Below are 111,020 nucleotides of genomic sequence, written 5' to 3'. Positions count from 1 at the left end.
GGGCAGGGTGTGGCGGAGCATCTCCCATATCGTCGCGTTCGCCCCCGTGGCCGCCGCCGTCCGGGCCGACTCGGCGAGCCGGAGCGGCTTCACCGTGCCGTTCTGCACCAGCAGGCCGAGATCCGAACCCAGCCGCTGTGTGTCGAGCTGGCCACGCGCGGCGAGCACCAGCAGCGCGTCCACCGCGGCGAGCCGGTCCTCCGCCTGCCGGGCGCCCAGCCCGTACGCCACGCACAGGTGCACGCTCTCGCCCGCCTCACCACCGGACTCGGCCAGCAGCGGGAGGACGCCGACGGGGCCCCGGGTGTCGTTCACGGCCGCCCTGGACAGGTCGTGCACCATCCGTGCCGCCACCAGTTCGCGCTGCTCCGGGAGCGCGGCCAGCCAGTGCTGCCGCAGCTCGTCGCTCCAGTGGGAGCAGTGCCAGTGGGCTCCGTAGGCGGCCAGGGGACGCCCGAGCCGCTGGAATTCCGCGGGGAAGTCCTCCTGCAGCTCCCGCAGTTCGCCGAGCTCGACCACGATCCGCGTCGCCGAGGTCTCCCGGCCGGCCCGGGGCAGGGTGGGGCCCTTTGCGGACAGCCAACGGGCGAGCCGGTCGCCCTCCGCCGTGCCGAGCGCCGCCGCCCGCTGCGCCGACGCGGCGGCCGCCGTCCGGTCCGTGCGCCGCACCCGCAGGAGGGCCTGCGCGAAGTCGGCCGCCGAGACACGGGCGCCCAGGCGCCGGTAGGTGCCGAGGCGGTCCACCAGCTCGTCCGGCTCCAGGAGTCCCGTGCTCCAGGTGGGCGTCGACAGCAGCAACGGCAGCGGGTCGGTGCGGAGCCGGTACGCCACCTCCCGCAGCCGGGCGTCGAACGCCTGGGAGAGGCCACCGTGTACGCAGCCGGCGCCGTTCGAGCCGTTCCGCAGCGCACGGTGGAGCGTGCTGGTCTTCACCCCGCCGCGCAGCGTCGCGAGGAGGAGGTCGAGGGCGTCCTGGGCGCTGTGCAGGTCGTTGTGCGGGTTGAAGTACGAGTCCGCGTGCCGCCACTGGCCCGGTTCCGCGGTGTGCCAGTGGCGTCGGACGATCACCGGTTCGAGCGCGTCGAGCAGGGCGTCGAGGTTCTGGTGGGCCTGGCGCACCAGGCCGTCCAGGGCCCGCTCGAACGCGGTCACATCACCGCCGGCGGCCAGCAGGGCGCTCACCTCCTCGGCCAGTTCGACCGCCGTCCCGGGTGCCGCCGCGAGGCGCATGGGCTCCGGAGCGGGCGGCAGCACCTCCTCGTACACCGCCGGTGCCGGGTCCACGCCCGTGAGGCCCAGGCCGGCCACCGCGCGGGTGCGCAGGGAGGGCGTCAACTGCTCCACCGCGAGCGCCAGTTCGTCTCGCAGGGCGTCGGAGTCGAGCTTCTTCGCGTGGCGCTCGACCAGTTTGAGCGCCCGCTCCTGCACCTGAGTGTCCTCGTGCCCGAACGCCTGGGCCGCCACGGGAAGCAGCTCGGCCGCCGCGGACGGATCGCGGGACAGCACCTTGCCGAGCAGCACGAGCTGGGCCCGCACCAGCTTCTTCTCGGCGCGGAACAGCAGCCCTTCGGAGGCCTCGGCCAGCAGCCGCGTTTCCAGCTCGCCGTCCAGCGCGAGGGCGGCCAGGACCGACTGGGCGTGGGAGGCGACGGGGGAGGCGGCGTCGCGGGCCAGGGCGATCCAGTCGGCGGTCCGCTCCCGCTCCTCCTCCCGGGTGAGGTCGAGCAGTTCGAGCAGGGGGAGGAAGACCCGGTGGTCGGTGGGGCCGCCGCCGCGCAGGAGGCGGGCGACACAGGCGTCGACCATGGTCGTGCGGTCCAGCGATCCCTTCCGCGTGAGCTCGGCGAGGGCGCTCTGCCAGGAGTTCGGTCCGTCGCCGAACAGCCAGCGGACCTCACCGAGATCGGTGAGGTCGAAGAGACCGGCCACGAGCCGGGCCAGATCCGGCTCCCCGCGCAGCCGGTCGAGGATCGAGCCCTGCCCCCAGGAACTGCCGATGTGCCGGATCCAGCCGACCACATAGGCGTCCGTCACCGGAACGTCGCAGCCCGCCCGGTGCACCAGCCCCGACATCAGCTCGTACGGCACGTCCGCGGACACCGGCCGCTGCGCGAGCCGGTGCGCCACATCGGCCAGCCACGCGCCGTCACGGCCCTCCAGCGCCTGCAGCAGCAGCTTGGGCGACGCCTGCCACCAGCGCATGTCCGAGCCCGACAGCCAGCTCGCGGCGGCCGCCGCGCCCGTGTGGCAGACCGCCCCGGCCGCGTGCAGCGCCGGGTGGGCGTCGCGGGACGCGCCGCCCCAGGGATCGGTCCGCAGCTCCTTGCGGACCGCCTTCAACTCGGGCAGCAGCGCTCGCCGTTCGCCGTCCGTCATCCCCTTGAGCAGACGCAGCGTCTCGGCCGTCCGCCCCGCCCGCACCGCCGTCATCACCGCACTCATCGCGCACCCCCGTCGACTCCCGCGAACTCCTGCCCCACCACGGCACCCCGCCGCACCATCCGCACCGCCAGCGCGTGCTTGCACGGCCCGCGCCCGCCGCGGTACTTCGCCCACCACAGACAGCTGCAGCTGAGCACCCCGGCCTCGTCGCGCACCCGGTGCACATGGCCGTCCTCGGCGGTCACCGTCCCCAGCGGCCCGTCCAGGGCGACCGCGCCCGCGTCCACCAGCGCCCGCGCCGAACGCAGCCGCGGATTGTGGCGCTCGACGCGCCCGGCGTCGTACGGCAGCTCCCGGTGGAAGTAGGCCGCCTCCGCCGTGTCGTAGCCGACGCGTCCTGAGGTGCCGAGCCGGACCAGGGCCGCGCGCACCCGCTCCGGGGTGAGCCCGCAGGAGTCGGCGAGGTCGGCGACGTCGACACGGGGCTCCCAGGCCAGCAGCACCGCGACCAGCTCCGCGTCCTCGGCGGCCTCATCGGTGGCGAGCGCGTCCAGGACGCCGCCCTCGCCGGAGAACCCGCGCGAGGCGTCGGGTGACAGCGTGAGCGTGAGCCGCATGCCCGGCAGGACCACCTCCCAGGCGGCCGCGGTGGCGCCGGCCCCGGCACCGGCGACCGCCGGGCCGTACACCCGCAGGGCCGTCGCGTGTCGCAGCACCCGCTGGAGCGCGGCCAGCCGCTCGGGGCCGGGCAGGCACACCGCGCCCGGCACCGGCCGGGTCGTCGGCCGCAGCCCGCGGCCCACCGGCACCACCCAGCGCGGACCTCCCGCGGCACGCCCCGTCCCGCCCGCCCGGGGCAGCCCGCGCAGGAACCGCACCGCCTCGTCGGCCGGCAGCTCGGCCCGCAGGTCGAACCCGGCCGCCATCACCTGGGCCTCGGCGAATCCGCGCAGCCAGCGGTCCGGGAGCGGCACCTTCTTCTCCACCACCGGCCCGTCCAGCGTGGTGACGGTCAGCTCCTCGGGGCCCACGCGCAGATGGAGCGGGTCGGCCGTGCCGATCCGGGACAGGGCCTCGCGCAGCGGGTTGTTGACGTCGACGTTCGTCGTGCCGTGGCCCACCTCGCCGCCGTCGAGGCCGGGGCCGAGGACGTCCAGGCGCGCGTACACCCCGCCGCAGCCGGAGAAGGACTCGAAACGCAGCCGGTCGCCGTTGCCGGTCACCACCGGGTCGAGCGAGGCGCGCAGCTGCGGCTGGTAGTAGCGCGCGGCCGCCACGTCGGCCACCGCGAGCAGCCCGGCCGCGGCGACCTGAGGCGTCGTCAGAAAGCCCGCGAAGAAGCGCGGATGGTCCTCGACACCGGTGGGTGTCGCGCCCCGGGAGGTCTCGAGTCCGAGGCGTCGTCCGTCCGCTGCGGATTCCAGCACGGAGGGTTGACGATAGGCCACGGCCTGTACAGATCGCGTCATGGGAAAAACCGTAGAGGCGACCACTGACAATCGGTCCTGACCTGCGGAAAACGCCCCTCCCGGCGATGAGTTGGGAGGGGCGGTGCGGTGCCGCGCGCCGGGAGATGACGCCGGTGCGCGGCACACCGAAAGGGTACGGGAGTTACTGGCCGACCAGGCCCGGCTGGAGCGTCTGGGCGAACAGCACGGTGCCGTCCTGCTCGCGCAGCCGCACCGTCAGCTCCCCGCTGTGGCCGTCGATGTCGACCTCGCCGAAGAACTGGTAGCCACCGGCCGGCGAGACGTTCGAGGCGGTCGGCGCCTTCACGAACACCCGCTCCGGACCGAAGGTGTTGTCGAGGGTGTTGGCCGGGAAGGCGCCAGCGTTCAGCGGACCCGAGACGAACTCCCAGAACGGCTCGAAGTCGGTGAAGGCGGCCCGTGACGGCTGGTAGTGCTGGGCCGAGGTGTAGTGCACGTCCGCCGTCAGCCACACCGTGCCCGTGATCCGCCGGTGCTTGACGAACCGCAGGAGCTCGGCGATCTGCAGCTCACGGCCCAGCGACACGCCGGGGTCGCCCTGGGCCACCGCCTCGATGTTCGGCAGGCCCTCCATGGGGTCGTGCACGACCAGCCCGAGCGGCATGTCGGCCGCGATCACCTTCCACACCGCCCGCGACCGGGACAGCTCGCGCTTGAGCCACTCCAACTGCTCCCGGCCGAGGATGCCCTGCGGGTCCACGGTCTGGTTGTCGGGGGAGTTGGCGTTGCGGTACGTCCGCATGTCGAGGACGAACACGTCGAGCAGCGGCCCCTGCCGCAGGACGCGGTACACCCGGCCGTCCTTCGCACCCGGGCGCAGCGTCGAGACGGGGAAGTACTCGCTGAACGCCCGCCGGGCGCGCGCGGCCAGGACGTCGATGCTCTTCTCGGTGTAGCGGGTGTCCGAGGCGGCGATCACCTCGCCCGGGTACCAGTTGTTGCGCACCTCGTGGTCGTCCCACTGGATGATCGAGGGGACCTGCGCGTTGAACCGCCTGAGATTCTCGTCGAGCAGGTTGTAGCGGAAGTTGCCGCGGTACTCGGCGAGGGTCTCGGCGACCTTGGACTTCTCCTCGGTGGTGATGTTCCGCCAGGCGCTGCCGTCCGGCAGGGCCTGAGTGGCCGAGATCGGCCCGTCGGCGTAGATGTTGTCGCCGCTGCAGATGAAGAAGTCGGGGTCGAGTTTCGCCATCGCGTTGTAGATCCGGTAGCCGCCGAGGTCGGGGTTGATGCCCCAGCCCTGGCCTGCCAGGTCGCCGGACCACAGGAACCGCACGCCGTCGCGCCGGTGCGCGGACACGGTGCGGAAGGTGCCCGTCACCGGTTCGCCGGTGCGCCGCGGGTCGTCCGGGTCGGCGAGCAGCACGCGGTAGTGGATCTGCTCGCCGGACGGGAGGCCGCGCAGCCGAGTGGTGCCGGTGAAGTCGGTGTCCGGACCCAGCAGCGGACCGTGCCATCTGTGCGGGTTGCGGAACGAGTCGGTGGCCGACGTCTCCACGATCATCCGGGCCGGCCGGTCCGAACGCACCCACACCAGACCGGAGTCGGAGGTCACGTCGCCCGTCTGCACGCCCCAGCCCGCCTCGGGACGCCCGGACAGGGCGAATGCCGGTGCCGCGCCCAGGGCGGTGGGCAGGGTCAGGGCCGCCGACGCGGCCAGGGAGCCGCGCAGGACGCTGCGGCGGCCGGGGAACGGACGATGTGACATGGAAGGGCCTCCTGAACGGGATCCGGCCAATGTGCACTGTCACAACTACTGGTGCGCCGCAGCGCACACGGAAACCACACATGAACAACTGATTCCATCGGTAAGGGAACCGGTGTGCGATTCGGAGGGTGCCGGAGGCCCCGGCCGTCACCCCGGTGGCCCCGGCCCTCACCCGGCCAGCGCTTCGGCCATCAGCCGCACGCCCGCCCTGATCCGCGCCGGCGACAGATGCGCGTACCCCAGGACCAGCCGGACGCCGGAGGCATCCGCACGCGCGTGTGCGCACGCGCTGAGCGGACGCACCGCGACACCGGCGGCGGCCATCCGCTCCAGGAAGCGCTCCTCGGGCCCGTACCGCCGCGGCAGTTCGGCGATGGCGTGCAGACCCGCGGCGATCCCCGACACCCTGGCCTGCGGGAAGTACTCCTCCAGCGCCGCGACCAGGACGTCGCGCCGCTCGCGGTAGGCGCGCTGACAACGGCGCAACTGCCGGTCGTAGTCGCCGTGCTCCAGGAAGCGCGCGAACAGCGCCTGGTCCAGCGAGGGATGCCCGAGATCCATGGTCCGCTTGCGCTCGACCATCTCGTCGGCCAGCCACTCGGGCACGAGCAGCCAGCCCAGCCTCAGGCCCGGGGCGAGGGACTTGCTGACCGACCCCGTGTAGGCGACCCGCTCCGGGTCCAGTCCCTGCAGCGCGCCCACGGGGGCACGGTCGTACCGGAAGTCGCCGTCGTAGTCGTCTTCCAGGATGAGCCCGTCCACCGACCGGGCCCAGTCGAGCAACTCGGTGCGCCGCCGCGCCGAGTACGCGATACCGGTGGGGAACTGGTGGGCCGGCGTCGTCACCACGGCGCGGACTCCCGAGGCGCGCAGCGGGTCCAGGGCCAGGCCCTCGTCGTCCAGGGGCAGCGGTACGGTGCCCATGCCGGCCGCGGTGTACAGGGCCTCGTGCTGCGGGCTCCCCGGGTCCTCGACGCCGACGGTGCGCATCCCGCGCGCGTGGAGCACGAATCCCAGCAGGGTCGTGGCCTGCGCGACGCCCGAGACGACCACGATCCGCTCCGGGTCGGCGGCCACGCCCCGGCGACGGCCCAGCAGTTCGGCGAGGGCGGTGCGCAGCCGGGGCAGTCCGCGCGGGTCGGGGTAGCCGAGGTCTTGGTGCGGCAGGTCCGCCAGCACTGCCCGTTGTGCCGCGGCCCAGGCGGCGCGCGGGAACAGCGACAGGTCCGGTGTCCCGGGGACGAAGTCGGCGCGCGCGCCGGGGGAGCGTGGCGCCAGGTCACGCGCGCGGGGCGAGGCCGCGCGTACGCCGCCGCCCACCCACGTGCCCGCTCCGCGGTCGCTGCGCAGATAGCCCTCGGCGGTCAGCTGCTCGTACGCCTCGGTGACCAGCCCGCGCGACACCCCGAGGTCGGCCGCGAGGTCCCGGCTCGACGGCAGCCGGGTGCCCGGCGCGAGCCGCCCCGAGCGGATCGCCTCGCGCAGTGCCGCCTGGAGGGCGCGGCCACGTGCGCGCGTCGGCGCCGACGCGGCCGGCAGCAGCAGTTCCCATGCGGCGGTGCCCGTCAGCCCGCCCGGATTGGTCCCCGATGACGTCATGGAAGTGGACCTTAAACCGGGCCGCCGCGGTCCCCAGCGTCGCCGTCATGAACGCCACCCGTCGCGGTGCCCTGCTCGCCGCATTCGCCTGTGTGCTCGTCGGAGGCTCCTTCACCGCCAACAGCCTGCTCGGCGACTACCCGTACGCGGGTGGCCAGTGCCTGCGCTACGGACTGGCCACTGTGCTGCTCCTCCCGCTCGCCGGCCGCGGGTCGACGCAGCGCCTGTGCGGGCTCACACCCCGCCAGTGGGCGCGGCTGGCGCTGCTCGCCGCCGTAGGCATGGTCGGCTTCAACCTGTCCGTCATCGCCGCCGAGCGCACCGCCGAGCCGGCCGTACCGGGCGTCTTCGTGGGCTGCTCTCCCGTGGTGGTGGCGGTCCTCGTCCCGCTCCTCGACGGCCGCCGTCCGCAGCGCGTCGTGCTGTACGGCGCCCTGCTGGTCGCCGTCGGCGCGTTCACGGTGCAGGGGTGGGGCCGTACCGACGCGGCCGGGATCGCTTTCTCCACCTGCGCCCTGGCCGGTGAGGTCGGGTTCGCGGTCCTCGCGGTCCCCGTGCTGCGGCCGCTGGGACCGCGGCTGCTGTCCGCCACGGTGAGCGCCGTCGCCGCTGCCGAGTCGGCCCTCGCCGGCGTCGTCCTCGACGGGGACGGGTGGCTGCGGCGCCCCGACGCCACCGAGGCCGCCGCGCTGCTGTGGCAGGCGGCGGTCGTCACGGTCGTCGGCTTCGTGTGCTGGTACATGGGCATGCAGCGGATCGGGGCGGAGCGCGCCACGCTCTTCTCCGGGCTCATCCCGGTGGCGGCCGCCTGCACCGCCCCCTTCGCGGGAACCGGCTCCTACGGTCTCGCCCAGGCCGCGGGCAGCGCCCTGGTGGGCGCCGGAGTCGCCCTGGGCTCGGGGGCCTTGACCGGGGTCCGGCGCCGGTCAGTGGCTGCCGTCGAGGATCACGCGGGCGACGAGCGCAGGATCGTCGTTCATCGGGCAGTGCCCGCAGCCGGGCAGCCGCACCAGCCGGGCCCGGGGGATGACCTGCTTGGCGCGGACGCCCTGGCGGCGCACCAGCAGCCAGTCCCTGGTCCCCCAGCCAACGGTGACCGGAAGCCCCGGGAGGTCGTCGGTGAACTGGACGGCGGCACCGGCCCGCAGCGTCGCGTCGAATCCGGTGGCCTGGGCCAGCGCGAGCGTCTCGGCGACCACGGCCTCGGGTGAACGGCGGGCCGGACGGGCGTAGATGGTGCTCGTCAGGGCCGTCCGGCCGGCCGCCGTGCGGGCCAGCCGCTCGACCAGCGGCACCGGGAGCTGCTGGGAGATCCGCCGCATCGCGATGAGGACGCCGAACGCGTACAGCCGCTCGGCCTCCGACCAGAACCCGGCCGGGGAGAGGGCGGTGACGGACCGTACGAGCTTCTCGCGGCCCAGCTCCAGGGCCAGCAGGCCGCCCAGGGAGTTGCCCGCCACGTGCGGGCGGTCCAGATCCAGTGCCTCGAACAGGGCGGCGAGCACGGAGTTGGTGGTGGGCAGGTCGTAGGCGAGGCCGTCCGGCAGGGCCGGGGACGCGCCGAAGCCGGGCAGATCCACGGCGATCACATCGCGCTCGGTCGCGAGGATGTCCACCACGGGGTCCCAGGCCTGCCGGTGGTGGCCGATGCCGTGCAGCAGGACCAGTGGGTCGCCGTCCCCCACGCGCGCGTAGGAGACGGTCACCGGCCGCTGGCCGTGCGCGGAGGGGACCGTGAAGGAGACGGTCGCGGACATGGGGTGCTCCTCGTCTGGACTGGCCGATGGACGCCGTAGACAGCTTGTCAGCAATTGCTACCGGCGGGTAGCCCCCAGTTGCGGCGTGTCGTGCCGCGTCAGGGGCCTCAACGCGCCGTGCGGACCTGCACGTTGAAGTCGGCGTGGCCGAGGCTCTGCATCAGATTGATCCACAGGGGCAGATACATCTCCAGGGAACGCGCCGCCCGGATACCGCCAAGGTCCAGGACCCTTTCGGCCGGCCAGCCGAACTCGCCGAGCAGGGCCGTCACCTGCTCCTTGGCGTCGGCATCCTCCCCGCACAGGAACATCTGGTGCTCGCCCGGCACCCGCGCCGGATCCACCATCACCTGGCAGTTGACGGTGTTCAGCGTCTTCACCACGCGCGCGTGCGGGAAGGCCCGCTGGAGCCGCTCGCCCACGCTGTCCGACTCGACCGGGTCCAGCCGCAGCTGCCCCTCCTCGAAGGCCAGCGGGTTGGAGACGTCGACGACCACCTTGCCGTCGAGATTCGCCGCTCCGGCCGCCTCCAGAGCCGCCTGCGCCACCCGGCCGCCCACGGCGTTCACGATCACCTCGGCGGCCGCGGCCGCCTCCGCGAACGTCCCGGCACTCGCCCCGGCGCCCGCCTCCCGCGCCCACTGCAGAGCGGCCGGATTGTCCTTCGTGCGCGAGCCCAGGGTCACCTCGTGCCCCAACCGCACCAGCTTGCCCCCCAGTGTGCGGCCCACCTCGCCCGTGCCCAGCACCGCGTACCGCATCGGCCACCTCCCGTGCCCTGTCCGCCGACCGCCGACGGTCCGCCGATCATTGTGGTCCGGGCGCGCCCTGGACGGGTCGATTCCGCCTGGACAGCACGCGTTGTGTCGGATGGGATGGAGGCGTGAGCGCCGACACCGTGACCGACGTCTTCGAGGAGCACCGTCCCGTTCTCATGGGCGTCGCCTACCGCATGCTCGGGCGGGTGGCCGACGCGGAGGACGTGGTCCAGGACGCCTGGCTGCGCTGGTCCGGCGCGGACCGCGGCGACGTGCGCGAACCGCGCGGCTTTCTGGTGCGCGTCACCACCCGGCTGGCCATCGACCGGCTCCGTCAGATCCGGGCGCGGGGCGAGGCGTACGTCGGCCCGTGGCTCCCGGAGCCGTACGTCACCGACTTCGGCGACACCGTCCCGGACACGGCGGAGCGCGCCGTGCTGGCCGATTCCGTCTCCCTCGCCGTACTCGTCGTGCTGGAGTCGCTGTCCCCGCTGGAGCGCGCCGTGTTCGTGCTGCGGGAGGCGTTCGCCTATCCGTACGCCGACATCGCGGCCATGCTCGACCGCGGTGAGGCGGCGGTGCGTCAACTCGCCGGGCGGGCCCGTCGGCACGTCGACGAGCGGCGGCCGCGCTATGAGGTCGACCCGGCCCAGCGCCGGGACCTGACGGAGCGGTTCCTCGCCGCGGCGGCCGAGGGTGACCTCGAGGGCCTGCTGTCGCTGCTGGCCCCCGACGTTCGCCTGGTCGGCGACAGCGGCGGCAAGGCGAAGGCACCGCTGCGGATCCTGGAGACCGCCGACAAGGTGGGCCGGTTCGTCATCGGTGCCGCGCGCAAGGACGGAGCCGGGCTGTCCTTCCGCCTTCTGGAGGTCAACGGCGGCGTCGCGGTGCTGGCCCTGTCCGGGGACAAGCCCGACAGCGTGCTGCAGATCGACGCCGCCGACGGCGTCGTCCGCGCGGTGTACGTCATCCGCAACCCCGACAAGCTGCGGTCCCTGGCCGCCCGCTGATCCGTACCGCCCGAGGTTCCCGTCACGCGAGGGGAGCTTTGCCGCGATGTCACGAACACGGCCTCGTGAGAACGCTCAATGAACGCTCCGCGGCGCCGGTCCTGTGCGTTGCGTAAGGGATCGAGGATTGGTCTTGACCAAGGGTGGGGGCCGCCCTATGGTCGCAGATAAGTGCAACAACCTTTAATAAACAAGGGCGCCAAAAACGCCGCCGGACCACGGCGATTGCGGAGGACAGGGTGGGGACCACGCAGCTGGAATCGGTGCCGGAACCGAAGTACTGGCACCTCAAGACCGTGCTCAGTGAGGCACTCGACTCCGAGTTCTCGGTCGGCGAGATCCTGCCCAACGAGCGCGACCTCGCCGCCCGCTTCGGCGTCGCCCGCGCCACGCTCCGCCAGGCCCTCGAACAGCTTGAGCTGGAAGGCCGGCTGCAGCGCCGCCGTGGCGTCGGGACGACCGTCGCCCCGCCGCGCGTCGGCGTGTCCGTCGGCGCCGAGCAGCACGTCTGGCCGGGCGCCGCCGGTGACGCCTGGCAGCCCGCCGACAGCACGCGGACGGCACCGCCCGCCACCGTCGCCGCCGCCCTGGGGACCGACCCCGAGGAGCCCGTGCACACCGTGCGCCGCTCCCGTGTCTCCCACGGCCAGCCGGTCGCCGCCGAACTGCTCTACATCCCGGCCTCCTCGGTGCCCGACCTGTCGGCGATCGACGCACCGAACGGCGCCGCACGCGCGCGTGCCGTGCTGCGCGAGTTGCAGCGCCTGGAGCTGGAGGGCCAGGACCGCTCCGTGGAACTCGGCTCGGCCCGCGCCGACGACGCCAAGGAACTCGACCGCCTTCCCGGCGCGCCCGTCCTCGTCGTCACCACCCGCTTCTTCGCCGAGGGACGCACCGCCGCGCTCTCCGTCGCCACCTACCGCGCGGACACCTGCCGGCTGACCTTCGGCGACTCCGGCGGCGTGGAGATCCACCACGGCCCCGAGCGGCAGGCCTCGTAACCCCGCGCACCTCCGCCCCGACACGCACCGACCGCGCCCCGGAACCCCACCGGGGTGCGGCGCTTTTCCCGTCATCCGCGGCAGCACCCGACTTTCCGCAGCAGCCGTACGCCGTGCCCGCCGTCCCCCGGAGTTCAGCGGCGCGCGGTCACCGTGCCCTCCACCGCGAACAACTGCTCCTCCACATGGTCCAGGGCGAGCCGCAGCGCGCCCGTGGCCACGGCCGCCTCGCCCAGCAGGGAGAGCGTCACCTTGGGGGGCCGCAGACAGTAGCGGGCCAGTTCATGGCGCAGCGGCTCCAGCACGCCGTCCAGACCGGCCGCCCAGCCGCCGACGACCACCAGCTCCGGGTCGAGGGCCAGGACCAGCGCCGCCACGTCGTGGACCAGCCGCTGGATGAAACGGTCGACGGCCGCGCGGGCCCGTTTGTCGCCCTCGCGCGCGAGCGCGAACACCTCCGCCACCGCCTGCTCGTCCAGCGGGTGCAGCGGCTCGTCCGTGGTGGACAGGAGCGTCTCCGGGGTCGCCTCCCGGCCCAGCAGATGCAGCGCGCCGATCTCTCCGGCCGCCCCTCCGTACCCGCGGTGCAGCCGCCCGCCGATCAGCGAACCGGCGCCCGGGCTCAGTCCCGCCAGGACGAACACGACGTCGTCCGACTCGGTCGCGGCGCCCTTCCAGTGCTCGGCGACGGCCGCGGCGTTGGCGTCGTTCTCGACCAGGACCGGGCACTTGAAGGAGCGGCTGAGCCGCTCGCCGAGCCGCAGGCCCGTCCACTGGGGCAGCGCGGTGCCGAGCCGCACAGTGCCGTCGGCCTCGACGATCCCCGGTGCGCCGACGCCCACCGCACGCAGTGAGCCGCGCGGTACCCCGGCCCGGCGCAGCAGCTCGGCGACGGCCGTCCGCAGCCGCTCCAGGCGCTCGTCCGCGTCGGCCGTCTCGTCGACCTCCTTGGCCTGCGCGCCCAGCACCCGGCCGTCGAGGTCGGCCAGGAGCGCGGCGACGCGGTGCGCCCCGATCTCCAGGCCCAGCAGATGTCCGGCCTCGGCCCGGAACCGGAAGCGCCGCGCGGGCCGCCCCTGACGCCGGGTGACGCCCTCCTCGGCGGCCTTCTCGACGACGAGACCGCCCTCGATGAGCCCCTCGACGACGCCCTCGACGGTCGGCCGGGACAGTCCGGTGACCCGGGTGATCTCGGTGAGCGTCGCACAGTCCGTGGCACGCAGCGCGTGCAGCACCACTGCGGAATTGATCCTTCGCAGCAGCGAGGGATCGCCGCCGGTCAGCCGCCCCAACGTCCGTCCTCCCAGCTCGTGCGCGTGTTGGGCGGATCGTACTCGGCACGGCGGAACCGGGCGAGTGCCGGGCCGCCCCGGATGCGCGGGCGCACCGGATCAACCGGGTGCCACGAACCCCGACTCGTACGCCGTGATCACCGCCTGGGTGCGGTCGCGGGCGCCGAGCTTCGCCAGTACGGCGCTGACATGCGACTTGACCGTCTCGGTGCCGACGACCAGCCGGTCCGCGATCTCCGCGTTCGACAGCCCCCGGGTCATCAGCCGCAGCACCTCGGCCTCCCGCTCGGTCAGCCGGGCCCGCTCCAGCACGGCGCGCGCCGCCCGGTTTCCACCGCCGTCGCCGTACTGCGCGGCGAGTTGGCGCACCGACGCGGGGAACAGCAGCGACTCGCCCGCCGCGACCAGCCGCACGGCGTGCACGATCTCGGCGGGCCGGGCCCGCTTCAGCAGGAACCCGTCCGCGCCCGCGCGCAGCGCCTCGTACACGTACTCGTCGTTCTCGAACGTGGTCACCACCAGGATCTTCGGCGGATCGTCGACGGTGCGCAGCACCGCGCGCGTGGCCTCGATCCCGTCCAGCAGCGGCATCCGTACATCCATCGCGACCACATCGGGCCGCAGCTGCCGCACCAACGGGATCACCGCCGCCCCGTCGGCCGCCTCGCCGGCCACCTCGATGTCGGGCTGCGCCTCCAGCACGGCTCGCAGACCGGCGCGGACCAGGGGTTCGTCGTCGACGAGGAGAACGGTGACCGGCATCCGCCAAGCCTAGGGGATGTCGTTTGGATCATGCCAGCGTCGCGGGGCCGGGCACGCACTCCCCCAAGCTCTTCGAGCAGGGGGACCCCCATGACCCCGCTCGGGTCGGCAGACCGCACCGTTCGTCACGGCCGACCTGATCCTTCCTAGATCACAAGGGCAGTTCGGCGTGCACCTGCCAGTCGCCCTCGTGCGGTCCGGTGTGCGCGCGGCCGCCGAGCAGGGCCGCGCGCTCGCGTATGCCCCGCAGACCGCTGCCCCGGCCGGGACCGGGTACCGGAGCCTTGAGCGGATTGCGTACTTCCAGCGCGAGGGTGCCCCCGGCCACCGTGACACGGACCCGCACGGGCACGTCCCCCGCATGGCGCAGCACATTGGTCAGCGCCTCCTGGAGGATGCGGTAGCCCTCGCGGGAGACCGGTCCCGGCACCGTCTCCACGGGACCGGTCACCTCGGCGTCGACCTTGGCGCCGGAGGCGCGCGCGGATTCCAGGAGCCGGTCGGCGTCCGCCAGGGTGGGCCGGCCGCTCACCGGTCGCTCCGACTCGCGCAGGACGCCCAGCACCCGCTCCAGGTCCTCCAGCGCGGCCCGCCCCGTCTCCTCGATGGCGCTCAGGGCGCGGTCGGTGAACTCCGGGTCGCCGGCCGTCCGCGCCGCGCCCGCCTGCACCACCGCCACCGTCAGCGCGTGCCCGATGGAGTCGTGCAGCTCACGGGCGATACGGGTGCGCTCCAGGAGCTGCTCGGTCCGCTCCTCCAGGGCGGCGAGCCGCTCGGCCGCGGACGTACCGAGCAGCCGCCGCGCGACGGCGGTCACGAGCTCGCCGAGCCCGACGAGGGCGCCGTAGAGCGCGACCAGGGGGAGCGGGATCAGCAAGGCGTAGGCCCAGTGCGGCTCCGCCCGGTCCAGTACCGGGACATCGGCAACGTGTCCCCACGCCATGCTGCCGAGTTCGTACGCGAGCAACGGCAGCCACACCGAGGCCATCGAGGTGGCCACGCCCAGGACCAGCCGCACCTCCATCCACAGCACCGTGCGCAGCCGGTCCGGCCAGGTCGCCGACGGCGTCACGGAGATCCCCGGCTCCGCCACGCCGGGCGTGAGCAGCAGCCGCGCCTGCACGCCCTCGCCCATCCGCACGACCGGGAGGAGCCCGAACGGAACGAGCACGAGCGCGGGCACCCACGGCTTCGACGAGTCGATGAACATCCACACGCTGAAGATCAGCATCGGCAGCCACAGATGCAGCAGCCGCGTGTACGTCGTCCCCCGCGTCAGCGGGCGCAGAAAGCGGGCCATCGGACCATCGTGGCAGGTGGCACCGACAACAGGCCTCCCCCGGGCGGGGGAGAGGATCTCCACCGGCGGGGGAGGAACCAACGCCCGTGAGGCGTCAGGGTGTTGCCATGACCAGCATCGACGTACGAGACCTCACCAAGGAGTACGGCAGCCGGCGGGCCGTGGACCGACTCACCTTCCCCGTCCGCCCCGGCCGCGTCACGGGCTTCCTCGGCCCCAACGGCGCCGGAAAGTCGACCACCATGCGGCTCGTCCTCGGCCTGGACCGGCCGACCTCAGGCACCGCCACGATCGGCGGCCGCGCCTACGGTGAACTCCACGAGCCCCTGCGCAAGGTGGGCGCCCTGCTCGACGCGCGGGCCGCGCACGGCTCCCGCACCGCACGCGACCATCTGCGTGCCCTCGCGGCCGGCAACCGCATACCGGACCGCAGGATCGACGCCGTGCTGGAACAGACCGGACTCGCCGCCGTGGCCCGGCGCCGGGTGAAGACGTATTCCCTCGGTATGCGCCAGCGGCTCGGCATCGCCGCCGCCCTGCTCGGCGACCCGCAGGTGATCCTGCTGGACGAGCCGGCCAACGGCCTCGACCCCGAGGGCATCGTCTGGATCCGCACCCTGCTGCGCGGCCTGGCGGCGGACGGCCGGACCGTCCTGGTCTCCAGCCATCTGATGCACGAGACCGCCGCCTTCGCCGACCACCTCGTGATCCTCGGCCGCGGCCGCCTCCTCGCCGACACCCCCGTCCAGGACTTCATCCACGCACGCGTACGGCCCGAGGTCAGGATCCGCACCACCGACGACGCCGCGCTCGGCGACCTGCTCGCCCGGCACGGTCACGACGCCTCCCGCGGCGAGGACGGGACGTGGACCGTACGGCACGCGCGCGTGGACGACCTCGGCCGCCTCATGTCCGGGGCGGGCGTGCCCGTACTGGAACTGGCCGCCCAGGAGGCCACCTTGGAGCAGGCCTACTTCGATCTGACCGCGGCCGAGGCCGAGTTCACCACCCAGCCCCAGGAGGCCTGACCATGCCCTTCGCACCCGTTCTGCATGCGGAGTGGATCAAGATCCGGACGCTGCGCTCGCTCGTCGGCAGCCTGGTGGCGATCCTCGTCGCCACCGCCTCCTTCTCCGCGCTGGCCTCCGCCTCCGCGAATGCGGGCACCGACGACGCGGACCCGCTGTTCTCGGTGTTCTTCGGCATCAGTTTCGGGCAGATCGCCGCGATCGCCTTCGGTACGACGGCCCTGTCCTCGGAGTTCCGGGGCGGCGCGCTGCGGCTGACCCTGGCGGCCGTGCCCGACCGGCGGCGCTGGTTCGCCGCGAAGGCCACGGCGATCGCACTGCCCGTCCTCGCCGTCGGACTGGTCACCGGGGTGGTGACCCTGTTGGTGGGCAAGGCCGTCCTCGGCGCCTCCGGGCCGAGCTGGGCCGAGGGAGTGCGCGGCGTGCTCGGCTGTGGCCTGCACCTCACGCTGATGGCACTGTTCGCCGCCGGACTCGCGGCCGTGCTGCGCAGCGGCGTCGCGACCCTCTCCATCCTGATCCCGTTCCTGCTGATCGTGTCCTTCGTCATCGGCGACCTGTCCGCGGGTGTTGCCGACTACCTGCCCGACCGGGCCGGGCAAGTGGCCCTGCACAGCACGTGGGACGGCTCCCTCGGACCCTGGACCGGGCTCGCGGTGACCGCGCTGTGGGCGGCGGCGGCCCTGTGCGCCGGAGCCTGGAGCATCCAGCGCAGGGATGCCTGACAGCCCGCCAATTGTCAGTGGGGCCCGCTTTACTGGATCACATGGACATCGCGAACTGCCTTGCTGTGATCGAGCGGCTGTGCGCCCGGGAGTTCCCCGAGGCGGACGGCAGGACCGATGTGGGCACGGGCGGGCCGGGGTACCTGATAGCCGAGTTAGAGACCAGCGGCGATTTCTACGAGGACGACGGCACCGAGCGGGAGGAGACGGAGGCGCAGTACGAGGCCGACCGGGACGCGTTGGCGGAGCGGCTCGCCGAGCGGTGGGGACCGGCGGACGTGTTCAGCCTGGACAGCGTGTTCCGGCGCGGCACGGAGGGGGAGGAGCCGGCGGAGCCGTGGGACACGCTCGCTTCGCACGTCCCCGATGTGCATCTGTGGCGGACGGAGTCGGGCCGCTGGCTCGCGCTGGGCGTGTCCCAGTGGGACACCGAACTGCCCTTCCAGCTGCTGGCGGTGGTCACCGAGACCGACCCGCCCTGACCCGTCAGATCCGCGCGGCCTCCCGCAACCGCCCGAACTCCTCCGCCATCGTCGCCGCCGTCCAATGGGCGTTCAGCCCGCTGGGATTGGGCAGCACCCACACGCGCGTGTCCCCGATCGTCCGCTCCTGCGGCCCCACCTGGGCCCCGCGGTCCCCGAAGGCGGCCCGGTAGGCGGTCACCCCGACCACGGCCAGCCACGTCGGCCGCAGTCGCGTCACCTTCGCCGACAGCAGCCGCCCGCCCTCCACGTACTCCTGAGGCGTCAGCTCGTCGGCCCGTGCGGTCGCCCGCGCCACGACGTTGGTGATGCCGAGTCCGTACGCCGGCAACTCCTGCTGCTCCGCGGGCTTCATCAGCCTCGGCGTGAACCCGGACCGATGCAGCACCGGCCAGAACCGGTTCCCGGGACGGGCGAAGTGGTGACCCGTCGCCGCCGTCATCAGCCCGGGGTTGATCCCGCAGAACAGCACCTGGAGACCGGCCGCGACCACGTCGGGGACGAGTCGGTCGCGGGCGGCCTCCAGTTCCGCCTGGGTAAGGGGGCACCTCCCTGCTCGAGCGGAGCCGAGAGCTTGGGGGAGGGTCAGAGGATCGCCCCCGGCGTGTACCCGGCGGCCTCCGGGTGCTGCTTGACGATCTCCTGGATGCGGCCGACGACGACACCCACCTGATCGGCGGCGGCGCCGGTGAAGGACAGCTTGTCGGCCATCAGCTCGGCGAGCTGCGCGCGGTCCAGCGGGAGGCGCTCGTCGGCGGCCAGCTTGTCCAGCAGGTCGTTGCGCTCGGCGCCCTGCTCGCGCATCGCGAGCGCGGTGGCGACCGCGTTCTCCTTGATCGCCTCGTGCGCCACCTCACGGCCGACGCCCGCGCGCACCGCGCCCATCAGCACCTTGGTGGTGGCGAGGAACGGCAGGTAGCGGTCGAGCTCACGGGCGACGACCGCAGGGAAGGCACCGAACTCGTCGAGCACGGTCAGGAAGGTCTCCAGCAGACCGTCGAGCGCGAAGAAGGCGTCCGGCAGGGCGACCCGGCGCACCACCGAGCAGGACACGTCGCCCTCGTTCCACTGGTCGCCCGCCAGCTCGCCCGTCATCGAGGCATAGCCGCGCAGGATGACCATGAGGCCGTTGACGCGCTCGCAGGAGCGGGTGTTCATCTTGTGCGGCATCGCGGACGAGCCGACCTGACCGGGCTTGAAGCCCTCGGTCACCAGCTCGTGCCCGGCCATCAGCCGGATCGTCTTGGCCAGCGAGGACGGCGCCGCCGCCAGCTGCACCAGGGCGGTCACGACCTCGTAGTCCAGCGAGCGCGGGTAGACCTGGCCGACCGAGGTGAAGGCCCGCGAGAAGCCGAGGTGCGCCGCGATCCGGTCCTCCAGCTCGGCGAGCTTCGACGCGTCGCCGCCCAGCAGGTCCAGCATGTCCTGCGCCGTACCGACCGGACCCTTGATGCCGCGCAGGGGGTAGCGGGACAGAAGCTCCTCGATGCGGCCGTGGGCGACGAGCAGCTCGTCGGCCGCGGTCGCGAAGCGCTTGCCGAGGGTGGTGGCCTGGGCGGCGACATTGTGGGACCGGCCGGCCATGACCAGCTCGGCGTGCTCGCCGGCCAGCCTGCCCAGCCGCGCCAGGACGGCCACCGTACGGTCGCGCATCAGCTCCAGCGAGAGCCGGATCTGCAGCTGCTCGACGTTCTCCGTCAGGTCGCGGGACGTCATGCCCTTGTGCACGTGCTCGTGCCCGGCGAGGTCGTTGAACTCCTCGATGCGGGCCTTCACGTCGTGCCGCGTGACCTTCTCGCGCTCGGCGATCGAGGCCAGGTCGACGGTGTCGAGGACGCGTTCGTAGTCGGCGATCGCCTCGTCCGGCACCTCGATGCCGAGGTCCTTCTGGGCGCGCAGCACGGCGAGCCAGAGCTGCCGCTCCAGCTTCACCTTCTGCTCGGGGGACCAGAGCGTGGCGAGCTCGGCGGAGGCGTAGCGTCCGGCGAGGACGTTCGGGATGCGGGGCTTGGCGGGCGCTGAAGTCACGTGTACGGATTCTACTGGCGATTCATGCAGGCCAGCGCCACGGGGCCGTTCGGCGGAACCTACAAGGGGCCGGTGAGGCCCAGGACACGTCGTCCCCGAGGTCCAGGGCACGTCGCCCCGCCGCCCGGGTCACATCGTCTCCGAGGCCCAGGACACGAAGTCCGTGTCGGCCAGTTCCGCCAGCACGTCCGCATGGCACGGCTCGGGTGCGCACCAGCAGGCCAGCCTTTTCCCGCGCAGCTCCGGCACCAGGTCGAGCAGCTCGGGCCGTTCCAGCAGGTACGCCCGGTACATCGCGATGACCTCGGCCCGGGTGCCCTGCCGCTTCTTCTTCGGGGTGTCGTAGGCGAAGGGGTTGTACAGCGGGTGCCGGGGCAGGTCCCAGCCGCCCAGCGTCCAGCGCCGGCCGACATGGACCACGTCCTCGGGGGCGTGCTCCAGCCGCGGGCCGAACTCGTGGATCCGGCCCCGGAGGTTGATCACCCGCGTGGTCACGGCCGTTACGCCGCCGGACCCTCGTACGGCAGCAGCTCCGGCCGCTTCGCCGGGCGGCCGTCCCCGGACGAGCGGCCGGTGAGCCGGCGGCCGATCCACGGCAGCAGGTGCTGCTTGGCGAACCGCGCGTCCGCGGCCCGCCGGGTGACCCAGCCCGGTGGCGGCGTGGCCGCCATCGCGGTGCGCCACTCGGTGTCCTCGGGCGAGTAGCCGAGCGTCTGCCAGACCGCCTCGGCGACCCGCCGGTGCCCCTCGGCCGTCAGATGCAGCCGGTCCACGTCCCACATCCGCGGGTCGGCCAGCGAGGGCGCCCCGTAGAGGTCCACCACCACGGCGCCGTGCCGCTCCGCCAGCTCGTCGACGCAGGCGAACAGCTCCTCCATGCGCGGCCGGAACCGCTCCAGGACCGGACCCTGGCGGCCGGGGCTGCGCATCAGCACCAGCTGCCCGCACGCGGGCGCCAGGCGCTCCACGGCCTCCGTCAGCAGACCCTTCACCCGTCCCATGTCGCACTTGGGCCGCAGCGTGTCGTTGAGCCCGCCGACCAGCGTGATCACATCGGGGTTCATGGCCGCCGCCACGTCGATCTGCTCGTCGACGATCTGCCCGATCAGCTTGCCCCGCACCGCCAGGTTGGCGTACCGGAAGCCGGGGCTGCGGGCGGCCATCCGCGCCGCGAGGAGGTCGGCCCAGCCCCGGTAGGAGCCGTCCGGCAGCAGGTCCGACATGCCCTCGGTGAAGGAGTCGCCGACCGCGACCAGGCTGGTGTGCGTGGGGTGTGTGGGATTCGTCTGCATGGCGACAGCGATGGTATCCCGGCTCCATACCCAGCGGTCGGTCGGCCCCGGACCGCCGACCCGGGAGCGGTCAGGCATGCTGCCCGAAGAGCTCCCGCAGCACGTCCTCCATCGTCACCAGCCCCGCAAGCCGTCCGTCCGCGCCGAGCACGCCCGCCACATGCGTACGGCTCCCTCGCATCGCGGTGAGCACGTCGTCCAGCGGGGTGTTCTCCCGCACGCGCGCGATCGGCCGCATGTCCCGCAGCCGGAACGCCTCGTCCCGCGGCGAGGCGTCCAGGGCGTCCTTGACGTGCAGATAGCCCACGATCCGACGGCCCTCGTCCACCACGGGGAAACGGGAGAAGCCCGACTCCGCCGACAGCCGCTCCACCTGCTCCGGTGTGACACCCACGCGCGCGTAGACGACGCGTTCCAGCGGGACCACCACGTCCCGCACCGGTCGGCTGCCCAGCTCCAGGGCGTCGTGCAGCCGCTCCCGCGCCCGGTCGTCGATCAGGCCCGCGTCGCCGGCGGCCTTGACGATCTGGGCCAGTTCCGCGTCCGAGAAGGTCGCCGCCACCTCGTCCTTGGTCTCCACCCTGAGCAGCTTGAGCAGTCCGTTCGCGAAGGCGTTGACCGTGAAGATCACCGGGCGCAGCGCACGGGACAGGGCGACCAGGGGCGGGCCGAGCAGCAGCGCGCTGCGCACCGGTTCGGCGAGCGCGATGTTCTTCGGCACCATCTCGCCGAGCAGCATGTGCAGATACGTCGCCAGTGTCAGCGCGATCACGAAGGACACGACGTGACCCGCACCCTCGGGCACGCCCAGCGCATGGAACACGGGCTCCAGGAGATGCGCGATCGCCGGCTCCGCGACCACACCCAGCACCAGCGTGCACAGCGTGATGCCGAGCTGGGCGGCCGCCAGCAGCGCCGACACATGCTCCAGGCCCCACAGCACGGCCTTCGCGCGCCGGTCGCCCTGCTCGGCGTGCGGCTCGATCTGGCTGCGGCGCACCGAGATCAGCGCGAACTCGGCCGCGACGAAGAAGGCGTTGGCGACCAGTGTCGTCAGACCGATCAGCAACTGTACGGCGGTCACTTCGCGCCCTCCCCCTGCGTACTCTGTTCGTCGTCGAGCGGCGCGTGCAGCAGCACCCGGGCCGCCCGGCGCCCCGACGCGTCCACCACGTCCAGCCGCCATCCGGCCACCTCGACGCGGTCACCGGTGCGCGGTATGCGGCCCAGCGCGGTCGCGATGAGGCCGGCCAGTGTCTCGTACGGCCCCTCGGGCGCCCGGAGGCCGACGCGCGCGAGCTGGTCCGTGCGGGCGGCACCGTCCGCCGAGTACAGCGCTCGGCCCTCCTCGTCGGCCCCGGCGGGGGCGAGATCGGGGGTCTCGTGCGGGTCGTGCTCGTCCCGCACCTCGCCGACGACCTCCTCGACGATGTCCTCCAGGGTCGCGACGCCCGCCGTACCGCCGTACTCGTCGATGACCACGGCCATCGTGCGCTTGCCGGAGAGCCGGTCGAGGAGCCGGTCGACGGTGAGCGACTCGGGAACCAGCAGGGGCTCGCGCATCACCTGGGAGACGGGCCGGTGCGGCCGCTCGTCGGCGGGCAGGGCCAGGACGTCCTTGATGTGGGCGATGCCGACGACCGAGTCGAGGCTGCCGCGGTACACGGGGAACCGGGACAGTCCGGTCGCCCGGGTCGCGTTCGCCACGTCCTCGCAGGTGGCCTGGACATCCAGGGCGACGACCTGGACGCGCGGCGTCATCACGTTCTCCGAGCTGAGGTCGGCGAGGTTCAGGGTCCGTACGAACAGTTCGGCGGTGTCCGCCTCCAGGGCGCCCTCCTTGGCGGAGTGCCGGGCCAGCGCCACCAGCTCCTGGGGCCCGCGCGCGGAGGCCAGCTCCTCGGCGGGCTCGACGCCGAAACGGCGCACCACATGGTTGGCCGTGTTGTTGAGGTGGGTGATGAAGGGGCGGAAGGCGGCGCTGAACAGACGCTGCGGATTGCCCACCCGCTTCGCCACGGCCAGCGGCGAGGAGATCGCCCAGTTCTTGGGCACCAGCTCGCCGACGACCATCAGGAACACGGTCGACAGAGCCGTGCCCAGCACCAGCGCGACCGAGCTCGCCGTGCCCGAGGAGAGCCCGAGCGCCTCCAGCGGCCCCGCGATCAGTTTGGCGATCGACGGCTCGGAGAGCATGCCGACCACCAGGTTGGTGACGGTGATCCCGAGCTGCGCGCCGGAAAGCTGGAACGTCAGACTCCGTACGGCCTTGAGGGCGCCCGCCGCGCCGCGCTCGCCGCGTTCGACGGCCCGCTCCAGCTCGCCGCGCTCGACCGTGGTCAGCGAGAACTCGGCGGCGACGAAGGCACCACAGGCGATCGAGAGCAGCACCGCCACGAGCAGGAGGAGCACTTCGGTCATCGGGTCACCTCCGTCCCATCGTCGGACAGGGCAGGGGGGAACGCGCGATGTCGTTGGCCGGAAGGCTCGCCCATGGGCGGACGCTCACACCTTTCGTCGGAGGCCGAGTGGCCGGAGTCGTTCCCTCAATAGTAAAGGACCGGCAAAGTGGCTCAGTCGGTCAGCGGCTTCACCCAGCGCCGCCAGTGCTCCTCCGGCGCGTACCCGGCCGCCCGCCAGGCGTGCTGAGCGGTCTCGTTGCGGACCAGTACCATGGCGTCCCCGCGCCGGCCGCCCAGCCGTACGAACCGCTCCTCGGCGGCGGCCAGGAGCGCCGAGCCGATGCCCTGCCGCCGCCGCCCGGGATGCACCGCGAGCCGGTACAGATGACAGCGCCAGCCGTCGAAGCCCGCGATCACCGTGCCGACCAGCTCCCCGCCCAGCTCCGCCAGGATGAGCGCCCCGGGGTCGCGGGCGACCAGCCGCTCCACACCGTCCCGGTCGTCGCTGATGCTCGTGCCCTCCGCGGCCGACTTCCAGAAGGCCAGCACGGTGTCGAGGTCCTCGGGGCCGGCGGCCCGTACACGCAGTTCCGTCATGCGGACGATCACACCACGGGCCATGGAACCCGACGCGGAATTCCGGCATGCGGACGGCTACTTGCCACGCAACTCCGCGATCACCGGCGCGAACTCCTCCATGTACGGCTCCAGCACGGTCAGATACGAGAACCCGTACCGCTCGCGCCGCGCCCGCACCTGCTCGACGAGCCGCTCCAGGGGACCGGCCAGCACGACGGGCAGCTCCAGCGCCTGTTCGGCGGTGAGCTGCGGCTGGCGCTCCAGCAGCGGTTCGAGCGCGGTTCCGGGGTCGTCGGTGAGGGCCACCGTCTGGAGGAGCAGGTTCAGCTCGGCGGGCTCGGTTCGTGCGGCCGCCAGTTCCCGGTAGCGGCCCACACGCTCGTCCAGCTCCCCGGGTGTCATGGGCCGCAGCCGTCCCGTCGTGCTCCCCGGCACCAGCCCGACCCCCGTGAAGCCGGCGATGTCGGCGTGCTCGGCGGTCAGGCGCAGGACACGGTCGCCGTTGCCGCCGATCAGCAGCGGGACCCGTGGCTGAGCCGGGCGGGGCTGGTGGTCCGCGGAGCCGAGCAGCCGGTCCAGTTCCTCCACCGTGCGCCGGAGATGGTCCACCCGCTCGCGCGCCGAGCCGTAGGGCAGGCCGGCCGTGTCGTGCTCCGCCTGTACATAGCCGGTGCCGAGGCCGAGTTCCAGGCGGCCGCCGGTCAGCGCGTCGGTCGTCGCCACCTCACGGGCCAGCAGCGTCGGGTTCCAGAAGCCCGCGTTGAGCACGAACGTGCCCAGGCGCGTCCGCTCGGTCGCCTCGGCGGCCGCCACCAGCGCCGGGAACGGCGCGGGCATGCCGAGGTGGTCGGGGACGAGGATCACGTCGTACCCGAGTTCCTCGGCACGCCGGCACTTGGCACGCCACTGTGCGGTCGGCGCGGGAGTGAGCAGGTTGACCCCGAAGCGGAACGGACGCGGCATGAACTCTCCTCGACGGTACGTGACTTGAGACTCCGCCGCGATTCCATCACCCGCGGGCGATGGCCGCCGGCACGTTCCTTACGCGTGCGCGGCGGCCGCCGGCACCTTCGTCACTCGTGCGCGATGGCCGCCAGCACATTCATGCGGGAGGCACGCAACGCCGGCAGCAGTGCCGCCACGATGCCCACGACCGCGGAGCCGATGACGACCGCGACGATCGTGCCCCAGGGGATCGCGAGCGCCGTCATGCCCTGCAGCGCCAGCACCTGCTGGGTGCACACGCCCCACACCAGTCCCAGCGCCAGCCCCAGGACCGCGCCGAACACCGCGATCACCACCGACTCCAGCCGGATCATCCGGCGCAGCTGCCGCCGGGCGAGCCCGATCGCGCGCAGCAGGCCGATCTCCCGCGTACGTTCCACCACCGACAGGGCGAGGGTGTTGACGACACCCAGTACCGCGATGACGATCGCGAGGCCGAGCAGCGCGTACACCAGGTAGAGCAGCACCGCGATCTGGTCGTGGACCAGCTTCTTGTAGTCGGCCTGGTCGCGCACCTGCACCTGCGGATACGCGGCAAGGGTCTTCTCCAGACGCGAGCGCAGCTGGTCGGCGGAGGTGCCGGAGGACTTGTTGACGTACAGCGACGCGTCCTGGCCGCCGGGCACGTACTTCTCGGCCGTGCCGATGCCGAAGAACAGCCCGCCCTGCATGCCGAACCCGCCGGAGCCGGCCTGGTCGGTGAGCGCGCCGACCTTCATCTCGGTCGTCCGGCCGCCCGGGAACTCGACCGGGATCACACTGCCGAGGCGCACCTTGTGGTCCTTGGCGAAGTCGGAGTCCATGCCGAGGCTGCCGTCCGCCAGCGCGGCCGCGGTGTTGCCGCTCGCGTAGGTGACGTGGGCGACGTCGTCGACCCGGGAGTCGTAACCGGCGGCGGTCGTCTTGATCCGCTTGCCGTCCGGCAGCCGCACCGCCACGGGCGCGAACCGCTGCCGTACGACCAGGCCCACCCCCTCCGTGCCGCGCACCTTGTCGGTGATCTCCTTCGTGAACGGCAGGAAGTTGCTGTTCTGCACGACGAAGTCGGCGCCGAGCGTCTTGTCGATCTGCTGGTCGAACGACTTGGACATGGAGGCGCTCGCCACCGACATCCCGCCGACCAGGGCCAGTCCGACCATCAGGGCTGCCGCGGTGGCGCCGGTGCGGCGCGGGTTGCGCAGCGCGTTGCGCTGGCTCATCCGGCCGATGGAACCGAACAGCGCGGGGAAGGCCCCGCCGAGGACGCGGATCACCGGCCGGACGAGCAGTGGTCCGGCGATCACGGTCGCGATGAGCGTCAGGACGACACCGAGGCCGAGGAACGAGGCCGCCGAACTCGTTCTGGTCGCCGTCGCGCAGCCGGCGAGCGCGGCCGCGCCGGCCGCCCCGACGACGGATCCGACGATCGCCCGTGCCCGCAACGGCCGCCCCACACCGGCGATCTCGGCGTCCGCGAGCGCCGCCATCGGCGACACGGTCGCCGCGCGCCGGGCGGGCAGATACGCCGCGACGAAGGTGACGCCGACACCGACGACGTACGCCGCGACGGGGGTCGGCCATCCGACGACCATCTCGGTGGCCTTGAGGTTCATGCCGAACGCGCTCATCAGCTTGATCAGACCGAATGCGAGCCCGATCCCGGCCGCCAGACCCAGCGTGGAGCCGACCACGCCGAGCAGCACCGCCTCGGTCAGCACGGACCGCCGCACCTGGCGCCGGTCGGCGCCCAGGGCACGCAGCAGGCCCAGTTCGCGGGTGCGCTGGGCGATCAGCATGGAGAAGGTGTTGACGATCAGGAAGATGCCGACCAGGACCGCGATCCCGGCGAAGCCGAGCATCACGTACTTGATCACGTCGAGGAATCCGCCGAGGTCGGCGGCGTCCGACTTGGCCTGTTCGTCGGCGGTCTTCAGGTCGTAGCCGCCGGTGCCGATCGCCTGGCCGACGTGCTGCTTGAGCACGTCGTCGGTCACGCCCTTCGCCGCGTCCGCCGAGATGGCGGTGGCCCGGTCGGCGGAGCCGAGCAGTTCGCGGGCGGCGACGGCGGGGTCGAGGAAGACGAGCGCCGCGCCCGGGTTGGTGGTGGTGAAGGTGGCGATGCCGACGACCCGCACCTCGAAGGTGCCCGGCTGCGCCTGCACCGTGAGCGTGTCGCCGATCCGTACGTGCTTCTTGTCGGCGGTGTCCGCGTCGAGGAGCGCCTCGCCCGCGCCGCGCGGGGCGTGGCCGGAGGTCAGCTTCACCGGACTGCGGTCGGTGACGTACCAGTCGGTGGCGATGGTCGGGGCGCCCGTGGTCGGGCCGACGGACTTGTTCCTGCTGTCCACCACCACGATGTTCTGCACGGACACGTCCGCGTGGGCCGCCGCGACCCCGTCCACCTTCGCGACCCGGTCCGCGAGGGCCGCGGGGACGGTCTGCACGGCGCCGGTCGGCACGGACGACTTGAGGTCCTCCTTCGGCCCCACCGTCACATCGGCGGCCGTGGAGGCGAAGAGCCGGTCGAAGGTGCGGCTGACCGTGTCGGAGAAGATCAGGCTGCCCGCGACGAACGCCACGGACAGGACGACGGCCAGCGCGGACAGCAGCAGCCGTCCCTTGTGGGCGAGGAAGCTTCTGAGAGTTGCCTTCAGCACCGGGTCAGTCCTCCTCGGCGGCGCCGTCGCCGTCGCCGTCGAACGAGCCGCGCGCCACGTCGAACCGCTTCATCCGCTCCAGGACCGCCTCCGCCGTCGGCTGCTCCATCCGGTCCACGATCCGCCCGTCGGCGAGGAAGAGGACCAGGTCGGAGTGGGCGGCCGCGCCCGGGTCGTGGGTCACCATGACGACCGTCTGCCCGAGGTCGTCCACGGCGTCCCGCAGGATCCCCAGCACTTCGAGACCGGCGCGCGAGTCGAGGTTGCCGGTCGGCTCGTCGGCGAAGATCAGCTCGGGCCGGGAGGCCAGCGCCCGCGCACAGGCGACGCGCTGCTGCTGACCGCCGGACAGCTGCGTGGGCCGGTGCCCCAGCCGGTCGCGCAGTCCGAGGGTGTCGATGACCTGGTCCAGCCACTTCTCGTCGGGCTTCTTGCCCGCGATGTCCATGGGCAGGGTGATGTTCTCGGCCGCGTTCAGCGTCGGGATGAGGTTGAACGACTGGAACATGAAGCCGATCCGGTCCCGGCGCAGCCGGGTCAGCTCCCGCTCCTTCAGACCCGTGATCTCAGTGTCGCCGAGCCACACCTGACCGGCGGAGACGCTGTCGAGCCCCGCCAGACAGTGCATGAGGGTTGACTTGCCGGAGCCCGAGGGCCCCATGACCGCGGTGAAGCGGCCACGGGCTATGTCCACGTCCACCGAGTCGAGGGCGCGCACCGTGGTCTCGCCCGAGCCGTACGCCTTCGTCAGACCGCGCGCGCGGGCGGCGGTCCCGTCGGCCGACCGCCCCGGCGGGTGCTCCGCAGCAGGTGTGGACAAGGCCGCCTCCTCGCTCGCCTGGACTTCAGCACTCCCTTGCCGCGGCCGAGCCTAGTGTGACGGTGGGCACAGCCGGTATCCCCCCTGTGGCCGAGGCGGTCTCCGCCCCAGGAAGGGTCCCTGATACCGGTGTAAGGGGCAACCTCCACCCCGCTGGATCAGCTCTCCACCCCGCTGGATCAGCTCTCCGCCGCGCCCGATGCGCGATCGGCAGCGCCCTCGGCGTGGCCGGGGCGCCGTGCCGAGCCCAGTACGCAGTACGAGGTGGGCAGCTTCGACCCCTTCTCCGGCAGCAGCACCTGCTGGTACGGGCCGAGTTCGAACCCGGCCTCGCGCAGCGCGGCGACCGGCTCCCGGGCCAGGTGGCAGCCGCCGCTCAGCGCGGGCCACAGCGTGCGGTCCAGGGCGCGCTGGGTGAAGGTCATCGCCCGGCCGCCGCCCCGGCCGTGCTCGAAGAACCGCACCTCGCCGCCGGGCCGCAGCACGCGCCGCAGCTCCCCGAGGGCGCGCGGCACGTCACGGACACTGCACAGCACCAGGGACAGCACGGCCGCGTCGTAGGCCTCGCTCTTCACCGGGAGCGCCTCCGCCGCACCCGGCACCACGTCCACCGGCACCTCGCAGCGCCGGGCTGCCTGCGCGGCCAACTGCCGCAGCAGGCGCTCCGGTTCGATCGCGACCACCTCCGACACCGTGCCCGGGTAGTGCGCGAAGTTCAGTCCGTTGCCCGCGCCGATCTCGATCACGCGCCCGGACAGGCCGGCCAGCAGCCGGTCGCGCACCCGGGCCATGCCGAGTCTGGTCTCGGCGCGTGTACTGACGCGGGCGTAGCAGCGGGCGAACAGCGGGTGGTGGACGGGATCCCGCGCCAACTTGCCGGAGTCCGCGGGTCGAACCCCCATGGCAACCTCCCAGACAGGACGGCCAGGTCGTAGGGGGATTGTCCCCCGTGCGGGCCCGTCACACCCCTCGCCACGGGCTCACGCGATGAAGTCGCGCACCTGTTCGTATATGCCGTGGTCGTTGTTGGTGTCGGTGTGCGAGACGCAGCCGACGTCCACGTTGGCCGCCCCGCTCAGCTGCGCCGAGGAGTCCGGGTTGATCGCCTCGTCGCAGTGCGACCAGTAGGCCGCGTACGACAGGCTGCCCGGGGTCTCGTCACCGGAGTTCAGCGCGGTCAGGAACGAACTGCCCGTCTGCATCTCCTTGCAGGACGTGTACAGCCACCCGCACAGGGAGGCGATGTCGGTGCCGTGGTTCACTCCGGCGACGGACACGAAGTCGTCGACGTACGACGTCCCGCCGAGGTTCTTCAGGTAGTACCGGCCGCTGAGCGCGCCCATGGAGTGGACGACCAGGTCGACCTTCGAGGCGCCGGTTTGCGCGAGCACGTTCTTGACCTCGGTGGCCAGCTGCGAGGCCGTGGTGGCGTTGGACTGGGACCAGTCGTAGGACCACGCGAACAGCTCCGAGGGCGCGTAGCCGTCGGCCTCGAAGTCCGCGACCCAGTCGTCCCAGCTGCTCGACGAACTGCTGATCCCGTGCACGAACACGATCGGGTTGTGGCTCGCCGCGTGCGCCGGGGCCGCGGTGAGGGGGAGCGACAGAAGGAGCGATGCGGTCATCGCCGACAGTGCCGTGGCGATGCGACGCTTGTGGCGTTGCATGGATGCCTCCTGAAACGGGTGGGGTTGTTCAGGAGTGTCGGGACGGGTCTACGCGCGCCGCATCGGTGAAGTCGCCAGTCTTTACGAGTCAACTAACTCGCCAGTAACGTCAATTGCGTGGTGACGCCGGTGAATCCCCCACCTCTTGACCGCACTTCGCCACCGCAGCTCACCGACGCGGGGCGACGCCTGGATCCCGCGCTCCCCGAAGGCGTCCGCTCCCGGGTCCTGCGGGTCGCGCACGGCGATCCGCAGGCTGCCGCCGAACTCGCCGCCCGCCTGACCGAACGGCAGACCGCGGGCCTCGACCCGCTGCCCACCGAACCCGCCGATGTCGCCCCCGAGTTGCTGCGTGCTCACCGGGGCGAGATCCGCGCGCTGCCGGACGCGACCCGGCTGCTGTTGCTCCTCGCCGCCGCGGACCAGTACCCCCTCGCCACGCACGCGTTCCCGCGCGCGGTCGCGGCCGCCCGTCTCGACATCCGCCCGCTGGAGGCCGCCGAGGCCGCCGGCGTCGCGCACGCCACGGTCGGTGGCGTGGCCTTCCGGGACGCCTGGACGCGGATCGCGGCCTACGAGACCGCGTCCCCGGCGGACCGGCGCGACGCCCACCGGCTGCTCGCCCGGGTGCTGAGCGGCGCGGGGGAGACGTCCCACCGGTCCTGGCACCGCGGAGCGGGGTCGCTCGGGCCCAGCGGAAGGCTCGCCGCGGAACTGCGCACGGCCGCGGAACACTCCCGGGCCGCCGGACGGCTCGCCCTGGCCGGTGCGCTCACCGAACGCGCGGCCGCCCTCTGCCCCGAACCGGCCGAACAGGACCGGCTGGTGGCCAGGGCCGCGGCCGACGCCTGGTCGTCGGGAGACGCCGACCGGGCGCGCCGGCTCGCCGCCCGCACGGACGACCCCGCGCCGAGCGGCATCCTCGCCCTCCGGGCGGGAAACGCCCCGGAGGCCTTCGACGCCCTGCTCGCGGCCGCGGTCCGCCGGCCGCGGGCCGAGGACGCCACCGAACTGCTGGCACTGGCCACCGAGGCCGCCGTCTACACCGGGGACCTGAGGAGATGCCGCGAGGCGTTCGTCGCCGCCCACTGGCTGGGCGTCGCACCGCCCGGCGCCCTCGCCGGGCTCTGCGCCGCCGTCGAGGGCCGCTACGAGGACGCCCGTGCCGTACTGAAAGCGGCAGCGGGCCGGTGCGGGCCCGGCGGCGACCCCACCCTGCTGATCCACTCCGGAATCGCCGCCCTGATGCTCGGCGACCACACCCGCGCGGCCACCGCCACCCTCCGGGCCGCCGCCTCCGCCCGGGCGCGGGGCACCCCCGTCACCGCCGTACAGGCCATGGAGTTCCGTGCCTACGCCGACTTCTGGACCGGACGGACCCGCGCCGCCGAGGCCGCCGCACAGGACGCGCTGGCCCAGGCGTACGCCACCGGGCAGGACAACGGGGCCTGCCATCTGCTGGCCGCCCTCGCCATGTTCGCGGCGGTCACCGGGGACGAGGACGCCTGCCGGGAGCGCGCCGCGGACGCCCGCGCGCACGCCCTCGCCCGCGGTCTGGGCCTGCCCGCCGCGCTGGCCCAGTGGGCGCTCGCCTTCCTGGACCTCGGCAGCGGGCGGTACCCCGCCGCCGCGGCCCGGCTGCGCGCCCTCGCCGGATTCGGGCCAGGCCACGGTCACCGTGCCATCCGGCACCTGGCCACCCCGCACTACGTGGAGGCCGCCGCACGCACCGGGGACACCCGGGTCGCGCGCGCCGCCCACGCCGACTACCAGCGCTGGGCGAGCGCCGTCCGCAGCCCCGACGAGCTGGCGCTAGGCGCCCGCTGCCAGGCCCTGCTCGCGCCCGGCGCCGAGGCCGTGGAGCACTACCGCACGGCCCTCGATCTGCATGCCCGCGGCACCCGCGACTTCGAACGCGCCCGCACGGAACTGCTGTTCGCGGGCACCCTGCGCCGACTGCGCCACCGCACCGAGGCCCGCGACCGGCTGCACAGCGCCCTGGAGGCCTTCGAGTCGTTCGGCGCCCCGCACTGCGCCACGCAGGCCCGCGCCGAACTCCGCGCCCTGGGCACCCCGGTGCCGGCGCCCGCCGCCACGGATCCGGCCGCCGTGCTCACCGCCCAGCAGCTGATGGTCGCCCGCATGGCCGCCGACGGCGCCACCAACCGGGAGATCGCCGACCGCCTCGCGCTCAGCCCCCGCACGATCGACCACCATCTGCGCGGCGTCTTCGCCCGGTTGGGCATCCGGTCACGGATCGAGCTGGTACGGCTGCTTGCGCGGGGCGACGGCTGAAGCGCTCCGGAGTGCGGGTGCGGGTGCGGGGCGGCCCGGGCAGGAGCGGCCGTGCGCCCGGGCCACGGGACTTGGGTTGGTCGCCCGCATGGCCGCGGAGGGTGCCACCAACCGGGAGATCGCCGACCGCCTCGCGCACAGCGGCTGAAGCGCTCCGGAGTGCGGGCACGGAGCGACCCCGCGCCCAGCCCGCTTACGGGGCCTCTCGTACCCGGAACGCCTCCGCGTCCCAGCTGCCGTCCAGGCGAGCCGACAGCCAGCCCGGAGCCGCGCTGCGGAAGTCGGCGGGTGACAGTGCCCCGGCCCCGGCGGGCAGCGCGCCCAGCAGTGGGGCGGCCGCCACCTCCGGCAGGTCCGCGAGGTTGCAGCGCGAGGCGAGGTCGGGTTCGTCGGGCCAGCTGCCGATCACCACGCCGAGCAGCCCGATCTCCCGGAACCGCAGTTCACGCGCCGTCAGCTCGGTGCTGTTCAGGGTGCCGAGCCCGGCGCCGACGACGACCAGCACGGGCGCGTTCAGCAGCCGCGCCGCGTCCGCCAGCGTCCCGCCCGCCGCGTCGAACCGTACGAGCAGCCCGCCCGCCCCCTCGACCAGCACGAGGTCGTGGTCGGTGGCCAGCTTGGCGGCCGCCTCGGCCACCTCGTGCGGGTGCACGGGTGCGAGACCCGCCCGCCGCGCCGCCGTGCCGGGCGCCAACGGGTCCGGGTAGCGGGCCAGTTCGGTCGCCGTCACCGCGCCCGCGAGACGCGCGACCTCGTCGGCGTCCCCGCGCTCGTCCGGCCGTACCCCGGTCTGCGCGGCCTTCAGCACGGCAACCGACCGTCCGGCCGCGAGCGCGGCGGCGGCCACCGCGGCGGTCGTGACCGTCTTGCCGACCTCCGTGCCCGTGCCCGTGATCACCAGTACCGGCATCTCACCCCTCCCGCGCCGCCGCGCACACCGCGCGCGTGATCCGCGCCAGGTCCGCGTCACCCGTCACATAGGGCGGCATCGTGTAGATCAGATCGCGGAACGGCCGCAGCCACACGCCCTCCCGCACGGCGGCCCGGGTGGCCCCCGCCATGTCCACCTCGTGGTCGAGCTGTACGACCCCGATCGCGCCCAGCACCCGGACCTCCTTCACCCCGGGCAGGTCGGCGGCCGCGGCCAGCCCGTCCCGCAGGCCGGCCTCGATCCGCTTGACCTCGGCCTGCCAGTCCTGTCCGAGCAGCAGTCCGATCGAGGCACAGGCCACGGCCGCCGCCAGCGGATTGCCCATGAAGGTCGGGCCGTGGGCCAGCACCGGCACCTCGCCCTGCGAGATTCCGTCGGCCACCCGTGGGGTGCACAGGGTGGCCGCCATGGTCAGATAGCCGCCGGTGAGCGCCTTGCCCACGCACATCACGTCCGGTGTCACGGCCGCGTGGTCCGCCGCGAACAGCGCGCCCGTGCGCCCGAACCCCGTCGCGATCTCGTCGAACACCAGCAGTACGTCGTGCGCGTCGCACGCCTCGCGCAGCACCCGTAGATAGGCGGGGGAGTGGAAGCGCATCCCGCCCGCGCCCTGCACCACCGGCTCGACGATCACGGCGGCCAGTTCGCCGGCGTGCCGCTCGATCGCCGTGCGCAGCTGCTCGGCGTACGCCTCCTCGTACTCGGCGGGCGGCGCGTCCGTGAACACCTGGCGCGGCAGGATGCCGGACCACAGCTGGTGCATGCCGCCATCGGGATCGCACACGGCCATCGGCTGCCAGGTGTCCCCGTGGTAGCCGCCCCGCCAGGTCAGCAGACGCCGCTTCTCCGGACGGCCCAGCGAACGCCAGTACTGCAGGCACATCTTGACCGCGACCTCGACCGACACCGAGCCGGAGTCGGCCAGGAAGACATGCTCCAGGCCATCCGGCGACATGTCGACAAGGAGCTTCGCGAGCCGGACGGCGGGCTCGTGCGTGAGCCCGCCGAACATCACATGGCTCATCCGCCCGAGCTGCCCCCGCGCCGCCTCGTCGAGCACCGGGTGGTGGTAGCCGTGGATCGCCGACCACCAGGACGACATGCCGTCGACGAGTTCGCCCGAGCCGTCCGCGAGCTTCAGCCGCACCCCGCTCGCCGACTCCACGACGAGCGGTTCGACGCGCCCGGGCATCGGGCCGTACGGGTGCCACACGTGCCGCCGGTCGAGCTCCAGCAGCTCGGGCACGCTCAGGTCAGGCATTGGGCGCGAGATCCGTTCCGGCGCCCCGGCGGCGCACGGCGACCAGATCGGTGCGCGGCTCGTTCGCCTGCGCGGTGGCCTCCGCCGGCGCGGCGGCGACGGAACCGCAGACCCCGCCGCCCTCGTGGGACCCGCAACCCGCACCCTCGTGGGACCCACAACCCGCCTCGGCGTGCGAACCGCAGCCGCCCGCGGCATCCGCGCGGTGCTCCGGAAGCGTCACCTGGTCGGAGCCCTCCACCTCGAACCCGGCGTCCGCGATCATCTCCAGGTCCGCCTTGCCCGCCTGGCCCTCGCTGGTGAGGTAGTCACCGAGGAAGATCGAGTTCGCCAGGTTCAGCGCGAGGGGCTGCATGGTGCGCAGATGCACCTCGCGGCCGCCCGCGATCCGCACCTCGACGTCCGGGCAGACGAACCGGACCATCGCCAGGATGCGCAGGCACCGCTGCGGGGTGAGGTTCCACTCCTTGCCGAGCGGGGTCCCCTCGAACGGGATCAGGAAGTTCACCGGCACCGAGTCCGGGTCGAGCTCGCGCAGCGAGAAGACCACGTCCACCAGGTCCTCGTCGCTCTCGCCCATGCCCGCGATCAGACCGGAGCACGCGGACAGACCGGCCGAGTGCGCCTTCTGCACCGTGTCCACCCGGTCGGCGTACGTGTGCGTGGTCGTGATGTCCGCGTATGTTCCCTCGGACGTGTTGAGGTTGTGGTTGTACGCGTCCGCGCCCGCGTCGCGCAGCCGCTCGGCCTGGCCGTCGGAGAGCAGACCGAGACAGGCGCACACCTCGACGCCCTCGTTCTGCTCCTTGATCGCCTTGATGGTGTCCGACACCCGGTCCACGTCCCGGTCCGTCGGGCCGCGTCCGCTGGCCACCAGACACACCCGCTTGGCACCCCCGGCCAGGCCCGCCGCCGCGGCCTGGGAGGCCTCGTCGGGCTTGAGCCAGGTGTACTTCAGGATGCCGGCGGTGGAGCCGAGCCGCTGCGAGCAGTAGGAGCAGTCCTCCGGGCACAAGCCGGACTTGAGGTTGACGAGGTAGTTAAGTTTTACGCGCCGGCCGAACCAGTGCCGGCGCACCTTGCCGGCCGCGGCCACCACATCGAGCAGGTCGTCGTCGGAGGTGGCGAGCACGGCGAGTGCTTCGTCGCGGGTCGGCAGCTCGCGCCGAAGCCCCTTGTCCACCAGCGTGTTCAGCAGGTCCATAAGGTCCGATCCTGTCCTACGGGACCGCCCCGGGCCAAGGAGAGTTTGTACAACGGAGACCGATCACCGTGTGGGTATTGCCACACCCTGGGCGGCTGGGCGTCCGGCTAGTGTCTGTCCGCTACCTACAAAAGCCCCGGAGGACCCATGGCGTTCGGCTGGATCGACGACCAGGCGGAGCAGCGCCGCCGCGCCGGACTCGTACGGACGCTGCGCCCCCGACCCGCCGACTCGCCCCTGTTGGATCTGGCCAGCAACGACTACCTGGGACTGGCCCACCACCCCGAGGTCACCGAGGCAGCCGCGGCCGCCGCGCGCACCTGGGGCGGCGGTGCCACCGGGTCCCGGCTGGTCACCGGCACGACCGAACTGCACACCGAGCTGGAGCGCGAGCTGGCCGGGTTCTGCGGCTTCGAGGCGGCCCTGGTCTTCTCCTCCGGTTACGCCGCCAACCTCGCCGCCGTCACGGCACTGGGCCCGCACGGCTCCCTGATCGTCTCCGACGCGGGCAACCACGCCTCCCTGATCGACGGCTGCCGGCTCGCCCGCGGCGCCACGCAGGTCGTGGGGCACGCCGACCCGGACGCGGTGCGCAAGGCGCTCGGCCTGCACGAGGGACCGGCGATCGTCGTCTCCGACACGGTGTTCTCGGTCGACGGCGACGCCGCGCCGCTGGCCGCGCTCGCGAAGGCGAGCCGGGAGCACGGCGCCGGGCTGGTCGTCGACGACGCCCATGGGCTGGGCGTCCTGGGCGACGGCGGGCGGGGCACCCCGCACGCGGCCGGACTCGCGGGCGCTGAGGACGTGGTCGTGACCGTCACCCTGTCCAAGTCGCTGGGCAGCCAGGGCGGTGCCGTGCTCGGTCCTGCCCGGGTGATCGACCACCTGGTCAACGCGGCACGGACGTTCATCTTCGACACGGGCCTGGCCCCCGCCGCGGCCGGCGCGGCCCTGGCCGCGCTGCGGCTGCTGCGCCGCGAACCGGCGCGGGCGGAGCGGGCCCGCGAGGTGGCCGCCGAACTGCACGCACGTCTGACCGCCATGGGTCTGGAGGCGGTACGCCCGGACGCCGCGGTCGTCTCCGTGCGGGCGCCGTCCCCCGAGGCGGCGGTGCGCTGGGCGGCCGACTGCCGTACGGCAGGCCTGGCCGTGGGCTGTTTCCGTCCTCCTTCCGTGCCCGACGGCATCTCACGGCTCAGGCTGACCGCCCGCGCGGACCTCTCCGAGGCCGAGATCGAACGCGCTGTACGTGTGATCGGCGAGGCGCGACCATGAGTCGGCGTGACACGGCCGTGCGCCGCCTGGGCGGAACCGATCAATAGCGATCGGCCGGATCGGGTCGTACGGGGATCAGCGCAGCGCGGCCAGGAACCCCGCCCAGCTCTCGGGGGAGAGGAGCAGCGCGGGTCCGGCCGGTGCCTTGGAGTCGCGCACGGCAAGCAGTCCGGTCAGCGGACCGGAGCGCGGCCGTGCCGTCTCCACGCAGTTGTTCGCTCCCGTGCTGTAGCTGCTGCGCAGCCATCGCACGTCGTGCAGATCGGTACTGGAAGGTACGTTCCGAGGCAGTGCAGACATGGTGCCTCCTTACGCGCCGTCAGCTATCCCGGCGATGTAATCCAACGATTCCTCGGGCGAAAGGGCGTGCATCCGAAGGGTGTTGAAGGCCTCGGAGTAGGCCTGGAGGTCTTCTTTCCGTTCGAGATAGAGGCTACTCGTCAAGTGGTCGAGAACAACCACATCCAGATCAGATGTGCTCGGAAATGAGAAGATAACGAAAGGGCCGGTGATGCCGATGTGCGCTCCGGCGGCGAACGGCAGGACCTGAAGCCTCACTTGGGGCAGGCGCGCCGCCTCCACCAGCCGTTCCAGCTGCCGCGCCATGACGTCCGGGCCGCCCACCTCCCGCCGCAGCACCGCCTCGTCCAGGACGGCACGCAGCTCCAGCGGCGGCTGTGACCGCAGCACGTCCTGCCGGGCCAGCCGCACCTTGACCAGCGCGTCCAGCCGCTCCTCGGCGTCGTCGAAGCCGCTCACGGCCGCCCGGGTCACCGCGCGGGCGTACTCCGGCGTCTGCAGCAGCCCCGGGACCACCGACGTCTCCAGCGTGCGCATCCCGCGCGCCTGCGACTCCAGGCTGATGAAGTCCCGGTAGGCGGGCGGCAGCACCCCGCGGTACGCGTGCCACCAGTGGTGCCGGCCGCCGACGTCGTCCGAGCCGGCCAACACCATCAGCAGCTCGCGCAGTTGACCGTCCACCACGCCGTACGCGTCCAGGAGTAACCGCACATCGGCCGGTTTCACCCCACTGGCGCCCGTCTCGATGCGGCTCACCTTCGACTGGTGCCAGCCCACCAGCCGGGCCGCCTCACCGCTCGTGAGGCTCGCCCCGGTGCGCAGTGCGCGCAGTTCGGCGCCCAGTTTCCGGCGGCGCACCGCGGGACCGTTCTGCATGGGCTACTCCCTACTCCCTTCGAGCCGCCCAAATACGGTCTGCCGTCGCAGAGTTCACCGCTTCGAGCGACAGATATATGCATATCTTGGTGGATCGCCCCCGTGACACGTGCCGCAATGGCAGTCTGACGACGAAGCACCAGTCCGGGACCGTACTCGAACCATCCGGCTCCGTGCCGGACTGCGGTCCCGTGGGAAAGGGACGACGTCGTCATGGCAGACCATCTGGAAGCATCCGTCACTCTGCCGAGCGATCCCGCCTCGGTCGCCGCGGCCCGTTCCTATGTGCTGGCCACTCTCGCGGAATGGGGTCTGCCACCGGACACGGAAGTGGCCGACACGGTCCGGCTCATCGTCTCCGAACTCGCCACCAACGCCGTACAGCACACCTTCGGTCAGTCACCCACCTTCACGGTGGACCTCGTGCTCGATCGTGACGAACACCTGCGTATCGGCGTCACCGACAGCCATCCACGCTTCCCGAAGAGACTCCCCGCCGCCGTCCAGCAGGACAACGGCCGCGGCATGGTGATCATCCGCTGGCTCACCGCCGAATGCGGCGGCAAGCTACGGGTCCGGCCCACCCGCGAGGGCGGCAAGACCGTCTCGATCGAACTTCCCTGGACGGTACCCGCCCAGCCGGTCACGGCGGCCGGACAGCAGGAGCCGTAACACTCAGGCCCCCGGAATCCGATGCGCACGCCCGAACGCCCCGCGCAGCAGGGCCCGGAAGGCGTCGGCGGCCGGAGCCACCTCCTCGGCCCGGTACGCGACCGAGATCGTACGACGCAGTTCTCCCGCCCCCAGCGGGCGCACCCCGACCGGAGTGACCGCCGTCCGCGCCACCATCTCCGGTACGACGGCCACGCCGAGCCCGGCACTCACCAGCGCGCACACCACGGCGTAGCCGGGGGTCGGCACGAGCACGGACGGCGTGGCCCCCGCCTGCGCCAGGAGCGCCTCCACGCCCTGCCGGGCAGGCAGTTGCGGAGCCATGCTGACCAGCGGCTGCCCCGCAAGCCCCGACAGCGGCAGCCGGGAGGAGTCACTGCTCAGGGCATGCCCCGGGGCGGTCACCAGGACCAACTCCTCCACCAGCACCGGCTCCAGACCCACCGAGGACGGCACCGGAACCGGCTCCGCCGGGTGATACGCATGCGTCAGCGCCAGGTCCACCGCCCCGGCCGCCACCGCCGCCACGCCGGCCGGCGGATCGTAGTCCGCCACCGACAGCTCCACATCCGGATGCGCCCGGCGGAACGCGCTCAGCACCGGCGGCAGCAGATGGATCCCGGCCGTCGGAAACGTACCGAGCCGGAGTGTGCCGCCCGACAGACCGGCCAGCCGGGCCAGTTCGTGCCGGGCCCGCTCCAACTCGTCCAGCACCCGGCGGGCCCGGGCCACCAGCAGCTCGCCCGCGTCCGTCAGCCGCGCCCCGCGGTGGTGCCGGACCAGCAGCGCCGTCCCCGCCTCCCGCTCCAGCTTGGCCAGCTGCTGGGAGAGGGCGGGAGGTGTGTAGCCGAGCCGTTCGGCGGCACGCGTGATGGACCCCGCCTCCGCGACCGCGACGAGGGCGGCGAGTCGGGTGGGGTCGTACATACCGGTTGCCTGCCCAGAGGGATGTCCGAAGAATGCGAGCCCAAAGGAACGCTTAAGGCTTACCCAGGATATCCGAAATACCTGCTGAAGGCCTGTCCACGGCAGGCTGGCAGCCATGGACGGACAGCTCATCGCCTTCACCGGGATCGCCGCCGGCATGGTCGCCATGCCCGGCGCCGACTTCACCGTCGTCGTACGCAACGCACTGGTCTCCCGCCGGGCGGGCATCGCCTGTGCGCTCGGCATCGCGGGCGGGCTGCTCGTCCACACGGCTCTGGTGGCCGCGGGGGTCGCCACGGTCCTGGTCGCCGTGCCCCCGCTGTTCCGCGCTCTGCAACTGCTCGGCGGGGCGTATGTGCTGTATCTGGGCGGGCGGACGCTGTGGTCGCTGCGGCAGCCGCAAGGCGGCGACACGGACAGTGGCACGCCCTCGGCCGCGAACCCGCTGCGTCAGGGGTTCATGACCAACGCCCTCAACCCCAAGGCCTCGCTGACCTTTCTCAGCCTGCTGCCCCAGTTCGTACCGGCGGGCAGTGCCGCGCTGCCCAGGACCCTGCTGCTCGCGCTGATCGTGATCGGGCTGACCCTGGTGTGGTTCCCCACGGTGGCGCTGCTGGTGGACCGGCTCGGCCGATGGCTGCGCCGGCCGCGGGCCGCCATGGCCCTCCGGTCGGCGACCGGTGTGGCGCTGACGGTTCTCGGTGCCGCCCTGCTCCTCGAACCGCTCCTGGCGTGACACCGGGTCAGGCCGGAGCGGACCCGAGGGGGTGCCGGTGCGACAAGGCCCGCCACCCCCTCGGGCGGGTCAGCTGACCCGGCCGTACCAGACGCTCCTCGTCCAGATCCTCTGCAGCTTCACCACGTCCCCGGTCTTCGGGGCGTGCCAGATCTTCCCCTTCCCGGCGTAGATCCCCACGTGGTACACGCTGGAGCCCGAGTGGAAGAAGACGAGGTCACCGGCCTTGCGGTTCTTGGCCGAGATGTGGTGGGTCTTGTTGTACTGCTGGGCGGCCGTACGGGGCAGGGTCTTGCCCGCCTTCTTGTACGAGTACAGCGTCAGCCCGGAGCAGTCGAACCTCCGCGGCCCGGTGGCGCCCCACTTGTAGGGGGCCCCCTTCTTGGAAGCCGCGACCTGGAGTGCCTTCGTCGCCATCGTCGCGGCCGACGCGTCGGCGGCGACACCCGGAACCACGATCGAGCCGCCCACGGCGGCGATGGTGAGGGCCGAGGCCGTACCGGCCCGGGCCATGAGCGACGGGACACGATTGAGCGCAGTCATGCGCAACCCTTCGTCAGCCGCCTGTGAAGGATGACCTGTCGGATTCGGGCTGGCGAAGTTGCCCGGCCGCGTTGCCGCGGCTTCACCCCAAGGGCTGCTCGGAACGAACAAACAGACGAACGAACATCCGTTCCGGCGACCCGTCTTGCTTGGGTCCTCCACTCCTGCCGATCCACTCCTGTCGACCGGTCATCCGGGCGGCGGCAGGACTCGGCGTCCGCCCGGACCGCCCCGCCGCTGTGGCGGGGGCTTGTCGTCAGACAGGGATCTTCACTCACAGGTGTCCGAAAATCCCAATGGAATCGGGGATTTGTGGTGTTACTCACCACTCACCCGTTCGGGTGGACATCGCTGTGTTCGAGTCATGGTCGAGGGGGTCAGGTACCCCCGGACCAGCGCGGAAGCACCTCACCGTCCCCTCCGGGCAAGCGTGTTGCGCAACCTCCACGGCCTCGGAAATGGACCCGCGACTACTCCGAACAGCGGTACGTCTTTTGGGTCGTTTCAACTCCGGTGCGGACGGCAGTGCGTCAATCGGCGGCGGGGGGTGGGACGGTGACCCTCGCGGTCCGGCGCTCGCCGTCCAGCACCCGCAGTGCGCGCGCCAACGTGGCCGCGTGCAACTCCGCCTCGCCGCGCTGGTGCATGAGGGTCAGCGCGTCGCGCAACTCCGCCGCCGCACGGACGAGCGCCTGGGCGGCCCGCAGTCCGCGGTAGGTGTCCGAGTGCTGGGCCGGATTGATCCGGCCGAGCAGGTCGACCACATCGAGGTAACGGTCGATCAACTCACCCTCGGCCCGCGTCAGGGCGGGCAGTGGCGGCAACTCCGGAGGCAGCATCCGCCGGCTCACCCCGCGTCCCGAGCGGTGCGGGAGGCCTTGCGGCTGGGGATGATCCCGTCCACCAGCCCGTATTCCAGCGCGCCCGGCGCGTCCAGGATCAGATCCCGCTCCAGGTCCTCGTGGACCTGCTCGGGGCCGCGTCCTGTGTGCCGAACGAGCATTCCTTCGAGGAGGTCCCGGGTCCGGGCCAACTCCTCGGCCTGGATGACGAGGTCACTCGGTTGGCCCTGCACGGGCTCGGGCAGCGAGGGCTGCCGGATCAGCACACGCGCGCCGGGCAGCGCGAACCGCTTGCCCGGTGTCCCGGCGGCGAGCAGCACCGCGGCGGACGAGCCGGCCTGCCCCAGGCAGATCGTCTCCACGTCGCAGCCGACGTACCGCATCGTGTCGTAGATCGCCGCCATGGCGCTGAACGAGCCGCCGGGCGAGTTCACGTACAGCGAGATGTCCCGGTCCGGGTTGTCGTGTTCGAGATGCATGAACTGCGCCATCACGTCGTTCGCCGATGTGTCGTCGATCGGCGTGCCCAGGAAGACGATCCGCTCCTCCAGCAGCTTGGAGTACGGATCCAGCGTGCGGTGACCCGTGCTGGTGCGCTCGGTGAACTCGGGCAGGACATAGCGGGCGGACGGTCGGGACATGGCGTACCCCTCCTCGCGGCAGAGCCGACTCCGGCAGAGCTCTCTGTAGAAAATGTACAGGACGTACAGAGTGTGGGTGCAAGGGTCCGTCCGCGACGCAGAACCTGCGGGCCGCCGGAGGGGTCCCCTTAAGCTGGGGGTATGGCCTACGAGATTCCGGTGACGCAAGCCAGGGCTGAGCTCGCCGACCTGATCAACCGGGTGGTGTACGGCGGCGAGCGCGTCGTCGTGACGCGGCACGGAAAGCCTCTCGTCGCCCTCGTCTCCGCCGCCGACCTCGAACGGCTGGAGGAGCTCCAGGAGTCCGCGGAGGACCAGGTGATCACCTCGGTCGCCGGCGTCCACGAGTCCGCGCCCACGCCCGCGGCCCACGACCGCCGGCGATTCGGCATCGCGGCGGAGCACCGGGGGGCCGGCGGCGCGTAGGACCTCCAGCCGGCCCTTGCCGGGATCGGGTGGACGGGCCCTGGCCGTGCGGTGATTGGGGCCGGTCCGTCGTCGGTCCGTCGTCGGGTCGTCGCCGGTGTGACGGCAGGGGCGGAGGCGGAGAGGAACAGACCGAAATGACCGTGCACCCCCGTCCGCTACGGCGGGGATGCACGGTCGCTTGTGCGAGCGCCGGTCAGCCGACGGGCGCGAGCTCCCGCTTCGGCACCGGTTCGCCGCTGCGGGCACGTGACTTGAGCGCGCTGCCCAGCAGCACCGCGCCCAGGCTCAGCGCCGCCCACCAGCCCAGGGTGAGGGCGGGGACGGTCGCCGCCGCGCCGTCGAAGTACGACACCGAGCGCAGCAGGGTCGTCCCCGCGCCCGGCGGCAGCCACTGACCGATCGTCCCGACCGGCTCGGGAAGCATCTGCGGGGCCGAGGAGGCGCCGGAGAACGGGTTGCCGAACAGCATCACCACGCCGGCGGCGATCCCGGTCCCGGCGGTGCCGACGAGCGCGGCCAGTCCGGCGACGGCAGCGCTCACGGCCAGCGTCGACAGCCCGAACGTCGCCGCCTCCGCCCACCAGTCGCCCGTGATCACCCCGAGCCAGCTGTCCGCGATGCCGGCGGCGGCCACGCCCACCAGGGCGGCGGCCCCCACCAGGGCGGTCACCGCGCGGACGCCGCGCAGCCCGAGCAGGGTCACCACCGCGCCCGCCGCTATGCCGGCCAGCGCCAGCGGCAGCACACTCGCGGTCAGGGCCGCGCCACGCGGGTCCTTCGGGGAGGCGGCGACGACGTCGACGGTCTTCATCGGCGTACCGATGGCCGAGGCCTGCCCGGCCACCGCCTGCTGGAGGAACTGGGCGACGACCGGGCTCGCGGCGGAGGCGGTGAGGAGCTCGGGGCCCCGGTCGGTCACGACCACCGCGCCGTATACGGTCCGGTCCTCGATCGCGTCGCGCGCGGCCGCCTCGTCGGCGTAGCGATGGACCTCGAACGCGCCCTCGTGCGCCGCCAGTTGCTGCTCCACCGGGACCGTCGCGGCCGCCGGGCCGGCCACGCCGAGCGGCAGGTCGCGCGGTGCGGTCCGGGCGGCGGGCCAGGCGAAGGCCCACAGGGCGAGCGCGGCCAGGGCGGGAACGAGGACGATCACCGCGATCAGGCGCCGGGCGGGTGCCCTGGTGGGGGTCGCGGAGGCGGTGGACATGGCTTCTCCTCGGATCGGGGGAGGGGCGGTGCGGGTGCCGGGGGTGGGCCTGTCGCCCCCGGTCAAAAAGAATGATCGTTCGTTCTACGATGCCCTCACCATGCTCCGGGCGGTACGGCTTGTCAAGAAGGAACGTTCGTTTTAAGTTGTGGACCATGGCCCGCGTATCCCAGGCGCACCTAGACGCCCGCCGCCGCCAGATCCTCGACGGCGCCGCCCTCTGCTTCGCCCGCAACGGTTTCCACGCCACGTCCATGCAGGACGTACTGAAGGAGACCGATCTCTCCGCCGGTGCCGTCTACCGCTACTTCAGCGGTAAGGACGAGCTGATCGGCGCGATCGTCGGCGAGGTCCTCGACGTGCTGCGCAAGACCTACGAGGGGGCGGCCGTGGAGACCCCGCCGCCGCTGCCCGACGTGCTGGTGCCCCGGGCCCTGCGGCAACTGCGGGAGGTCAGGCCGGGGTTGCTGGAGAGCGGGGAGTGGGTCTTCCCGCGGCTGATGATCCAGGTGTGGGGCGAGATCCTGCGCAACGCGGAGCTCGCGCGGATCGTGCAGACCGGCTACGACCGGGTCCGCGCCGCCTGGGCGAGGGTCGTGGAGAGCTACAAGTCCGCCGGCCTGATCTCGGCCGACGCAGACGCCGACGCCATGGCCCGGGTGATGATCGCGCTCGCGCAGGGATACGCCGCACAGCTCGCCGTCATCGGCGACCTGCCGCCCGGGACCCTGGCGGAAGGACTGCGGGCGCTGATGAGCATGCGGGACCCGCGCTCGGCCGGGTGACGATCACAGTTTGTTTAACGTGCCCGAAATCCGGTCCAACTAGCCTGCCCCTCCACGCCACCAGGCCCTTTGCCCCGTGGCCGCGGCAACCGGACCCCGCACGGTCCGGAGCGAGGACTGTGAGGTGGGACGTGCAACTGACCCCGCACGAGCAAGAGAGGCTGCTGATCCATGTGGCGGCCGACGTCGCCGAGAAGCGCCGCGCCCGTGGGCTGAGGCTCAACCACCCCGAGACGGTCGCGCTCATCACGTCGCACATCCTCGAAGGCGCGCGTGACGGCCGTACCGTCGCCGAACTGATGGCCTCCGGGCGCAAGCTGCTCACCCGGGACGATGTCATGGAGGGTGTGCCCGAGATGATCCACGACGTCCAGGTGGAGGCGACCTTCCCGGACGGCACCAAACTCGTCACCGTCCACGACCCGATCGTCTGACGGGGGAGGCCGCCGTGATTCCCGGAGCGATTCCCGGAGAGATCCTCTTCGCCGAGGACCCGATCGTCTGCAACGAATGCCGCGAGGTCACCCGCCTCACCGTCCTCAACACCGCCGACCGGCCCGTCCAGGTCGGCTCCCACTACCACTTCGCCGAGGCCAATCCGGGCCTGGAGTTCGACCGCGGCGCCGCGCGCGGCAAGCGGCTGAACGTCGCCGCCGGCACCGCCGTGCGCTTCGAGCCCGGGATCCCCGTCGACGTGGAACTCGTTCCGCTCGCCGGCGCCCGGGTCGTGCCCGGACTGCGCGGGGAGACCGGAGGTGCCCTCGATGTCTGAGATCTCCCGCGCCGCCTATGCGGACCTGTTCGGCCCGACCACCGGTGACCGGATCCGGCTCGCCGACACCGACCTGCTGATCGAGATCGAGGAGGACCGCGCCGGCGGGCCCGGACTCGCCGGTGACGAGGCGGTCTTCGGCGGCGGCAAGGTCATCCGCGAGTCCATGGGTCAGTCGCGTGCCACGCGCGCGGAGGGTACCCCCGACACCGTCATCACCGGTGCCGTCATCGTCGACCACTGGGGGATCGTCAAGGCCGACGTCGGCATCCGCGACGGCCGGATCACCGGGATCGGCAAGGCGGGCAACCCGGACACGATGGACGGGGTGCACCGCGATCTGGTCATCGGCCCGGAGACCGAGGTGATCGCCGGCAACGGCCGGATCCTGACGGCGGGTGCGATCGACGCGCACGTCCACTTCATCTGCCCGCAGATCGCCGACGAGGCGCTCTCCGCGGGAATCACCACCCTGGTCGGCGGCGGCACCGGGCCGGCCGAGGGGTCGAAGGCGACGACGGTGACCCCCGGGCCCTGGCACCTGGCCCGGATGCTGGAGTCGATGGAGGCCTACCCGCTCAACATCGGTCTGCTCGGCAAGGGCAACACCGTCTCGCACGAGGCGATGCTGTCGCAGATCCGTGGGGGAGCGCTCGGACTCAAGCTGCACGAGGACTGGGGGTCGACGCCCGCCGTCATCGACGCGTCGCTCACCGTCGCCGAACGGACCGGGATCCAGGTCGCGATCCACACGGACACGCTGAACGAGGCCGGGTTCGTGGGCGACACGCTCGCCGCGATCGGCGGGCGCGGCATCCACGCGTACCACACCGAGGGCGCGGGCGGCGGGCATGCGCCGGACATCATGACCGTGGTGTCCGAGCCGCACGTGCTCCCGAGTTCGACCAACCCGACGCGGCCGTTCACCGTCAACACCGCCGAGGAACACCTCGACATGCTGATGGTGTGCCACCACCTGAACCCGGCGGTGCCGGAGGACCTGGCGTTCGCCGAGTCCCGGATCCGGCCGTCGACGATCGGGGCGGAGGACATACTCCACGATCTGGGCGCGATTTCGATCATTTCGTCCGACTCGCAGGCGATGGGGCGGGTCGGCGAGGTCATCATCCGGACCTGGCAGACGGCCCATGTGATGAAGCGGCGGCGGGGTGCGCTGCCCGGTGACGGGCGGGCGGACAACCGGCGGGTACGGCGGTACGTCGCCAAGTACACGATCAACCCGGCACTCGCGCAGGGCCTCGCCCGGGAGGTCGGCTCCGTGGAGACCGGCAAGCTCGCCGACCTCGTGCTGTGGGAGCCCGCGTTCTTCGGGGTCAAGCCGCATCTCGTCATCAAGGGCGGGCAGATCGCGTACGCGCAGATGGGCGACGCGAACGCCTCGATCCCGACACCGCAGCCGATCCTTCCGCGTCCGATGTACGGGGCGATCGGGCGGGCGCCGGCCACCAACTCGGTCAACTTCGTGGCGCCGCTCGCCGTCGAGGACGGGCTGCCGGAGCGGTTGCAGCTCGGGAAGCGGTTCGTCGCCATCGACTCGACGCGTGGGGTGACCAAGGCGGACATGCGGGAGAACGACGCGCGGCCCCGGGTGCGGGTCGATCCCGACAGCTTTGCCGTGCACATCGACGGGGAGCTGGTCGAGGCGACTCCGGCCGCGGAACTGCCCATGGCCCAGCGTTACTTCCTGTTCTGATGTCCAGGGCAGCGCTACTCGTACTGGCCGACGGCCGGTTTCCCGCCGGGGGGCATGCGCACTCCGGCGGGGCGGAGGCGGCCGTCAAGGCCGGGCGGATCACCGGGGCGGCGAGCCTGGAGGAGTTCTGCCGGGGGCGGTTGCACACGGTGGGGCTGGTGGCCGGTGCGCTGGCCGCGGCGGCCGTGCTCGGTGTGGATCCCCGGGAGTTGGACGCGGCGGCCGATGCGCGGACGCCTTCGGTCGCGCTGCGGGGCGCTGCGCGGCGGCTCGGGCGGCAGTTGACCCGGGCGGGGCGGGCGACGTGGCCGTCCGGCGAGCTCGATGCGCTCGCGCGCGAGTTTCCCAAGGGGGCGCATCAGCCGGTGGTGCTCGGTGTCGTGGCGCGGGCGGCCGGGCTCGGGGCGGACGACGCGGCGTACTGCGCGGCGTACGAGAGTGTGAGCGGGGCGGCCACGGCTGCCGTGCGGTTGCTGAGCCTCGATCCGTTCGATGCCACGGGGGTGTTGGCTCGGCTGGCGCCGGAGGTGGATCGGGTGGTGGATACGGCTGTCGAGGCGGGGTGGAGGGTGGTCGAGGGCGGGGTCGACGCGTTGCCTGCGGGGGCTGCGCCGTTGTTGGAGGTCGGGGCGGAGGCGCATGCCGCTTGGGCTGTGCGGTTGTTCGCGTCGTGAGTCTCCTTGCCCACCAGCCCACCCGACTCGCTGGGCCGAGAGCCCCCGCCCCCGGGGCTCCGCCCCGGCCCCCGTCCTGCCCACCCGCTCACCCGACTCGGTGGGCTGGAAGGTACCCCACCCCCTGGGGCTCCGCCCCAGACCCCGGCGGGGGCTGCGTCGCCTGCGCCCCTGGCGGGGCTTCGCCCCCGGACCCCGGCGGGAGGGCTGGTCCTGGGCTGCTCGCGTGGGGCTTCGCCCCTGCGCCTGTCTGGGGCCTTGCTTGCCCACCCGCACGACGCGGTGGGCCGGGAGCGACCGTCCCCGGGGCTCCGCCCCGGCCCCCGTCCTTGCCCACCCGGCCGCCCGACGCGGTGGGCTGGAAGGTACCCCACCCCCTGGGACTCCGCCCCAGACCCCGGCGGGGACTGCGTCCCCTGCGCCCCTGGCGGGGCTTCGCACCCGGACCTCGGCGGGAGGGCCGGTCTTGTGCAAGCGTTCGTGGGGCTTCGCCCTTGCACCCCGGCGGGAGGCCCGGTTGTGGGCCGCTCGCGTGGGGTCTTGCCCCTGCACCCCGGCAGGAGGCCTGGCCATCCGATCCTCCTCCCGCGGGGCTTCGCCCCAGCACCCCGTCAGGGGTCCTGCACCCACCCCTCCAGGCCCTGCTCCCGTACCCCGCAGGCCTCCTGCCCCTGCCCCCCCATCAGTCACCCACCCCCGCGGCCCGAAGGGCCCCGGCCTCGGATGTCAGGTTTGCTGAATGATCGTTCAGAGTCAGCTGGATTGGAGCCGCTGCTATGCACCTTGATCACACCCACCACCACGCGCCCGCCGCCGTAAGTGCCGATGCCCGGCGGGTGGACGGGAGTCGGCGGGCGGTGCGGATCGGGATCGGTGGGCCCGTCGGGTCCGGTAAGACCGCTACCGTTGCCGCGTTGTGTCAGGTGTTGCGGGACGAGTTGTCGCTGGCTGTCGTCACCAATGACATCTACACGCGCGAGGATGCCGAATTTCTGCTTCGTGAGGCCGTGTTGCCGCCCGAGCGGATCGCGGCCGTGGAGACGGGGGCCTGTCCGCACACGGCGATCCGGGACGACATCTCCGCCAATCTCGAAGCGGTGGAGGATCTGGAGGATCAGGTCGGGCCGTTGGATCTGATCCTTGTCGAGTCCGGTGGGGACAACCTCACCGCCACCTTCTCCAAGGGGCTGGTGGACGCGCAGATCTTTGTGATCGATGTGGCCGGTGGGGACGACATTCCTCGTAAGGGCGGGCCCGGTGTCACCACCGCCGATCTGCTCGTCGTGAACAAGACCGACCTCGCGCCCCATGTGGGCTCCGATCTTGGTCGGATGGCCGCCGATGCGAAGGCCCAGCGGGCCGAACTGCCTGTTGTGTTCCAGTCGTTGAGGAGTTCGGCGGGGGTCGCGGACGTGGCTGCGTGGGTGCGTGAGCGGGTTGTTGCGTGGGTGGCGTGACCGGGAGCGGCGTGCGGGCGGCCGTGCGGATCGTCGCCCGGGAGGATGGGCGGGGCGGTACGTCGCTGCCCGTGCTGGAGGGCGGCGGGCCGCTTGCCGTGCGTCGCACTCGGGCCGGCGGGGACGAGGCGCGGGTCATGCTCGTGGGGGCGATGAGCGGGCCGCTCGGCGGTGATCGGTTCAGTGTGGAGGCCGAGGTGGGCGAAGGAGCCCGGCTGGATGTGCGCTCGGCCGCCGCCACCATCGCGCTTCCCGGGCAGGCGAAGGGACAGGCGACGTACGACGTGCGGCTGCGCGTCGCCGACCGGGGTGAACTGCGCTGGCTGCCCGAGCCGTTGATCTGCGCGGGTGGGAGTGACCTGCGCGCGAGCACCAGGGTTGAACTCGGGGACGAGGCACGGCTGTTGCTGCGGGAGGAGCAGGTGCTCGGGCGGGCCGGCGAGGAACCCGGGAGGCTTGCCGGCCGTCTGACAGTGCGGGTCGCGGGGCGGACCGTGCTCGACCAGGAGCTGGTGTGCGGGCCCGGCGCGCCTGGCGGCTGGGACGGGCCCGCCGTGCTCGCGGGACACCGTGCCGTCGGGCAACTCGTCGTCGTACGGCCCGAGTTCCGGCGGGAACAGCCTGCGGCCCGGATGCTGGGGGAGTGCGCGGCGCTGACTCCGCTCGCCGGTCCCGCCGTACTGGTGACTGCCGTGGCGGCCGATGGCCTGCGGCTACGGCGGGTGCTGGACGAGGCGCTGAGCCTCCTCGGGTAGCCCACCGCTCAGCGGGACTTGATCGTCCGGTTATCGGATTGGTAAAGAAGGTCTACTACCCCTGTTCTCAGGCTTCTCACAGCCGCGAGGATCCCCGTGACCATTCGCAGACATGCACGGGGAGGGGCCCACTTGAGGGACATCAGACCGAAGAACCGCGCGCTGGCGCTCGGTTCGGCCGGAGCGCTCGTCACCGCGACCCTGATAACCGGCGCCCTCGCGGCGCCCGCGGCCGGTGCCGAGAACCGTCACGGCCAGGACCGGGAGGCCCGCGGCGCCGCGATCGCCGCGGAGCGCGCCGCGAAGGCGGGCATCAACTGGCAGGACTGCCCGGCCGACTGGGGGCTGGAGAAGCCCATCCAGTGCGGCTGGGTCAGCGTGCCGCTCAACTACGCCAAGCCGAACGGCAAGCAGATCAAGCTCGCCGTCGACCGCATCGGCAACACGGGGACGAAGAAGGACCGCCAGGGCGCCCTCGTCTACAACCCCGGTGGTCCGGGCGGCTCCGGGATGCGCTTCCCGCGCCGGGTCACCACCAAGAACCCGCTGTGGGCCAACACCGCCAAGGCGTACGACTTCGTGGGCTTCGACCCGCGCGGCGTCGGCCACTCCGCGCCCATCTCCTGCATCGACCCGCAGGAGTTCGTCAAGGCGCCCAAGGCCGACCCGGTGCCGGACACCGAGGCCGACAAGACCGCGCAGCGGAAGCTGGCCCGCGAGTACGCGGACGGCTGCTACGAGCGCAGCGGCGAGATGCTGCCGTACATGACCACGCCGAACACCGCCCGCGACCTCGACGTCATCCGGGCCGCCCTCGGCGAGAAGAAGCTGAACTACCTCGGTGTCTCCTACGGCACCTACCTGGGCGCCGTCTACGGCACGCTGTTCCCGGGCCACATCCGCCGGATGATCGTCGACAGCGTCGTCAACCCGTCGCGCAAGAACATCTGGTACCAGGCCAACCTGGAGCAGGACATCGCCTTCGAGGGCCGCTGGAAGGACTGGGAGGACTGGGTCGCCGCCAACGACGCCACCTTCCACCTGGGCACGACCCGCGACGCCGTCCAGGCCAAGTGGCTCCAACTGCGTGCCACCGCCAAGAAGAGCCCGATCGGCGGGATCGTCGGGCCGGCCGAGCTGATCTCCTTCTTCCAGAGCGCCCCGTACTACGACTCCTCGTGGGTGCCGGTCGCCACGGTCTTCAGCAAGTACGTCGCCGGTGACACCCAGGCACTCGTCGACGCGGCCGCCCCGGACCCGTCCGACACCGCGGGCAACATCTCCGCGGAGAACGGCAACGCCGTCTACACGGCCGTCGAGTGCACCGACGCCAAGTGGCCCACCAGCTGGCGCAAGTGGGACCGGGACAACACCCGGCTCAACAAGGACTACCCGTTCATGACCTGGGCCAACGCATGGATGAACCTGCCGTGCGCCACCTGGCCGGTCAAGCAGCAGACCCCGGTGAACGTCAAGACGCACAAGGGCCTGCCGCCGGTGATGATCGTGCAGTCCACGCGTGACGCCGCCACCCCGTACCCGGGCGCGGTCGAACTGCACCAGCGCTTCAAGGGCTCCCGTCTGATCACCGAGAAGGACGCGGGCTCGCACGGTGTGACCGGCCTGGTCAACCCGTGCATCAACCAGCGGGTGGACGACTACCTGCTCACCGGCAAGCTGGACGCCGCGGACGTGACCTGCGCGCCGCACGCGACGCCCAAGCCGTGATCGCGGAGCGGTAATTCGGTACGAGGGCGGGGCGGCCGGAGCGAATCCGACCGCCCCTTCCCTTTCCGGCGGCCGGCCCTCGCCGCGCCGCCGCCCCGGTCAACCGAGCGGTGCCCGTGGGAACTTGCGCTCCCGCTCGCCCTTCGCCGCGGCCTCGTCCGCCTTGACGACGGCCGCGTACTGGTCGACGTACTCCTGCTCGGACAGCGACAGGATCGCGTACATGATCTCGTCGGTCACGGCGCGCAGGATGGCCTTCTCGTGCTCCATGCCGGCGTAGCGGGAGAAGTCGAGGGGCTTGCCGAAGCGGATGACGACCGGGTGGATGTGCGGGATGACCTTCCCCGGCGGCTGTGCCTCGAAGGTGCCGATCATCGCGCACGGAACGACCGGCACACCCGCCCTCAGCGCCATCACGGCGACACCGACCTTGCCCTTGTAGAGACGGCCGTCGTGGGAGCGCGTGCCCTCCGGGTAGATGCCGAGCAACTCGCCCTTGCGCAGCACTCCGAGGCCCTCGCGGATCGCGGCCCGGCCCGCGTCCTTGCCGGAGCGGTCCACCGGGATCTGGCCCGCGCTGCGGAAGAACGCCGCGGTCAGCCGGCCCTTGATGCCCGGGCCCGTGAAGTACTCGGCCTTGGCGAGGAACGTGATCCGCCGCTTCAGTATCGCGGGCATCAGGAAGTGGTCCGAGAAGGACAGGTGATTGCCGGCGACGATCGCCGGACCCGACGCCGGTACGTTGTCCAGCCCCTCTATTCGGGGACGGAAGACCAGTCTCAGCAAAGGCCCCAACAGCACATATTTCAGCAGGTAGTAGAACAAAGGGGGTCGCTCCTCACTCCGGCGGATCGCCTGGGTCGCCGAGTTCTCGCAGGTCAACCGGCATGTGATGGGGTGCCAGTGTATGTGCAGGCGCAGTGAGCCGGAACAGTCGCGGACGCCCGTCGCCGGACCACACTGCTGGGTCGGGCGGTGGCGCGGCAACCCGAAGCCGCAGCCTGGCGTGATCATTTCGGGGACTGGCAGACGCGCCGGTCTTGCCACCGCGGTGTCCGGTGCTCAGCCCCCGGGCGGCTGCGGGCCGGAACGGGTCGCGAGGCCCAACTCGTCGATGCCGTGGACGAGTTCCTGGAACAGCCCCAGCAGCCCGGCGTTGCCGCCGCCCGCGCTGCTGCAGCAGGTTCGGCTCGCGGGCCACACCGCCCATCCAGACCGCCAGACTCACGCCACCGGTCACGCGCTCCTCGTCCCGTATGGACCGCTCGGCCATGGCTCTCCCAGGAAGCGAGGTAAGTGCAAGCCACTCCAAGGTGTTCCCGTGCGGCGCGCGGGGGAAGGCGTCCGACGGTGCTTATCACCCGATCGTGGTCCTCCGCTTCCCGTCCGGACGCCCCCCGCCGAACGCGCGGTCGTGGCTCTGCCTAGGATGGGCCCGATGAACCGAGCCGAGCAGTCCGCTGTGCGATCGCCTCTGGGGCGATGGCGGGCGCTGTTCGTGCTGGGGCTGCTGGCCGGTCTTCTCGGTATGCATGCCCTGGCCCCCGGCGGTGCCATGGGCCACGCGGAGCGACCTCACGGCGTGCACATGACGGCCGAGGTCACCGCCGTCGACGACTGCCCCGGCGGCGGTCACTGCGGCGGACATCATCTCCAGCACGCCGACGCGACCTGTGCCTCCGGCGCCGTGAGCGGGGGACCGGCGCTGCCCGCGCTCGTTCCCGACCCGGTGACCGCGCCCGTACGGGCCGACTCCGTGTGCTCCCGTGCCGCCGCGGCGCCGGACGGCGCCCGGGCGCCACCGTCCCTGGCGGAACTCCAGCTCCTGCGGATCTAGCGGCCGCGGGGACCGCACCGGCGACCGGCCGGGAGCGGTCCACGACGTGCCCGAATCCCTTTTGCACAGCAGGAGTTCACGCATGACCACTCGTACCCTCGCGCGCCGTTTCGCCCTCGTCGCGGCCACCGCCACCGCCGCGTTCGTCCTCGCCGCCTGTGGCGGCGACAGCGGCGACAGCGGCGACAGCGGCGACGGTGCCGCCCACAACACCGGTCACGGTGCCTCGGCGTCCCCGGGCGGCCAGGCCGGCGCCGGTGCCCACAACACCCAGGACGTCTCCTTCGCGCAGGGCATGATCCCGCACCACCAGCAGGCCCTGGAGATGGCCCGGCTCGCCTCCTCCCGCGCCTCGTCCGCCCAGGTCAAGGAGCTCGCGGCGGGCATCGAGAAGGCGCAGGACCCGGAGATCAGCACGATGACCGGATGGCTGAAGGCCTGGGGCGAGGAGGTGCCCATGGTCGGGATGGAGATGGACCACTCCGGTCATTCCGGCATGGCCGGAATGATGAGCACCGAGGACATGACCGCGCTGAAGAAGGCCACCGGCAAGGACTTCGACACGATGTTCCTGACCATGATGATCGACCACCACAAGGGCGCCGTCGAGATGGCCACCACCGAGAAGACCAAGGGCGAGTACGGCCCCGCCACCGGCATGGCCGACGACATCGTCACCGCGCAGAACGCGGAGATCAAGGAGATGAACCGGCTTCTCGGCAAGAGCTGAGCCGACGGGGGAAGGGGGGCCGGCGCCACGCCGGCCCCCCTTCCCCGGGGTTCAACGACCCCGGGTCTCAGCGACCCTGGGTCAGGACCTTCTCCAGCGCGTCCAGCGCGGAGCGCAGTTCCTCGCCGGTGATGGTCAGCGGCGGGGCCAGCCGGATGGTGGAGCCATGGGTGTCCTTGACCAGGACGCCCTCCCGCATGAGGCCCTCGCTCACCTCGCGGCCGGTGCCGATGGCCGGGTCGACGTCGACGCCCGCCCACAGCCCGCGCGAGCGGAAGCCGAGCACGCCCTTGCCGACCAGCGTCGACAGCCCGTCCCGCAGGATCACACCCAGCTCGTCGGCCCGGCGCTGGAACTCACCCGTCTCCAGCAGCTCGACCACCGCCGTGCCGACCGCGGCCGCGAGCGGGTTGCCGCCGAACGTCGAGCCGTGCTCGCCCGGCCGCAGCACGCCCAGCACGTCACGCCGGGCCACCACCGCCGACACCGGCACGATGCCGCCGCCCAGCGCCTTGCCGAGCAGCAGCACGTCCGGCACGACCTGCTCGTGCTCGACGGCGAGCGTACGACCGGTGCGGCCCAGGCCGGACTGGATCTCGTCGGCGATGAACAGACAGCCCTTGCGGCGGGTCAGCTCGCGCACACCGGCGAGGTAGCCCTCGTCCGGGATGATCACCCCGGCCTCGCCCTGGATCGGCTCGATCAGCACTGCCGCCGTCGTCTCGTCGACGGCCGCCTCCAGCGCGGCGAGGTCGTTGTAGGGCACGATCCGGAAGCCCGGCGTGAAGGGGCCGAAGCCCGCACGGGCGGTCTCGTCGGTGGAGAAGCTGACGATCGTCGTCGTACGGCCGTGGAAGTTCTCCGCCGCGACCACGATCGTGGCCTGGTCGGCGGGGACGCCCTTGACCTCGTACGCCCACTTGCGGGCGACCTTGATGCCGCTCTCCACCGCCTCGGCGCCGGTGTTCATCGGCAGCACCATGTCGAGACCGGTCAACTCGGACAGCCGCTCGGCGAATTCGGCGAGCTGGTCGTTGTGGAAGGCACGCGAGGTGAGCGTCAGCCGGTCGAGCTGGCGGTGGGCCGCCTGAACCAGGGCCGGGTGGCGGTGGCCGAAGTTGAGGGCCGAGTAGCCGGCCAGCATGTCGAGGTAGCGGCGGCCCTCGACGTCCTCCACCCAGGTGCCCTCGGCACGGGCGACGACCACCGGCAGCGGGTGGTAGTTGTGCGCGAGAACCGGCTCCTCGGCGGAGATCAGGTCGGCGGAGGTACGGGTGCGGGCGGTCGTCCCGGTGGGGGCGGTCATGAGCGGATCTCCTGGGTGCAGCACTTGATGCCGCCGCCGGCCTTGTGGAACTCCGACAGGTCGACGGGGACGGGAACATAGCCGTGGTCGGCCAGACGCGAGGCCAGATTCTCGGCCCGCGGCGCGATGAAGACGTGACGCCCGTCGGAGACGGAGTTCAGACCGAACGTCATCGCGTCCTCGCGGGTGGCGAGCACCGCGTCCGGGTACAGGCGCTCCAGCACCTCACGGCTGCCCGGGGAGAAGGCCTCCGGGTAGTACGCGATGTTGTCGTCGTCCAGGACGAACAGCGCCGTGTCCAGGTGGTAGAAGTACGGGTCCACCAGCGTCAGGCTGATCACCGGCACACCGAAGAACTCCTGCACCTCGCGGTGCGCCTCGCGGGTCGTCCGGAACCCGGTGCCGGCCAGCACGTAACGGCCGGTCGGGACCAGGTCGCCCTCGCCCTCGCACACCGCCTCGGGGCGGTAGACGTCGAAACCGGCCGCCTTGAACCACGTGTCGTAGTGGTGCGACTCCGGACGGCGTTCGTTCGCGTGGAACAGGGAGCCGAAGACACGGCCGCCGACGACGACCGCGGAGTTCGCGGCGAAGACCATGTCGGGGAGACCGGCGACCGGCTCCACGGTGTGGACGGAGTGCCCGTGGGCACGGTAGGCGCTGATCAGTCCCTGCCACTGCTCCTGGGCCAGGTCCACGTCGACCTGGGAGTCGGGCTGCATCCAGGGATTGATCGCGTACTGCACGGCGAAGTGTCTGGGTTCGCAGACTAGAAAGCGCCGAGGGCGCGGCACACGGCTTTCGGGCACAGAGGTGTTCCTCCGCTTTCCTGCGGTGTCGACTGGGGGTGACACCAAGGTAGGAAGTGAGGGGGTGGGACGACAAGAAATGACAGTTGCGTAAGTGCGCAGGAATGCTGCGTTGTGTCCGGTCGTGACGCAGGACTGCTGCGTGCCGTGAGGTTTACTCCGGAACCGCGTGGGTGGCGCCCGCCTCCGGGCTCTCCGGCAGCAGATGGGACAGGACCATCACGCTGATCGTCTTCCGGATGAACGGCTCCACGCGGATCCGCTCCAGCACCTCCTCGAAGTGCTCCACGTCCCGCGCCCGCACGTGCAGCAGCGCGTCCGCCCCGCCGGTCACCGTCATCGCGGCCGTGATCTCCGGATAGTTGCGGACCACCTCCGCGAGGCGCCGGGGCGGGGCCGCGCCCTCGCAGTACACCTCGACGTACGCCTCCGTGCGCCAGCCGAGCGCCGCCGGCGTCACCGTCGCCGTGAACCCGGTGATCACACCCGTCTCGCGGAGCCGGTCGACCCGCCGCTTGACGGCGGTCGCGGACAGGCCGACGGCCGCCCCGATCTCGGCGAAGCTCGTCCTGGCGTTCGCCATCAGCGCTGTGGTGATCTTCCGGTCGAGCTCGTCGAACGCGGCGGTCGTGCTGTTCATGTCGGCACTGTATCCAGCGCGAACGTCCACGCCCGGCACATGTCCTGCCGTACGGATTGCTCCTACACTCCACGTTCATGCTGCGCGCCCTCGCCGTCGACGACGAACGCCCCTCGCTGGAGGAACTCCTCTACCTGCTGCGCGCCGACCCGCGCGTCAGCAGCGTCGAGGGCGCCGGCGACGCGACCGAGGCGCTGCGCCGTATCACCCGCGCCCTGGAGTCCGGGCCGCACGGCCCCGAGGCCATCGACGTCGTCTTCCTCGACATCCAGATGCCCGGCCTCGACGGCCTGGAGATGGCCCGGCTGCTCACCGGCTTCGCCCGCCCGCCGCTGGTCGTCTTCGTCACCGCGCACGAGGACTTCGCCGTACGCGCCTTCGACCTCAAGGCCGTCGACTACGTCCTCAAACCCGTACGCAAGGAACGGCTCGCCGAGGCCGTACGCCGGGCCGCCGAGCAGCGTGGTGCCGTCCCGCGGATCACCGTCCACGAACCCGACCCCGACCACATACCCGTGGAACTCGGCGGCGTGACCCGCTTCGTCGCCGTCGACGACATCACCCACGTCGAGGCCCAGGGCGACTACGCCCGGCTGCACACCGACCACGGCAGCCACCTGGTCCGCATCCCGCTGTCCACCCTGGAGGACCGCTGGCGCTCGCGCGGCTTCGTCCGCATCCACCGCCGCCACCTCGTCGCCCTGCGCCACATCGGCGAACTCCGCCTGGACGCGGGCACGGTGAGTGTCCTGATCGGCACCGAGGAACTCCAGGTCAGCCGCCGGCACACGCGCGAACTGCGGGACCTGCTGATGCGCCGGACCACGGGATAGGGGAGGCCGACATGGAACCCATCGAGCGCCGAGTCGTCGTCACCGGACCGCCCCGCCGCATCCGGCGGGCCTCCGGCTACTACCGGCCGCGCACCGAGATCGACGAGCAGACCACCCTCGGTCACACCTATGTCCGCTCGCTGATGCGCACCCAACTGCGCGCCGCCCTCGCGGTGTTCGCGGTCCTCGTGCTGCTCATCGGCCCGCTCCCGCTGGTCTTCGCGGCCGCGCCCGACCGGCGCCGCCTCGCATGGCTGGTGCTCGGCTTCTGCCTGTACGCCCCGCTGATCCTGCTGGCCCGCTGGTACGTGCGCCGCGCCGAACGCAACGAACGGGACCTCGTCCGCCTGGTAGAGGACCGATGAACTCGAGCTATGCGGTGCCCGCTGTCGCCCTGGTCGTCGTGGCGACCGTCCTCGTCGGCGCCTTCGGCCTGCGGGTCTCGCGCACCACCTCCGACTTCTACGTCGCCTCGCGCACCGTCGGCCCCCGCCTCAACGCCGCCGCCATCAGCGGCGAGTATCTGTCCGCCGCCTCCTTCCTGGGCATCGCGGGACTCGTCCTGGTCCAGGGCCCGGACATGCTCTGGTACCCGGTCGGCTACACCGCCGGCTATCTGGTCCTGCTTCTGTTCGTCGCCGCCCCGCTGCGCCGCTCCGGCGCCTACACGCTGCCCGACTTCGCGGAGGCCCGGCTCGCCTCGCAGGCGGTGCGGCGGCTGGCGGGGGCCTTCGTCGTCGGGGTCGGCTGGCTCTATCTGCTGCCCCAGCTCCAGGGCGCCGGGCTCACCCTGGCGGTGCTCACCGGCGCGCCCGGCCCGCTCGGCGGACTCATCGTGGCCGTGGTCGTCGTGGCGACCGTCGCCGCGGGCGGCATGCGCAGCATCACCTTCGTACAGGCGTTCCAGTACTGGCTCAAGCTCACCGCCCTCCTCGTCCCCGCCCTCTTCCTGGTCCTCGCCTGGCAGAGCGACGGCGCACCCCATCACGCCTTCGACGAACCGGCGGCCTTCCGCGAACAGCGCACCGTCCGCGTCCAGGACACCCTCGACCTCGACCTCCACCGCCCGCTCACCGCCACGGTGACCGGCACGGTCGACGGCCGGCCGCGCGACGACACCCGGCTCACCCTCGCCGAGGGCCCCCACCGCATCGCCGCCGGCACCCGGCTGACCTTCGCCCGCGGGACCCCCGTCCCCATGGCCGACCGCGGCACCAACGGCGGCATGTCCACCTCGCTCGCCGAGAGCCGCCAGGAACGCCCGCTGTACGCCACGTACGGACTCATCCTCGCCACCTTCCTCGGCACCATGGGCCTGCCGCACGTCGTCGTCCGCTTCTACACCAGCCCGCACGGGGTCGCCGCCCGCCGCACCACGGTGGCCGTGCTGGCGCTGATCGGCGGCTTCTATCTGCTCCCGCCCGTGTACGGCGCCCTGGGCCGGATCTACGCCCCCGAACTCACGCTCACCGGCGACGCGGACGCCGCCGTGCTCCTGCTGCCCGACCGGATGATCGGCGGACTCGGCGGCGACCTGCTCGGCGCGCTGGTGGCCGGCGGTGCCTTCGCCGCGTTCCTGTCCACCGCCTCGGGGCTGACCATGGCGGTCGCCGGAGTGCTCACCCAGGACGTCCTCCCCTCGCGCGGGGTGCGGCACTTCCGGCTCGGCACGGTGCTCGCCATGGCCGTACCGCTGGCCGCGAGCGTGCTGGTCGGCGGGCTGCCGGTCGCGGACGCGGTCGGACTGGCCTTCGCCGTCTCGGCCTCCTCCTTCTGCCCGCTGCTCGTCCTCGGCATCTGGTGGCGGCGGCTGACCCCGCCCGGCGCCGCCGCGGGCATGCTGGTGGGCGGCGGCTCCGCGTTCCTCGCCGTGGCCGTCACCATGGCGGGCTTCCCCGGCACCGGCCCGCTGCACGCCCTGCTAGCCTGGCCCGCCCTGTGGTCGGTCCCGCTGGGCTTCCTCACCATGGTGCTGGTGTCCCTGGCCACCGCGGCACGGGTGCCGGCCGGGACGGCGGCGATCCTGGCGCGGTTCCACCTGCCCGAGGAACTGTGGGCGGAGGCCAAGGCGTGAACGGCTTCCTGGCGGGCCTGTGTGTCGCCGTGCTCCCATTGCTGGCCGCCGGTTTCTGGCTCGGGCGGCGCACGGCACGTCCGGAGAGCCTCGGTGACCTCGGCACGCCCGTGGAGCACGCCACCTTCCAGACCCTGCACACCGCCTCGCTCGCCGCGCCCCCGCTGCGGGCGGGCCTCACGGAGGAGACCGCGCGCAGATCGGCCCGCAGACTGCGCTCACTGCTCGGCACGGACGCGCTGTGCCTGACCGACCGGGGGCAGGTGCTGGTCTGGGACGGAGTGGGCGGCCACCACCGGGCCGAGATCATGGAACGGCTGGCCGGACCGCTGGAGAGCGGCCGCGGCGAGGCCTTCCGGCTGACCTGCGAGACCCCCGACTGCCCGGCCCGCTGGGCCGTGGTCGCCCCGCTCACCGTCGACGACCGGGTGCACGGCGCGCTCGTCGCCTGCGCGCCGCGCGAGTCCGCCGTGCTGGTACGGGCGGCCGGCGAGGTGGCCCGCTGGGTGAGCGTCCAACTGGAGCTCGCCGACCTCGACCGGTCCCGGACGAGGCTCATCGAGGCCGAGATCAAGGCCCTGCGCGCCCAGATATCCCCGCACTTCGTGTTCAACTCGCTCGCGGTGATCGCCTCGTTCGTCCGCACCGACCCCGAGCGGGCCCGGGAACTCCTGCTGGAGTTCGCCGACTTCACCCGCTACTCGTTCCGCAGGCACGGCGACTTCACCACCCTCGCCGACGAGCTCCACGCCATCGACCACTACTTGGCGCTCGTCCGGGCCCGCTTCGGCGACCGTCTCTCCGTCACCCTGCAGATCGCGCCCGAGGTACTGCCCGTCACGCTGCCGTTCCTGTGCCTGCAGCCCCTCGTCGAGAACGCCGTCAAGCACGGCCTGGAGGGCAAGGCCGACGCCTGCCACATCCAGATCACCGCGCAGGACGCCGGCGCCGAGGCGCTCGTCGTGATCGAGGACGACGGCGTCGGCATGGACCCCGAGCTGCTGCGCCGCATCCTCGCCGGCGAGACCAGCCCCTCCGGCGGCATCGGCCTGTCCAACGTCGACGACCGGCTCCGCCAGGTGTACGGCGACGACCACGGCCTCGTCATCGAGACCGCGGCCGGAGCGGGCATGAAGATCACCGCCCGGCTGCCGAAATACCAGCCGGGGGTGCACTCGGCGGCCCGCCTCGCCGCCGAGTGAGTCCAGGTGCTGTGCGAGGGGGTCTCAGGTGCTCTGGGTGGCGATCATCGCGAGAGTGAGCAGCCCCAGCACCACCCATCCGAACCACAGCCAGCCATTGCTCCCCAGCGCCACCGTGTACGCCGTCACCACGACGAGTCCGCCGACGGTGAGCACCCCCATCGCCTTCGTGGAACCGTTCGTAGAACCGGGCATCGCAACACCCTCCTCATGGTTCGACTCCCTCCATGGTGCCCCCGCCGCGCCTCCACACGGCACAGATGACGAAATACGCACCCGGCGCCCAGGGATCCTCGCTGGTCCAGGACACGGCCCGGGGCTGCGTCCCGTGTCCCCCTCGTCAGCTGTTGCGTGCGTTCAGTGAGGCCAGATAGGCGTTGTACGCCTCGAGTTCCTTGTCACCGTCCCGGTCGGCCGCGCGGTCCTTGCGCTTGGCCTGCCGCTGTTCGGAGCCGTACCACTGGAACAGCAGCGCGATCAGCACCAGGACGGACGGGATCTCGCTGAACGCCCAGGCGATGCCGCCGGCCGCGCTCTGGTCGGAGAGGGCATCGATGCCGAGCGAGGCGGGCGGGTTCTTGAACGTCTCGACCATCGGGGTCGACGCCATCATCAGCGCGATTCCGAAGAAGGCGTGGAACGGCATGCCCGCGAACAGCTCCAGCATCCGCATCAGATGGCCCGGCCGGTGCGGGCCCGGGTCCACGCCGATGATCGGCCAGAAGAACGCCACGCCCACGGCCAGGAAGTGCACCATCATCGCGACGTGCCCCGCCTTCGACCCCATCAGGAAGTCGAAGAGCGGTGTGAAGTACAGCGCGTACAGGCTCGCGATGAACATCGGGATCGTGAACCCCGGGTGCGTGACGACCCGCATGTAGCGGCTGTGCAGCAGCGCCAGCAGCAGTTCGCGCGGACCCTTGCGGCCCTTGCCCGCGACCGGCAGCGCGCGCAGCGCCAGCGTGACCGGGGCGCCGAGGAGGATCAGGATCGGCGACAGCATGCTGATCACCATGTGCTGCACCATGTGCACGCTGAACATGACCATGCCGTAGTCGTTCAGCCCGGTGCACATCACCAGCATGATGGTCAGCACCCCGACGACGTACGACGCCGTCCGCGCCACCGGCCACGCGTCACCGCGCCGCCGCAGCCGCACCACACCCCACCCGTACAGCCCGAGCCCGAGCAGACAGGCGACGAGGAAGAACGGGTCCGCCGACCACTCGAGACCACGTCCCAGCGTGAACGGCGGCAGATCCATCGTCATGCCGTGCCCGCTGTGATCCATCCGCCGGCTCCTGATTCGTGGAGGTTGTGCGCTGTCTGTCCACAGCTGTCTGTCCGCACCCAGACTAGAACCGCCCCCGGTCACTGCCGTGACCGGGGGCGGTTTTGCGCACAGGCGGCCTACCGGCCTACAGAACGCACTCGGCCTCTTCGTACCGCTCCTCGGGAACCGTCTTCAGCGTCTCCACGGCCTGCGCGAGCGGCACCATCACGATGTCGGTACCCCGCAGCGCGGTCATGTGGCCGAACTCGCCCCGGTGCACGGCCTCCACCGCATGCCATCCGAAGCGCGTCGCCAGCACACGGTCGTACGCCGTCGGCGTCCCGCCGCGCTGCACATGGCCGAGGATGACCGGCCGCGCCTCCTTGCCCAGCCGCTCCTCCAGCTCGATGGAGAGCTGGCGGGCGATCCCGGCGAAGCGCTCGTGGCCGTAGATGTCCTTGCCGCCCTCGTCGAACTCCATGCTGCCGGCCCTCGGCTTGGCCCCCTCCGCGGCGACGACGATGGCGAACCGCTTGCCCGCCTCGAACCGATCGCCGACCCGCTTCGCCAACTCCTCGATGTCGAAGGGGCGCTCCGGTACGACGATGGCGTGGGCGCCGGCCGCCATGCCGGAGTGCAGCGCGATCCAGCCGGTGTGGCGGCCCATGACCTCCACGATCAGCACGCGCTGGTGGGACTCGGCGGTGGTCTTCAGCCGGTCCAGGGCCTCGGTGGCGACGCCCACGGCCGTGTCGAAGCCGAAGGTGACGTCCGTGACCGCGATGTCGTTGTCGATGGTCTTCGGCACACCCACGATGGGCAGGCCGTTGTCCGACAGGAGCCGGGCCGCCTTCAGCGTGCCCTCGCCGCCGATCGGGATGATCGCGTCCAGGCCCAGGTCCTGGAGGTGGCCCTTGGCCCGGGCCACGCCGTCCCGCAGATGCTCGGGACGGACCCGGGAGGAACCGAGGATGGTGCCGCCGCGGGCCAGGATGCCGCCCACGGCGTCCAGGTCCAGCTTGAGGTAGTCGCACTCCAGGAGGCCCTTCCAGCCGTCCCGGAAACCGATGACCTCGTCGCCGTGGTCGGCGACGGCACGGTGCACGACGGACCGGATGACGGCGTTCAGGCCGGGGCAGTCGCCGCCGGACGTGAGGACACCAATGCGCATAGCCCGAAATACCTTCTCAACGTGGGCCGGGGACCGGACCGCGCTGTCCGGTTGGAACCCGGTCACCCTACCGGCGTCTGGGGGTGGCTCCGTAGCGGGCGTCCGCCTGCTGGACGCGCCCGCACATGTGAGCGGACGGCCTGTCAGGCGGGCCCGGTGACGACCATGCCGGAGGACGCTAAAAGGCGCCTTCAGTACCTCTGGAACGCAACGGTTACGCAGGCTGCTGCGCGGCCGCGATGCGTTCGTTGCGCAGCGCCTCGTACCAGCGGTCGTCGATCGGCGGCAGCGCGTTGACGTCCAGTGCCAGCTTCAGCAGCAGGTCCGCGATCAGCGGATTGCGGGCGAGGACGGGCCCGTGCATGTAGGTGCCGAAGACCGTCCCGTTGTACGCGCCCTCCGTGCCGTCCCCGGTGCCGTTGCCCCGGCCCTTGCGGACCTGGGCGAAGGGGCGTGCCGAGGGGCCGATGTGGGTGACGCCCTGGTGGTTCTCGAAGCCGGTCAGCTGGGGCAGGCCGAGCTGCGGGTCGATGTCCGCGAGGACGTCGCCGACGCACCGCTCGCCCTCGCCGCGCACCGACGTCACGTCGAGCAGGCCCAGGCCCGGCTCGCGCTGTCCGAGGTCGTTGATGAACTCGTGGCCGAGGATCTGGTAGCCGGCGCAGACGGAGAAGACGATCGCGCCGTTCTCCACCGCCCGGTGCAGATGGCCGTCGCGCCGCAGCCGCTCGGCCGCGAGGCGCTGGGGCCGGTCCTCGCCGCCGCCGATCAGATAGATGTCACCCGAGGTCGGGATCGGCTGGTCGCTGCGCACGTCGAGCCGTGCCACGTCCAGCCCGCGCTGCCGCGCCCGCCGCTCCACGACGAGCGCGTTGCCCTGGTCGCCGTAGGTGCTGAGCAGGTCCGGGTAGATCCACACCAGCCGAAGTTGGTTGTCGCTCATGAAGTGATCGTCCTCCCTGTTCAGTTGCCGACGATCCGGCGCAGGTCCTGGAACGCGGTGTAGTTCGCGATGACCTCGATCCGGCCCGGCGGCGCCTGCTGGACGGCCTGGTCGAGGTGCTCGCAGACCTGGAAGTGCTGGTTCGCGACCTCCAGCCGCACCGCGAGGTCCAGCTTCCGGTCGCCGATCACGAAGATCGGGTGGCCGGTCAGGCGGGTGTAGTCGACGTCCCACAGCCAGGAGGTGTCGGTGCCGTCGGCGCCGCGCGCGTTCACGGACAGGACGACCGGCGTCGGCGGCGGGTCGATCAGGGAGAACGTCTCCAGCCAGCCCGCGGGGTTCTTCGCCAGCAGCAGGCGCAGATCGCGGCCCTGGTACTGGACGACGTCATAGCGGCCGGCGACCGCCTGCACCTGGTACATGCGCTCCAGGGCCACCTGCGGCGGGACACCGAAGACGGCGGCGACGGCCGCGGAGCTCGCGGCGTTGGCCTTGTTGGCGCGGCCGGGCAGCTGGAGGTGGATCGGCCAGGCCGAGCCGTGCGGGTCGAGGACGTGGTCGCCGGACAGTGCCCAGCTCGGCGCCGGACGGCGGAAGCCGCACTCGCCGCAGTACCAGTCGTCACCGGGGCGCTGCATCACGCCGCCGCAGGACGGGCAGGACCAGGCGTCGTCCTTCCACATCTGGCCGGCCGCGACCCAGATCACATTGGGGGAGGAGGACGCGGCCCACACCACCAGCGGGTCGTCGCAGTTGGCGACGATCACGGCCTTGGAGCCGGCCAGACCCTCGCGCCAGTTCTCCGCGAGCATGCGGGTCTCGGCCGCGCGGTCCAGCTGGTCGCGGGAGAGGTTGAGCAGCGCGATGCACTTCGGGGAGGTGTCGCGGGCGACACCCGCGAGGTACTTCTCGTCGACCTCGATCACGCCGAACTTCGCGTCCGAGCCGCCGGCGAGCGCCGAGGTGATGCCGGCCGGCATGTTGGCGCCGAGCGCGTTGGAGACGACCGGGCCGGCGGCGCGCAGCGCCTCGGCGATGAGGCGGGTGGTCGTGGTCTTGCCGTTGGTCGCCGAGACGAGGACGCAGTCCAGGTTCTGGGCGAGCCGGCCGAGCAGGTCGGGGTCGAGTTTGAGTGCGACCCGGCCGCCGATCACCGATCCGCTGCCGCGCCCCGCGGCGCGGGACGCCGCCGCGACCGCCTTGCCCGCGGTCACGGCGAGCTTGGCCCGCGGCGAGAGCGGGTCCGAGTTGCCTGCCATCAGTTCTCGATCCTCCTTGCGTACGCGCCGCGCCTCAGCCATTCGGTAACGTGGCGTGGGCCTCAGCCTATCGAGATCCATTCGCACACCCGAATCCCGGCCCACGCCTGCGCGGCGGGCGTGGGCCGAGGGAACCGTACCCTTGCCGCCATGCGACACGGCTCGATCCCGGGCGCCCGCGGGCGCGTCCGGCCTCTCACCCTGCTCGGCGACCCGGTGCTGCAGGCACCCTGCGCGGAGGTCACCGACTTCGGTCCCGAACTCTCCCGGCTGGTGGAGGACTTGTTCGCCACGATGTACGCGGCCCAGGGCGTGGGCCTGGCCGCCAACCAGGTGGGGGAGTCCTTGCGGGTGTTCGTGTACGACTGCCCGGACGACGAGGATGTGCGACATATCGGACATGTGGTGAACCCGCGGCTGGTGGAGGCGGACGGTGTGGTGATCCGCGGGCCGGAGGGCTGTCTGTCCCTGCCGGGCCTGGAGGCGGGGACCGAGCGCTACGACCATGCGGTCGTCGAGGGTTTCACGGTGACCGGGGAGCCGGTCACCGTTCATGGGACGGGGTTCTTCGCCCGGTGTCTGCAGCACGAGTGCGACCACCTGGAGGGCGAGGTGTACGCGGAGCGCCTCACCGGCCGGCGCCACCGCCGCCTGATGAGGCAGGTGCGCCGGGCCTCCTGGCACCGGTGAGGGTCAGAACCCGGGGCTGCCCATCTTGTCCCCCGCCGCCGCCAGCCGTCCCCACAGCAGGTCGGCCAGGCTCTTCACCAATTCCGTGCGGGAGCAGGGCCGTTCGCCGAGCCACCAGTCGCCCGCCGCGTGCATCATGCCGACGATCCCGTGCCCCCACACCCGGGCCAGCTGCTGGCTCCCCGGTCCGAGGTCCAGTCGGTCCTCGATGACCTGGGCCAGCTCCTCGCCCATCCTGCGCAGCAGCGGCGCGGAGTGCTTGCCGACGTCGAAGCCCTGGTCGGCGCCCTGGCCGCCCTCCGAGGGGTGCATCAGGAAGCGGTAGACCTGGGGCCGTGCCTCGATCGCCGCGAGGTAGGTGTCCAGCGTGGCCTCGACCCGCTCGCGCCGCTCGGCGGGGGCGTCGAGCGCCGCCCGCAGCGAGTCCAGCAGCGCGTCGGTGTGCCGCTTGGCGAGAGCGGCGTAAAGTCCGCCCTTGTCGCCGAAGTGGCGGTAAAGGATGGGCTTGGTGATACCGGCCTCGGCGGCGATGGCGTTCATCGAGGCCTGCGGGCCGTCGCGCAGCACCACCCGGTCGGCGGCCTCCAGCAGCTCGCGCCGTCGGCGGTCGGCGGTCCGCTGCTGATCGGTCCGCTGTGTGGTGTCCATGAGCTCTCCCCACCCGTGCTGTTTCGGTGACGCCTGCGCAAACTAACACTGACTGTGTCCGGCACATCGAACGGGATGCCGACAGGTCATCGGGAGTTGACTTTTCCTACCCGCCGGTAACAGACTCAGGTTACCGCTAGTAACATGCAAGTACCGCCGCTGGAGGGGACATGGCCGAGTTCACCATGGAGCTCAACGACGAACAGAAGGAGGTCCGGGACTGGCTGCACGGTTTCGCCGCCGACGTCATCCGCCCCGCGGCCGCCGAATGGGACGAGCGTGAGGAGACTCCCTGGCCGGTCATCCAGGAGGCCGCCAAGGTCGGTATCTACTCCCTCGACTTCTACGCCCAGCAGTACTTCGACCCCACCGGCCTCGGCATTCCGATGGCGATGGAGGAGCTGTTCTGGGGCGACGCGGGCATCGCGCTCTCGATCGTCGGCACCGGCCTCGCCGCCGTGGGCGTCCTCGCCAACGGCACCGAGGAACAGATCGGCACCTGGATCCCCCAGATGTACGGCGACCCCGATGACGTCAAGGTCGCGGCCTTCTGCTCCTCCGAGCCCGACGCCGGCTCCGACGTGGGCTCCATGCGGACGCGTGCCGTGTACGACGAGGCCAAGGACGAGTGGGTGATCAACGGCACGAAGACCTGGGCGACCAACGGCGGCATCGCCAACGTCCACGTCGTCGTCGCCGTGGTCGACCCCCACCTCGGCTCCAAGGGCCACGCGTCCTTCATCATCCCGCCGAACACGCCCGGCCTGTCCCAGGGCCAGAAGTTCAAGAAGCACGGCATCCGCGCCTCGCACACCGCCGAGGTCGTCCTGGAGAACGCCCGTGTGCCCGGCTCCTGCCTGCTCGGCGGCAAGGAGAAGCTGGACGAGCGGCTCGCGCGGGCCCGTGAGAGGGCCAGGGCGGGCGGCGGCGAGCGGGTGAAGAACGCGGCGATGGCCACGTTCGAGGCCTCGCGGCCGGCGGTCGGCGCGATGGCCGTCGGCACGGCCCGGGCGGCGTACGAGGTGGCCCTCGACTACGCCATGACCCGTGAGCAGTTCGGACGGCCGGTCATCGACAACCAGGGTGTCGCCTTCCAGCTCGCGGACATGCGCACGCAGATCGACGCCGCGCGTCTTCTCGTGTGGCGTGCCTCCTGGATGGCGGTCAACGGAAAGCCGTTCACCGCGGCCGAGGGCTCGATGTCCAAGCTGTTCGCCAGCGAGACCGCGAAGAAGGTCACCGCCCAGGCGATTCAGATCCTGGGCGGCAACGGGTACACGCGGGAGTATCCGGTCGAGCGGATGCACCGGGACGCCGCGATCTACACGATCTTCGAGGGGACGAGTGAGATCCAGCGGCTGGTGATCGCCCGTACCTTGTCGGGGATGCCGATCCGCTAGCGGCGATCAGCGGCGCCGCGGCGGCGATCACCGGTGCTTCAGCGGCGTGAGCTGCTCGATGTCGTAGCGCCTGCGCAAATCCTCGATCGCCTCGTGGTCCGGTGGCCCCCCGCTCCCCAGGATCTCCAGCAGCTCCTCGAAGTAGCGCTCGTGATCCGGGGGCGGGGACGCCTGGAAGAACACCTTCGCCGCGGTGTCCGTCGGGTTGGCGAAGGCATGGGGGCAGCCGGGGGGTACGACGATGAGCGTGCCGGGGGTGGCCCGGACCACGCGGTTGCCCGAACTCGACTCCCACTTCTGCCAGTTGTCGGGTGTACGGATGCGCGGCTCGAAGGCGAGCACATCGAGCTCACCGTCCAGCACGTAGAACAACTCCTCGCTGCGCGTGTGCACATGGGCGCCGACATCGAAGCCGGGCGGGACCTCCACCTCGAAGGTGGAGGCCGTCCGCGAGTGCGTGCCGGTCACCTTGAACGTCACGCGCTGGGCGGGCGTGTGCACGACGCGGCCGTGACCCGGGGGCACGAGCAGCCCCTCGGACTGCGCCGTCTGCTGGGGCTGCGCGTCCGCCCGGGTCGCGGGTCCTTCGGGTACCGCCAGTCCTTCGGTCGTCGTCATCGCCAATCACCACGTCACGGGAAGGGCCTCGGGCCCACGGATCAACGCGCCCTTCTTGAAGGGCACCTGGTCGGGCGGTACGGCCGGCCGCAGCCCGGGCACCCGGTCCAGCAGCGTGTCGACCAGCAGCTCGGACTCCAGCCGGGCGAGCTGGGCACCGGGGCAGTAGTGCGGGCCGAAGCCGAACGTCAGATGCGGGTTGGGGCTGCGGGAGAAGTCGATCGTCTCCGGGTCCGGGAAGACCTCCGGGTCGCGGTTGGCGGCCAGGTAGGAGACGTACACCGGGTCGCCCGCCTGGATCCGCACGCCCCTGATCTCCACGTCCTGCGTGGCGATCCGGGACAGCCCGACCGCGTTGCGGTGCGGGATGTACCGCAGCAGTTCGTCGATGGCCTTCGGCCTGATCTCCGGCCGGGTGCGCAGCTGTGCCACGAGATCGGGCCGGATCATCAGGAGGTAGAACAGCTGCCCGCTGTTGTCGGTGACCGCCTCGCCGCCGATCTGCAGCAGCACCGCGAGCCCCGTGGCCTCCTCCGGCGTCACCTCGCCACGGCCCACGGCGGAGCCGAGCAGTGAGGTGACGTCCTCGCCCGAACTGTTCTCGCGCCGGTGGACGAGTCCGCGGAAGTAGGCGCTCATCTCGTTCCTGGCCCTCTCGCTGACCTGCTTGCCCTGCGAGGAGGACAGGATGAGCCGGGTCCAGGTGTGCATGCTGTGCCGGTCGGCCGCCGGGACGCCCATCAGCTCGCAGATCACCGCGACGGGGAAGGGACTGAGCACCGCGCTGGTGAGGTCGGCGGGCGGTCCGTCCTGGAGGAGCTCGTCCACCAGTTCGTCCAGCAATACCTGGGACTTCTCGCGGAGCCGTGCCACACCCTTCGCGGTGAACGCGGGCGCGACCGCGCGGCGCAGCCGGGTGTGGTCCGGCGGATCCAGGAAGCCGACCGCGCCACGGGTCGGGATGAAGTGCGGGGCGAGCCGGGTGACCGGGTGGTCCATGACCGCCTCGCGGCTGAACCGGGGGTCGTTGGTCACCGTGCGCACGTCGTCGTAGCGGGTGAGCAGCCAGGCCCAGCCCTCGCCGTTGGGCAGTTCGATGCGGCTGACCGGGCCCTCGTGCATCAGCTCGGTCAGCACCGGATCGAACTTCACCCCGGCCAGGTCGGCCGCCGGCCAGGGCCGGACCGGCGGCGGGACCTCGGTGAGCATCTCGTCGATCATCGCGTCTCTTCGTCCGTGCCGACCCAGCGGCCCACGGTCATCTCGGCGGTGATGCCGGGGCCGAACCCGGCGAGCAGTCCGCGCGCCCGCTCGTCGGCGCCGCCCTCGTCGAACAGCCGGCGCAGCGCGTCCAGCACGACGGCGCTGGCGATGTTGCCGTACTCGGTGAGCGTGGCCCGGCTGAACCGGAACGCGTGGGGGTCGACCTGCAGGAACTTGCTGAGGTCGTCGAGTATTCGGGGCCCGCCCGCGTGGATGATGTAGAAGTCCAGGTCGGACGCGTCCCAGCCGTGCTCGCCCGCCAGGTCCTGGAGCGCCGGGGCGAGCGGCTCCATGGTGGTGGGCACCCGCTTGTCCAGCAGGAAGTGGAACCCGGTGGCCCGGACGTCGTACATGATCCAGTCCTCGGTCTTGGGGATCAGGTACGAGCCGTTGCGCTCCAGCCGGACGCCCGTGCCGCCGCTGCCGCGCACCACGGCCGCGGCGATGCCGTCGCCGAACAGACCGTTGGAGAGCAGCGAGCCGACGCCGAGGTCGGTGGGCTGGTAGCACAGCGAGCAGAACTCGCAGGCCACGATGAGTGCGTTGGCCTCGGGGTAGGCCGTGCAGAAGTCGTGCGCCCGGTTGATGGCCGCACCGCCCGCCGCGCAGCCCAGCTGGGCTATCGGCAGCTGCCGGGTGGTGCTCGGGAAGTCCATCTCGTTGATCAGCCACGCGGTCAGCGAGGGCATCATGAAGCCCGTGCACGACACGTAGATGATGACATCGATGTCAGAGGTCAGGAGTTCGGCGTCGTCGAGCGCCCGCTGGATGACCGCGGGGACCCGGGCCTTCGCCTCGCTCTCGTACACCTTGTTGCGCTCCTGGAAGCCGGGATGCTTCAGGGTCTCCTCGATCGGCTGGACGATGTGCCGGGTGCGGACGCCAGTGTTCTCGATCAGCCGGAGGGCCAGCGGGAGCTGGGGGTGGTCCGGATGACGCTCGCGCGCCAGGTCCAGCGTGTCCTCCATCGTGATCACGTGTTCTGGTACGGACACCGAGGGTCTGCACAAAGTAGCCATGAGCCGTCCCTGCTTTCGCCTTCCGGCAGGCCTTCGCCCGCCGGTCAGAAGGTGGTCCACCCAGGTTCACCCGACGGGGCGACGATCTCGCGCCGGATTACTCCGAATCGGGGACAACGGGTAAGGGGCGCCTGAGAACTCCGGGTCACCCGACCGGTCTCTCCCGCTGATCGCCGGCGGCGCGACCGGCCACGGTGAACCCGCACCCCCGCACCGGACAGAACCCCTACGGCGCCCCACTGCTGTGCGCGATGCACGCCACGTCGATACGGTCGGCGAGCTTCGCGAGCTCGATGGTCAGCGCGGCAACGGTGTTCTCGTCCAGCCCTTCCTGCCCGGCCTCGACGAGGTGCAGCCACCTTCCGCCCACGGTGCGGAGCAGCTTGCTCACGTCGGCCGCGGCCACCTGCAAGGTACCGCGGTCGTCGACGATCAGAGGCAGAGTCACTTCGCGGTTCACAGACGGGATCGTAGCCGTGGAAACGTCACGCACCCTGCCAAACAGTGGTGATGTTGCAGAACTCGCGGATCCCGTGCCCGGACAGCTCACGCCCGTACCCGGACCGCTTGACCCCGCCGAACGGAAACGCCGGATGCGACGCGGTCATCCCGTTCACATACACGGCACCCGCCTCCAGATCCCGTGCGAACCGCTCCGTCTCGGCCTCGTCACGCGTCCACACATTCGAACTCAGGCCGAACGGGGAGTCGTTGGCGATCAGCACGGCCTCGTCCAGGTCGCCGGCCCGGTACAGCGTGGCGACCGGCCCGAACGCCTCTTCGCGGTGGATCCGCATCTCGCGGGTGATCCCGGCGAGGACGGTCGGCGGGTAGTACCAGCCGGGCCAGTTAGGGCGCTGCCCGCCGCACAGCACGGCCGCCCCGCTGCGCTTCGCGTCGTCGACCAGTTCCTCCAGGTCGGCCCGCCCCTGCTCGCTGGCGAGCGGTCCGACCTCGGTGTCCTCCTGCAGCGGGTCGCCGACCTTGAGCGCCTTCATGCCCGCGACGAACCGCTCCGCGAAGGCGTCGTACACGTCCGTGTGGACGATGAACCGCTTGGCGGCGATGCAGGACTGCCCGTTGTTCTGGACCCGGGCGGTCACCGCGACCTGGGCCGCCCGGTCGATGTCGGCGGAGGGCATGACGACGAACGGGTCGCTGCCGCCCAGCTCCAGCACCGTCTTCTTGACCATGTCCCCGGCTGTGGACGCGACCGCCCGCCCCGCCGGTTCGCTGCCGGTGAGGGTCGCCGCCCTGACGCGCTCGTCGCGCAGGATGCCGTCGACCGCGCCGGAGCCGATCAGCAGGGTCTGGAAGCAGCCCTCGGTGAAGCCGGCCCGGTGGAAGAGGTCCTCCAGATACAGGGCGGTCTGCGGGACGTTGGAGGCGTGCTTGAGCAGACCCACGTTGCCGGCCATCAGGGCCGGGGCGGCGAAGCGGATCACCTGCCACAGCGGGAAGTTCCACGGCATCACGGCGAGCACCGGCCCGAGCGGCCGGTAGCGCACCCGCACCCGGGACGCCCCGGAGTCCGTCACATCGGCATCGGCGGGCTTCTCGTCGGCGAGCAGCGCCTCGGCGTGCTCCGCGTACCAGCGCATCGCCCTGGCGCACTTGGCGGCCTCCGCCCGGGCCTGTGTGACCGGCTTGCCCATCTCGGTGGTCATGATCCGGCCGATGTCCCGCTGGTCCTCGTCCAGGAGATTGGCGGCCTGGAGGAGAAGGCGCCCACGGTCCACGAAGCGGCTCGTCCGGTACGTGCGGAACGTCGCCTCGGCGAGCTGGAGCCGGCGCTCGATCTCCTCCTCGCCCATGGCCTCGTACGTCTTGAGCGTCTCGCCGTTCGCCGGGTTGACCGTCGCGATGGGCATGGCTGACCTCCCTGGGAGCGGGCTTGATTCGACCTTCCCGCGCGTCGGTGACGACCGCAACGCGTGCGTCGCCTACTCGGCCGAGTGCTCCGCCAGCCGGTCCAGGAACGCGGCCTGCGCCGTGACGATCACCCCCCGGGCGCGGTCCAGACCGAACCACTCCACCCGGTCCAGTTCGGGGAACTCCTGGACCCGCCCCGACCTCGGCGGCCACTCCATCGTGAAGGTGCCGGGCTCGATCGACTCCGGGGCCAGGTCGGCCTCGACCGCCCACGCCGTGACGATCTTGCCGTTGGTCTGCCTGACCTCGCCCAGCGGCACGGCCTCTCCGTCGGGCGGCGGCAGGCCCAGCTCCTCCTGGAACTCACGGCGAGCCGCGTCCCAGGCGGACTCGTCGGGTTCGTACTCGCCCTTGGGGACGGTCCACGCCCCGGCCTCCTTCTTGGCGAAGTAGGGGCCGCCCATGTGGCCGAGCAACACCTCCAGGCCGTTGCCGGTGTGCCGGAACAGGAGCAGACCGGCGCTCCGCTTCTCTTTCAAGCCCTCACCTCCGGTTTCTCTCTCAAGCCTTCATCTCCGGGTGCGCGGCCAGCAGCGTTTCGACCGTGTCCGCGTCCTGCGGTCGCTTGTCCTCGCGGTATCGGACCACCCGGGCGAAGCGGAGGGTGACCCCGGCCGGGTAGCGGGAGGAGCGCTGGAGACCGTCGTAGGCGATCTCGACGACGAGTGCGGGGCGTACGGTCACCACCCAGCCGTCGTCCTGGACCGCCAGCCCCTGGAGACGCTCGGTCTGCCAGGTGAGCATGGCGTCCGTCATGCCCTTGAAGGTCTTGCCGAGCATGGCGAAGGTGCCGTCCGGGGTGCGGGCGCCCAGATGGAGGTTGGACAGCTTGCCCGTGCGGCGCCCGTGGCCCCACTCGGCGGCCAGGACGACCAGGTCGAGGGTGTGCACCGGCTTGACCTTCAGCCAGGAGGCGCCGCGCCGCCCCGCGCTGTAGGGGGCGTCCAGAGCCTTGACCACGACTCCCTCGTGGCCGCGCCCGAGCGTCTCGGCCAGGAACTCCTCCGCCCCGGTCACGTCCTGCGGGCCGGACACCACGGTCCGCCGCACCCGCATCGGCTCGGGCACCAGCCGGGCCAGCTCCGCGTGCCGCTGTGCGAACGGCAGGTCGAGCAGATCGCGGCCGTCGACCGCGAGGACGTCGAAGAAGACGGGGGAGACGGGGACCTCCTCGGCGGCCCTCGCCACGTCCATGCGGGAGCCGACCCGCCCCGCGGTCTCCTGGAAGGATCGGGGCCGCCCGTCCGTGCCGAAGGAGAGCACCTCGCCGTCCAGGACGAACCGGTCGCCCGCCAGCTCCAGTGCCGCGGAGGTCACCTCGGGCAGGCGGTCGGTGATGTCGTCGAGGGTGCGGGTGTGGACCCGTACCGTGTCGCCGTCCCGGTGGACCTGGACACGGATGCCGTCCAGCTTCTCCTCCACCGCGCACGCGCCCAGCTTGCCGACCGCCTCCGCCACCGAGGAGGCGGTCTGCGCCAGCATCGGCAGGACCGGGCGGCCGACCGTGAGTCGGAACCCGTCGAGGGCCGCCGGGCCGTCCGCCAGCAGGGCCCCGGCCACGGTCTGGAGCGAACCGGCGAGCATCACCGCCCGGCGTACGTCTGCCGCATCGGCGCCCGTCGCCGCGGCCAGCCCCTCCACGGCCACGGCGTCCAGGGCGCCCTGGCGCACCTCGCCGGTGATCAGCCCGAACAGGAAGCGCTGCTCGTCCTCGGTGGCCGCCCCCATCAACTCGCCGACCAGCCGGGCCCGTTCCGCCTGGGAGCCGGGCCCGGAGACCTTGCCGAGCTCGGTGAGCCGGGCGTCGACCTCGCGCACGGTGAGCGAGGGCTGCGCGGCCGGCGGTACCTTCCGGCTCAGCACCTTCCAGCCGATGCCGAGCCGCCCCTGCGGGAGCCGTCCCGCCAGATACGGGATGACGATCGGCACGTCGTCCGCCTCCGCGTCCCGGAACAGCTCCGCGAGCAGGGCGGTCTTCCGGGACCGTGCCGCGGTGGCGGCGACCTCCCGGGACACTTGGGCGAGCCGGGTCAGCAGCATGCAGCCATGGTGCAACGCGGGCGCCGGGACTACACCCGTAGGGTCGCGTCGAGGTCGGCGAGGAGCAGTTCCCCGTTGATGGCCGCGCCGGCCCGGTAGCCGCGGCCGGCCGCGTTGTCCACCTGCTCGGCGAAGCCGCCGGCGTTGCCCGCCGCCCACAGAGCGGTGACTACACCCGTAGGGACGCGTCGAGGTCGGGGAAGAGCAGTCCCGTTGGTGGCTGCCCCGGCCTGGTAGTCGCGGTCGGCCGCGTTGTCCACCTGCTCGGCGAAGCCGCTCGCGTTGCCCGCCGCCCACAGAGCGGTGACTACACCCGTAGGGACGCGTCGAGGTCGGCGAAGAGCAGTTCCCCGTTGATCGCCGCCCCGGCCCGGTAGCCGCGGCTGGCCGCGTTCACCACCTGCTCGGCGAAGCCGCTCGCGTTGCCCGCCGCCCACAGCCCGGGAACGGTCGTCAGACCGCGCTCGTCGATCACCGGGTACGTGCCGAAGGGCGTCTCGCGCATCTCGGCGCCCAGCCGGGCCAGGAGATCCGTCCGCGGTACGGCACGCGGCGCCACGAACAGCACCTCGCGGGAGTGCACCGTGCCGTCCGTGAGCCGGACCCCGGTGAGCCGGTCCTCTTCGGCCGTCACCTGCGCCACTTCGCCCGGCACCACGCTGACCCCGGCCGCCGCCAGCCGGCGCAGGTCGTCGTCGGCGAGCTCCGACTCGGCGACCCGGTGCAGGAAGAGGGTCACGTCCTTGGACCACTGGGTCACCATCAGCGCCTGGTGCACGCTCAGCGGGGTCGAGGCGAGCACCCCGAACGCGCGGTCGCGCACCTCCCAGCCGTGGCAGTACGGGCAGTGCAGCACATCCCGGCCGAATCGCTCGGCCAGGCCCGCGACCGGCGGCAGCTCGTCCTTCAGCCCGGTCGCGACGACCAGTTGCCGCGCCCGGACGTCGCGCCCGCTCGCCAGGACCACCGTGAAGTCCCCGTCCCGTCGGACGTCCACCGCCCGGTCCCGGACCAGCTCCACGCCGTACCGCGCGATCTCCTCGCGTCCCACGGCGAGGAACTCGGCCGGTGACATGCCGTCCCGCGAGAGATAACCCTGCATGTGCGCGGCGGGCGCGTTGCGCGGCTCGCCCGCGTCGACGACCAGCGTGCGGCGCCGGGCGCGGCCCAGGACGAGCGCGGCGGACAGCCCGGCCGCGCCGCCTCCGACGACGACGACCTCGTAGTGATCGGTGTTCTCGGTCATGGATGACCACCTCCGCGGCCGACGGTCGCGCGCCCCCTGTCGGATTGACAAACTTGTTTGCCGAAACTGCAATACGGACATGACCACCGACGACGTTCTCGCGGGCGTGGGCCCCCGGCTGCGGCGGATCCGCAAGGAGCGGGAGGTGACCCTCGCGGCGCTGTCCGAGGCGACCGGCATCTCCGTCAGCACCCTCTCGCGGCTGGAGTCCGGCCTGCGCAAACCCAGCCTGGAGCTGCTGCTGCCGATCGCGCAGGCCCATCAGGTGCCGCTGGACGAACTGGTGGGCGCCCCGCCGGTCGGCGATCCCCGGGTGCGGGGCAAGCCGATCGTGCGACACGGACGCACCCACTGGCCGCTCACCCGGCAGCCGGGCGGGCTCCAGGCGTTCAAGGTGCTGGAGCCGCAGCGGGTGATGGAACCCGATCCGCGGACCCATGAGGGCTACGAGTGGCTGTACGTCCTGTCCGGCCGGCTGCGGCTGGTGCTGGGGGAGCACGACGTGGTGCTCACCGCGGGGGAGGCCGCGGAGTTCGACACGCGGGTGCCGCACTGGTTCGGCTCGACGGGGGAGGGACCGGCGGAATTCCTGAGCCTGTTCGGAGCGCAGGGCGAGCGGATGCACGTACGGGCACGCCCCTCGCGCCCTCGACGCGAAGGCACGTGACACGCGAGACTGTTCCCTGATGGCAAGCGACCGCTTAGTATGCGATCGACCCCGGTCAGACGAAGCAGTCCCGTGGAGGCACCGCATGCAGGCATGGCAAGTGCACGAGAACGGCGAGCCGAGCGAGGTGATGCGGCTCCAGGAGGTGGAGCGGCCCACACCCACCGACGGCCAGGTCCTGCTGAAGGTGCGTGCCGCCAACATCAACTTCCCGGACGTGCTGATGTGCCGCGGCCACTACCAGGTGCGGCCACCGCTCCCGTTCACTCCCGGGGTGGAGATCTGCGGTGAGACCGAGGACGGCCGCCGGGTGCTCGCCAACCCGGCGCTGCCGTACGGCGGTTTCGCCGAGTACGCCGTCGCCGACGCCGCCGCGGTGCTGCCGGCACCCGACTCCCTCGACGACGCGGAGGCCGCCGCGCTGCACATCGGCTACCAGACGGGCTGGTTCGGCCTGCACCGCCGGGCCGGTCTGGAGGCCGGCGAGACGCTGCTCGTCCACGCCGCCGCGGGCGGGGTCGGCAGCGCGGCCGTGCAGCTCGGCAAGGCGGCCGGCGCCAAGGTCATCGGTGTCGTGGGCGGCCCCGACAAGGCCGCCGTCGCTCGTGACCTGGGCTGCGACGTGGTGATCGACCGGCGCGGCGAGGACGTCGTCGCCGCGGTGAAGGAGGCCACCGGGGGCCGCGGCGCCGATGTGATCTATGACCCGGTCGGCGGCGAGGCCTACACACAGTCCACCAAGGTCGTCGCCTTCGAGGGCAGGATCGTGGTCGTGGGTTTCGCGAGCGGCACCATCCCCAGCCCGGGGCTCAACCACGCCCTGGTGAAGAACTACTCGATCCTCGGCCTGCACTGGGGCCTGTACAACACCAAGAACCCGAAGCTGGTCCAGCACTGTCACGAGCAGCTCACCGAGCTGGCCGCCCGGGGCGCGATCAGGCCGCTGGTGAGCGAGCGCGTGCCGCTGGACGGGGCCGCGGCCGCCGTGCAGCGGGTCGCCGACGGTGTCACCACCGGCCGGGTCGCCGTCGTACCGTCGCTGGAGAACGGAGCCGCCGCATGACCGACGCAGTCGAACTCAAGCGCCGCACGGCGGAGTTGCTGGCCGCACACCCGCCCGCGACCACCGACCGCCTGGACTTCCTGAGGGCCCGCTTCGACGCGGGGCTCGCCTGGGTGCACTACCCCGAGGGCCTCGGCGGCCTCGGTGCCCCGCGCACTCTCCAGGCCGTGGTGGACGCGGAGCTGGAGGCCGCGGGCGCCCCCGACAACGACCCGCGGCGCATCGGCATCGGCCTCGGCATGGCGGCGCCGACGATCCTGCGCTACGGCACCGAGGAGCAGAAGCGGCGGTACCTCGGGCCCCTGTGGACGGGCGAGGAGGTCTGGTGCCAGCTGTTCAGCGAGCCGGGCGCCGGCTCCGACCTGGCCGCGCTCGGCACCCGTGCCGTGCGCGAGGGCGAGGACTGGGTGGTCAACGGGCAGAAGGTGTGGACCTCCAGCGCCCACATCGCCCGCTGGGCCATCCTGATCGCCCGCACCGACCCGGACGTGCCCAAGCACGCGGGCATCACCTACTTCATCTGCGACATGACCGACCCGGGCGTCGAGGTGCGGCCGCTGCGGCAGATCACCGGCGAGGCCGAGTTCAACGAGGTCTTCCTCACGGACGTTCGCATTCCCGACTCCCGCCGCCTCGGCGACGTCGGCGACGGCTGGCGGGTCGCGCAGACCACCCTGAACAACGAGCGCGTCGCGATCGGCGGCATGCGGCTGCCCCGCGAGGGCGGCATGATCGGCCCGATCTCCAAGTCCTGGCGCGAACGCCCCGAGCTGCGCACCCACGACCTGCACCAGCGCCTGCTCAAGGTGTGGGTCGAGGCCGAGGTCGTCCGGCTCACCGGTGAACGCCTGCGCCAGCAGCTCGCCGTAGGACAGCCCGGCCCCGAGGGCGCCGGCATGAAGCTCGCCTTCGCCCGCCTCAACCAGGAGATCAGCGGCCTGGAGGTGGAACTCGGCGGCGAGGAGGGCCTGCTGTACGACGACTGGACCATGCGCCGCCCCGAACTGGTGGACTTCGTCGGCCGCGACGCCGGCTACCGCTATCTGCGCGCCAAGGGCAACAGCATCGAGGGCGGGACCAGCGAGGTCCTGCTGAACATCGTCGCCGAGCGCGTCCTGGGCCTGCCCGCCGAGCCGCGCACCGACAAGGACGTCGCCTGGAAGGACCTCGCCCGATGAGCACACAGCCGGATCTTCTCTACTCCGAGGAGGAAGAGGCGCTGCGCGCCGCCGTCCGCGACCTGCTCACGGACCACTGCGACGCGGCGGGTGTCATCACCCGCACCGAGTCGGACGCCCCGCACGACCTCGCCCTGTGGAAGGCACTCGCCGAAGGCATGGGCCTGGCCGGACTCCTGGTTCCGGAGGCACAGGGCGGCCAGGGCGCCTCGCATCGCGAAGCCGCCGTGGTCCTGGAGGAGTTGGGCCGCGCCGTGGCCCCCGTGCCCTACCTCACCAGCGCGGTCGTGGCCACCGAGGCCTTGCTGGCCTGCGGGGACGAGGACCTGCTCGGCCGGCTCGCCTCGGGCCGGACCATCGGCGTCCTTGCCGTCGCCCTGCACACCGCGCCGGGCGCCGCGGTCAGGACCGTACGCGTCGAGGACGGCCGGCTGCACGGCGAGCTGACCGGGATCGCGGACGCGGCCGCGGCCGACGTCCTGCTGGTCCCGGCTGCCGACGGCGGCCTTTACGCGGTCGGCGCGGACGCCGTCACGGTCACCCCGCAGACCTCCCTGGACCTGACCCGGCCGGTGGCCACCGTCACCCTCGACGGGGCCGCCGGACGCCGCCTGGGCGATGCGGAACCGGCCGTACGACGGGCTCTGCGGGCCGGGGCCGGGCTGCTGGCCTCCGAGCAACTCGGCGTCGCGGACTGGGCGCTGACCGAGACGGTCCGGTATCTGAAGGAGCGCAAGCAGTTCAACCGGCAGGTCGGCGGCTTCCAGGCGCTCAAGCACCGGCTGGCCCAGCTGTGGCTGGAGGTGGTCAACCTCCGGGCCGCCGCGCGGAAGTCCGCCGACGCGCTCTCCACCGGCGAGGACGCGGAGGTCTCGGTCGCCGTCGCCCAGGCCTATGCGTCCAGCGTCGCCGTGCACGCCGCCGAGGAGGCGCTCCAGCTCCACGCCGGTATCGGCATGACCTGGGAGCACCCGATCCACCTCTACCTCAAGCGGGCGAAGGCCGATTCGATCGCCTATGGCACAGCGGGCGCCCACCGCGAGGCACTGGCCGAACTGGTCGACCTCCAGGCACCCTGACCGCACCACGAGAGGCCCGCCCACCTGGGGCGGGCCTCTTCGCGCGCAAGTGAACAGAGGACGGCGGTCCGGACAACTCCCCGCAGGAAAGGGCTACTTGGGCACGGATCGAACGCATACTCCCTTCGGTCCCATACGGCCCTACAAGGGAGGCAGAGCATGGCCCTCACCACCCGTCGCAGAGCCCTCACCACCCTCGGCGCCGCCCTCGCGGGCACTTTCGCGCTGCCCGCCGCACAGGCCTGGGCGGGCGGCGGCCACCACGGCCCGCGTCCGCTGTGGCGCGCCCACGCCCACAACGACTACGAGCACCCGCGACCCCTGTTCGATGCCCTCGACCACCGATTCGGCAGCGTCGAGGCCGACATCTTCCTCGTCGGCGAGCAGCTCCTCGTCGCCCACGACGCCACCGAGCTCGATCCGACCCGCACCCTCGAATCCCTCTACCTCGACCCGCTGGCCGCCCGCGTCAAGGCCAACCACGGCTCCGTCTACCGGGGTTGGCGCAGGCCCCTGCAGCTCCTCATCGACATCAAGACCGAGGGCTCGTCGACCTACCTCGAACTCGACCGCCACCTCCAGCGCTACAAGCACCTGTTCACGACGTTCGCGCACGGACGCGTCCACCCCGGCCCGGTCACCGCCGTGATCTCCGGCGACCGCGCCGCACGCGTGCCGATGGAGGCCCAGACCGTGCGCCGGGCGTTCTACGACGGCCGGCTCACCGACCTCGGCACCTCGGCGCCCGCCTCCTTCATCCCGCTGATCTCCGACAACTGGACCCTCAACTTCAGCTGGCTGGGCGACGGTCCGTTCCCGGACGCCGAGCGCCAGAAGCTGCGGAGCATCATCAAGGCCGCGCACGCACGTGGGCAGCGGGTCCGGTTCTGGGCCACACCGGACGCGGCCGGTCCGGCGCGGGACGCGCTGTGGACGGAGCTCCTCGCCGCGGACGTCGACTACTTCAACACGGACGACCTGGCGGGTCTGGAAGCGTTCCTGGACGCCCGTCCCACCGCCTGACATCCGCCCAACCCCCCCACGGCAGGACGACACCACACGATCGGAGGACACGTCAGCCGCCCGGATGAACCCTCCGCTACGCCACACTTGCGGCCTAACGCCGCGAAATGGGCGTGGCGGAGGAGGTTCGCGATGGCCGTTTCCATCTCTGTGGTGCTGCTGCTCCTGATCCTGGCCGTGATCTTCATGCGCAACGGCGCACTGAAGATCTCCCACGCTCTGGTCTGCATGCTGCTCGGCTTCTACCTGGCGAGCACGAGCATGGCGCCCACCATCAGCAACGGGCTCACCGCGACCGCGGACCTGGTGAGCAGCCTGCGGCCCTGAGTCACGGCGCCGAGAAGACCCCGATGCCGTTCGGTACGGGGCGCTCGGCGCCGCCGCTGGGGTGGTTGCGTACCGACGCGGTGCTCTCGCCCGGTGTGCGGGCGACCAGCGTCGTGGACCCGCCGCCGTCCAGGCTGAACGCGTCGGTCGATCCCAACTTCCGCATCTGGGCGGCGACTTCGGCGATCGTCATTCCGCTGCGGTAGGCGGGCGCCCCGTCCAGCGCGAACAGCACCAGTCGGCGTCCGCCGGACGCGAAGCCCACGGCGGTGCGCACGGCCGCGGTGGCGTTGTCGAGACCGGCCAGCGGCTGCCCGTCGCGGAGGACCGGATATCCGCCGAGAGCGAAGCGGTAGGGGGTCTTGGACGCGGACGGCAGCAGCCGGGTGGAGACGCTCACCCGCTCGCCCAGGGACAGCTTGCGCAGTTGCTGGGCGCCCGCCTCCCGGCCCACCAGGACCGTGGTGCCCGCTCCGATGGGCCCTTTGCCCGGGGTGGTGGAGGCCGACACGACCTGGCCGCCGCGGACCGTCACCTCGTAGGTGTCCTTGCTGCACGCGGCGGCCCGGTCGGTGTCGGTGCCGCAGGTGGCGCGCATCCGGGAGACGCTGCCCCACCGTGCGGTGTACGCGCCGACGGAACCCACCGGCAGCGCGTACTGGTTGAGGCCGCGGATCGGCAGCGGCCCCTCGGCCGTGCGGACGGTCCCGAGCAGTGTGAGCCGGTCCAGGCGGGCCCGCCGGTCCACGCCCACGCCGAAGACCTCCCTGGTGTTCGTACCGGGCGGCAGCGAGGGCCCGAACCGCTGTCCGGTCGGCACCGCCGCCTTGAGCACGTGGCCGTGCGCGATCGCCGGTCCCACGCTCGCACCCGTCGCCTCGACTCCGGGGTGCTGGGTCTCGGTGATGTTGAAGAAGTCGCCGTTGACGCCCCCGACCGCGCCCGCGGAGTTCGCGAGCTTCGAGACGGGGGTGCGGGCGGCCACCGCGCCCGGGTACAGCAGGTCGAGGTGCACATGCGTATTGCGCAGGTCGACGAGCAGCACATGGGCGTGGGTCACGCCCTTGGCCGCCGCGATGTCGAACTGCTCGTAGGAGACGCCCTGCGCGATCGGGACGGTCTTCCGAACGGCGTCGGCCGGTGACGCCCCCGTCAGGGCCGCACCGGCCAGCACACCGAACGTCGTGAGGACCGTCAGTACGGTTCTTCCAGCGGTCAACTGCTTGTGACGACGCGTCACTTCTCCCCCTGAAGTCTCGTCAACTCTGCCAGGACTCAGGGGAAGTGCACCAGAACGCGGTTTCCGCCGGGGTGGCTAGACCTCTATGACACGAGAACGGGTGAGAAAACGTACCCCCTCGGGTGCTTCCAGCGAGAAACCGCTCCCTCGGCCGGGCACCACGTCCACGATCAGCCGCGTGTGGCGCCAGGCCTCGTACTGGCTCCGCGACATCCAGAAGGTGACCGGCTCGCCGACGCCCTCGACCTCCAGCTCGGCCAGCAGCACGTCGGAGCCGCCGGTGCGGAACTCGCCGTCCGGATAGCACATGGGCGCGCTGCCGTCGCAGCAGCCGCCCGACTGGTGGAACATCAGCGGCCCGTGCGAGGCGCGCAGCCGGCGCACCAGGTCGGCGGCCTGCGGGGTGAGTTCGACGCGGGGGATGTCCTGATCCATGGTCACCGTCCTGGGGCGTGACGTGGCGTGGTGAGGCGTCGGGTCCGGCCGGGTAGGGCCGGGTCGGGTCGGGTCGGTCCAGTCTCACGGTTCGCCGGGGGCCCGTCCAGCACTGCTTCTCATCGGCCGAGGGCCCTATGGACACCCTTTGCCCGGGGCGGCACAGTGAGGGAACGGTGCCGGACGGCGGGGGGCGTCATGAGCAACGCGTCGGGGGACGAGTCCTCGATACTGACCGAGCAGAACACCGACGAGGCGATGCGGCGGCTGCGTGCCATGTCCGTCTCCCATGCCCAGGCCGTACGACTGGCCAATGTGCGGATGGGTATCTCCGTGCTCCTGGCGGCCGCCGGTCTCGTCAGCACGGTCAAACCGTCGTGGGCGGTACCGGTGACCGTGCTCGGCGGGGTCTGGGCCGTCGCGTACTCCGTCGGCCTCACCTCCTGGGAGGACGGCGCGGCCCGGCGAGCGGCGCTGCTCCAGGAACTGTTCGACGTACGGCTCTACGGCCTGCCGTGGAACGACGTCCTGGTCGGTGCGCCACCCGGCGCGCAGCAGGTCAGCGGTCTCAGCCGGCGCTTCCGGGGCGACGAGCACGAACTGCGCGACTACTACGAGGTGCCCGACCTGCCGCGCCCCTATGACGTGCTGGCCTGTCAGCAGCAGAACCTCGGCTGGGGAGCCCGGGTCCGGCGCCGGTACGCCCGGGTCCTGCTGGCGTTCGTGCTGACCTGGCTGGCGGCGGGACTGGTGGCCGGCGTGGCCGCGGGCCTGAGCGTGCTGGACCTGGCACTGCAGTGGTACGTGCCTTCGCTGGCCGCGGTGATGATGGGGCTGGACACCTGTCGTACGCAGTGGAGCGTGGCGGCGGAGCGGGAGCGGGTGCTGGCCCTGCTGGACCGCGCGGTCGCGGAGCGCGGCGGGAGCGACCGGCTGCTGGGGCTGGCCCGGCAGGTGCAGGACGTGATCTTCCAGTCGCGGCAGCACAACACACGCGTCCCGAACTGGTACTTCCGACGCTTCCGAAGCGCGGACCGAGCCGATTTCCAGGCCGCCATGGCCGAGTTGCAGAACGTGGTCCGGCGAACGACGACCCAGTGGGGCTGAGCCGGCCCCGGTGACGAGTACCGGGGGCTGCGCGCGTCACCGCACCGGGTGCTTGCTCATGATCGAGATCCGGTTGAACGCGTTGATCGTGACCGCCACCCAGATCACCGCGGATATCTGGTCGTCGGTGAGCACCTCCCGCGCGGCGGCATACGCGGCCTCCTGGGCGACGGCGTCGCACGGTTCGGTGGTCGCCTCGGCCAGGGCGAGCGCGGCGCGCTCCAGCGGGGTGAACACCTCGGTGTCCCGCCAGGCCGCCAGCACCCCCAGCCGGCGTGTCGTCTCACCGGCGCGCAGGGCGGCCCGGGTGTGGACGTCCAGGCAGTAGGCGCAGCCGTTGATCTGCGACACGCGCAGGTTGATCAGCTCCACGACGGTGCGGTCCAGGTCCGCCTCGGCCGCGGTGGTGCGCACCGCCTCGGACGTCTGCACCAGGGCGTGGTACGGCTTGGGGCTCTGCTTGTCGACGAAGATCCGCCGGTCCGCCGACCCGGGCGCGGGGCTGCTGCTCAATCTGGGGCTCCCTCGGGCATAACCACTGAGGCTATATTGTTGAATTCGAAACTATCATGATTTCGAGAGGTGGTTCCGATGGGCGAGGCCGACGCGGCGACGACCGATGAGTGGAAGGTCGACATACTCACCCCGCGTGACGTGCCCCTGGGCGGCCCCAGGGCGATGACCGTGCGCCGCACGCTGCCACAGCGGGCCCGGACCCTGATCGGCGCCTGGTGCTTCGCCGACCACTACGGCCCGGACGACGTCGCCCGGACCGGCGGCATGGAGGTCGCCCCGCATCCGCACACCGGGCTGCAGACGGTGAGCTGGCTGTTCAGCGGCGAGATCGAGCACCGGGACAGCCTCGGCAGCCATGCGTACGTACGGCCCGGCGAGCTGAACCTCATGACGGGCGGGTACGGCATCAGCCACTCCGAGGTCTCCACCCCGCGGACCACCGTCCTGCACGGCGTGCAGCTCTGGGTGGCCCTGCCCGGCGAACACCGGGACGCCGAGCGGGCCTTCCAGCACTACGTGCCCGAGCCGGTGCGGATCGACGGCGCCGAGGTCAGGGTCTTCCTCGGCGCCCTCGCCGGAGCCGTCTCGCCGGTACGGACCTTCACGCCCCTCCTCGGAGCCGAGATCACCCTCGAACCGCAAGCGGCGATCACGCTCGCGGTTGACCCCGGCTTCGAACACGGCCTCCTCGTCGACCACGGGCACGTCCGCGCGGCCGGCACCGCGCTGCGCCCTGCCGAACTGGGCTGCATCCACCCCGGAACCGAGACCCTGACCCTCGTCAACGAGTCGGACGAGCCCGCTCGCGCGGTCCTGCTCGGCGGAACCCCGTTCGAGGAACAGATCGTCGTGTGGTGGAACTTCATCGGCCGCACTCACGAGGACATCGTCCGGGCCCGAGAGGAATGGGAGAACGCCTCCGACCGTTTCGGGGCCGTCGACGGATACCCCGGGGACCGGCTGCCGGCCCCGGCCCTGCCGAACGCCAACCTCGCACCGCGCGGCAATCCACCGCGCGACTGAACGGCAGCCGGCGAACCACATGCGAGGGGCCGCACCCCGCCGAACCGCACTTCAACGAACCGCACCCCTCCATGAACCGCACCCCATGAACCGCATCCGAAGGGAATCGCGATGAACCAGCCTTCCACGGCACCGACCGTCGAGCGTGTGGACGCCCGGCACCGCTACGAGATCAAGGTCGACGGCGAACGCGCCGGCCTCACCGCATACCGCGACCGCGGTGAGCAGCGCGTTTTCTTCCACACCGAGATCGACGACGCCCACGCCGGGCAGGGCCTGGCCGGGCAGCTGGTCCAGCAGGCGCTCACCGACGTGCGCGCACTGGGCAAGCGCATCGTGCCGGTCTGCCCCTACGTGGCCAAGTTCCTGCTGAAGCACGAGGAGTTCGCCGACATCACCGACCCCGTGACGCCTGACGTCCTGAAGTGGCTGGAGGCGGAACTGGGCTGATGCCGCGCCCCCAGCGCCATGCCCCGCCGCACGGGTGAGCCGTGTCTCACGCGTGCGGCGGCTCTTGTCTATGCAACGAGTTGCATAGCAGGATCAAGGGCATGGCGCTCGAGCACGCGATCCTCGTCTCCCTGCTGGAGAAGCCGGGCTCCGGCTATGAGCTGGCCCGGCGGTTCGACCGGTCCATCGGCTACTTCTGGACCGCCACGCACCAGCAGATCTACCGCGTGCTCAAGCGCATGGAGAGCGACGGCCTGCTCGCCGTCCGCGAGGTGCCGCAGCAGGGCCGGCCGGACAAGCGGGAGTACTCCGTCGCCGGCCCCGGCCGCACGGCCCTCTCCCAGTGGCTGCACGAGCCGATCGAGCCCGAGAGCATCCGTCATGAACTCGCCGTGAAGATCCGCGGCGCGGCCTTCGACGACCCCGCCGCGCTCGTCCGCGAGGTGGAGCGGCACCACCAGGTGCACAGCGACCGGCTCGCGCACTACCTCGCCGGCGAGCTGCGTGACTTCACCGGGCCCGACGCGCCCGCTCCGCTCGACGCCGGCCAGGAACTGCAGCACGTCGTGCTGCGCGGCGGCATCGCCTACGAGCGGATGACGGTCGCCTGGCTCGACGACGTCCTCACCACCCTCCACCGCCTCGCCGGCACGCCCCCGCCCTCCGCCTGAACCACGTTCGACCGACCCCTGCCCCCGACCCCTCAGAAGGTGGACCTCCCATGGCCGACCCCCTGCTCTTCAACCCGCACACCTACGACCCGGCGCACTTCGACCCCGAGACCCGCAGGCTGCTGCGCGCCACCGTCGACTGGTTCGAGGAGCGCGGCAAGCGGAAGCTGATCGAGGACTACCGCTCCCGCGCCTGGCTGGGCGACTTCCTCGCCTTCGCCGCGAAGGAGGGCCTGTTCGCCACCTTCCTCACCCCGGCCTCCGCCGCGTCGGCCGATTCCCAGGACCAGCGCTGGGACACCGCCCGGATCGCCGCCCTCAACGAGATATTCGGGTTCTACGGCCTCGACTACTGGTACGCGTGGCAGGTGACGATCCTCGGTCTCGGCCCCGTCTGGCAGAGCGACAACGCCGCGGCGCGCGGCCGGGCGGCGGAACTCCTGTCCCAGGGAGAGGTCTTCGCCTTCGGCCTGTCCGAGAAGACCCACGGCGCCGACATCTACTCCACCGACATGCTGCTGGAGCCCGACGGCAACGGCGGCTTCCGGGCCACCGGCTCCAAGTACTACATCGGCAACGGCAACGCCGCCGGACTCGTCTCCGTCTTCGGCCGCCGCACCGACATCGAGGGCCCCGACGGGTACGTCTTCTTCGCCGCCGACAGCCGCCACCCGGCGTACCACCTGGTGAAGAACGTCGTCGACTCCTCCAAGTACGTCAGCGAGTTCCGCCTGGAGAACTACCCGGTCGCCCCCGAGGACGTGCTGCACACCGGCCGCGCCGCCTTCGACGCGGCCCTCAACACCGTCAACGTCGGCAAGTTCAACCTCTGCACCGCCTCGATCGGCATCTGCGAGCACGCGATGTACGAGGCCGTCACCCACGCGCACAACCGCATCCTCTACGGCCGCCCCGTCACCGCCTTCCCGCATGTGCGCCGGGAGCTGGCCGACGCGTACGTCCGGCTCGTCGGGATGAAGCTGTTCAGCGACCGCGCCGTCGACTACTTCCGCTCGGCCGGCCCCGACGACCGCCGCTATCTGCTCTTCAACCCGATGACGAAGATGAAGGTGACCACGGAGGGCGAGAAGGTCATCGACCTGATGTGGGACGTCATCGCCGCCAAGGGCTTCGAGAAGGACAACTACTTCGCCCAGGCCGCCGTCGAGATCCGGGGGCTGCCCAAGCTCGAGGGCACGGTGCACGTCAACCTCGCGCTGATCCTCAAGTTCATGCGCAACCATCTGCTGGAGCCGGTGGCGTACCCCGCCGTGCCGACCCGGCTCGACGCCGCCGACGACGACTTCCTGTTCCGGCAGGGGCCGGCCCGTGGCCTGGGTTCCGTACGCTTCCACGACTGGCGCACGGCCTACGACGCGTACGCCGACGTGCCGAACGTCGCCCGCTTCCGCGAGCAGGCCGACGCCCTGTGCGAGTTCGTGGCCACCGTCGCCCCCGATGAGCGCCAGAGCCGCGACCTCGACTTCCTGCTCTCGGTGGGCCAGCTGTTCGCGCTGGTGGTGCACGGACAGCTGATCCTGGAGCAGGCCCGCCTGACCGACCTGGACGAGTCGGTGCTCGACGAACTGTTCTCCGTGCTGGTCCGCGACTTCTCCGGGCACGCCGTCGAACTGCACGGCAAAGACTCCGCCACGGAGGCCCAGCAGCGCTGGGCACTCGGCGCGGTCCGGCGTCCCGTGATCGACGAGGCACGTTCGGCACGGGTCTGGGAGCGCGTCGAGGCACTGTCCGGCGCGTACGAGATGGCGCCGTAACAGCACGGCCGGGGCCGGACGACCGCCGAGCCGCCCGGCCCGGGGGAGATCCCGGGCCGGGCAGCTCCTTCGGCGCTGCTAGAAGAAGCCCAGCTTCTTGGCGGAGTAGCTGACCAGCAGGTTCTTCGTCTGCTGGTAGTGCTCCAGCATCATCTTGTGCGTTTCGCGGCCGATCCCGGACTGCTTGTAGCCGCCGAACGCCGCGTGGGCGGGGTACGCGTGGTAGCAGTTCGTCCAGACGCGGCCCGCCTGGATCGCGCGGCCCGCGCGGTACGCGGTGTTGGCGTCGCGGGTCCACACACCGGCGCCGAGACCGTACAGCGTGTCGTTGGCGATCTTGATGGCGTCGTCGAAGTCGTCGAAGGACGCCACGGAGACCACCGGGCCGAAGATCTCCTCCTGGAAGATCCGCATCCGGTTGTCGCCCTGGAAGATGGTCGGCTGGACGTAGTAGCCGCCCTTCAACTCGCCGTCGTACTCGATGCGTTCGCCGCCCGTCAGGATCTTCGCGCCCTCCTGGCGGCCGATGTCCAGGTAGGAGAGGATCTTCTCCAGCTGGTCGTTGGAGGCCTGGGCGCCGATCATGGTGTCCGTGTCCAGGGGGTGCCCCGGCTTGATCAGCCGGGTGCGGGCCACCGCCGCTTCGAGGAACTCCGCGTAGTGGCCGCTCTGGACCAGTGCCCGGGACGGGCAGGTGCAGACCTCGCCCTGGTTGAGCGCGAACATCGTGAAGCCCTCGAGGGCCTTGTCCCGGAAGTCGTCGTCACGCGCCCAGACGTCGTCGAAGAAGATGTTCGGGGACTTGCCGCCCAGCTCCAGCGTGACCGGCTTGATGTTCTCCGAGGCGTACTGCATGATCAGCCGCCCCGTCGTCGTCTCCCCGGTGAACGCGACCTTGGCCACCCGCGGGCTGGACGCGAGCGGCTTGCCCGCCTCCACCCCGAAGCCGTTGACGATGTTCACCACGCCCGGCGGCAGCAGGTCCGCGATCAGGCTCATCCAGTAGTGGATGGAGGCCGGGGTCTGCTCGGCCGGCTTGATGACGACCGCGTTGCCCGCGGCGAGGGCCGGCGCCAGCTTCCAGGTCGCCATCAGGATCGGGAAGTTCCACGGGATGATCTGTGCCACCACACCGAGTGGCTCGTGGAAGTGGTACGCCACCGTGTCGTCGTCGACCTGGCTCAGCGAGCCCTCCTGCGCCCGGATCACGCCCGCGAAGTACCGGAAGTGGTCGATGGCGAGCGGGATGTCGGCCGCCAGCGTCTCGCGCACCGGCTTGCCGTTCTCCCAGCTCTCGGCCACCGCCAGCGGTTCAAGGTAGGCCTCCATACGGTCGGCGATCTTGAGGAGGATGTCGGAGCGCTCCGTCACCGACGTACGGCCCCAGGCCGGAGCCGCCGCGTGCGCCGCGTCCAGTGCCCGCTCCACGTCCTCCGCGGTGCCGCGCGCGATCTCGGTGAACGGCTGCCCGTTCACCGGGGACGGGTTCTCGAAGTACTGCCCGCGAGCCGGCGGCACATACTCGCCGCCGATGAAGTGGTCGTAGCGCGCCTGGTAGGAGACGATCGCGCCCTCGGTACCGGGCGCCGCGTAACGGGTCATGCTGGTCTGCCTCCTTCAGAAGCGCTGCCCGCCGTTGGGCAGCTCCCGCCGGGAGGGTAGGAACGCGGACGTTGCAACCACGTTGCGCGCCGGGTCAGCGCGGTGTCCGACGGGCCGGCAGCGCCAGCTCCGACTCCAGCGCCGCCAGATGCGCCCGTACCGTCGCCGTCGGCCGCACCGCCGCGAGCGCCCACCACACTTCGAGGTCGTCCTCGCCCCAGGGCGCGTGCGCCCAGTCCGCCAGAAGGTCCGGATCGCGCCGCGCGATCAGCGCCGTGCGCAGCCCGTCGGCGAGACGCCGCCTGAGCCGCACCACCGCCGGTGCCTGCGAGCCGGGCAGCAGCGGACCGGAGTACGCCGCCACGGCCGCGGTGACCGCCCCTGACTCCAGACGCCGCTCCACCACGGCGACGTCCGACTCGACCGGAGCCGTCAACCGGTACGGCCTCGACGCGAGCATGCCCGGGCCGAGCAGCCTGCGCAGCCGGGCCAGTTCGGCGCGCAGCGTCACCGGCGTCACCGACTCGTCCTCGTACAGCGCGCACAGCAACTCGTCCCCGGTCAGTCCCTCCGGATGCCGGGCCAGCAGCACCATCAGCTCGCTGTGCCGACGGCTGAGCCTGATCCGGCGGCCGTCCAGCACAAGCTCGGCCTCGTCCCGGCCCAGCCCCGTCAGCCCGGACGTCCGGTCCGTGGGCCGCGGCGGGTCGAGCAGCGCGAGCTGCGACTCGGCGGCGCGCGCCACGGCCTGGACGAACCCCAGGCTGTGCGGATGGGCCAGATCGTCGCCGCCCGTGAGGTCCACGGCGCCGAGCACCCGCCCGGTGCGCGGATCGTGCACCGGTGCGGCCGCACAGGTCCACGGCTGCACCCGGCGGATGAAGTGCTCCGCCGCGAAGACCTGCACCGGCCGGCCGACGGCGACCGCCGTGCCCGGTGCGTTCGTCCCGACCGCGGTCTCCGCCCAGCGCGCACCCGGGACGAAGTTCATCCGGTCGGCCCGACGCCGAGTGCTCGGATGACCCTCGACCCACAACAGCCTGCCGTGCGCGTCGCACACGGCGAGCAGATGCTCGCCGTCGGACGCGAACGTGCCCATCAACTCGCGGAACAGCGGCATCACCCGGGCCAGCGGATGCTCCGCCCGATACGTTCCGAGTTCCCCGTCCATGAGCTCCACGCTCGCGCTGCCGTCCGGCCCCACACCAGCCCGCGCGGAACGCCGCCACGAGTCCGCCACCACCGCCCGCACCGGTAGCGGCACGGTGCCGGCCGTGGTGAACGTCTCGTGCGCCCGGCGCAGCGCCCGTACGCGCTCGGCAGGGTCGGCCCCCGGCTCCAGGGCCACCCACGGATCGGACAACTCGGCCTCCCGAACTGCGATGCTGGGGACATCGTCACTCGGGGTGTTCACGCGGGCAACAGGTTCGACTCCGGCCTACGTGAAATTGACCAGTCCGATGTACCGGTCCCAGTCCCAGTCCGGCCCCGGATCCGTGTGGTCGGAGCCCGGCACCTGGTAGTGCCCGATGATGTGGTCCCGGTCCTTGGGGATGTCGTACGTGGCGCAGATCGCCGCGGTCAGCTTCGCCGACTCCGCGTACAGGGCGTCGGTGAAGTAGGCGGGCTGATCCACCCAGCCCTCGTGCTCGATGCCGACGCTGCGGGTGTTGTAGTCCCAGTTCCCCGCGTGCCAGGCGACATCGGCCTCGCGCACGCACTGCGCGACGTGCCCGTCGACCGACCGCACCACATAGTGCGCGGACACCTCCTTCTTCGGGTTCTGGAAGATCGACAATGTGTCGGTGTACGACTCCTGTGTGACGTGGATGATCACGCGGTCGACGCGATAGCTGCCGGGCCGGTCGGACGCCGTGTAGTTGGAGGTGCTGGCCGCCCGCCACTCGGCGAGCGGGTAGTCGACGGCGCGGGACTGCGCACCGGCCCGCGCGTCGGGGAGCAGCGCGTACGGCACGGCGGCGAGAGCGGCGCCCTTGAGGAACCGTCGCCTGCTGGGGATCGGTCTTGCCCGGTCCATGGTCGGTTGCCTTTCCATCGTGGGGGGTTCGGGGGCACGCGGCACGCAGTCACCGGCGGAGACCTTCGGCGGTCTCGCACAGCCGGGCGTGCAGCCCGCGGTAAGTCTCGCGCTTCGGCAGCCGGTCCTTGCGGAGCTTGGCCACGCACGTGTAATTGGTGTCGCACACGTTCGCCAACGGTGATTCCACCGCCTGGGTTGCGAATTGATACGCGTCCAGTTGCCCGAACCCGTAGTCGCGCACCAGCCACTGCACCAGGTCCAGCTGGGATATCCGGAAGGCGTCCTCCAACGGACGCGCCGAGCCGGTCGAGATGATGTGCGTGTCCGACTCCAGACGCGGCCATGGGGTGGCGGCCCCCTTGAGGAGCTCGACGATCACCACCGTGTTCATCGCGCACTCGACCGCCACCCCGCGGGTCTCGCCCTCACCCTGCCGGGCATGCCCGTCACCGAGGCTGAGCAGCGCGCCCTCGACGTTCACCCCGAGATAGCAGGTGACGCCGGCCCGCATCTCGGGCGTGTCCATGTTCCCGCCGTGCGCGTCGGGCACCATGGCCGAGCGCACCTCCAGATTGGCGGGGGCCACGCCCACGGTGCCGTGCATCGGGTCCAGGGGCAGCTCGATCTCGATGTCGCCCTCGTGCGCCCGGAACAGAGCCGTACGCCGGGTCCGGTCCAGTGACCAGATCCATACCGTCTCCGGCAGCGGCGGCTGCAGCGTGGCCGTGGTGTGCGTCGAGGTGAGCGCCCCGAACAGGGCGACGGTGGTCGACGCGGCCCAGTCCCGGGCCGGTTCGATCGACACGAAGTGCACGGCGACCGTGTCGCCCGGCTCCGCGCCCTCGATGTGGAAGGGGCCCGTCTGCGGATTCAGGAACGGGAACTCGCAGACCTCGGAGACCAGATCCTTCTCGGACCGCACCCGGCCCGCGAAGCAGTCCTCCGTGTACAGATCCAGGACGGTGCCGGGCACGATCCGCGCCACGGGCGGTGCCCCGCCGAACGTCCAGGCGTACTCGCCGGGTTCGGGGCGCACCGTCAGGATGCGAGGGTCGGTCATCGCTGCACAGCTCCGTTCTGCCGTTGGCGGGTTGGGCGCGGGTGAGGTGGGTGAGACGGGTGAGATGGGTCAGGCGGGTTCGACGAGGTGGGCTCGGGCGGTCGCCGGTGGTCGCCGGTGGTCGCCGGTGGTCGTGGGCGGTCGCCGGTGGTCGCGGCCGGTCCGGCCCGGATGACGCCGTGTCAGCACGACCTGCGCCGCGCCCGGATCGGACACCCCGTCCATCAGGCAATGCCGACCGCCGTGATGCACGTTGCGGCGGTGCCTCGCGTGAATCACGGTACGGGGATCGCGGGTTGGGCAGAAGGCCGTCACGTGGTTCGGTGGACGACGCCGGGACTGTGGACAATTCGGCCACTCGATCGGGTGGCCCTGTGACGGTCCTGTGACCGGAGGAGTGGCCTCCGCCACAGCCTGCCGTGATCGCGTTCTGATCGACTCGGCGGATGCGTGCCATCTCCCGCGGCCTGTCCGCCGCCCTCGCCGGACTCCTGCTCCTGACGGCCTGCGGCCAGGAGACCGGCGCGGCCCACCGGTCCGACGGCTCGGCGTGCGGCACCGGGTTCTCCTCGAAGCCCGCCGCGTCCCGCGCGCCCTCCGCCGAGGAAACGGACGGTGTAGTCGTCACCGGCGTCGGTGGCGGACCCCACCGGTGCGCCACCTACCAGGTGACCAACCGCGGGACGGAACCCTTCACCTACGCCGTCACCTTCAAGCTCGTCTCCGATTCCGGAGCGGCGCCCGAGTCCAGGTCCGCGACCGTGCCGTCCGTCGGACCCGGCCGGACCGTGACGGGCAGCGTCTCACTGATCACGGACGTGCCGGACGCGCCGGAGTGGTCGCGCGTCGAGGTCACGAAGGTCAGGAGCGTCCCCGTCGACGAGGCACCGGCCGAAGGCGGGCGCTGCCCGTCGTCCGGGGTGCGGCTGTACGCCGACGACGGTGATGCCGCGATGGGACTTCGCGTGGTGACGCTCCATCTGGAGAACTGCGGGACCGGCACGTTCCGCGTCGACGGTTACCCCCGGGTGAGTCCCCTGGGCGAGGATCACCGGCCGGTGAACGGGGTGCGCGTGCTGCACGACGGCTCGTCCATCGCCGGGAGCACCGGAGCCGACGGCCCGCCCCGGCCGCTGGCGCTGAAGCCGGGGGAGCGGGCTCATGCGGGTCTGGTGTGGCGCAACACGGTCCTCTCCGGCACGCCCGTGAACGCCCCCTACGTCAGGGTGCGGGCCGAGCCGGGTGCCGCGCCGGTGATGGTGACACCGGAACTGGACCTGGGCACGACAGGAAAGTTCGCCGTCGGCCCGTGGAAGAAGGGCGAGTAGGCCGCGGTCACAGGGGCGACCCCTCCCGCAGACAGGCGACCGTTCCGGACAGCGCGGCGGTGTGCAGTGCGGTGAGCGTGGGCAGCCGTGCGGTGAGCGGGATGGCGGCCAACTCGCCGGGAGCGAACAGCCCGTGCCGGTCGCGCTCGGGGCTGAGCCGGACGCGCGTGTCGTCGGCGAGGGTGCCGCCGTGGAAGAAGCAGTCGAGGACCGGCCCGGTGCCGAGGACGTCCTTGCGGTGGTCGACGCCGATCAGGCGGGGAGCGGGCCCGAGTTCGACACCGGTCTCCTCGCGCATCTCCCGCCGTGCGGCCGTCCACGGGTCCTCCCCGTGGTCGAGCATCCCGCCCGGCAGCCACCAGGTCCCGGCGACCGGCGCCTCGGGCCCGTAGCGCAGGAGCAGGATGCGGTCACGGGCGTCCAGCATCAGCACGCACGAGGCGAGCAGGGCCTGGGGCTGGGTCTTGATCCAGATCTCACGGGGTACCCACTCCGCCACGCATGCCTCCCCAGTCGGATGACGGATCCCTGCCCGGATCCCGGCGGCCCGGAACCCGGTTGCCCCGCACGAACGCCGCTGCCAGGGTCGTCCCCATGCCCCACTTCACCGCGTACGACGGAACCGAGCTGGCCTACCACGCCTTCGGCGACGGCCCACCCCTGATCTGCCTGCCCGGTGGGCCGATGCAGGCCTCCGCCTACCTCGGCGACCTCGGGGGTCTTTCCGGACACCGTCGGTTGATCATGCTCGATCTGCGGGGAACGGGGTCCTCGGGCGTGCCCGAGGACCCGGCGTCGTACCGCTGCGACCGGCTCGTCGCGGACGTGGAGGCGCTGCGCGAGCATCTGGGACTGGACCGGGTGGATCTGCTCGGGCATTCGGGCGGCGCGAATCTGGCCGTGCGATACGTGGAGCACCATCCGGACCGCGTCGGCAAGCTGGCGCTGATCACACCCGGCCCGATGGCCGTCGGTCTCACGATCAGCGGGGATCTGCGGCGCGAGACGGCCATGCTCCGACGGGACGAGCCCTGGTTCCCGGAGGCCTTCGCGGCGCTGGAAACGATCGTCGCGGGCCGGGCCACCCCCGACTCCTGGCAGGCCATCGCGCCCTTCTACTACGGCCGTTGGGATGCGGCGGCACGCGCTCACCGGGCTGCGGAGGACGCACAGCGGAACCAGCAGGCCGCAGCCGTCTACGGAGCAGAGGGCGCCTACGCCCCCGACGCCACTCGCACCGCACTCGCCGCCTTCGGGCAGCCGGTACTGCTGCTCGCCGGCGAGTTCGACCTGAACTCGCCGCCACCCGCGATGGCCGAGTTCGCCGGGCTGTTTCCCGACGCCCGGTTCGTTATCCAGCCCGGCGCCGGCCACTTCCCGTGGCTGGACGACCCCGAGCGTTTCCGCACCACGAGCGCGGCGTTCCTGGACTGAGGTGCCGTCAGGCGCGGAGATACCGACAGGCCCTGAGGGGCCGTCAGACGTGCGCCGCGACCATCGTCGGGTCGTCGAGGACGGCCCGCACCACAAAGTGCGCGGCGCCCAGCAGCGGCCCCTCCGACCCCAGCCGTGACACCGACACCGGACACGCGGGCCCCGCCGTGCGGTCGGCCAACTCGCGCTCCAGCGACGGCAGCAGCCAGGGCGAGAGCCCGGCCAGCGCGCCGCCCAGGACGACGGATTCCGGGTCGAGCAGGTTGACCGCCCCGGTCAGGGCGATGCCGAGTGCCGTCCCCGCGTCCCGCAGGGCCCGTCGTACGTCCTCGTCGCCCCCCTCGGCGCGCCGGGCCAGGAGACCGACGAGATCCTCGCCCGGCTCCAGGCCGGCCGCGCGCAGGACCGCCTCCTCGCCGGCGTACTGCTCCAGGCACCCGCGCCCGCCGCACGGGCACGGCGGCCCGTCCGGCCGCACGGGCACATGGCCCAGCTCGCCGGCGAAGCCCCGGGTGCCGCGCAGCAACTGCCCGTCCACGACGACCGCGGCACCGATGCCGATCTCGGCCGACACGTGCAGGAAGTCGCCGGGCGTGCGCTCGCCGAGCCAGAGCTCGGCGAGCGCGCCGAAGTTGGCCTCGTTGTCCACGGTCAGCGGGATGCCGGTGGACAGCAGGGCGCCGAGGTCCAGGTCGTTCCAGTCGAGGTTCGGGGCGCGTACGACCGTCCGCGCGTCGCGCGCCACCAGACCGGGTACGGCGACCGCCAGCCCGGCCGGCCACAGCCCCTCCCGTTCCGCCTCGGCGACGACCCGGCGGACCAGGGCGGTGAGTTCCCGGATCACCGGTCCGGGAGCGCGGCCGCGGTTCGCGCCGTGCCGCACGGCCCGCGCGCGGACCGCGCCGCGCAGATCCACCGCGCACACCGCGAGATGGTCGACGCCGACCTCCGCCCCGATGCCTGCCGGGCCGTGCCCACTGACGGCGAGCGCGGATCCCGGCCGGCCCACCCTGCCGGGCCGTTCGGGGCCCAGCTCCTCCAGCAGCCCGGTGCGGATCAGCTCGTCCACGAGGGTCGACACCGCCGCACGCGTCAGACCGATGCGCGAGGCGACCGCGGCACGCGAGAGCGACCCCTCGGCGCTGACCGCGTGCATCACGCGGGCGAGATTGCGGCGGCGGATGCCCTGCTGGGTGTCGGGCAGAGCGTGGCCGGGACCGGCCGGCCGGGCCTCGTGCAGCGGTGCGGTCATGCCTCCGTCAGTCCTCGGTCCGTGTCCCCGGCAGACGTCCTCCGCCGGGCTCCGTCGGTGGGCGTCGGTCAGTGGGCGTCCGTCCCCCGCTCCAGCAGTGGGGCCGCGTCGGAGAGTACCCCGGAGATCCGGGCCAGTGTCTCCTCGTCCCGCTCCACGGCGTCCAGCACCGGTCCGGCGGCGGTGTTCCAGCGGCGGGCGACGGAGGTCGGGTCCTCGCCGGTCAGCAGTCCGGCCGCCTGCGCCGCGGCACCGAGCGCGACCAGTTCCCTGGCCTCGGGCACCTGTACCGGCCGGCCCGACAGCCGCCGTACGGTCTGCTGCCAGGCCGTGCCGCGGGCTCCGCCGCCGATCAGCAGCAGCGGTGCGCTGCGGTCCGCGTCCTCGTCGAGCACCAGGTCGAGGGCACCGAGCAGCGAGTGGACAGCGCCGTCGTACGCCGCCTGCAGGAGCTGCCCGCCCGTCGTGTCGTGGCGCAGCCCGTGCAGCAGACCGGCGGCGTTCGGCAGGTTCGGGGTGCGCTCGCCGTCCAGGTACGGCAGGAGGGTGACCGAGCCGCCGGCCTCCACGGCCTCGCGGTCCAGGCCCAGCAGCGCCGCGACGCGATCGACGGCGAGGGTGCAGTTCAGGGTGCAGGCCAGCGGCAGCCAGTCGCCGTGCGCGTCGGCGAAGCCCGCGACGGTGCCGGTCGGGTCGGTGGGGCGGTGCTTCGACACGGCGTACACGGTGCCCGACGTGCCGAGGCTCAGTACCGGGGTGCCGGGGCGCAGCCCGAGGCCCAGCGCGGCCGCCGCGTTGTCGCCGGTGCCCGGCGCGACCAGGGTGCCCTTGGAGAAGGGCAGGTCATGGCTGTCGCGCACCGTTCCTGCCACCTCGCCCGGCCGTACGACCCGGGGCAGCAGCGCCGGGTCGAGTCCCACGTGCCGCAGGGTCTCCTCGTCGTACGACTCGGTCCCGGACGCCCACCAGCCGGTGCCGGAGGCATCGCCGCGGTCGGTCGTGCCCTGGCCGGTGAGACGCTCGGTGAGGTAGTCGTGCGGGAGGCGCACCGCCTTGGTGGCGCGGACCGCGTCCGGCTCGTTCTCGGCGAGCCAGGCCCACTTCGTGACCGTGAAGGAGGCGCCGGGCACACTCCCGGTGCGCTCCGCCCAGCCCTTGGGGCCGCCCAGCTCCTCGACCAGACGGCGGGCCTGGGGCGCAGAGCGGACGTCGTTCCAGAGCAGGGCGGGCCGTACCGGCTCACCCCGGGCGTCCAGGGTGACCAGGCCGTGCTGCTGGCCGCCGATCGACACCGCGGCCGCCTCGTGGGCCGCGTCACCGCACTGGCGCAACGCCTCGCACAGCGCGTCCCACCACTGGCGCGGGTCGCTCTCCCGGCCGGCGCCGGAGGAGACGGTGTGGGGAGCCTGGCCGCTCGCCACGACCTCCCCGGTGGACGCGTCGACGACCAGCCCCTTGGTGGACTGGGTGGACGTGTCCACGCCGACGACGAGCGGACCCTCGGCTGCTGACATCGGGCTCTCCCTTTTCCCCGGCTCGCGGGATCTGGCCTGGTGTTTTCCGATGTGTCCAGGGAGTGGCGACCGGTACGTCACCCCTTCGAGGACATCTTGTCCCTTCCCAGAGACGCGAGCGCATACTAATTTGTAAACGGCCATGACGAAATAGTCGGAGCAAGCAAGGAGTCGCGGCATGAGCTACCAGCCCACCCCCGAGGACAGGTTCACCTTCGGCCTGTGGACCGTCGGCTGGCAGGGACGGGACCCGTTCGGAGACGCCACCCGCCGCGCCCTCGACCCGGTCGAGACGGTGCAGCGCCTGGCCGAGCTGGGCGCCTACGGTGTGACCTTCCATGACGACGACCTGATCCCCTTCGGGTCCTCGGACGCCGAGCGCGAGTCGCACATCAAGCGCTTCCGCCAGGCCCTGGACGCGACCGGCCTGACCGTGCCGATGGCCACGACCAACCTCTTCACCCACCCGGTCTTCAAGGACGGCGCGTTCACCGCCAACGACCGCGACGTGCGGCGCTACGCGCTGCGCAAGACGGTCCGCAACATCGACCTGGCGGTCGAGCTGGGCGCGAAGACGTACGTCGCCTGGGGCGGCCGGGAGGGCGCCGAGTCCGGCGCCGCCAAGGACGTGCGCGTCGCCCTCGACCGCATGAAGGAGGCCTTCGACCTCCTGGGCGAGTACGTCACCTCCCAGGGCTACGACCTGCGCTTCGCCATCGAGCCCAAGCCGAACGAGCCGCGCGGCGACATCCTGCTGCCCACCGTCGGCCACGCGCTCGCGTTCATCGAGCGCCTGGAGCGCCCGGAGCTCTACGGCGTCAACCCCGAGGTCGGCCACGAGCAGATGGCCGGGCTGAACTTCCCGCACGGCATCGCGCAGGCCCTGTGGGCGGGCAAGCTCTTCCACATCGACCTCAACGGCCAGTCCGGCATCAAGTACGACCAGGACCTGCGCTTCGGCGCCGGTGACCTGCGGTCCGCCTTCTGGCTGGTCGACCTCCTGGAGACCGCCGGATACGACGGTCCCCGGCACTTCGACTTCAAGCCGCCGCGGACGGAGGACTTCGACGGCGTGTGGGCGTCGGCGGCCGGCTGCATGCGCAACTACCTCATCCTCAAGGAGCGGTCGGCGGCCTTCCGCGCCGACCCGGAGGTCCAGGAGGCCCTGCGCGCCTCGCGGCTCGACCAGCTGGCGCAGCCCACCGCGGCTGACGGCCTGCAGGCGCTGCTCGCCGACCGCACGGCGTTCGAGGACTTCGACGCGGAGGCGGCCGCCGCGCGCGGGATGGCCTTCGAACAGCTCGACCAGCTGGCCATGGACCACCTGCTGGGCGCACGGGGCTGAACCGCACGCGCGTGGGGCGGCCGTTTCATGGCTGCCCCACGCGCGCGTGCCGTTGTCGGTCTCTGCCGAGCGGCTTCTGGACGGAACGCACCAAAACCGTGCGATCCCTGTACGAGTCCGTATCAACTTCCGTGCGGGGGTCGCGCGTTGCCTGATACGAGGCGACCCTTGACGGTATGGCAATGCCACCCGTGCCACCCCGGCCGCCCGGACCTCCGAGCGACACCCCGCCTCCGGGCGGCGGCTTCGGACCGCCGCCCGGAGGCTACGACCCGCCGACGACCCCCTTCAGCGCTCTCGAGCCTCCGAGCAGGCGCCGGACCCCGCTGTTCGCCGTGCTGGCCGTCCTCGTGACCGCGGCGGCCGTCGCGGCCGTGTTCCTGATGGCCTCGGGCGGCGACGGCTCGCCGGAGAAGAAGCCGCCCGCGCAGAGCAGCGCGAGCACGGGCGGCTCTCCCCGGCCTTCCTTCAGCATCCCCACCGAACTGCCCAGCAGGCTGCCGTCGAAGCTGCCGAGCGGGCTGCCGTCGGGGTTCCCCACCGAGGTGCCGAGTGACCTCGAATCGATCCTGCCGTCCCTTGCGGGTGAACTTCCCTGACGGGGCGGCTAGATGCCTTCGGGCAGCTGGACGTAGGTCACCGTCGTCTTGATGCCGCTGTCGACCAGACGGCCCTGTGCGTCGAAGGCGCCGGGGCCGTCCGTCATACCGAAGTCGTTGTCGTTGATGAGGGCGAGCGTGTCGCGGTCCACGCGCGCGATGCCCTCGATCTTCCCGGGCACACCGCTCACCGTGCCCAGGTCCACGACGAGCCGCTTGGCGAGCACCGGGACGCCCGCGGCCGTCGGGTCCTCCAGTTGCTCCAGCGACGGAGACGTCGTGTCGTCGTCCCAGGGGCCGCCGAGGATGTCCGCCTTGTGCCCCAGCCTCACCAGCTGCAGCCGGGCCGTCTTGTCGGTGCGCTCCTCGACCAGCAGCCGGTCACCGCCCACGGCGACCACCGAGGAGATCTTGAGCTCGGACGGGTCGTCCTCGCTCGGGTCGACCACGTTCACCGGGTCGAACCGGTAGGCGTACTCGGCGGTGACCGCCTTCTTCTTCGGCGAGAACCGCAGCAGACGCGTCGTGCGCGAGGCGTCACCGGCGTTCGCGTCCGGCAGCGAGAGCGGGCTCTGCACGGCCATCACCAGGTCTCCGCAAGGCAGTTGGGCCAGCCCCTCGAACCCGCGGTTGGTCTTCCGGTGCAGCAGCACGGACGGCAGCGCCTCGACCACCGGGTAGTCGGTGCCCGTGAGGTTCAGCCCCTTGGGCACGTAACGCGTGAGCACCTTCCCGCGCGCGGAGACATGGATCAGCGACGGGCCGTACTCGTCGACGAGCCAGAAGGTCCCGTCCTCGGCCCGCACGATGCCCTCGGTGTCCACACCGTTCGGGTTGTACGACAGGGGGGTCTTCGCGTCATAGCTGTACGGCGCCTCGTCCCGGCCCTGCTGGTTGGACAGCCCGGTGACGGCCTTGCCCGACCGGGTGGTGAGCGGAATCGCGTCGATCACCTCCACCTTGTCCCCGGTCACCCGGATCTTCACGATCGCCGGGTCGAAGCCCGGTACCGGGAACGTGCGGCGCTTCTTGCCGTCCACCTTGATCTGGCCGTTGGGGCCGCGGTCGGTGACCGTCCAGTACTCGCCCTTGCGGCCCGCCGGGTAGATGTCGCTGCCGATGCCGCCGAGGTCCACACCCCGGTCGTTGTCCACGCTGCCGGGAAGCAGGGCGTTGCTGAACGCGCCGAGCGGGATGTCGCCGAGCGTCGCCGTACGGATGACGTGCGCGGCGTCCCCGGACGGTGCCGCCGCGGCCGTGCCGGCGGCCACGAGGGCGGCCGCGAGAGCCAGGGGCAGACCCGTCGTGACGGAACGGTTGACGACGCGGCGCCGGCCGGTGGCGTGCGGGGACATCGGGCCTCCTGGGAGCAAGTTCATTGACAGCGGCCAGATTTGGGTCCCCGACGGAACGTCGTACGACCGTCGGATGAACGGAGGGCGTCTTCCACTCGTCGGTCGTGATGGTCTCGTGCGGGGCTGGGGATCGCATGAGTGGCGGATCGTCAGGAACCCGAGAAGGTACCGGCCTTCCTCAGGACCCTCCGGACGGTTCGTCATCGAGCCACAGCCGGGCCGCCGCAAGTGCCGTCGCCGGATCCCGTTCCGGGCCTCCCGCGGGCAGCCAGAGGCCTCGCTCCTCGATGTACGGCCACCAGCGGCAGTCCCGGCTCAGGCGCAGCTGAATCCCGGCCCCCGGGACCGTCCACCGGTTGCCCGACGCCTGCAGCTGCGGCCGATCGTCGTCCTCGCCCCAGGCCGCTTCGAGCGCGGCACGCGCGCGTGCGAGCGCTTCGCCCGTCACCTGCCACTCCGCGTCCAGCACGGACAGTGCTGCCGCACCACCGTGGCGCCAGGCGCGCACGGCAGCCGAAAGCCCTTTCCGGCCACGCCCCGCTCCCTCGGCGAGCCGGTCCGCGACGGCCCCCTCGGGGGCACCGACGGCCAGGCGCACGGCATCCTGCTCCGGCGTCAACTCGGCTTGGCAGGGCCCTGGTTCCGGTACGGCGCCGAGTGCCTCCGCCAGCAACCGGTGTGCCTCCGCGGCGGTCCGCGCCGCCAGGTACGCCAGCGCCGCCGGATCGACCCCAGGGGCGGGCGGCGCCTCGGCGTCCAGGGACGCAGGCGCGCCGGGCACGTCCGGGAGGCCGGGCAACGCGGGCAGCGGAGGGAGGATGTCTCCGGCCGCCCAGGCCTCCGCGGCATCCACCCCCACCTGTTCGGCGGGCTGCTCCTCGGGGGAGGTGCCGCGCGACTGCAGAGCGTCGAAGAACGCGCTCTTTCCGATGCCGCGCATCAGCAACAGGACGAACGGATCCTCGTCCAGCAGCCGCGCCACCTGGTGGCAGAGCGCCGCCGTGTGCCCGCAGTGGTCCCAGGCGCCGCAGCCGCACTCGGCTTCCAGATCGCCCATGCCCGGCAGGAGTTCGATCCCCACGGCCGCCGCGTCCTCGACCAGGTGCGGGGGGAGCTCCCGGTCGAGCAGCGCCGCCACGTGCCCCGCACGCTCGACGGCCAGGTCCAGGAAACGGGCCCACTGCTCGTCGGTCAGCCGCGGCAGCAGGACGTCGGCCCGGTGTGCCGCGCGCCCCGGCTCGCGCACCATCGCCGTCACACGGCCCGGGCGCACCGACACGGCGCCCACCGCACCCGCGCGGGCGAGCCTGCGTCCCGCCTTGACCTGCGCCGCGTCCAGCGCCGTGTCCTCCAGCGACCGCAGCCAGCCTCGGCCCCACCACGTCCGGGCGAAGCCCCGCCCGCGCGCGGGCGCCAGCGCCGGGAACGTGCGCTCCGTGTCGTCGTCGTACCGGCTCATCGCGCCTCCCCGCGCAGTGCCACCAGATCGGCCAGTTCCGCGTCCGTCAATTCGGTGAGAGCCGCCTCGCCGGCTCCGAGCACCGCGTCGGCCAGCTCGCGTTTGCGGCTCAGCAGCTCCGCGATGCGGTCCTCGACGGTGCCCTCGGCGATCAGCCGGTGCACCTGTACCGGCCGGGTCTGGCCGATGCGGTACGCGCGGTCGGTGGCCTGCGCCTCCACAGCGGGGTTCCACCAACGGTCGTAGTGCACCACGTGCTCGGCCCGGGTGAGGTTCAGGCCCGTGCCGGCGGCCTTCAACGACAGCAGGAAGACGGGCACCTCACCGTCCTGGAACCGTCGCACCATCGCCTCACGGCCGGCGACGGGCGTGCCGCCGTGGAGAAGCTGCGACGCCACGCCACGGGCCGACAGATGGCGTTCCAGGAGGCGCGCCATGCGTACGTACTGGGTGAAGACCAGAACGCCCGCCCCCTCGGAGAGGATCGTGTCGAGCAGTTCGTCCAGAAGCTCCAGCTTCCCCGAGCGCCCCGCGATCGTCGGGCGGTCCTCCTTGAGGAACTGCGCCGGGTGATTGCAGATCTGCTTCAGGCCGGTGAGCAGCTTCACGATCAGGCCCCGCCGCTCCATGCCGTCGGCCGCCCGGATCCGCTCCAGTGTCTCGCGCACCAAGGCCTCGTACAGGCCCGTCTGTTCCTCGGTCAGCGGCACCGGGTGATCGGTCTCGGTTTTCGGCGGCAGTTCGGGCGCGATGCCGGGGTCCGACTTGCGGCGCCGCAGCAGGAAAGGCCGCACGAGCCGGGAGAGCCGCTCCGCGGCGAGGGGGTCCCGGCCGCTCTCGACGGCGTGCGCGTACCGCGCGCGGAAGGTGCCGAGGCGGCCCAGCAGCCCAGGGGTCGTCCAGTCGAGGATCGCCCACAGCTCGGACAGGTTGTTCTCCACCGGGGTTCCGGTGAGCGCCACGCGTGCGCGTGCTCCGATGGAGCGCAGCGCCTTGGCGGTCGCCGCGTAGGGGTTCTTCACGTGCTGGGCCTCGTCGGCGACGGCCATGCCCCAGGGCACCTCGCCGAGCCGGGCGGCGTCCATGCGCATCGTGCCGTACGTCGTGAGGACGAACTCCCCGTCGGCCACCGCGTCGAGACTGCGCCGGGCCCCGTGGAACCGCCGCACCGGTGTGCCGGGCGCGAACCGCTCGATCTCGCGCTGCCAGTTGCCGAGCAGGGACGCCGGGCAGACGACGAGCGTGGGACCGGCGGCCGACGCGTCGGTCCGCCGGTGCAGATGCAGGGCGATCAGCGTGATCGTCTTGCCGAGGCCCATGTCGTCCGCCAGGCAACAGCCCAGGCCCAGAGAGGTCATGCGGGCCAGCCAGCCGAGGCCCCGCAGCTGGTAGTCGCGCAGGGTCGCGTCGAGGGCGGCCGGTGGGACGACCTCTTCCCGCGCCTCCGGGTCGGCGAGCAGGTCCCGCAGTTCCGCCAGCCGACCCGTGGCCCGTACGTCGACGGGGGTGCCGTCGATCTCCGCCGAGCCGGTCAGCGCGGCGCCGAGTGCCTCGACCGCGCTGACCTTGCGGTTCTGCCGTGCGCGGGCGTGGCGCGCCTCCTCGGGATCGATCAGGACCCAGCGGTCGCGCAGCCGCACCAGCGGACGCTTGGCCTCCGCGAGGCGGTCCAGTTCCTCGCGCGTGAGTTCCCTCCCGCCCAGCGCGAACCACCAGCTGAAGCTGAGCAGGGCGTCGGTGGAGGGGAACGAGGGCATGTCCGCCGGATTCCCGTCCCGCCCCGGCTCGCCGTCCGGCGGACCGACGGCCGCATGGACGGACAGTTCGCGCGACACCTCCCGCGGCCAGTGCACGTCGACACCCGCCGCGGCGAGGGCGCGGCCGCCCTGCCCGAGAAGCTCGGCGACCTCGTCGTCCGCGAGTTCGACGGCGTCGGGCACGCCCGCCGAGAGCAGGGGCGTCAGCGGCGGCCAGGCGCGCGCAGCGCGGCGCAGCGCCAGGAGGGCGTCCATCCGCGCGCGGGGGCCGAAGGCACCGCCTGAGGGGCCGGATCCCGCCCACACCTCGGCCGCGTCCGCGACGACGGCGGGTCCGCTCACCCGGTGCACCTGGAGCACGGCACGGAACCGCACGGGCGTGTCGTCGCCCACCTGGTCGTCGACGGCGTCGTGCGCGGCGTCCTCGAGTCCGGGCACTTCGATGCGCAGCGAGAGCCGTACGCCCGCGTCATGGCCCGCGGCGATGTCGTCGGCCCAGGCCCGTTGCGCGGGCAGGTGCTGCGGCTCGGGCGCCGCGTAGGCCGGGCCACCCGTCACCAGCCGCGCGGCGGGGGAGCGGGGGAGCGCGTCGGCCACCGCGTCCAGGAAGGCGCGCAGCAGCCGCTCGGGGTCCGGCATCAGGGGCGCGTCGGCGGAGCCGGCCGACGGTACCGCATGGGCCTCGGGCGGCATGGCGGCGGCGAGTTCGCGGACGAGTTCCGTGTCCCGGGCGGACAGGGGCCCCACCCGCCAGGCGTCGTGATCGGCGGGGGACAGGCCGGGCAGCAGCAGACCGCGCGCCAGGAAGTGCAGGGCGAGCACACCCGCCATGCCCCAGAACGCGGTCGCCCGGTGCGCGTGCGGGAAGACACGCGCGCGTGTGAGGAGCGGGAGCGCGGTGCGCACCGGCATCAGCACCGCGGGCACCCGTACCCGCTCGACGCCGCCCCCGCGGGGCAGCAGGACGGTCAGGTCCGCGACCGCTCCCGATGCGACGGCCGGGGGAGCCTCGCCGTCGGGTCGCCAGAAGCCGACGGTGCCGGTGCGAGCGGGATCCGCCGGTACGAACACGGTGCCGCATCCGGCCAGTTGGGACAGGTCGGAGAGTGGTGCCGCGGGGATTCTCTGCACAGCTCTGCCCGCACTCCTCAAATTTGACTACTGAGCTCCGGGTTGCCGAGGGTACAGCACATGGACGGGCGACCTGGAATGGCTAGGCTGTGACCCGAGCCACTTCACCAGGTGTTCGATTCGCAGTGCCGGTGCGGGCGCTCAGGGACGCGTAGGGGTTGCGTCTCAGGGACGTCTCAGGGTTGCGCTCCGGAACCGCGGGAGGCGCGGGCCCGTTTTCAGATCAGAGAGCGGCAGTGGCCGCGAAGGAGGCGACGCACATGTCGAATAGCGCGAAGATCGCCGCAGGGGGTGTGGCGGTCGGGCTCATCCTGTTGATCTGGGTGCCCTGGTGGGTGTCGTTCCTGATCGTGCTGGGAGTCCCGGCGGCCGCATACCTCATGCTGGACCCCTCGCAGCGGCGCAGGCTGCGCCGTGTCGCGCGCAAGGAGATCGGTCGCTGAGGCGCTGTCGCCCCGGCGTGTCCCCGCCCATGGCGCCCGGACATCGCCTCGGTGGCCTCCTCGGCGCCCCGGACGGACGCTGATGACACGAGTCCCGGCCCGTTGGCCGGGACTCGTCCCGCGTGGGCTCAACTGGGCCGTACGGCCAGCTTGTCGAGTGCCTCCAGAAGGCCGGGGAGCTCCGGGCCGCGGCCCACCGGCAGGACCTCGCCCGGCTCGTCGTCCAGCAGCACGAAGGCGATGTCGTCCGTCCGGGCCACCATCGACCAGCCGGGGCCGTCGGCGCGCAGGGTCCGGGCATCGCCGGGCGCGAACGAGGAGCGGACCCGGCCGAGAGGCGGTGGCGAGTCCACGTACGCGCGTGCTTCCGCCAGGACCCGCCGGACCCCGCCATGGCCCTTCAGCGCGTCCTCCGTGCCCTTCGGAGCGTCTTCTCCCGCCTCCTCCGGCGCGTTGCCCGGCGTCGGGAAGTCGGCGTCGTCGATCTGCTCCCGCCACACCGCCCACTGGAGCGCGATCTCGTCCGCGCCCAGGCGCCGCTGGGCCGGGCCCCAGGAACTTGTGTCCGGCGGGGTCAGCGGGTTGCCGTCCGCCATGTCGGGGCCGGGATCGTGCGGCGCCGGTACGCCCGGAGCCGCAACGGCGACCGCGAGGGGCCAGCCCGGCAGCGCGGCGACGACCGTGCGCTCGTCCGGCGACAGTTCGTACTCCATGCCGCAGTCCCAGGACGCGATCGCGACCGCGACCAGCGAGACGTCGTCGATGACGACCGTCCAGCGGGCCCCGTCGCCGTCCTGGCCCAGCACCAGCCCGTATCCGTCGGCGCGCGGCGCGAGGCCCAGCGCCGTACAGGCCTCCGGATAGTCGTCACCCAGCACGCTCGGAAACTGCGCAGGCGTCAGCAGCACCGCCGTGAGCACGTACAGCGCATCGTCCGCGGCGGCGACGGCCTCGTCTTCTGTCTTGGCCATCCCAGCCTCCCCAGTGGTTCGTCCAACGGCGCGCACCCTAGTGCGAGCGGAAGGCGGTTGTCACGACTCCCCATCACACCCGGAGCTGCAGTTTTCCACCTGGAGCGGGCGAAACGACCGGATCCGCGGCCGATAGATCAGGACACCGGCAGCCCGAGAAGGTCGCGAGCCACCGTCCGGGGCGACTCGTCGCGCTCCCGGGCCAGCACGATCACGGCCCGGCACGCCAGCTCGCTCACCCCGAACGACAGTGCCTCCGGGGACACCCAGCCCGCCGCTTCGTCGATCCGGTCCTGGTCGTCCTCCGCGCGGGCCGACACGTAGGCGGCCGCCGCCTCGAACAAGTTGTGTGCGCGTTTCTCCCGGCCGACGGCCTCCTTTGTGCTCGTGGAGGATCGGAATCCGGTGACGTACTTACGGATCCTGTCGAACATGCGGACCGCCTTCCGCCTGTGTGGCTTCGACTCTGATCGTTCATCTGCTCCTGTTCAACGTAGAGTTGGAGCTTCGGCGACAGAAGAGGGTCGAATCGGTGAAGTGGTTCGAGCGGCCCGAACACGGACGTCTCAGCGGCCGGCCTCGTCGAGTGAGGCGATGGTGTCGCGCAGCCAGGTGAGTTCGGCCCGGCTCGTGGCACGCGCGATGGTGAGGATGCCGCTCCGGAAGGGGTCGTCCAGCTCTTCGGCGCGCAGCGGCCGGTCACCCTCGTAGAAGAAGCTCGCCGGCTCCTCCAGGAAGGCCAGCCTGCGCCGCAGGACCGTCGCCTGGGCGGCGGGGTCGTCGAGGTGTCTGAGGAAGGCGAGCACCGTGAACCAGCGGTTCTCGTCGGTGATGTCGCGCTGCGCCGGTTCGGCGAGCCGGCGGCGCAGCTCGCTCCGGCCCTCCTCGGTGAGCGTGAGCACATGGCGCGGCGCGGCCACGGACCCCGGCTCGGTGGCCCGGGCCAGGAGGCCGGCCTTCTCCAGCCGCTTGATCGCGGGATAGAGCGTGCTCTCGGCCACGGGGCGGACATGTCCGGTCAGCGCGGCGATGTGCTTGCGCAGGACATAGCCGTGCAGCGGGGCGTCGTAGAGGAATCCGAGGATCGCGAGCTCCAGCATGTCCGCATTCTCTCTTATGCGCGCTGTACATCGAGACCTCGATACTTCGACTTACATATACCTCGGTTCCGATGTATCTTGGCGGCGTGCCGAACGCGGCATTCGAGCGACTCATGGGGGACCCGTGAAGCAGACCGAGTTCGACGGCAAGGGCAGCTGCATTCGCTGGACGGAGACGCCCGGCGAGGAGCCCGCGCGGGTGTACGTGCACGGACTGGGGTCGGTCTCGTCCGTGTATCACGCGCACATCGCGGCACGCCCGGAACTTGCCGGCCGGCGGAGCCTGTTCGTCGATCTGCCCGGACACGGCATCAGCGACCGGCCCGAACACTTCGGGTACACGCTGGAGGACAACGCCGACGCCCTGGCCGCGGCACTGGACGCGGCCGGTCTCCCCGGGGCCGAGCTGATCGCGCACAGCATGGGCGGGGCGGTCGCCATCGTGCTCGCCCGTCGGCGGCCCGATCTCGTCTCCCGGCTGGTCCTCGCGGAGGCCAACCTCGACGCCTTCCCGCCGGCGACGGCGGGGAGCAGCGGCATCGCCTCTTACGAGGAGGACGAGTTCGTCGACGGGGGGCACGCGCGCGTGCTGCGCAAGGTCGGCCCCCTCTGGGCGGCGACCATGCGGCTCGCCGACCCGCGGGCCCTGCACCGCACCGCCGTCGGGCTCCGACGCGGCTCGGAACCCGTCATGCGCACCATCCTGGAAGGACTGGAGATCGACCGCCTGTACCTTCAGGGCGAGCTCAGCGGTGAACTCCAGGGCAGGGAAGCCCTGGAAGCCGTCGGCGTTCGCGTGGTGACCATTCCCGGCGCCGGGCACAACGTCATGTTCGACAACCCGGACGCCTTCGTGGCGGCGGTCGCGGGGAGGGTGTGAGGGGCGGGTGCGAGGGGCCGTTCCGACACACGACCCGGCGGCGCCCCGCGCGCGTGGACCCGCCGCCGTGCGCGGCAGGGAGGCCGCGCTCAGCGCTCCCGGACCGCCAGCGCGAGGAAGCGGGTGTCCTCGTCGACGTACGACGTCATACGCCACCCTGAGCCTGCCAGCAGGGGACCGAGGTTGGCCTCCGCACGCAGGTCGTCCGGGGTGATCTGCCGCCCCTGGCGCGCGGCCAGGACCGCCCGGCCGATCGGATGGAACAGCGCCAGCGTGCCGCCGAGCCGTACCACACGCGCCAACTCCCGCAGATTCTCGGCCGGATGGGGCAGGTGCGCGATGAGGCCCGCCCCGAACACGGCGTCGAGGGACTTTGACCGAAGCGGCAGCGCGGCGACGTCGGCGAGCACCAGCCGGCCGTCGCGGTCCCTCCCGGCCCGTACGGCCGCCTCCAGCATCTCCGGAGTCAGATCGACCCCCACGACCACGCCCGAGGGTCCCACGGCCGCGCGCAG

At 72.1% G+C, this 111,020-nt stretch carries 111 protein-coding genes, 1 pseudogene and 1 riboswitch (2 of these 113 cut by a window edge); of the genes and pseudogenes, 44 read left to right on the top strand and 68 right to left on the bottom strand.

All coding sequences use genetic code 11. The features are described 5' to 3' along the window. From ACFY1J_RS31860 to ACFY1J_RS31845, 4 genes are all read right to left on the bottom strand, one after another. Window positions 1-2,442, bottom strand: the 5' portion of a protein-coding gene (locus ACFY1J_RS31860; RefSeq protein WP_390710378.1) for a DUF6493 family protein. Its footprint begins 219 nt before the window's first position; 2,442 of the gene's 2,661 nt are visible here — the first part of the coding sequence; it begins with the start codon at window positions 2,440-2,442; the stop codon falls past the left edge of the window. Continuing rightward, window positions 2,439-3,851: an SWIM zinc finger domain-containing protein gene (locus ACFY1J_RS31855; RefSeq protein WP_390710379.1), complete on the bottom strand. Its 1,413-nt coding sequence runs from the start codon at window positions 3,849-3,851 to the stop codon at window positions 2,439-2,441. Before ACFY1J_RS31855 ends, ACFY1J_RS31860 begins: the two co-directional genes overlap by 4 nt. A 142-nt stretch (window positions 3,852-3,993) precedes the next feature. Continuing rightward, window positions 3,994-5,580, bottom strand: a complete 1,587-nt coding sequence (locus ACFY1J_RS31850) for an alkaline phosphatase D family protein (protein WP_390710380.1) — start codon at window positions 5,578-5,580, stop codon at window positions 3,994-3,996. Window positions 5,581-5,748: 168 nt separating this feature from the next. After that, window positions 5,749-7,179 (bottom strand): PLP-dependent aminotransferase family protein, encoded by a 1,431-nt coding sequence (locus ACFY1J_RS31845; RefSeq protein ID WP_390732439.1) that lies wholly within the window; start codon window positions 7,177-7,179, stop codon window positions 5,749-5,751. Here ACFY1J_RS31845 and ACFY1J_RS31840 point away from each other — a divergent pair. Continuing rightward, window positions 7,131-8,012, top strand: a pseudogene (locus ACFY1J_RS31840) (DMT family transporter); the annotation flags it as partial. The gene ACFY1J_RS31845 and the pseudogene ACFY1J_RS31840 sit on opposite strands and share 49 nt — an antisense overlap. Window positions 8,013-8,105: 93 nt before the next feature. Here the strand turns inward: ACFY1J_RS31840 and ACFY1J_RS31835 are convergent. Next, window positions 8,106-8,936, bottom strand: coding sequence for an alpha/beta fold hydrolase (locus tag ACFY1J_RS31835; RefSeq protein ID WP_390710382.1), 831 nt, complete (start codon window positions 8,934-8,936; stop codon window positions 8,106-8,108). 107 nt (window positions 8,937-9,043) lie between these two features. Further along, window positions 9,044-9,697, bottom strand: a complete 654-nt coding sequence (locus ACFY1J_RS31830) for an NADPH-dependent F420 reductase (RefSeq protein WP_390710383.1) — start codon at window positions 9,695-9,697, stop codon at window positions 9,044-9,046. Window positions 9,698-9,819: 122 nt separating this feature from the next. Between ACFY1J_RS31830 and ACFY1J_RS31825 the strand changes: the two genes are divergently transcribed. After that, window positions 9,820-10,704, top strand: a complete 885-nt coding sequence (locus ACFY1J_RS31825; protein ID WP_390710384.1) for an RNA polymerase sigma-70 factor — start codon at window positions 9,820-9,822, stop codon at window positions 10,702-10,704. A gap of 239 nt (window positions 10,705-10,943) precedes the next feature. Next, the gene (locus ACFY1J_RS31820; protein ID WP_390710385.1) at window positions 10,944-11,705 is read left to right on the top strand and encodes a GntR family transcriptional regulator; all 762 of its coding nucleotides are present in this window, start codon (window positions 10,944-10,946) and stop codon (window positions 11,703-11,705) included. 134 nt (window positions 11,706-11,839) lie between these two features. On the opposite strand, the gene ACFY1J_RS31815 is transcribed toward ACFY1J_RS31820, so the two are convergent. The 3 genes from ACFY1J_RS31815 to ACFY1J_RS31805 form a co-directional block, all read right to left on the bottom strand. Beyond that, window positions 11,840-12,997, bottom strand: a complete 1,158-nt coding sequence (locus tag ACFY1J_RS31815; RefSeq protein ID WP_363299917.1) for an ROK family transcriptional regulator — start codon at window positions 12,995-12,997, stop codon at window positions 11,840-11,842. Between the two features lie 99 nt (window positions 12,998-13,096). After that, entirely contained in the window at window positions 13,097-13,759 is a 663-nt protein-coding gene (locus tag ACFY1J_RS31810; protein WP_263206198.1) for a response regulator transcription factor, read from the bottom strand. A 151-nt stretch (window positions 13,760-13,910) separates the two neighbouring features. After that, on the bottom strand, window positions 13,911-15,059 hold the full coding sequence (locus tag ACFY1J_RS31805; protein ID WP_390710386.1) for a sensor histidine kinase: 1,149 nt from the start codon (window positions 15,057-15,059) through the stop codon (window positions 13,911-13,913). A gap of 107 nt (window positions 15,060-15,166) precedes the next feature. On the opposite strand from ACFY1J_RS31805, the gene ACFY1J_RS31800 reads away from it, so the two are divergent. The 3 genes from ACFY1J_RS31800 to ACFY1J_RS31790 are packed head-to-tail and all read left to right on the top strand — an operon-like array spanning window position 15,167 to window position 17,294. Beyond that, entirely contained in the window at window positions 15,167-16,087 is a 921-nt protein-coding gene (locus ACFY1J_RS31800; RefSeq protein ID WP_390710387.1) for an ATP-binding cassette domain-containing protein, read from the top strand. 2 nt (window positions 16,088-16,089) lie between these two features. After that, window positions 16,090-16,812 carry an ABC transporter permease gene (locus ACFY1J_RS31795; RefSeq protein WP_390732438.1) on the top strand — a complete coding sequence of 241 codons (723 nt, stop codon included), beginning with the start codon at window positions 16,090-16,092 and terminating at the stop codon, window positions 16,810-16,812. Between the two features lie 41 nt (window positions 16,813-16,853). Then, entirely contained in the window at window positions 16,854-17,294 is a 441-nt protein-coding gene (locus ACFY1J_RS31790; RefSeq protein ID WP_390710389.1) for a hypothetical protein, read from the top strand. 4 nt (window positions 17,295-17,298) lie between these two features. On the opposite strand, the gene mug is transcribed toward ACFY1J_RS31790, so the two are convergent. The 12 genes from mug to ACFY1J_RS31730 all read right to left on the bottom strand — a co-directional run bounded on the left by mug (window position 17,299) and on the right by ACFY1J_RS31730 (window position 29,723). Continuing rightward, a complete protein-coding gene (gene mug, locus ACFY1J_RS31785; RefSeq protein WP_390732437.1) occupies window positions 17,299-17,787 on the bottom strand; it encodes a G/U mismatch-specific DNA glycosylase in 489 nt (162 codons plus the stop codon). A gap of 92 nt (window positions 17,788-17,879) precedes the next feature. Then, complete coding sequence (gene purB, locus ACFY1J_RS31780) at window positions 17,880-19,322, bottom strand: adenylosuccinate lyase (RefSeq protein WP_390710391.1); 1,443 nt, start codon at window positions 19,320-19,322, stop codon at window positions 17,880-17,882. 129 nt (window positions 19,323-19,451) lie between these two features. Further along, on the bottom strand, window positions 19,452-19,817 hold the full coding sequence (locus tag ACFY1J_RS31775; RefSeq protein ID WP_390710392.1) for a DUF4326 domain-containing protein: 366 nt from the start codon (window positions 19,815-19,817) through the stop codon (window positions 19,452-19,454). 5 nt (window positions 19,818-19,822) lie between these two features. Next, entirely contained in the window at window positions 19,823-20,614 is a 792-nt protein-coding gene (locus tag ACFY1J_RS31770) for an SGNH/GDSL hydrolase family protein (protein ID WP_390710393.1), read from the bottom strand. Between the two features lie 70 nt (window positions 20,615-20,684). After that, window positions 20,685-21,698, bottom strand: a complete 1,014-nt coding sequence (locus ACFY1J_RS31765) for a hemolysin family protein (RefSeq protein ID WP_390710394.1) — start codon at window positions 21,696-21,698, stop codon at window positions 20,685-20,687. Then, on the bottom strand, window positions 21,695-23,035 hold the full coding sequence (locus ACFY1J_RS31760) for a hemolysin family protein (RefSeq protein WP_390710395.1): 1,341 nt from the start codon (window positions 23,033-23,035) through the stop codon (window positions 21,695-21,697). The genes ACFY1J_RS31765 and ACFY1J_RS31760 overlap by 4 nt, the downstream gene beginning before the upstream one ends. A 152-nt stretch (window positions 23,036-23,187) precedes the next feature. Further along, entirely contained in the window at window positions 23,188-23,613 is a 426-nt protein-coding gene (locus ACFY1J_RS31755) for a GNAT family N-acetyltransferase (protein ID WP_390710396.1), read from the bottom strand. A gap of 57 nt (window positions 23,614-23,670) precedes the next feature. Further along, complete coding sequence (locus ACFY1J_RS31750) at window positions 23,671-24,558, bottom strand: LLM class F420-dependent oxidoreductase (protein WP_390710397.1); 888 nt, start codon at window positions 24,556-24,558, stop codon at window positions 23,671-23,673. Between the two features lie 110 nt (window positions 24,559-24,668). Beyond that, window positions 24,669-27,236, bottom strand: coding sequence for an ABC transporter permease (locus tag ACFY1J_RS31745; RefSeq protein ID WP_390732436.1), 2,568 nt, complete (start codon window positions 27,234-27,236; stop codon window positions 24,669-24,671). Window positions 27,237-27,240: 4 nt separating this feature from the next. Further along, window positions 27,241-28,056, bottom strand: coding sequence for an ABC transporter ATP-binding protein (locus ACFY1J_RS31740; RefSeq protein ID WP_390710399.1), 816 nt, complete (start codon window positions 28,054-28,056; stop codon window positions 27,241-27,243). A gap of 179 nt (window positions 28,057-28,235) precedes the next feature. Beyond that, window positions 28,236-28,958 carry a class I SAM-dependent methyltransferase gene (locus tag ACFY1J_RS31735; RefSeq protein WP_390710400.1) on the bottom strand — a complete coding sequence of 241 codons (723 nt, stop codon included), beginning with the start codon at window positions 28,956-28,958 and terminating at the stop codon, window positions 28,236-28,238. Window positions 28,959-29,036: 78 nt separating this feature from the next. After that, a complete protein-coding gene (locus tag ACFY1J_RS31730) occupies window positions 29,037-29,723 on the bottom strand; it encodes an esterase/lipase family protein (RefSeq protein ID WP_390710401.1) in 687 nt (228 codons plus the stop codon). Between the two features lie 117 nt (window positions 29,724-29,840). Between ACFY1J_RS31730 and ACFY1J_RS31725 the strand changes: the two genes are divergently transcribed. Beyond that, entirely contained in the window at window positions 29,841-32,018 is a 2,178-nt protein-coding gene (locus ACFY1J_RS31725; RefSeq protein ID WP_390732435.1) for a LuxR C-terminal-related transcriptional regulator, read from the top strand. A gap of 193 nt (window positions 32,019-32,211) precedes the next feature. Here ACFY1J_RS31725 and bioD read toward each other — a convergent pair whose 3' ends face one another. Genes bioD through bioB form a run of 3 tightly spaced genes read right to left on the bottom strand, consistent with a single transcriptional unit; the run spans window position 32,212 to window position 35,414 of the window. After that, on the bottom strand, window positions 32,212-32,928 hold the full coding sequence (gene bioD / locus ACFY1J_RS31720; protein WP_390710403.1) for a dethiobiotin synthase: 717 nt from the start codon (window positions 32,926-32,928) through the stop codon (window positions 32,212-32,214). A gap of 1 nt (window position 32,929) precedes the next feature. Next, window positions 32,930-34,210, bottom strand: a complete 1,281-nt coding sequence (locus ACFY1J_RS31715; protein WP_390710404.1) for an adenosylmethionine--8-amino-7-oxononanoate transaminase — start codon at window positions 34,208-34,210, stop codon at window positions 32,930-32,932. Further along, window positions 34,203-35,414 carry a biotin synthase BioB gene (gene bioB, locus ACFY1J_RS31710; RefSeq protein ID WP_390710405.1) on the bottom strand — a complete coding sequence of 404 codons (1,212 nt, stop codon included), beginning with the start codon at window positions 35,412-35,414 and terminating at the stop codon, window positions 34,203-34,205. The genes ACFY1J_RS31715 and bioB overlap by 8 nt, the downstream gene beginning before the upstream one ends. Before the next feature lie 147 nt (window positions 35,415-35,561). Between bioB and ACFY1J_RS31705 the strand changes: the two genes are divergently transcribed. After that, window positions 35,562-36,689: an 8-amino-7-oxononanoate synthase gene (locus ACFY1J_RS31705; RefSeq protein WP_390710406.1), complete on the top strand. Its 1,128-nt coding sequence runs from the start codon at window positions 35,562-35,564 to the stop codon at window positions 36,687-36,689. A 75-nt stretch (window positions 36,690-36,764) separates the two neighbouring features. Here the strand turns inward: ACFY1J_RS31705 and ACFY1J_RS31700 are convergent, their stop codons facing one another. Further along, window positions 36,765-36,989 carry a DUF397 domain-containing protein gene (locus tag ACFY1J_RS31700; protein WP_390710407.1) on the bottom strand — a complete coding sequence of 75 codons (225 nt, stop codon included), beginning with the start codon at window positions 36,987-36,989 and terminating at the stop codon, window positions 36,765-36,767. Window positions 36,990-36,998: 9 nt separating this feature from the next. Beyond that, window positions 36,999-37,865 carry a helix-turn-helix domain-containing protein gene (locus ACFY1J_RS31695; RefSeq protein ID WP_390710408.1) on the bottom strand — a complete coding sequence of 289 codons (867 nt, stop codon included), beginning with the start codon at window positions 37,863-37,865 and terminating at the stop codon, window positions 36,999-37,001. A 213-nt stretch (window positions 37,866-38,078) separates the two neighbouring features. On the opposite strand from ACFY1J_RS31695, the gene ACFY1J_RS31690 reads away from it, so the two are divergent. Next, a complete protein-coding gene (locus tag ACFY1J_RS31690) occupies window positions 38,079-38,537 on the top strand; it encodes an ATP-binding protein (protein ID WP_390710409.1) in 459 nt (152 codons plus the stop codon). 3 nt (window positions 38,538-38,540) lie between these two features. Here the strand turns inward: ACFY1J_RS31690 and ACFY1J_RS31685 are convergent, their stop codons facing one another. Next, the gene (locus tag ACFY1J_RS31685; RefSeq protein ID WP_390710410.1) at window positions 38,541-39,464 is read right to left on the bottom strand and encodes a LysR family transcriptional regulator; all 924 of its coding nucleotides are present in this window, start codon (window positions 39,462-39,464) and stop codon (window positions 38,541-38,543) included. A gap of 115 nt (window positions 39,465-39,579) precedes the next feature. Here ACFY1J_RS31685 and ACFY1J_RS31680 point away from each other — a divergent pair, with 115 nt between their 5' ends. Then, the gene (locus ACFY1J_RS31680; protein WP_390710411.1) at window positions 39,580-40,200 is read left to right on the top strand and encodes a LysE family translocator; all 621 of its coding nucleotides are present in this window, start codon (window positions 39,580-39,582) and stop codon (window positions 40,198-40,200) included. Between the two features lie 69 nt (window positions 40,201-40,269). Here the strand turns inward: ACFY1J_RS31680 and ACFY1J_RS31675 are convergent, their stop codons facing one another. From ACFY1J_RS31675 to ACFY1J_RS31665, 3 genes are all read right to left on the bottom strand, one after another. Further along, window positions 40,270-40,743: a C40 family peptidase gene (locus ACFY1J_RS31675; protein WP_390732434.1), complete on the bottom strand. Its 474-nt coding sequence runs from the start codon at window positions 40,741-40,743 to the stop codon at window positions 40,270-40,272. Between the two features lie 3 nt (window positions 40,744-40,746). Beyond that, a riboswitch (cyclic di-AMP (ydaO/yuaA leader) is annotated at window positions 40,747-40,969 on the bottom strand. Window positions 40,970-41,273: 304 nt separating this feature from the next. Beyond that, window positions 41,274-41,582 carry a hypothetical protein gene (locus ACFY1J_RS31670; protein ID WP_390710575.1) on the bottom strand — a complete coding sequence of 103 codons (309 nt, stop codon included), beginning with the start codon at window positions 41,580-41,582 and terminating at the stop codon, window positions 41,274-41,276. 8 nt (window positions 41,583-41,590) lie between these two features. Beyond that, entirely contained in the window at window positions 41,591-42,226 is a 636-nt protein-coding gene (locus ACFY1J_RS31665) for an ATP-dependent Clp protease proteolytic subunit (RefSeq protein WP_390710412.1), read from the bottom strand. A gap of 141 nt (window positions 42,227-42,367) precedes the next feature. On the opposite strand from ACFY1J_RS31665, the gene ACFY1J_RS31660 reads away from it, so the two are divergent. Beyond that, window positions 42,368-42,652, top strand: a complete 285-nt coding sequence (locus tag ACFY1J_RS31660; RefSeq protein ID WP_390710413.1) for a type II toxin-antitoxin system Phd/YefM family antitoxin — start codon at window positions 42,368-42,370, stop codon at window positions 42,650-42,652. A gap of 196 nt (window positions 42,653-42,848) precedes the next feature. Here ACFY1J_RS31660 and ACFY1J_RS31655 read toward each other — a convergent pair whose 3' ends face one another. Beyond that, complete coding sequence (locus tag ACFY1J_RS31655) at window positions 42,849-43,862, bottom strand: ABC transporter permease (protein WP_390732433.1); 1,014 nt, start codon at window positions 43,860-43,862, stop codon at window positions 42,849-42,851. Window positions 43,863-44,017: 155 nt separating this feature from the next. Between ACFY1J_RS31655 and ACFY1J_RS31650 the strand changes: the two genes are divergently transcribed. The 8 genes from ACFY1J_RS31650 to ACFY1J_RS31615 all read left to right on the top strand — a co-directional run bounded on the left by ACFY1J_RS31650 (window position 44,018) and on the right by ACFY1J_RS31615 (window position 51,747). Further along, the gene (locus tag ACFY1J_RS31650; protein WP_390732432.1) at window positions 44,018-44,647 is read left to right on the top strand and encodes a TetR/AcrR family transcriptional regulator; all 630 of its coding nucleotides are present in this window, start codon (window positions 44,018-44,020) and stop codon (window positions 44,645-44,647) included. A gap of 131 nt (window positions 44,648-44,778) precedes the next feature. Continuing rightward, window positions 44,779-45,081, top strand: a complete 303-nt coding sequence (locus ACFY1J_RS31645) for an urease subunit gamma (RefSeq protein WP_263206152.1) — start codon at window positions 44,779-44,781, stop codon at window positions 45,079-45,081. 17 nt (window positions 45,082-45,098) lie between these two features. Beyond that, complete coding sequence (locus ACFY1J_RS31640) at window positions 45,099-45,419, top strand: urease subunit beta (protein ID WP_390732471.1); 321 nt, start codon at window positions 45,099-45,101, stop codon at window positions 45,417-45,419. Next, complete coding sequence (locus tag ACFY1J_RS31635; protein WP_390710417.1) at window positions 45,412-47,133, top strand: urease subunit alpha; 1,722 nt, start codon at window positions 45,412-45,414, stop codon at window positions 47,131-47,133. Before ACFY1J_RS31640 ends, ACFY1J_RS31635 begins: the two co-directional genes overlap by 8 nt. Then, window positions 47,133-47,807 (top strand): urease accessory protein UreF, encoded by a 675-nt coding sequence (locus ACFY1J_RS31630; RefSeq protein WP_390710418.1) that lies wholly within the window; start codon window positions 47,133-47,135, stop codon window positions 47,805-47,807. The genes ACFY1J_RS31635 and ACFY1J_RS31630 overlap by 1 nt, the downstream gene beginning before the upstream one ends. A 776-nt stretch (window positions 47,808-48,583) precedes the next feature. Next, window positions 48,584-49,264: an urease accessory protein UreG gene (gene ureG, locus ACFY1J_RS31625; RefSeq protein ID WP_390710419.1), complete on the top strand. Its 681-nt coding sequence runs from the start codon at window positions 48,584-48,586 to the stop codon at window positions 49,262-49,264. Beyond that, on the top strand, window positions 49,261-50,019 hold the full coding sequence (locus ACFY1J_RS31620; protein ID WP_390710420.1) for an urease accessory protein UreD: 759 nt from the start codon (window positions 49,261-49,263) through the stop codon (window positions 50,017-50,019). Before ureG ends, ACFY1J_RS31620 begins: the two co-directional genes overlap by 4 nt. 132 nt (window positions 50,020-50,151) lie before the next feature. Then, window positions 50,152-51,747 (top strand): alpha/beta hydrolase, encoded by a 1,596-nt coding sequence (locus ACFY1J_RS31615; RefSeq protein WP_390710421.1) that lies wholly within the window; start codon window positions 50,152-50,154, stop codon window positions 51,745-51,747. A 99-nt stretch (window positions 51,748-51,846) separates the two neighbouring features. On the opposite strand, the gene ACFY1J_RS31610 is transcribed toward ACFY1J_RS31615, so the two are convergent. Beyond that, the gene (locus ACFY1J_RS31610; RefSeq protein ID WP_390710422.1) at window positions 51,847-52,572 is read right to left on the bottom strand and encodes a lysophospholipid acyltransferase family protein; all 726 of its coding nucleotides are present in this window, start codon (window positions 52,570-52,572) and stop codon (window positions 51,847-51,849) included. A 237-nt stretch (window positions 52,573-52,809) separates the two neighbouring features. Beyond that, window positions 52,810-52,950 carry a hypothetical protein gene (locus ACFY1J_RS31605; RefSeq protein ID WP_390710423.1) on the bottom strand — a complete coding sequence of 47 codons (141 nt, stop codon included), beginning with the start codon at window positions 52,948-52,950 and terminating at the stop codon, window positions 52,810-52,812. Window positions 52,951-53,185: 235 nt separating this feature from the next. Between ACFY1J_RS31605 and ACFY1J_RS31600 the strand changes: the two genes are divergently transcribed. Further along, window positions 53,186-53,584, top strand: a complete 399-nt coding sequence (locus ACFY1J_RS31600; protein ID WP_390732431.1) for a DUF6153 family protein — start codon at window positions 53,186-53,188, stop codon at window positions 53,582-53,584. A gap of 82 nt (window positions 53,585-53,666) precedes the next feature. Then, window positions 53,667-54,314 (top strand): DUF305 domain-containing protein, encoded by a 648-nt coding sequence (locus ACFY1J_RS31595; RefSeq protein ID WP_390710425.1) that lies wholly within the window; start codon window positions 53,667-53,669, stop codon window positions 54,312-54,314. Between the two features lie 67 nt (window positions 54,315-54,381). Here ACFY1J_RS31595 and rocD read toward each other — a convergent pair whose 3' ends face one another. From rocD to ACFY1J_RS31580, 3 genes are all read right to left on the bottom strand, one after another. Continuing rightward, window positions 54,382-55,620 (bottom strand): ornithine--oxo-acid transaminase, encoded by a 1,239-nt coding sequence (rocD, locus tag ACFY1J_RS31590; RefSeq protein ID WP_390710426.1) that lies wholly within the window; start codon window positions 55,618-55,620, stop codon window positions 54,382-54,384. Beyond that, the gene (gene ddaH / locus ACFY1J_RS31585) at window positions 55,617-56,429 is read right to left on the bottom strand and encodes a dimethylargininase (protein WP_390710427.1); all 813 of its coding nucleotides are present in this window, start codon (window positions 56,427-56,429) and stop codon (window positions 55,617-55,619) included. Before ddaH ends, rocD begins: the two co-directional genes overlap by 4 nt. A 154-nt stretch (window positions 56,430-56,583) precedes the next feature. Beyond that, entirely contained in the window at window positions 56,584-57,069 is a 486-nt protein-coding gene (locus ACFY1J_RS31580) for an Lrp/AsnC family transcriptional regulator (RefSeq protein WP_390710428.1), read from the bottom strand. A gap of 77 nt (window positions 57,070-57,146) precedes the next feature. Between ACFY1J_RS31580 and ACFY1J_RS31575 the strand changes: the two genes are divergently transcribed. The 4 genes from ACFY1J_RS31575 to ACFY1J_RS31560 are packed head-to-tail and all read left to right on the top strand — an operon-like array spanning window position 57,147 to window position 61,178. Then, entirely contained in the window at window positions 57,147-57,902 is a 756-nt protein-coding gene (locus ACFY1J_RS31575; RefSeq protein WP_390710429.1) for a LytR/AlgR family response regulator transcription factor, read from the top strand. Between the two features lie 11 nt (window positions 57,903-57,913). Further along, window positions 57,914-58,267: a hypothetical protein gene (locus ACFY1J_RS31570; protein ID WP_390710430.1), complete on the top strand. Its 354-nt coding sequence runs from the start codon at window positions 57,914-57,916 to the stop codon at window positions 58,265-58,267. Continuing rightward, window positions 58,264-59,976, top strand: coding sequence for a cation acetate symporter (locus tag ACFY1J_RS31565; protein ID WP_390732430.1), 1,713 nt, complete (start codon window positions 58,264-58,266; stop codon window positions 59,974-59,976). Before ACFY1J_RS31570 ends, ACFY1J_RS31565 begins: the two co-directional genes overlap by 4 nt. Then, complete coding sequence (locus tag ACFY1J_RS31560) at window positions 59,973-61,178, top strand: sensor histidine kinase (RefSeq protein WP_390710432.1); 1,206 nt, start codon at window positions 59,973-59,975, stop codon at window positions 61,176-61,178. The genes ACFY1J_RS31565 and ACFY1J_RS31560 overlap by 4 nt, the downstream gene beginning before the upstream one ends. A 24-nt stretch (window positions 61,179-61,202) precedes the next feature. On the opposite strand, the gene ACFY1J_RS31555 is transcribed toward ACFY1J_RS31560, so the two are convergent. The 5 genes from ACFY1J_RS31555 to ACFY1J_RS31535 form a co-directional block, all read right to left on the bottom strand. Then, entirely contained in the window at window positions 61,203-61,373 is a 171-nt protein-coding gene (locus ACFY1J_RS31555) for a hypothetical protein (RefSeq protein WP_263206127.1), read from the bottom strand. 145 nt (window positions 61,374-61,518) lie between these two features. Further along, entirely contained in the window at window positions 61,519-62,469 is a 951-nt protein-coding gene (locus ACFY1J_RS31550) for a cytochrome c oxidase assembly protein (protein ID WP_390710433.1), read from the bottom strand. A 127-nt stretch (window positions 62,470-62,596) separates the two neighbouring features. Next, complete coding sequence (locus tag ACFY1J_RS31545; RefSeq protein ID WP_390710434.1) at window positions 62,597-63,622, bottom strand: 6-phosphofructokinase; 1,026 nt, start codon at window positions 63,620-63,622, stop codon at window positions 62,597-62,599. Window positions 63,623-63,836: 214 nt separating this feature from the next. Next, on the bottom strand, window positions 63,837-64,565 hold the full coding sequence (locus tag ACFY1J_RS31540) for a glutamine amidotransferase (RefSeq protein WP_363301438.1): 729 nt from the start codon (window positions 64,563-64,565) through the stop codon (window positions 63,837-63,839). Between the two features lie 20 nt (window positions 64,566-64,585). Then, window positions 64,586-65,824, bottom strand: coding sequence for a MurT ligase domain-containing protein (locus tag ACFY1J_RS31535; RefSeq protein ID WP_390710435.1), 1,239 nt, complete (start codon window positions 65,822-65,824; stop codon window positions 64,586-64,588). Window positions 65,825-65,974: 150 nt separating this feature from the next. Between ACFY1J_RS31535 and def the strand changes: the two genes are divergently transcribed. Beyond that, window positions 65,975-66,514 carry a peptide deformylase gene (gene def, locus ACFY1J_RS31530; protein WP_390732429.1) on the top strand — a complete coding sequence of 180 codons (540 nt, stop codon included), beginning with the start codon at window positions 65,975-65,977 and terminating at the stop codon, window positions 66,512-66,514. A 3-nt stretch (window positions 66,515-66,517) separates the two neighbouring features. On the opposite strand, the gene ACFY1J_RS31525 is transcribed toward def, so the two are convergent. Continuing rightward, complete coding sequence (locus ACFY1J_RS31525; RefSeq protein ID WP_390710437.1) at window positions 66,518-67,162, bottom strand: TetR family transcriptional regulator; 645 nt, start codon at window positions 67,160-67,162, stop codon at window positions 66,518-66,520. 170 nt (window positions 67,163-67,332) lie between these two features. Between ACFY1J_RS31525 and ACFY1J_RS31520 the strand changes: the two genes are divergently transcribed. Then, window positions 67,333-68,562, top strand: coding sequence for an acyl-CoA dehydrogenase family protein (locus tag ACFY1J_RS31520; RefSeq protein ID WP_390732428.1), 1,230 nt, complete (start codon window positions 67,333-67,335; stop codon window positions 68,560-68,562). 27 nt (window positions 68,563-68,589) lie between these two features. Here the strand turns inward: ACFY1J_RS31520 and ACFY1J_RS31515 are convergent, their stop codons facing one another. From ACFY1J_RS31515 to ACFY1J_RS31475, 9 genes are all read right to left on the bottom strand, one after another. Then, window positions 68,590-69,180, bottom strand: a complete 591-nt coding sequence (locus ACFY1J_RS31515; RefSeq protein ID WP_390710439.1) for a cupin domain-containing protein — start codon at window positions 69,178-69,180, stop codon at window positions 68,590-68,592. 6 nt (window positions 69,181-69,186) lie between these two features. After that, entirely contained in the window at window positions 69,187-70,401 is a 1,215-nt protein-coding gene (locus ACFY1J_RS31510) for a cytochrome P450 (protein ID WP_390732427.1), read from the bottom strand. Continuing rightward, window positions 70,398-71,462, bottom strand: a complete 1,065-nt coding sequence (locus ACFY1J_RS31505; RefSeq protein WP_363301445.1) for a type III polyketide synthase — start codon at window positions 71,460-71,462, stop codon at window positions 70,398-70,400. Before ACFY1J_RS31505 ends, ACFY1J_RS31510 begins: the two co-directional genes overlap by 4 nt. A 226-nt stretch (window positions 71,463-71,688) precedes the next feature. Next, entirely contained in the window at window positions 71,689-71,922 is a 234-nt protein-coding gene (locus tag ACFY1J_RS31500; protein ID WP_316759114.1) for a DUF6213 family protein, read from the bottom strand. Between the two features lie 25 nt (window positions 71,923-71,947). Then, on the bottom strand, window positions 71,948-73,333 hold the full coding sequence (locus ACFY1J_RS31495; RefSeq protein WP_390710441.1) for an NADP-dependent succinic semialdehyde dehydrogenase: 1,386 nt from the start codon (window positions 73,331-73,333) through the stop codon (window positions 71,948-71,950). A gap of 72 nt (window positions 73,334-73,405) precedes the next feature. Continuing rightward, window positions 73,406-73,873, bottom strand: a complete 468-nt coding sequence (locus tag ACFY1J_RS31490; RefSeq protein WP_390710442.1) for an NUDIX domain-containing protein — start codon at window positions 73,871-73,873, stop codon at window positions 73,406-73,408. 22 nt (window positions 73,874-73,895) lie between these two features. Further along, window positions 73,896-75,434, bottom strand: coding sequence for an ATP-dependent DNA ligase (locus ACFY1J_RS31485; RefSeq protein ID WP_390732426.1), 1,539 nt, complete (start codon window positions 75,432-75,434; stop codon window positions 73,896-73,898). 29 nt (window positions 75,435-75,463) lie between these two features. Further along, complete coding sequence (locus tag ACFY1J_RS31480; protein ID WP_390732425.1) at window positions 75,464-75,694, bottom strand: hypothetical protein; 231 nt, start codon at window positions 75,692-75,694, stop codon at window positions 75,464-75,466. 47 nt (window positions 75,695-75,741) lie between these two features. After that, window positions 75,742-76,680: an NAD(P)/FAD-dependent oxidoreductase gene (locus ACFY1J_RS31475; protein ID WP_390710444.1), complete on the bottom strand. Its 939-nt coding sequence runs from the start codon at window positions 76,678-76,680 to the stop codon at window positions 75,742-75,744. A 79-nt stretch (window positions 76,681-76,759) separates the two neighbouring features. Between ACFY1J_RS31475 and ACFY1J_RS31470 the strand changes: the two genes are divergently transcribed. From ACFY1J_RS31470 to ACFY1J_RS31445, 6 genes are all read left to right on the top strand, one after another. After that, window positions 76,760-77,347, top strand: coding sequence for a helix-turn-helix domain-containing protein (locus ACFY1J_RS31470; protein ID WP_390710445.1), 588 nt, complete (start codon window positions 76,760-76,762; stop codon window positions 77,345-77,347). 85 nt (window positions 77,348-77,432) lie between these two features. Next, the gene (locus ACFY1J_RS31465; protein WP_390710446.1) at window positions 77,433-78,410 is read left to right on the top strand and encodes an NADPH:quinone oxidoreductase family protein; all 978 of its coding nucleotides are present in this window, start codon (window positions 77,433-77,435) and stop codon (window positions 78,408-78,410) included. Beyond that, window positions 78,407-79,588: an acyl-CoA dehydrogenase family protein gene (locus tag ACFY1J_RS31460; RefSeq protein WP_390710447.1), complete on the top strand. Its 1,182-nt coding sequence runs from the start codon at window positions 78,407-78,409 to the stop codon at window positions 79,586-79,588. Before ACFY1J_RS31465 ends, ACFY1J_RS31460 begins: the two co-directional genes overlap by 4 nt. Continuing rightward, on the top strand, window positions 79,585-80,667 hold the full coding sequence (locus ACFY1J_RS31455; protein ID WP_390710448.1) for an acyl-CoA dehydrogenase family protein: 1,083 nt from the start codon (window positions 79,585-79,587) through the stop codon (window positions 80,665-80,667). Before ACFY1J_RS31460 ends, ACFY1J_RS31455 begins: the two co-directional genes overlap by 4 nt. A gap of 159 nt (window positions 80,668-80,826) precedes the next feature. Then, entirely contained in the window at window positions 80,827-81,690 is an 864-nt protein-coding gene (locus ACFY1J_RS31450; RefSeq protein ID WP_390710449.1) for a phosphatidylinositol-specific phospholipase C/glycerophosphodiester phosphodiesterase family protein, read from the top strand. Between the two features lie 132 nt (window positions 81,691-81,822). Continuing rightward, on the top strand, window positions 81,823-82,017 hold the full coding sequence (locus ACFY1J_RS31445) for a hypothetical protein (RefSeq protein ID WP_316759088.1): 195 nt from the start codon (window positions 81,823-81,825) through the stop codon (window positions 82,015-82,017). A 1-nt stretch (window position 82,018) separates the two neighbouring features. Here ACFY1J_RS31445 and ACFY1J_RS31440 read toward each other — a convergent pair whose 3' ends face one another. Continuing rightward, on the bottom strand, window positions 82,019-83,257 hold the full coding sequence (locus ACFY1J_RS31440) for a phosphodiester glycosidase family protein (protein WP_390710450.1): 1,239 nt from the start codon (window positions 83,255-83,257) through the stop codon (window positions 82,019-82,021). A 75-nt stretch (window positions 83,258-83,332) separates the two neighbouring features. After that, entirely contained in the window at window positions 83,333-83,692 is a 360-nt protein-coding gene (locus ACFY1J_RS31435; protein ID WP_390710451.1) for a DUF779 domain-containing protein, read from the bottom strand. Window positions 83,693-83,890: 198 nt separating this feature from the next. Here ACFY1J_RS31435 and ACFY1J_RS31430 point away from each other — a divergent pair, with 198 nt between their 5' ends. Next, on the top strand, window positions 83,891-84,799 hold the full coding sequence (locus tag ACFY1J_RS31430) for an S-4TM family putative pore-forming effector (protein ID WP_390710452.1): 909 nt from the start codon (window positions 83,891-83,893) through the stop codon (window positions 84,797-84,799). A gap of 36 nt (window positions 84,800-84,835) precedes the next feature. Here ACFY1J_RS31430 and ACFY1J_RS31425 read toward each other — a convergent pair whose 3' ends face one another. After that, on the bottom strand, window positions 84,836-85,312 hold the full coding sequence (locus ACFY1J_RS31425) for a carboxymuconolactone decarboxylase family protein (protein ID WP_390710453.1): 477 nt from the start codon (window positions 85,310-85,312) through the stop codon (window positions 84,836-84,838). A gap of 78 nt (window positions 85,313-85,390) precedes the next feature. On the opposite strand from ACFY1J_RS31425, the gene ACFY1J_RS31420 reads away from it, so the two are divergent. From ACFY1J_RS31420 to ACFY1J_RS31405, 4 genes are all read left to right on the top strand, one after another. After that, window positions 85,391-86,338 carry a pirin family protein gene (locus ACFY1J_RS31420; protein WP_390732424.1) on the top strand — a complete coding sequence of 316 codons (948 nt, stop codon included), beginning with the start codon at window positions 85,391-85,393 and terminating at the stop codon, window positions 86,336-86,338. 111 nt (window positions 86,339-86,449) lie between these two features. Further along, window positions 86,450-86,788 carry a GNAT family N-acetyltransferase gene (locus ACFY1J_RS31415; protein WP_390710455.1) on the top strand — a complete coding sequence of 113 codons (339 nt, stop codon included), beginning with the start codon at window positions 86,450-86,452 and terminating at the stop codon, window positions 86,786-86,788. A gap of 101 nt (window positions 86,789-86,889) precedes the next feature. Continuing rightward, complete coding sequence (locus ACFY1J_RS31410) at window positions 86,890-87,459, top strand: PadR family transcriptional regulator (RefSeq protein WP_390710456.1); 570 nt, start codon at window positions 86,890-86,892, stop codon at window positions 87,457-87,459. A gap of 50 nt (window positions 87,460-87,509) precedes the next feature. Beyond that, the gene (locus tag ACFY1J_RS31405) at window positions 87,510-89,234 is read left to right on the top strand and encodes an acyl-CoA dehydrogenase family protein (RefSeq protein ID WP_390732423.1); all 1,725 of its coding nucleotides are present in this window, start codon (window positions 87,510-87,512) and stop codon (window positions 89,232-89,234) included. Window positions 89,235-89,312: 78 nt separating this feature from the next. Here the strand turns inward: ACFY1J_RS31405 and adh are convergent, their stop codons facing one another. The 4 genes from adh to ACFY1J_RS31385 form a co-directional block, all read right to left on the bottom strand. Then, entirely contained in the window at window positions 89,313-90,836 is a 1,524-nt protein-coding gene (adh, locus tag ACFY1J_RS31400; RefSeq protein ID WP_390710458.1) for an aldehyde dehydrogenase, read from the bottom strand. 94 nt (window positions 90,837-90,930) lie between these two features. Next, complete coding sequence (locus ACFY1J_RS31395; RefSeq protein ID WP_390732422.1) at window positions 90,931-92,199, bottom strand: GAF domain-containing protein; 1,269 nt, start codon at window positions 92,197-92,199, stop codon at window positions 90,931-90,933. A 75-nt stretch (window positions 92,200-92,274) separates the two neighbouring features. Next, complete coding sequence (locus ACFY1J_RS31390) at window positions 92,275-92,874, bottom strand: N-acetylmuramoyl-L-alanine amidase (RefSeq protein ID WP_390710460.1); 600 nt, start codon at window positions 92,872-92,874, stop codon at window positions 92,275-92,277. A 49-nt stretch (window positions 92,875-92,923) separates the two neighbouring features. Next, window positions 92,924-93,937, bottom strand: coding sequence for an acetamidase/formamidase family protein (locus ACFY1J_RS31385; protein WP_390710461.1), 1,014 nt, complete (start codon window positions 93,935-93,937; stop codon window positions 92,924-92,926). Window positions 93,938-94,383: 446 nt separating this feature from the next. Between ACFY1J_RS31385 and ACFY1J_RS31380 the strand changes: the two genes are divergently transcribed. Further along, window positions 94,384-95,265: a DUF4232 domain-containing protein gene (locus tag ACFY1J_RS31380; RefSeq protein ID WP_390732421.1), complete on the top strand. Its 882-nt coding sequence runs from the start codon at window positions 94,384-94,386 to the stop codon at window positions 95,263-95,265. 7 nt (window positions 95,266-95,272) lie between these two features. Here ACFY1J_RS31380 and ACFY1J_RS31375 read toward each other — a convergent pair whose 3' ends face one another. Further along, entirely contained in the window at window positions 95,273-95,764 is a 492-nt protein-coding gene (locus ACFY1J_RS31375) for an NUDIX hydrolase (protein WP_390732420.1), read from the bottom strand. A 95-nt stretch (window positions 95,765-95,859) separates the two neighbouring features. Between ACFY1J_RS31375 and ACFY1J_RS31370 the strand changes: the two genes are divergently transcribed. Then, window positions 95,860-96,699, top strand: coding sequence for an alpha/beta fold hydrolase (locus tag ACFY1J_RS31370; protein WP_390732419.1), 840 nt, complete (start codon window positions 95,860-95,862; stop codon window positions 96,697-96,699). A gap of 43 nt (window positions 96,700-96,742) precedes the next feature. On the opposite strand, the gene ACFY1J_RS31365 is transcribed toward ACFY1J_RS31370, so the two are convergent. Continuing rightward, complete coding sequence (locus ACFY1J_RS31365) at window positions 96,743-97,951, bottom strand: ROK family protein (protein ID WP_390732418.1); 1,209 nt, start codon at window positions 97,949-97,951, stop codon at window positions 96,743-96,745. 68 nt (window positions 97,952-98,019) lie between these two features. After that, complete coding sequence (xylB, locus tag ACFY1J_RS31360; protein ID WP_390732417.1) at window positions 98,020-99,465, bottom strand: xylulokinase; 1,446 nt, start codon at window positions 99,463-99,465, stop codon at window positions 98,020-98,022. A 178-nt stretch (window positions 99,466-99,643) separates the two neighbouring features. Here xylB and xylA point away from each other — a divergent pair, with 178 nt between their 5' ends. Beyond that, window positions 99,644-100,810: a xylose isomerase gene (gene xylA / locus ACFY1J_RS31355; protein WP_363300582.1), complete on the top strand. Its 1,167-nt coding sequence runs from the start codon at window positions 99,644-99,646 to the stop codon at window positions 100,808-100,810. Window positions 100,811-100,986: 176 nt separating this feature from the next. Continuing rightward, window positions 100,987-101,409 carry a hypothetical protein gene (locus ACFY1J_RS31350; RefSeq protein WP_390732416.1) on the top strand — a complete coding sequence of 141 codons (423 nt, stop codon included), beginning with the start codon at window positions 100,987-100,989 and terminating at the stop codon, window positions 101,407-101,409. An 8-nt stretch (window positions 101,410-101,417) separates the two neighbouring features. Here the strand turns inward: ACFY1J_RS31350 and ACFY1J_RS31345 are convergent, their stop codons facing one another. From ACFY1J_RS31345 to ACFY1J_RS31335, 3 genes are all read right to left on the bottom strand, one after another. Beyond that, the gene (locus ACFY1J_RS31345; protein WP_390732415.1) at window positions 101,418-102,764 is read right to left on the bottom strand and encodes an esterase-like activity of phytase family protein; all 1,347 of its coding nucleotides are present in this window, start codon (window positions 102,762-102,764) and stop codon (window positions 101,418-101,420) included. Between the two features lie 178 nt (window positions 102,765-102,942). Next, a complete protein-coding gene (locus tag ACFY1J_RS31340) occupies window positions 102,943-104,223 on the bottom strand; it encodes an SWF or SNF family helicase (protein ID WP_390732414.1) in 1,281 nt (426 codons plus the stop codon). After that, window positions 104,220-107,111, bottom strand: coding sequence for a DEAD/DEAH box helicase (locus ACFY1J_RS31335; protein WP_390732413.1), 2,892 nt, complete (start codon window positions 107,109-107,111; stop codon window positions 104,220-104,222). Before ACFY1J_RS31335 ends, ACFY1J_RS31340 begins: the two co-directional genes overlap by 4 nt. Window positions 107,112-107,371: 260 nt before the next feature. Here ACFY1J_RS31335 and ACFY1J_RS31330 point away from each other — a divergent pair, with 260 nt between their 5' ends. Beyond that, window positions 107,372-107,554 (top strand): hypothetical protein, encoded by a 183-nt coding sequence (locus ACFY1J_RS31330; RefSeq protein ID WP_363300587.1) that lies wholly within the window; start codon window positions 107,372-107,374, stop codon window positions 107,552-107,554. Between the two features lie 128 nt (window positions 107,555-107,682). Here the strand turns inward: ACFY1J_RS31330 and ACFY1J_RS31325 are convergent, their stop codons facing one another. The 3 genes from ACFY1J_RS31325 to ACFY1J_RS31315 all read right to left on the bottom strand — a co-directional run bounded on the left by ACFY1J_RS31325 (window position 107,683) and on the right by ACFY1J_RS31315 (window position 109,625). After that, entirely contained in the window at window positions 107,683-108,525 is an 843-nt protein-coding gene (locus ACFY1J_RS31325) for a hypothetical protein (protein ID WP_390710471.1), read from the bottom strand. 137 nt (window positions 108,526-108,662) lie between these two features. Continuing rightward, window positions 108,663-108,959 carry a hypothetical protein gene (locus ACFY1J_RS31320; protein WP_390710472.1) on the bottom strand — a complete coding sequence of 99 codons (297 nt, stop codon included), beginning with the start codon at window positions 108,957-108,959 and terminating at the stop codon, window positions 108,663-108,665. A gap of 132 nt (window positions 108,960-109,091) precedes the next feature. Next, entirely contained in the window at window positions 109,092-109,625 is a 534-nt protein-coding gene (locus ACFY1J_RS31315; protein WP_390710473.1) for a PadR family transcriptional regulator, read from the bottom strand. A 124-nt stretch (window positions 109,626-109,749) separates the two neighbouring features. On the opposite strand from ACFY1J_RS31315, the gene ACFY1J_RS31310 reads away from it, so the two are divergent. Then, complete coding sequence (locus ACFY1J_RS31310; protein ID WP_390710474.1) at window positions 109,750-110,505, top strand: alpha/beta fold hydrolase; 756 nt, start codon at window positions 109,750-109,752, stop codon at window positions 110,503-110,505. An 89-nt stretch (window positions 110,506-110,594) separates the two neighbouring features. Here the strand turns inward: ACFY1J_RS31310 and ACFY1J_RS31305 are convergent, their stop codons facing one another. Further along, on the bottom strand, window positions 110,595-111,020 hold the 3' portion of the coding sequence (locus ACFY1J_RS31305; protein ID WP_390710475.1) for a class I SAM-dependent methyltransferase. Its footprint extends 174 nt past the window's final position; the window shows 426 of its 600 coding nt (coding positions 175-600); its start codon lies off the right edge, out of view; the stop codon is at window positions 110,595-110,597.

Origin of the sequence: Streptomyces sp. NPDC001406, from assembly GCF_042895285.1 — a bacterium.
In the GTDB taxonomy this organism is placed as follows: Bacteria; Actinomycetota; Actinomycetes; order Streptomycetales; family Streptomycetaceae; genus Streptomyces.
The sequence above is the reverse complement of the archived record's forward strand: the minus strand, read 5'-3'. Positions and strand labels throughout refer to the sequence as shown.

Bases quoted from the DNA above. Each gene is read 5' to 3' on its own strand.
- ACFY1J_RS31855 (WP_390710379.1), bottom strand. From the start codon at position 3,851: ATGACGCGATCTGTACAGGCCGTGGCCTATCGTCAACCCTCCGTGCTG.
- ACFY1J_RS31850 (WP_390710380.1), bottom strand. From the start codon at position 5,580: ATGTCACATCGTCCGTTCCCCGGCCGCCGCAGCGTCCTGCGCGGCTCC.
- ACFY1J_RS31845 (WP_390732439.1), bottom strand. From the start codon at position 7,179: ATGACGTCATCGGGGACCAATCCGGGCGGGCTGACGGGCACCGCCGCA.
- ACFY1J_RS31835 (WP_390710382.1), bottom strand. From the start codon at position 8,936: ATGTCCGCGACCGTCTCCTTCACGGTCCCCTCCGCGCACGGCCAGCGG.
- ACFY1J_RS31830 (WP_390710383.1), bottom strand. From the start codon at position 9,697: ATGCGGTACGCGGTGCTGGGCACGGGCGAGGTGGGCCGCACACTGGGG.
- ACFY1J_RS31810 (WP_263206198.1), bottom strand. From the start codon at position 13,759: ATGCCGGTCACCGTTCTCCTCGTCGACGACGAACCCCTGGTCCGCGCC.
- ACFY1J_RS31805 (WP_390710386.1), bottom strand. From the start codon at position 15,059: ATGGCCCGCTTTCTGCGCCCGCTGACGCGGGGGACGACGTACACGCGG.
- ACFY1J_RS31800 (WP_390710387.1), top strand. From the start codon at position 15,167: ATGACCAGCATCGACGTACGAGACCTCACCAAGGAGTACGGCAGCCGG.
- ACFY1J_RS31795 (WP_390732438.1), top strand. From the start codon at position 16,090: ATGCCCTTCGCACCCGTTCTGCATGCGGAGTGGATCAAGATCCGGACG.
- ACFY1J_RS31790 (WP_390710389.1), top strand. From the start codon at position 16,854: ATGGACATCGCGAACTGCCTTGCTGTGATCGAGCGGCTGTGCGCCCGG.
- ACFY1J_RS31770 (WP_390710393.1), bottom strand. From the start codon at position 20,614: ATGCAGACGAATCCCACACACCCCACGCACACCAGCCTGGTCGCGGTC.
- ACFY1J_RS31760 (WP_390710395.1), bottom strand. From the start codon at position 23,035: ATGACCGAAGTGCTCCTCCTGCTCGTGGCGGTGCTGCTCTCGATCGCC.
- ACFY1J_RS31755 (WP_390710396.1), bottom strand. From the start codon at position 23,613: ATGACGGAACTGCGTGTACGGGCCGCCGGCCCCGAGGACCTCGACACC.
- ACFY1J_RS31750 (WP_390710397.1), bottom strand. From the start codon at position 24,558: ATGCCGCGTCCGTTCCGCTTCGGGGTCAACCTGCTCACTCCCGCGCCG.
- ACFY1J_RS31735 (WP_390710400.1), bottom strand. From the start codon at position 28,958: ATGGGGGTTCGACCCGCGGACTCCGGCAAGTTGGCGCGGGATCCCGTC.
- ACFY1J_RS31730 (WP_390710401.1), bottom strand. From the start codon at position 29,723: ATGCAACGCCACAAGCGTCGCATCGCCACGGCACTGTCGGCGATGACC.
- bioD (WP_390710403.1), bottom strand. From the start codon at position 32,928: ATGCCGGTACTGGTGATCACGGGCACGGGCACGGAGGTCGGCAAGACG.
- ACFY1J_RS31715 (WP_390710404.1), bottom strand. From the start codon at position 34,210: ATGCCTGACCTGAGCGTGCCCGAGCTGCTGGAGCTCGACCGGCGGCAC.
- bioB (WP_390710405.1), bottom strand. From the start codon at position 35,414: ATGGACCTGCTGAACACGCTGGTGGACAAGGGGCTTCGGCGCGAGCTG.
- ACFY1J_RS31705 (WP_390710406.1), top strand. From the start codon at position 35,562: ATGGCGTTCGGCTGGATCGACGACCAGGCGGAGCAGCGCCGCCGCGCC.
- ACFY1J_RS31700 (WP_390710407.1), bottom strand. From the start codon at position 36,989: ATGTCTGCACTGCCTCGGAACGTACCTTCCAGTACCGATCTGCACGAC.
- ACFY1J_RS31695 (WP_390710408.1), bottom strand. From the start codon at position 37,865: ATGCAGAACGGTCCCGCGGTGCGCCGCCGGAAACTGGGCGCCGAACTG.
- ACFY1J_RS31690 (WP_390710409.1), top strand. From the start codon at position 38,079: ATGGCAGACCATCTGGAAGCATCCGTCACTCTGCCGAGCGATCCCGCC.
- ACFY1J_RS31685 (WP_390710410.1), bottom strand. From the start codon at position 39,464: ATGTACGACCCCACCCGACTCGCCGCCCTCGTCGCGGTCGCGGAGGCG.
- ACFY1J_RS31680 (WP_390710411.1), top strand. From the start codon at position 39,580: ATGGACGGACAGCTCATCGCCTTCACCGGGATCGCCGCCGGCATGGTC.
- ACFY1J_RS31675 (WP_390732434.1), bottom strand. From the start codon at position 40,743: ATGACTGCGCTCAATCGTGTCCCGTCGCTCATGGCCCGGGCCGGTACG.
- ACFY1J_RS31670 (WP_390710575.1), bottom strand. From the start codon at position 41,582: ATGCTGCCTCCGGAGTTGCCGCCACTGCCCGCCCTGACGCGGGCCGAG.
- ACFY1J_RS31665 (WP_390710412.1), bottom strand. From the start codon at position 42,226: ATGTCCCGACCGTCCGCCCGCTATGTCCTGCCCGAGTTCACCGAGCGC.
- ACFY1J_RS31660 (WP_390710413.1), top strand. From the start codon at position 42,368: ATGGCCTACGAGATTCCGGTGACGCAAGCCAGGGCTGAGCTCGCCGAC.
- ACFY1J_RS31655 (WP_390732433.1), bottom strand. From the start codon at position 43,862: ATGTCCACCGCCTCCGCGACCCCCACCAGGGCACCCGCCCGGCGCCTG.
- ACFY1J_RS31650 (WP_390732432.1), top strand. From the start codon at position 44,018: ATGGCCCGCGTATCCCAGGCGCACCTAGACGCCCGCCGCCGCCAGATC.
- ACFY1J_RS31635 (WP_390710417.1), top strand. From the start codon at position 45,412: ATGTCTGAGATCTCCCGCGCCGCCTATGCGGACCTGTTCGGCCCGACC.
- ACFY1J_RS31630 (WP_390710418.1), top strand. From the start codon at position 47,133: ATGTCCAGGGCAGCGCTACTCGTACTGGCCGACGGCCGGTTTCCCGCC.
- ureG (WP_390710419.1), top strand. From the start codon at position 48,584: ATGCACCTTGATCACACCCACCACCACGCGCCCGCCGCCGTAAGTGCC.
- ACFY1J_RS31600 (WP_390732431.1), top strand. From the start codon at position 53,186: ATGAACCGAGCCGAGCAGTCCGCTGTGCGATCGCCTCTGGGGCGATGG.
- ACFY1J_RS31595 (WP_390710425.1), top strand. From the start codon at position 53,667: ATGACCACTCGTACCCTCGCGCGCCGTTTCGCCCTCGTCGCGGCCACC.
- rocD (WP_390710426.1), bottom strand. From the start codon at position 55,620: ATGACCGCCCCCACCGGGACGACCGCCCGCACCCGTACCTCCGCCGAC.
- ACFY1J_RS31580 (WP_390710428.1), bottom strand. From the start codon at position 57,069: ATGAACAGCACGACCGCCGCGTTCGACGAGCTCGACCGGAAGATCACC.
- ACFY1J_RS31575 (WP_390710429.1), top strand. From the start codon at position 57,147: ATGCTGCGCGCCCTCGCCGTCGACGACGAACGCCCCTCGCTGGAGGAA.
- ACFY1J_RS31570 (WP_390710430.1), top strand. From the start codon at position 57,914: ATGGAACCCATCGAGCGCCGAGTCGTCGTCACCGGACCGCCCCGCCGC.
- ACFY1J_RS31565 (WP_390732430.1), top strand. From the start codon at position 58,264: ATGAACTCGAGCTATGCGGTGCCCGCTGTCGCCCTGGTCGTCGTGGCG.
- ACFY1J_RS31555 (WP_263206127.1), bottom strand. From the start codon at position 61,373: ATGCCCGGTTCTACGAACGGTTCCACGAAGGCGATGGGGGTGCTCACC.
- ACFY1J_RS31550 (WP_390710433.1), bottom strand. From the start codon at position 62,469: ATGGATCACAGCGGGCACGGCATGACGATGGATCTGCCGCCGTTCACG.
- ACFY1J_RS31545 (WP_390710434.1), bottom strand. From the start codon at position 63,622: ATGCGCATTGGTGTCCTCACGTCCGGCGGCGACTGCCCCGGCCTGAAC.
- ACFY1J_RS31540 (WP_363301438.1), bottom strand. From the start codon at position 64,565: ATGAGCGACAACCAACTTCGGCTGGTGTGGATCTACCCGGACCTGCTC.
- ACFY1J_RS31535 (WP_390710435.1), bottom strand. From the start codon at position 65,824: ATGGCAGGCAACTCGGACCCGCTCTCGCCGCGGGCCAAGCTCGCCGTG.
- def (WP_390732429.1), top strand. From the start codon at position 65,975: ATGCGACACGGCTCGATCCCGGGCGCCCGCGGGCGCGTCCGGCCTCTC.
- ACFY1J_RS31525 (WP_390710437.1), bottom strand. From the start codon at position 67,162: ATGGACACCACACAGCGGACCGATCAGCAGCGGACCGCCGACCGCCGA.
- ACFY1J_RS31520 (WP_390732428.1), top strand. From the start codon at position 67,333: ATGGCCGAGTTCACCATGGAGCTCAACGACGAACAGAAGGAGGTCCGG.
- ACFY1J_RS31515 (WP_390710439.1), bottom strand. From the start codon at position 69,180: ATGACGACGACCGAAGGACTGGCGGTACCCGAAGGACCCGCGACCCGG.
- ACFY1J_RS31510 (WP_390732427.1), bottom strand. From the start codon at position 70,401: ATGATCGACGAGATGCTCACCGAGGTCCCGCCGCCGGTCCGGCCCTGG.
- ACFY1J_RS31505 (WP_363301445.1), bottom strand. From the start codon at position 71,462: ATGGCTACTTTGTGCAGACCCTCGGTGTCCGTACCAGAACACGTGATC.
- ACFY1J_RS31495 (WP_390710441.1), bottom strand. From the start codon at position 73,333: ATGCCCATCGCGACGGTCAACCCGGCGAACGGCGAGACGCTCAAGACG.
- ACFY1J_RS31485 (WP_390732426.1), bottom strand. From the start codon at position 75,434: ATGCTGCTGACCCGGCTCGCCCAAGTGTCCCGGGAGGTCGCCGCCACC.
- ACFY1J_RS31475 (WP_390710444.1), bottom strand. From the start codon at position 76,680: ATGACCGAGAACACCGATCACTACGAGGTCGTCGTCGTCGGAGGCGGC.
- ACFY1J_RS31470 (WP_390710445.1), top strand. From the start codon at position 76,760: ATGACCACCGACGACGTTCTCGCGGGCGTGGGCCCCCGGCTGCGGCGG.
- ACFY1J_RS31465 (WP_390710446.1), top strand. From the start codon at position 77,433: ATGCAGGCATGGCAAGTGCACGAGAACGGCGAGCCGAGCGAGGTGATG.
- ACFY1J_RS31460 (WP_390710447.1), top strand. From the start codon at position 78,407: ATGACCGACGCAGTCGAACTCAAGCGCCGCACGGCGGAGTTGCTGGCC.
- ACFY1J_RS31455 (WP_390710448.1), top strand. From the start codon at position 79,585: ATGAGCACACAGCCGGATCTTCTCTACTCCGAGGAGGAAGAGGCGCTG.
- ACFY1J_RS31450 (WP_390710449.1), top strand. From the start codon at position 80,827: ATGGCCCTCACCACCCGTCGCAGAGCCCTCACCACCCTCGGCGCCGCC.
- ACFY1J_RS31445 (WP_316759088.1), top strand. From the start codon at position 81,823: ATGGCCGTTTCCATCTCTGTGGTGCTGCTGCTCCTGATCCTGGCCGTG.
- ACFY1J_RS31435 (WP_390710451.1), bottom strand. From the start codon at position 83,692: ATGGATCAGGACATCCCCCGCGTCGAACTCACCCCGCAGGCCGCCGAC.
- ACFY1J_RS31430 (WP_390710452.1), top strand. From the start codon at position 83,891: ATGAGCAACGCGTCGGGGGACGAGTCCTCGATACTGACCGAGCAGAAC.
- ACFY1J_RS31420 (WP_390732424.1), top strand. From the start codon at position 85,391: ATGGGCGAGGCCGACGCGGCGACGACCGATGAGTGGAAGGTCGACATA.
- ACFY1J_RS31415 (WP_390710455.1), top strand. From the start codon at position 86,450: ATGAACCAGCCTTCCACGGCACCGACCGTCGAGCGTGTGGACGCCCGG.
- ACFY1J_RS31410 (WP_390710456.1), top strand. From the start codon at position 86,890: ATGGCGCTCGAGCACGCGATCCTCGTCTCCCTGCTGGAGAAGCCGGGC.
- ACFY1J_RS31405 (WP_390732423.1), top strand. From the start codon at position 87,510: ATGGCCGACCCCCTGCTCTTCAACCCGCACACCTACGACCCGGCGCAC.
- adh (WP_390710458.1), bottom strand. From the start codon at position 90,836: ATGACCCGTTACGCGGCGCCCGGTACCGAGGGCGCGATCGTCTCCTAC.
- ACFY1J_RS31390 (WP_390710460.1), bottom strand. From the start codon at position 92,874: ATGGACCGGGCAAGACCGATCCCCAGCAGGCGACGGTTCCTCAAGGGC.
- ACFY1J_RS31385 (WP_390710461.1), bottom strand. From the start codon at position 93,937: ATGACCGACCCTCGCATCCTGACGGTGCGCCCCGAACCCGGCGAGTAC.
- ACFY1J_RS31380 (WP_390732421.1), top strand. From the start codon at position 94,384: ATGCGTGCCATCTCCCGCGGCCTGTCCGCCGCCCTCGCCGGACTCCTG.
- ACFY1J_RS31370 (WP_390732419.1), top strand. From the start codon at position 95,860: ATGCCCCACTTCACCGCGTACGACGGAACCGAGCTGGCCTACCACGCC.
- ACFY1J_RS31365 (WP_390732418.1), bottom strand. From the start codon at position 97,951: ATGACCGCACCGCTGCACGAGGCCCGGCCGGCCGGTCCCGGCCACGCT.
- xylB (WP_390732417.1), bottom strand. From the start codon at position 99,465: ATGTCAGCAGCCGAGGGTCCGCTCGTCGTCGGCGTGGACACGTCCACC.
- xylA (WP_363300582.1), top strand. From the start codon at position 99,644: ATGAGCTACCAGCCCACCCCCGAGGACAGGTTCACCTTCGGCCTGTGG.
- ACFY1J_RS31350 (WP_390732416.1), top strand. From the start codon at position 100,987: ATGGCAATGCCACCCGTGCCACCCCGGCCGCCCGGACCTCCGAGCGAC.
- ACFY1J_RS31345 (WP_390732415.1), bottom strand. From the start codon at position 102,764: ATGTCCCCGCACGCCACCGGCCGGCGCCGCGTCGTCAACCGTTCCGTC.
- ACFY1J_RS31340 (WP_390732414.1), bottom strand. From the start codon at position 104,223: ATGAGCCGGTACGACGACGACACGGAGCGCACGTTCCCGGCGCTGGCG.
- ACFY1J_RS31330 (WP_363300587.1), top strand. From the start codon at position 107,372: ATGTCGAATAGCGCGAAGATCGCCGCAGGGGGTGTGGCGGTCGGGCTC.
- ACFY1J_RS31325 (WP_390710471.1), bottom strand. From the start codon at position 108,525: ATGGCCAAGACAGAAGACGAGGCCGTCGCCGCCGCGGACGATGCGCTG.
- ACFY1J_RS31320 (WP_390710472.1), bottom strand. From the start codon at position 108,959: ATGTTCGACAGGATCCGTAAGTACGTCACCGGATTCCGATCCTCCACG.
- ACFY1J_RS31315 (WP_390710473.1), bottom strand. From the start codon at position 109,625: ATGCTGGAGCTCGCGATCCTCGGATTCCTCTACGACGCCCCGCTGCAC.